Consider the following 112,130-nt stretch of genomic DNA (forward strand, 5'->3'; position numbering starts at 1 on the left):
CAGGTCGACCCAGCCGCCGCGGGGACGGACCTCGAATGCCCACACGGCGCCGGGCGCGGGGTCCGTCGTGTCCTTGAGTGGCCTGCCCGCGGCAACCCACTTCCCTATGGACTCGCGGGCGTCCTGCTCCAGGCGGGCGTGCTCCTCGCTGCTCAGCGGGGCGGGCCGAAAGCTGACGGGGGCAGCGAAGAACAGGACAGGCCCGCGGGTTGCGCGGCGGGTGTCCGCCAGCGTCGACTCCTCGACGCGTGCGGCCTCGCGCTTGATGAGCTCGAGGACGGCGGCGACGGCTGAGCAGCCGGGGCAGGGGCATTCCTCCCCGCTGCTGTTGCTGATGGTGGTGTCCTCGTCGGGGGCATCGGCTGCGGGTGCCGGCGCCCGCAGGCTGGCGAGCAGGCCCTGCTCCTCCTCAGACGCCCGGATCGCCTGCCGGAAGAGGCCGACCTCAGTCTCGGCGGCGGTACGTTCGTCAGCGGTGAGCCGGAACCAGGGGGTGAGGGTGGTCCCGGCGTGCTGCATGAAGGCACGGCGAACCTCCCAGAAGTGACGGGTCAGGTTCGGCGGGAGCATCGTTCGCATCGTCATGGTGGCGGGAACGGCAGACGGCCGAAATTTGTGACACCCCTCGGCTGCGCTGATGCTCGTTCGAGGGCTCTGAAGGCCGATGCCCGCCGATGCCTGAGCGCAGCGAAGGCATCGGAACCTACTTCATGGTGGTGCTTGATCTTGTTACTAAAGGCGCCTGATCTACCGGTGCCCGGCATCCCGGCGTCCGCTTCACCGGAAGCCGGTTTTTCAGGCCCCGGCCACCGGGGCCTGAAAACCGGCACCGGTGGCGCTGGAGCCGGTCAGGTGGGGCAACGCCCCTCGTCAACGCGCTTGGCGCTGCTTGGCCGCAGCCAGGTGCTTGTAGATCAGGCGTCGCTGGACGCCAGCGTGGTCGGCGATGCGGGCGGGGTCCCACCCGTAGGGCTCTTCCGTCAGGGCGAGCGCAGCGTCCTGCATGAAGCGCACCGCGCGGCCGCGGCGGGCTTTCGCCTTCTCGATGATGCGTCCAAGCGAAGGCAGTCGTTCGGCAGCCGACTCGACGCGCTGCACCCCAAGCTGCTCACCCAGCTCCGTCAGTTCTTCGTCGGTCATCCTGGGCGGCAGCGGCTTCTTGGCATCGCCGTACGCGACGCTGCTCAGGATCTCCCGAACAGCGTTCCTGTTGACGCCGATCGCGTGCCCGAGGCTGACAGCCTGGATGTGGTCGTAGAACCACAGGCTGGCCAGGGCGGCGTTTCGTTCGTCACTGTGCAGCCCAATCTCGGCGTCAGCCTGGCGGATGATGTCGGCTGCAAGGCCAATCCGGACGTCGGGGCGGGCGATGATGCCCAACTCGTTGCTGACGGCCTGTTGTGCCTCACGGCGAAGACGCACGTAGTTCGGAATGGGTCCTTCAAGTGTGGGGGCAACTCGGGGCATGATCGCCGTACTCCGTCTCGGCATAGGCGCGGTGCTGCGCCTGGTAGCGGCTGGGGCATCCTCATGCCGCCACGTCGCCGAGAATAGTACAGCGAGAGAAACACCTTGTCAGGTGTGCCTTCAGCGCAGGGGCACTGACCTGTATCGGAGCGCAGCGAACCACACGCCCCCCATGATCAATACCCTTCCCTGAGCATCCTGCGCCCATCGCTGTCCGGGGGCTGAGTCGCGGGGCGTGTCGGTCGTCGCGATCCGGCCGAACCCGAAGTTCGGGCCCTGCCGGATCCGGACAGCCCACAGCCGGAACGGGCCCAGGCACAGGCCTCGAGGCGCGCGCACGCGGAGCTGCACCGCGATGCGACGTCGGCGCTTCATCGGGCGGCCTCCACTCGCGTGCTGCGCACCCCGTCCGGAGTGAGGACGTACCGGCGGCCGTCGGGGTAGCGCACCTCGACCCTGCCGGGGAGCTGCGGCCGGCGCACCTTCCACCCGGCCTCGTACGACTCCCGCGGGTGGTCCTCGAACCAGGAGTTACACACAGTGCAGACGAGTAGCAGGTTGTGGGCCTGGTTGATCCACGGCTCCCGGGCGCCGCCCATGCCGCGGTTCACGCGGTGGTGGATGGTCAAGTCCTGGCTCGAGCTGCAGCGCACGCAGGCGCCGCTGTCCCGGTCGTGGACGATGGCGCGCACTACATCGGTGGGGCCGGTACGTCGTCGGGCCACAGCACTGATCTCCTCGCCTGCCCCGGGCGCCGGGCCGCACGGAGCGCGGCCCAGGTGGTCACGCCCGGGGCGAGGCGGGGAGAGTGGACAGCGGCACCCACTTACGTCGCGTCGATGCACCACGGCGTCACGCCAACTGGACGGCTCGATCTCACGTGCCTCGGCCGCTGATTGCTCGTTGCCCAGGCATGACGCACGAAGACCTCGCCCCAGCCACTGGCTGCCAAGTCGCCACCGCTGAGCTGATCACGCTCGATGCCACCGTCAGCCAGATTGACGAGGCGATCGCCGCGAACGAGCGTGAGCAGGCGGCACTTGACCGGATGGAGGCGGCATCACCGGAGCTTGAGCGGTTGGAGCGCTTGTATCCGGGGCGCCCCACAACTCAGAACATGCTGGACGACGCAGGAGTCTCCAGGGCCGATCTGGGGCTGGAGGAGAGCGACCTGGCACTCATCGACGAAATGCTGGCGCCGATCACCGGCGACGTTGAACCGCAGGAATGGACCATGCGGTAGTGCCTGACGCTCCGGTGAGGTGACGCGGAATGGGCCCGGGTACCGCGTCACCTCACCTCGTCCGGTCAGATCGCGCGGTGCTCGGCGAGCGCCTGCTCCAGGAGGTCGAGGATCGTCACGATGTCGTCGACCTTCACGTAGGCGATGCCGATCGAGGCGGTGCCGTCGTCGTGGACATCGATGGCGTACTCCGCGTACGTCGACTCGTCTTCGTAGTGGTACTCGCCGGGCGCGGCCGCGGCGAACCCGCCGGGCCCCTCGTCGAACCAGTCGGCGCCGAACACCTCGTTCATCGCGGCGCCGACAGCTTCCTTGGGGACGTGCTCGAACTCGATGGTGGCGCGCCCGTGGTCGTCGAGGCACACCTTCCCCTCGCCCTCGCCGGGCGTCTGCCACCGCAGGGTGGGCCCGTAGCAGCGGCAGCGGGGATCGGACAGGTTCAGTGCGGGGAACGCCGCGGTGAACGCGGCTTGTGCGGCTCGTTCGTGGACGGACCACGCCCCGTACCAGTCTTGGAGTGCCTGGGTGACGTGCGGCTGCATGCAGCTCCTTCCCGCCCGCGGCGCGGGGCCGCCGGGTGGCGGCCGCGGAGCACGGCGCGGGCGAACGGCGCACCCTGCCGGTGGCGGAGCCCTTGCGTCCGTTCCTGGACGGTGGCGGCGAGACGCTGGTAGATCCCGGGGCATGAAGAACGCCCTGCTCCGGCGCGTTGCGCGGCGATGCGAGATCCACGACGGAGCGTCAGCCGCTCGCATCCGGGCTCTGGAAACTGGCCTCGGGATGCCGCTGTCGCCATCAGACGGGGGCTTCGTCGATCAGTACGCCAATCCGGATCCATCGGCTGTGGTCACCGCTGGTGTCCGCGGGCGCGGTGACCTGATCGCACGCCTCGAACCCGGTGAACCACTCCTCCGGCTCGTCGGTGGTGCCGCCGAGGGCGACGATCCGGGACCCGCCGTGCACGTTCTCGGCGAGGAAGTTCATCGTGGCCCGCATGTCGGGGGAGGCGATCTTGTCCGCGTCGGCGACCACGGCCACGAAGTTGTGCAGCCCGCCCATCGCGTAGGGGTCGGTGTTCCACACGGCGAACGCCATGACGTGCTGCGGGCCTTCGAGGTCGTCGGCCCACCACGACCAACGGGACATGTCCAGCTTCCCGGGCAGCGACGCGTTGTCGATGAACCGGGCCAGGCAGCGCCACACGCTCGTCGCGGTCTGCCGGTACTGGGCGAACGAGACGGCCACCCGCGGACAGTCGTCGTACGGGCGGGGGCCGGACACGAGCGCGGTCCAGGCCATGAGGGCGGCGGCGGTCTGGTGGTTGTCGGGGTGCGGGACCCGGGCGGCGACCCGGCGGACGTCGGGGCCGGCTGCGGCGTCGAGGACCGCACGCTGCGCGTCGGTGAGGGGGAGGCCGAGGATGTCCTCGGCGAACCCGGACGGGGTGTCGCGCCACAGCTCGTACGCGCTGCCCGTGCGCATGTCCATCACGACCAGCACGTCCAGGAGCGTCAGGTCGTCCAGCGCGGCGAGGTGGGCGCGCCGTTCGGCGACCGGCTTGTTCAGGAGCCAGTGCGCGAGCTCCACGGTCTGGGTGTCCGGCGAGGCGGTCCGGTGCGGGCGGGTGTAGGTCCGGGCCAGGGCGGCGAACACGGCGAAGCGGGTGCGCGGGATGAACGTCATGCGCGCACGGTAGGGAGCCGCCGCCCTTGCATCGCGCTCGCCCATGGGGCCATTGGGGTGCTCCGGCAACGGGCCGCGCCCCGGGCGGCGTTGGTGCCGTCGCGGGGCGCGGGTGAGGTGCTGAGCGGGTCAGCGGGGCGGATCTAGACGTCCGGCTCCGTGGGGGTCGGGTCCGGGGTCGTGGGCGACGGGTCCAGGGTCGGGTCTGAAGGGGTGGGGGTCGGGTCCGGGGTCGTGCCGGAGGGTGTGGGCGTCGGGTCCGGGGTGGGCGTCTGGGATGTCGACGGCTGGGACGGGGTCGGGGTGGGGTCGGCGCTGCCACCGCTGCCGCCGAAGACGGCGAGAGCGGCGATCAGGACACCGATGACGACCAGGACGGCGCCGACGACCAGGGCGACGGTGCGCCTGGAGGGTCTTGCAGACATGTGCGGGGTTCCTTCCCTGCGGTTGTGGGACCGCGGGAGGCTGCACGTTCCGGGGTGCTTGTGGCGCGCGCTCATTTCTTGCGCGCTGGAGCGGCGGCCTTCGGCGCCGGGGCGGGCGCCTTCACCGCCGGGGCCTTGGCCGCAGGCGTCTTGGCCTTCGGCGTCGCGGGCGCCTTCGTGGAGCTGCCCGTACTCGAAGAACCGTCGGCAGCCGGAAGCACCGCCCCGCTTGATGGCCCGTTGCCGTACAGGACGCACGGCCGCGGGCCGGCCGGGACGACGTCGCCTGCCGTAGTGCGGGTCACCGGACACCTGCGGGTGTCGTCGTCGACTCCTGCGGCGAGAACCGCGAAGAGCACGACCAGCCCGAATACGGCGACTCCCGCCCCCAGGGCGACGAGCGGCTTGATGAATCGGTCGGCATCTCGGTTGATCTTCACGGCGTGGCCTTCCACACGGAGGGATGAGGCCGCGGATCGTGAAGGGCGGACGCGCTTTGCGTCGCGCCCTCCGTCGCCGGTACGCGAACAGGGTGCCGCCGAGACTCCGGGGCGGGCGTACGGTCGAGACGTGAGCAGCGAGGACATTCCGGAGCCGGTGGAGGCGCGGCCGTGGCGCCGGGAGAACGGGCCGCCGGAACCGGTGGTGTGGTTGTGGCCGGAGGGCGACCGGCCGACGCTGCTGGTGTGGTCGGCGGGGGAGTGGCGGAACGCTCCGGTCATGGCGGAGCAGGACTGGCCGGACGGCTCGGTCTACTTTCAGGTGAGCGTCGACCTGCGCGGGGACTCGCAAGCCACGGTCCGCCTGTACCGGTGGCCGCAGTCCGGCCTGCGGGCGGGTCAGAAGAGCGGCTCACAGCCATCGAGGAGCGTCGACGTGCGACGGCAGGGGAGCATGCCCCATCGGGGGCCCCGACGGGCGTAGGCGGGGCCGTCAGGGCGTTCGGTTAGATCTGTCCGCGGAACAGGATGTCCAGCTCGTCGTCGAGTTCGACGAGGTCCTCGTGCCACGTGAACAGGACGTTGGCCCGGAACCGTTCGAGGTCCGCAATCGCTGCGGCGACGCCGGAGACATGCACACGAACCCGCCAGTGCGGAGGATGCTCGGGGCCCTGGGCGCTGTCCATGCTCCGAGCATCCCGGATGGCGGACGGCTACAGGTAGGTGACCTGCAGCTCGGCGCCGCGGAGACCGCCGTTCAGCGGGATGCCGGTCAGCAGGATGCGGACGGGGCGGCCGTCGATCTCGACTTCGCGGACGGAGCCGATCGGGGCGGAGCTTTCGAACTCGATGACGCGCTTGGGGTCGAACAGCGTGCTGGGGTTGGTCACCAGGTAGGTGTGGACGGGGTTCGCGGTCATGGCCTCGGCCTCTCGTGCCAGGGGCGCCCCGGTGGGCTGCCCTCACCCCTTGTCGAGGCCTCAGCCCGCAGCGGACAGGAACGGGTGCCCGGATCGATCACACAACATTGATGTGATCCTCGTCACGCACCCCGAGCTCGTGGGCTCGCCAGGCACGCATCTCGTCATCTCCGCAGAGACGAGCGGGGGTTGCCACATATTCGCAGGTCAACAGGCCTGCGAAGCCGCGACGACGAAGTGATGCGCCCATCGCCCAAACAACGACGCCCAGCGTCGGCGTTCCCGCAGATCAACCCTCGCGCGGACAGGCGTCGGAGGGCTCCTATCGATGCGTCTCCGTCGGTTCGCCAGTCGACGCTTCAGCACGGAACTCGGCCGGAACTCGGGGGTCCTGACCTGCTGTTCACTGTGTTCACGGGGTCGAAAGACCGTCAGGACGGAATGAGGCCGCTCCCTGCCAGGAGCGGCCCCACGTGACTCCGTGCATCGCAGAGACATTCGAACGACACCAATCGGAGGTACCCCCATCGTGCCAGCACCATTCAAGATCGCCGAGCCGGAGGATCGCGACTGGATCCGGATCCGGAAGACGTCGAAGGCCGCGGCCGGGGTCTTCGGCCTCGCCATGGTCGAGGCGGCGCACCTGGCCGATCTCGTCCCCGGCGGGCCGGCCGCGGGCGTCGCGCTCGCCCTGGCCGCGGGTGGCCTCCTCGTGAAGGAGTGCGTCTACCGGAGCCGTTGACCCATCGGCGGGGGCACCCCGGGATCCTGGGGCGCCCCCGCCTTGCGGCGGACGCGGAGCCGAGACCGTACGGCTCAGGCGACCGTCGCGACGTCGTCCCGGCGGAGGGGCACGGCGCCGTCGGCGTGCTTGAGGGCCTGCCGAGCGGTGACGAGATCGGCACCCCCGACACCCTTCAACGTGCACAGCCCCCAGTGCCGGTGCCCCTGTACGGCCCAGGCCGCCTTGCGCAGCTCCTGGAGCAGCCGGTCGAACTCGGCGGCGTCGTCGGCCTGCCAGCCGCTCGTCGCTGGGCGTCCGGGGCGCTCCCGTCCCCGCTCGTCCTCGTCCGGCCAGCCGGGGTCCGACTCGCGGGACCACGGGAGCGCGGCTTGATGGGCCTGGAGCGCCGCGTACAGCTCGGCAAGCTTGAGCTGTGCGGCGAGGAGGTCACTGGGGAAGTCGAGGGGATCGAACGGGGCGTCGGCGGGCGGAGCCTGCTCGGTGCTGTCGTCCTTCGGTGCGGGGGCCGGGGTGGGGGTGCTCATCCTTCGGAGCCTAGTTCGACCCTCCGACAGTGCTCCGCTTCCGGCTCGGCCTCGTCCCTCATCGTGGCGTCCGCGCGCTTGAGTGCGGCGGACACTGCTTCGCCGGGTGGGACCGGCACGTGCACGGTGACGGACGGGTTGAGGCGTTCCACGACGGCCGCGGCGAGCCCCTGGCGCAGGCTCCGTTCGTAGTCGGCGCGGAGCCGCGGATCACTGGAGATGCGCTGCCACACCGCGCGGTCTACGTCTTGCTGGACCGTGACGGTCTCGCCGTTCACGGTGACCGTGGCGGCCAGGATGACGGACGGTCCGAACGCGTTGAAGGCCGCGCCGCGCACGGGGCGGAAGGGGCTGGGGTCGCTCATGCCCGGGGGAACGGCGGGCGGCCGTGGGCTGTTACAGGGGCCCGGGAACGGCCGCCGCCCGGCTCCGCGGGTGCGGGCCGGGCGTCGTGGTGGTCAGCTCGCCAGGTCGTAATCGTCTGGTGAGCTGAGCATGTCGTCGATGTCGTAGAGCTGGACGAGGTAGTCGCGCACCAGGGCCTCCCCGAGCATGCCCAGGACGCCGGACAGGACGATTGCGGCCATGACGGGGGCGACGACGTCAGCGGCCTGCTGGAAGGCGCTCGTACGGCTTCCCTGCCACGGGTACGAGCGGCGGAACCCGACGAGTAGTCCGGCCTCCGACTCGGTGAGGCGCAGGCCGTCGCTCTCGCGCTTCCAGGTGCGGGACTTGCCGGTGAGGCACCAGGACGGGCCGTCAGCGGAGAAGGTGTTCCCGCCCTTGGCGCGGCCGGTCTTAGGGTCGATGGGCCGGTTGCCGCGAGTGTTGATCCGCTCTCCGGGCTGCCAGCCGAGGGCGCGCGCCATGGTCGTGGTGGGCAGCGGGCGGACGCGGCGGGTCACGGTCGGCGTGTAGTCCCGGGTGGCGATCATGTACACGCGCTTGCGGCGGGAGGGGAGCCCGTAGTCGGCGGCCTCCAGGATGTCGTGGCTGGTGTGGTACCACTCGGCGCACTGGAACTCGATCGCGAGGTCGCCGATGATCTCCTCCGGGAGGTTGGAGGACTGTTCCATGGCCATCCAGCGGATCGGCGCACCGGCGGCCTGCAGGGCGATGGGCCAGATCACGACTTCGAGCATCAGCGCGATGCGGGGGTCGCTCACATCGGCGGCCATCTCGCGGACCTCGTCCCAGGTGGCGCCGGACCGCGGGGCGAAGTGGGCCTGACAGCCTTCGCCGATCGCGCACGGGCAGTTCCCATCCTCGTCGTAGTCGTCCTCGTCGTGGAAGTCGAAGATCTCTTCGACGGGGAGGAACCCGGCGGCTTCCCCGACGTAGGAGATGGCGTCGGACAGGATCTCAAGGTTGCGGGCGTCCAGGCCGGACAGCTTCCCGGCGGGGGAGAAGGCGGGGCACGGGGGACTGATGATGACCGCCACGGTGTGGCGCAGCGCGATGTGCTCGGGGTCGAGGGTGGTGATGTCGGCGCAGATGCGGCGGTGACCGGCCTTGCGGGCGGTGGCGCAGGCGTCGGGGGAGATGTCGACGCCGCACGAGTCGACGGCCACGCCGAGGACGGTGGCGATTCCCTCGGACCAGCCGCCGGGACCGGCGAACAGCTCCACGACGCGGATGGGGTCGCCCGGCAGCGGGGCGAGCAGCCACTCGGCGGGCCACGGGTTCGCGGCCGCTTCGAGGACGGCGTAGACCTTGGGCGGTATCGGCAGACCGGCCTTGCGGGCGAGGGTGGCGACGTGAACGGCGGTGGCGACCGCGGGGGGCAGGATCCTCATCTGGTGTTCCTTCGTTCGGGGCTGGTCGGCGGTTGCTCTCCACCAACACTCCAAACAGTACAGCGGAGGAAATCACATGTCTTCCGAACAGCGAAAACACTCAACTGGTTTCCTCGGCTGTCTCATTCGCAGGCAGCGCTGCGCCCGGCCCCACGTGTAGGCGGGGCCGGGCGCAGCGTCGGAACCTACGCAGTGAACGTGTCGCACTCGACGAACTGGTGCTCGGCGTGCGGGAACCGGCACAGCGCGCAGTACGCCCCCGGGGCCGCCGTACGGCTCTTGCATCCCTCGTCCTTGCACACCGGGCACTCATCAGCCTGCGAGCCCACGCCGGCCTCGGCCGTCAGCCCCTCCCACGCCTGTTCGGCGTGCCACCGGATCGCCTTCTCCGCGCAGCACTCGGAGCGCCAGCACACGCACCGGTAGCAGTCCTGGCAGTTCTGGCGGCGGTCGCAGCCACACCGGCAGTCCCGCTCACGACATTCCGGCTTGTGGTCGACCGGGTTGAGCACCGCGGCGAGTAGCGGCAGGACGGCGTCCAGCATCGCGACCGCGCGGCGGCCCGCGTCCTCGCCGTCCAGCAGGCTCCGGTTGTCCGCGTGCATCCGGTACAGGGCGCGCCCGATCGCCGTGGGCGAGTGCCGCGGGCACCCCTCCGTGCCGGGCTTCACCTCGGCGCGGCACGTCCGGCAGAAGAGCCCGAGGAACGAGTGGGGGGCCACTCCCTCCAGCCGGGCCCAGTTGTCGAGGAGCACGCCGTTCGCGTCCAGGGTGGTCCTCAGCAGCGGGCGGATGCGGTCCAGTTCACCGAGGACGTCCCGCAGCGCCTGGTGCTCGCCCTCAGGCGCGGCGGCAAGCGTCGCGCGGATGCTGTCGAGCCGTGCATCGGGAAGCGGGTCACGGCCGGGGATGCGGGACATGGGCATGGGAGTTCTCCAGATAGGTGGTGCTGCGCCCGCGCGGCGGGCGCAGCACCGGGAATGTGAACGGTGGAGGGTTCTTCTGCGGTCAGGGCCGGGTGTGGCCGGGGGGAACGGCGCCGGTCTGTGCGGCCACGCGCTGCTCGTACTGGGCGCGCAGTGCCCTCACTTCGGCGACGGGGTCGACGTCCGGCTCCGGCGCGTCCAGGCCACCAGCGGACTCCAGCCGCGCGGGCGCCTCGACCTGGATGTCCTCGACGGTGACGCCGTCGACACCGAACCCGATGGCCAGATCTCTGCCGTACAGGGCGTCCACCTGCCGGTCGGCGTCCTCCAGGGACGAGGCGGTGACGGTGAGCAGCCCGGTGAGCGCCACCCGGTAGACGTACTCGATGCCCGGCGCCCCCTGGGGTGCCGTCTCCTCGGCGTCCTCGGGCTCAAGCGGGATGCCCACGGGCATGCGCTCCGCTTCAGCCTCGCCGTCCCGCATCACCTCGTCGGGGAGGAACTTGAGAACGCCGTGCGCGTCGATGTGCCGGAGCAGCTCCAGGACGGCGCCCGGGTCGCTGGGGTCCTCGTCGCCCCATAGGGCGGCGATGTCGGCCGGGACCGGCTGCGGGAAGCGGCCGATCTCCCACCAGTGGCTCGGGAACTGGAACACGGTCTCGCCCTGGGCATCGCGCACGGAGTCATAGCGCAGCTCGTCGTCGCTGCCTCGGTACAGGACCAGGTGGGCGCCGGTGGGGTACTGGACGCGCAGCGTCGCGGCGACCAGCGACAGCATCGCGCGGGCAGCGTCGCGCGCCTGCGCCTCAGCGTTGTCGAGGGCGGCAAGCGGGACCAGGAGATCAGTAGTCACGGCTCTGGTGTCCTTCCAGGGGTACGAGCGGGTATCAGCGGGCGAGGTGCGGGGCGAGGGAGACCAGGAAGTCGACGCCGACGCCGTGGAGGTCGACGGAGGCCGGGGCGCTGTCATGTGCCCGTGCGGCGGAGTCGAAGGCGGGGGCGAAGCACCCGTACGGGCCGGGCCGGTTGCCGAACGCGAGCCCGTCCGTGTCGGTCTGCTCGACATCCCCGTACCGGGCCAGGAACGCGGCCATGCGGCGCTGGAGGCGTCCACGGACGAGGGGGACTTCCGGCCTCGCGGGGGCGGCCTCCGGCATGAAGTGGGTGATGGCCCGCTCCAGGGCGCGCACGGGGCCCTCGATCTGCACGTCGCATGCGGGGTTGGTGCCGTGCAGGGTCACCGAGTAGCGCAGCCCGGACGGGGCACCCCACGCGAGGGTCGACGTGTTCACGAGCAGGCCGACCCGGTTGTACGTGGCCAGTCCCTGGAGGCGTACGGCGTGCCCGATCTCGTTGAGCAGCTCCAGCCGCCCCATGACGCGAGGCCCACCGTGGGCGCGCCGGGCGGCCTCGTCGTCGACGACGGGCAGCACCAGGCGCAGCACGTCGCGGGCGATCGGCTCGGGCGCCATGCGCTCGATGCGAAGGTCCGGCTCGTACGGCTCACGGTCGGGGAGCTGCCACCCGATCTCGGTGCGCCACGTGTGCGCGACGACGATCAGGGCGCGGCCGTCCTGCACCAGGCGGGCGGCGGGCTTCGCCGACCACCACGCGCCGTACGGTTCGACGGTCCAGGGCGAGCCGGCCCGCTCGGGCAGCAGGTCAGCGACGCGCGCGGCGAGCGTGACCGCGCGACTCGCGGCGGGGGCGGTGACGGTGGCGTTCATGGTCGGGCCTTCCAGGGGAGGGCGCCGCGCCCCGGGCGTGGCGGGGCGCGGCGCTGCGGGGCGGGGGTCAGATCAGGTGGGCGGTGGCGGCGAGCGCCAGATCGATGCCGATCGGGCCGACCTCGGCGCACACCCGGGTCGTGTCGTCGGCGCGGTCGCCGAACTCGGCGCGGGAGGGAAGCGCAATCCAGCCGTGCGGCTCTCGGTAGCCGCCGAACTCGACCTCGTCGGCGTCGACCGGGCGGAGCTGCGGGAAACGGTCCGTCAGATGCCGTGAGAAGGGGCTTCCGGCGTCCGTGGAGGTGTGGCCATCCAGCGGGGGCAGCAGGACCGGCAGAACCCCGTACAGGCCGTACGCGGGGCCCTCGTAGGTGAGGTGGAAGTTCCCGACCAACCCGTACGACCACAGGCCCCATACGGCGCCGCTGGCGGCCGTCCACGTCAGGCCGGGGCCGTCCGCCCGTTCAACCTTCTCGGGGTGCGTGCCGTGGTCGATCAGGTGGAACCCGACCTCTGTCAGGGCGGCGCCCTTGTCGTGGAAGACCTGCTGCCACCCCTTGGCGCCGATGGTCGCTTTGGTGGCTTCGGCGTCGAGCATCGGCAGGACGGAACGCAGGATGCGGGTGGCGAGCACAGCGACGGAGACCGGGTCGGTTGCGTCGGCCACGGCGTTCGGGGTGACGGGGAACAGGTTGGGGCGGTCGGCGTAGACCTCGATCCGGCCAGCCTGCTCCACGACGATCAGGGCGCGGCGGCCGTCGGTGAGGCGGGACGTGGGGGCGTTCCGGATGCCGTACGGGGCGGGGCCGACGGTCCACGGCTTGCCCCGGCGGGCGGGCAGGAGTTCGGCGAGCGGGGCGGCGGTGGTCGCGTGGGCGACTGCGGGCAGGGTCACGGCGGGGCTCCTTACTTCGGGTTCCGGCGCGGTGCTCTCCGGCCGGGGTATGGGGTCATGCAGGCGGTGCTTGCGTCACGCCATGGGGTGCCGCGCCCCGGGGCGGCTCGTACGTCCAGGCCCCGGGGCGCGACGGCTCTACAGGTCGCCGGGGTCGGCGATCGTCCGGCGGGCAAGGCGGACGCTGGAGCGGCGGAGCGCAGCGAGGGACTGGTCACGGAGCGCGCGGCGGTGCGCGGCTTCGGCGTCCCGCTCGGCCTGGAGGCGGGCGCCCTCGGCGCGCATGGCGTCGATGCGGTCCTGCCACGCGCGGACGGCGTCGTCGAGGGTGTCGCCCTCGGACACGTCCCACAGGGCGGAGCTGGCGCGCAGCTCCTGGAGGCGGGTGCGGGTGAACGGCATCGCGTGGTCGAGGAGCGGGCCGTCGTCGGTCCAGATCGACACGACCAGCCACAGGCGGGAGAGGTCGATGTCGGCGGGGAGTTGCGGGCAGTCGAACGCGCGGTGGTGCCGGATGGTGATGGTGCCGTGGGCGGCGGTGCAGCCGGACGCGGGAATGCCGGGGCCGGACTCGGAGCCGCCGCACGCCGAGGTGGGGCACATGCAGCCGACGGGCTGTCCGCCGAGGGCGGCGAGGTGGGTGTGTATCGCAAGGAGGTTGACGCTCATGCCTGCTCCCCCTCCGTGTCGCGGCCGGTGACGGCGCGGATGGCGGCGGCGGATCGAGCGGCCAGGGCGTCCAGGCCCTCAGCGGCCGATGCGTCCTCCAGAAAGACGCCGTCGTCGTACTCGTCGACGCCATCCGGCAGCTCCGGAGTCTCGGGGAACTCGTCGACGACCAGCTCGTCGTAGGCGATGCACAGGTCGCCCTCGTCGTCCACGAGGAAGGTGAAGGAGGCCCTGAAGGGGCCGGAGACGCTGCCGGTCGTGCCCCAGTGGCCGGACTCAGCGGTCCAGCCGGCGCCGAGGAGCCGGGCGGTGGCGCGGGCGATGTCGGAGATGCTGAACGGGTACTCCTCGCCGGGGGCGGGGACGTAGTGGCCCTTCTCGTCGTACTGCGGGGGCTCGGGAGCGATGGCATTCATCAGGCGTGTTCCTTCGATTTGGGGTCCGGCGTTGCTCTCGCCGGGTAGTGGGCCGGGCGGGCGCGGCTTGCGTCGCGTCCCGCCCGGCGGGGCGGTGCTGTCAGGCGGTGAAGGTCTCGCGGACCACGGCGTCGCGGATGACGGCGGCGATGGCCTCGCCCCACACGGCCATCTCGTCCGGGTTGCTCGGCGCGCCCTCGGGGAGCTTCTCGGGGCGGATCCAGTGCCGGTCCGTGAACACCACAGCGCCGTCGCGGTCCTCAAAGCAGAGGTCGCCTTCGTGGTCGACGAACAGGCGCAGGGACACACGGGCATCGAGGGTGAAGACCAGGCCCCACGCTCCGAGGAACCCGGACTCGGCGCCCCAGCCGGGCCCGAGGGCGCGGGCCGCCGCGCGGGCGTAGTCGGACAGGACGTAGCTGTATTCGCTGCCTGGGGCGGGGTCGTACGGGGCGGGGACGTTCTCGGCGCTCATGGCGCGCTCCTTCGGTTCGGGGGTATCCGGCGTTGCTCTCGCCGGGTAGTGGGCCGGGCGGGACGGGCTTGCGTCCCGCCCGGCAGGCGGGGTGTCAGCGCTGGTTGCAGGGGCGGGCGTTGTCGACGCGGACGTCATCGGCGAGGCGCATGCGCTTGCGCCAGATGGTGAAGACCTCGCGCAGCCAGTCGTCGGTGCGCTCCCGCTGGTGCTCGCCGTCGTCGTGCAGCAGGTGCAGCGCGTGCACGAGGTCGGCTTCCTGCTTTTCGTACCGGGCGGAGACTGGGCCCAGCGGGTTGGGGAACGGCAGCGGCCGGTCGACGAGCGGCACGAGGACGTACTCGCCGAGTTCGGCGGGGATCCGGGCGGCGGGGTGCTCCACGGCGATCTGCTCGGCGCGGAACAGTGCCTCGGTGGCCTCGGTGGGTAGTTCCTCGTAGGCGCCGGGCGGCTGGGCGTCGAGGAGCCGGGCGGCGGTCTCCAGGTACGCGGCCATGAAGTTGAGGTAGGGCAGGGTCTCCGGCGGGGCGAAGCGGTCGCGGGCGATCTCGGCGACGACGCGGGCGCGCTGGGCGGCCTGGCGGTACGGGTCAACGAACGGCGTGGCGGTCATGGTGTCTCCGGTCTCCGGTGCGCGATGGGCCGGGGCGCGGCGAGGGGATGCCGCGCCCCGGCGGTCTAGGGGTGGCTCAGGCGGCGGCGAGGAGCACGGCGCGGACGGCCTTGTATTCCGGCTTGCGCGGCTTGTACTGCCGGGCGATCTCGGCGACCTGGGCGCGGGTGTACCGGTAGGCGGTGATCGTGTGGCGCTTGGTGCCGCTGAAGGTGCGGCGGATGCGGGCGCGGCGGCCCTTGACGCCCTTCTTCTTCGCCACGGTGCGCAGGGCGTCGGCGGCGCCTTCGACGGTGGCGCGGTCGGCGCCGGTGGCGAGTACGTGGGTGACCAGGGAGCGGGGGCCGGTGCGGACACGGCGGGCGGCCTGGGCGATGGAGCGGCGCTCGGCGGAGGCGGCGCGGTTGGCGCGGGCCAGGTTGCGGAGCTTGGCGGCGGCGCGGCGGGCGGAGACAGAAGCCATCGGGTTTTCCTTCGTTCGGGCGGTGTTGGCGGTTGCTCTCCACCAACAAGAGAAACAGTACAGCACAGGGAACATCGATGGGGGAGAAGTGCACAGAAAAATCAAGCAAGTCCTGGCGCCTACAAGGCGAAAGCCCGCCCCACCCACAACGGGCCGAGCGGGCGGAATTCCCCTTGCTGTTCCGTTGTTTGCGCCTAGAACAGGGTGTCGCCCTGGGTGGTGGGCGTGGCGGCCGGCCCACGGGTGCGGGTGGCGCGGCGGGAGATTGGCGCGCCTCCGAACAGGGCGTCCGTTCCGTTCGCGTGGGTGACGGCGAGCACGGGCCGGGTGACGACGTCGGCGTCCACCAGGGCGAGCGGCTCGCCCGTGCCGAACTCGGTGTCGAAGTCAGCGGGGCGCATGCCCGCCCAGTCGCGGCCCGCCATCTCGCTCATTCGCCCTCCCTCGTCTCTCCAGTCGCGAGCCGCTCCCGGAGCTGCTCCCTGCATTCCCCGCATCCGCACGCGGCGATCAGGGCCGTCATCTTGTCGTCGCGGAGCGCGCCGAGCGCGTCCCCGATCAGCACCAGGGCGGCATGCCGGTACGCGGTGCGCATCGGGTTGTGGTCCGCGATCAGCTCCGCGAGGCTCTCCGAGGCGTCGATCAGCTCCGAGTAGAAGTCCTGCGCGGGCTGTGGCATCCGGAACAGGGCCTCGAAGGTGAACGGTTCGCCGTTGGTGGGGGCGGTGGCGAGCAGATCATTTACGTGGTCCCTCAGGGCTTCCAGTCTCCGCAGGAACACCCTGTCGGCGTTCCTCTTCTGGTAGGCGTGGCGCCATGCCTGAAGTGCAGCCGTGCAGTCCGGCGGAGCGCTGGGGTCGGTGGCAGTGGTCACGGGGTCTCTCCTGTCTCGGGGGCGGGGCGGCGGGGTCGGGGCGCGGGCCGCGCCCCGTCGGGGAGCTGTCGGCTACGGGGCGGCAGTCTGGGAGCTCCCCGACGGCGTGGCGGGGTCGGGGAGCCCGTGGGCGGGAACGACGACAAGGAGTTCGTCCGCGTTGTTGAGCTGGCACACCGGGTCCAGCCCCAGGTCCCCGCGCGGCCAGACCGTGAGCGCGACCGGGGCGGTGAGGTAGGTGTGCGGGGTCGTGCGGTGCTGGCGGCACAGCTCGCACGGGCACGCGGGGTCGACGGGGCGCGGCCGGGCGGCGTACGGGATGCAGCCGTACGGCAGGTAGCTGACTCCGGCGTCGTGGCCCGGGTCGTGTCCGTAGACCTCGCCAAGCACCACGTCCCCGCGCTGGACGCGGTCGGCGCGGACGATGCGCACGGCGGCCGGGTCGAAGTCGTACGGGTGGGCGCTGGCGGGGCGGGTGCTCAGGCGTACCGGGCGCGCGGTCGGGTCGAGGTCGAAGAACACGGGCACTGGAAGTCCTTTCGAGGCGCGAGCGAGGGGCGCGGCGGCGGGAAGCCGTCAGTTGCGGGAGCGGTTGGCGGGGAGTTTGCCGACGGCCGTAGCGATGCCGAGGCGCCACCACTGGGCGCGCTCGCCGCCCCACTCGGCGCGCACGAACTCCGGCACGTCGAAGCCGAGGTGCGTAGCCGGTGCGCCCGGGTGCGGGTCGACCTGCTCCGGCGCCGGCTGCGGCACGGGCGCGGTGATGGCGGCCACGGCCTCCGAGGTGAAGACCCCCGGTCCCCACTCGTAGTCGGGCCCGGGGCCGGTCAGCTTCCAGAGGGCGTCTCCGCCGTGCTGGAGGGTGTAGCGCAGCTCCCACGTGACGCCCTGATGGGTGATTTCGTACGTGAGGCGGGTCCCGGTCTTGATGGTGCCGTCGAATGGGACGTTGACGGCGGCCAGGGCGGCGCGGAGCTGCTCGGTGTACTTGGCGGGGATGGCGCGGGGCAGGACGGACACGGGGGGCCTCTCTCGGCAGTGCAGGGGCCGGGGCGCGGGCGAGGCGCCCCGGCGGGAAGCGGACGGGGCGGTCAGCCGTGCGGGTGGATCTCGCGGTACTCGGCGTCCAGGGCTTCCAGCGCGGCCGTGAACTCCGGGGTACCGGGCGCCTCTTCGAGGTCGCGCAGCTGGGCGCGGCCGTCGGGGTTGGTCGCCTTCGAGCCGTCGGGGTTCGTCCAGGCATACGCCGGGCGGCTCGCTACCGTCACGCAGAGCGCGGTGTCGTCTCCCGCGTTGGCGCACTCGTCGGGGAGCCCGTCGACGGTGCACACGCCGGACGGGGTGCAGTCGACGGGGAGCGCGACCGGCTTGTCCGTGCCGCATACGCGGTTGCCCATCGTGCGGCAGTCCCAGCCGGATTCGTCCTCGTCGACGATGCCGTCGCGGTTGTCGTCGCCGGGCGCGGTGACCGTGACGCCGGCCGTGGGGCGGGGCGTGGCGGAGGTGGGGGAGGCGGAGGGGCCGAGAGCCGCAGCGGCGCCGAGGAAGGCGGTGGCGAGTCCGGCGGCGAGGATCGCGGCCGGACGGGGGCGACGGGTCAGAGAGCGCGGCAGGCGCATGGGGGTGTTCCTTCGTTCGGGGTGTGCCCGGGGTTGCTCTCCCCGGACCGCCGTTTGGCGTGGGGCAGAACGTACCCGCCCCGAACGAAAAAGTACAGCAAGGAAAATGCCCTATTGGCTCGATGCGGCACCGACCAGCCATTTTCAGGGGTATTTCGAGATCACCTCTTGCCATTGATTCCCCTTGCTGTACTATTCTTGTTGGCGGTTCACCCCGCCGCCCCGGAGAGCAACCGGGGCCCCGCCCGAAGCGAAGGAACCCTCTAGTGGCCGTCACCCTCGACAAAGCCCCGAAGCTCCTGTTCTTCCTGGCCATCGTCACCAACCCCGGCACCGGCACCACGCAGGTTCACCGCCTCACTCTCACCCCCGGTGACCTGACGTACGACGACCTGGTCATCGAGATGCACGCGGAGAAGGACGCCATCGAGGGCGCCGAACTGATCTGCGTCATCGCCGGTGACCGCTCCGAGGGCTACGCCGAAGCACGCAAGGGCGAGACCAGCAACGAACTGTTCGGCCAGTGGCTCGACCAAGAACGCCTCGCCTCCGGCCTGTAAGCCCTCTCGACCGCACCGCCCGCCACCCCCGGCGGGGGGTGCGCCCCGCCCCTGAGCCGGCCCACGACCGGAACGGGCGCAGGGCGCACCGCCCCACCCCGTCCCGGAGAGCAACCGGGACCCCCGAAGCGAAGGAACACCGCCATGGCCACTGCCACCACCGCGCCGACCCTCACCACGGCCGACGTCACCGTCACCACCGACCACGCGGGCCGCGTGTACGCCGTCATCCCCGACGATGTCGCCCGCCCCCTGGCCGTCGCCGCGAAGGAGGGCATCGACCCCGAGGCGCGCGGCACCTTCTTCGAGTCCCGGCGCCACCCGGCGGACTCCTGGGCGGCCGCCACGGTCCGAACTGTCTTCACCGCTCTACTCGACGCTCTGTCCGAAACGCCGGACGTCATTGCGGGCCTCGGCCTCTACCGCAGGTCCGACGGCGGCACCTTCTACGGCTTCATCGTCGGCACGAGCGCATGGGGCGCGGAAGCCCGCTGGTGGCTCGACTACGGCCAGCACGACGACCTGATCGTCCGGGGTGCCGCATCCATCGAGCACGCGACCCGGGGCACCATCGCGGGCACCTGCACCTTCTGACAGCCGCCCCCGCCCCATGTCGCGCATGACACGCCCGCGCGCGATGGGACCGTCCAGGAAGTCCAGAAAGCGCGTCTGTCTGCCTCTGGCAGGGCGACGCAAGCCCTACCCGCCCGGCCCACTTCCGGCGAGAGCAACGCCGGATACCCGAACTGAAGGAGCACCCCCGTGGCTACTGCCTCCCAGGCCCCCAGCACTGGCATCCCGAACGCCGACGAGATCCTCACCCTCGCACGCGCCTTTGGGCTGACCGTCACCGTGGACTCGGCCTCGAATGGCACGCAGGCCAGTCACGTAGTCCGCATCACCATCCCGGTTCCCGTCGCCTACGCCGGTACCGAGCTGGGCCGCGCCATCGCTGCCGACTTCGTGGCCATGCTGTGGACCAAGGGCACTCACAAAGGCGCTCGTGGCCGCATGGGCGACGCCACCGCCTGGAGCGCGGTCGGCGACCGCAAGCTGCGCACCCTGCGCGCGGTCGTCGCCCGTGTCGAGACCATCGGCCATGACTCCAACCGCTACGCCCGGGATGCCGCCCCCCTCCCGGAGGACGTCGTCGACGCCCCGCACGCCCTCTACATCGACGGAGAGCTGAGGCGCGAGGGCGTCTCCGCCGCGCGCGTCCGCCGCATCGTCAAGATCCGGCGCTTCCGGGGCTGGATCGTCCACCAGGACGACCAGGGCGCCATCTGCAGCGACAACCGCCGGTACGCCCCCATGGCACAGCCGGCCGTTACCGAGCCCCAGGCGATCGACTTGAAGGGGCCCGCCATTGCCGCCTGGTCTTCGAAGCGCGTCAAGGTCAGTGATCTGGAGGTCGGCGACGAGTTCGTGACGCGCTGCAAGTGGACCGTCCTCGCGATCGACGGAGGTACGTTCACCGCCGTGAGCAACGAGGGCCAGGAGGTCACGCAGACCGTGCCCGAGGACACGATGGTTCTGCGGACCCGTCGCGCGCTGGACAAGCTCCAGGATCAGCCGCCGGTCGACGAGCGCAAGCACGTCCGCATCGTCAACGGCGGCACCCCCGAGATCATCGACACCCGCGACGCGCTCGCCGAGATGAACATTGCCCAGATGGAGGGCAAGCGCGACGTCCGCACGATGTCCTCCAGCCGCTCGACCGCCCACATCGTCTACAAGGACCCCGCGCGCGGCACGGTGGAGCTGCGCCCCGCCACGACCGAGGACCTCGCCCCTGCCGCCCGCCCGGCCGCTAAGGTCCTCGCCGCCGACCCGATCCCCGCCGGGTCCTCCGTCGTCGATGGCATGCCCGGCCGCGAGATCACCCGCGAGGAGCTGCGCATACCCCGGAGCGTCCTCGCCCACGACGCGTACGTCGTGCAGCTCCGGGACTCCGGCGGGTGGATCCTGCCCAACCACGACGACACGGCCGACATCACGCGTGGCGGCGTCGCAATGGTGCTGCGCCGCATGCTCGACAACGCCCCCGGCCGCGCCCGCACCACGCTGGACACCGACGGCACCGTCTACGTGTCCAACGGTCGCCAGGCAGCCCGGTACATCCCCGTGGAGCGGTTCGCCCGCTACAGGCCCGGGACGTGCCCGGGGTGCCACACCTCGTACGCGGAGAACGGAGACGGCCCGTGCGCCGGTGGCCGTTCCGTCCCCATCCGCGACTACGGCCAGGAGGCGGCCGAGCTGCTCGGCGAGGGTGAGCGCTGGGTGAAGCACTTCCGCGTGTTCGGCGAGGAGCCCAAGACCACGCCCGTGGACCGCGCGGCGGCGCTGGACCTGATCGTGATGGTGCTGCGCGGCGAGTGGACGGTGTACCGCGCCGACGAGGGCGGCGTGAACCTGGAGTCGACGACGGGTGAGTCGGGGTACTGGCTGGAGCCGCTCGACGAGGAGCAGCGCGCGGCCGAGGCCGCCCGCATCCGCACCGAGGCCGCCCGCGAGGCGTACGCGCACGGTGTCCGCCTTGAGGCGCAGCAGCTCGCTACCAACCAGGTGATCGAGGAGCGGGCCCGCAAGTCGCTCGCCGCCATCCTCGCCCCGGAAGCCGCAGAGGGGAAGGCCGGGTTCGTCTTCCATACCAACCACCTGGCCGTACGCCTCCGTAGCGTCACCTCCGACGGCAACGACTTTCCGCCCCTCACCGAATCACTCCGGCTCCGCCTCGAGTTCTGCGGATGGTTCGCCGAGCCCGCCCAGGGCCACGGCCTGCGGCTCGCCCCTCCCGCCGAGCAGGCCATGGAGATCGTCCAGGAGGGCCAGCGCCGCAGCGTGGCCGCCGCGCACGCCCAGGCGCTCGCCGAGCACGCCCAGCGCTGACCCGTCCGGCGCCGCCCACCAGGACCGGTGGGCGGCGATCGGTAGGTGGTGGCCGCGATGGTCCGCGCGTACGAGCGGGCGCCGTCGTCGGTGCCTGCTGCTCCGCCGGCCGCCGCCTCCCCTGGCAGCTCCCCGCCCCCGCCCCCGCCCTACCGTGTCGAAGGATCTCCCGTGTCTGCTGCTGCCCTGTTCGACCTACCCAAGTCCGAGGCCCTCGCCGTCGTCTCGCGCCCGTCCGGGGTCACGGTCCTGTCGTACGGGCTGGGCGCGGACAGTACGGCGATTCTGTTGATGTTCCTCGCCGACCCGGAGCGGTACGGGCTCCGGCCGGACCTGTCGGATTTGGTGATCGTGCACGCGGTCACGGGGGACGAGTGGCCGGACTCTCTGGACTACGTCGACCGCCTGGTGCTCGCGCTGCTCCGTGCCGCCCGGGTACGCCTGGTGCAGATCGCCCGGGGCGGGCCGGAGGACGCCGACGGGGTGGTGGTCCTCGACGACTCCCGGGCGCCGCGCCGGATCCACGCTCAGGGCCCGTGGCGTCTGTCGGACGAGCTGCGCGCGGCCGGGACCGTTCCGCAGATGGCGCGGGGCAAGCGCACGTGGTGTGTTAACTGCACCAGTGCCTCTGTTCATGAGGCGAGTTGATGCACACAGTGGGAGAAGTTCCTGTTGTTAGACCTGCGCCACCAGCTGATCGAGGGCCGGACCGATGTGCCCCGCGTCGGATCAGTGATCAAGCTGGAAACCATCCCCTGGTACGCCGTTGCCGACGCTGACGGAGCGGTTGTCGCTCCCGTCGTCTCGTACCTGCGAGACCTGGTCCTGGACGACAATCGACCGCCGACCGGTGAACGCCATCACCTCTCAGGCATGGCGAGCGGCGCGGCCAGCGGAATGCCGGAGTGTCGTGGTCTACTGATAGGGATGCGCACTTCCGCATCAATAGGCAGATACCGGAGGTTAGTTCATGGCTTCCATAGTGGAGACCCTGACTATCGCTGCCACGTCGGGCGCGTTCCTTGCCGGAGCTGCATCCCGGTATGTCGCGTTCCGAATCACGCGTCGCGAGGCTGCCCGGGGTCGGCAGCGAAGGGTCGTCGTCCAGCTGGCTCGCAGTTTGCGATCTGGGGAGGCCCCGCGAGACATGGGCGAACTCGGGGGGTCGGGCCGATGAAGCCGAGCCAGCGAGATCAAGACCTTCGGGACATCTATCAGCTCGTGCTGCAGCGGACAGACCTGGACGGCCCTGGCAAGGCCGCGCTGCTTGAGGCATGGAACGCTCGCGAGCAGCGTGAGCACGAACGGAAACAGCGGGAAGATGAGCGGAAGCAACAGCGCTTCGAGACTGTGATGGGCTTCCTCGCGCTGATCGCGTTGCTCCTGGCCACCGTTTGGCTGGCCCAAGGTGGACATGCCTGGGTCGCAGTCGCACTCATCCCCCCGATGGTCGTGGTGGTTGCTAAGTTCCTCGGTCGGCCTGTCACCGCGTCGGAGGCGAGCCTGATCGGCTCGGGGGTCAGTGGCGCTTTCCGCGGCCTGCGGCAGGCCTTGAACGTTGCGGCACCGCCGCCTGCATCACCAGCTGGTCCGCTGCCGACCGGCGGCCCGGCTGGTCCGCCAGTGCCATAAGGACAGCGCGAAGGCCGGGACGGAGCTCGCTCCGTCCCGGCCTTCGTCATGTCATCGGCGATCTCTGCTACTTCAGGCGCACAAAACCTCGAAGATCTCCTTGACTTGGTGCAGAGAAGCTCGATCAAGTTCAAAGGCTGGTGCCTGGACCAGTGGGCGGCCGCGGAGTTCGGTACGTCGTCGTTCCGCCGGGTGATCGGCTACCACGCCGGCGAGATGGGCCGGGCGAACGAGGACTCCCGTATTCAGCGGGAGTTGAACGCTGCGGCGGGCCGGACGATCTGCGAGCCGTACTACCCGCTCATCCACGCGCGTATGGAGCGCGCCGCGGTGGAGGCGTACGTTCTCGGGCGGCTCGGCGAACGGATCCGTAAGTCGTACTGCGCACGGTGTGTTTTCAGCGGTGTGTGCGCCTCCCGGGATGCCCACGCGGAGCGGCTGAGAGCGCACCCGTACGTTGCGGCGGACGTGCTGCGCATGGAGTACGTGTCGCAGGCCCTGAACGAGCGTCAGGCGCTCTACGGGGAAGCGTCCCTCCGGAGCCGCCTCACCCTGGACGGCAGGAACACGGCCGTACTCGAAGCGTTCACCGCGTCGCTTGAGCAGGCACCTCACGCGGTGTACGAGGTGCGGCGGATCTACTTCGCGGCCCGGACGGAGGAGTGCCGCCAGTGGCACGGCAGCAACTGCCGGGCGGCGCGCTGGTGGTGCCGTCAGCCCCGTACGGACCACTGCGTCGAGGCGCACCCTGCGAGCCGGTTCGGGCCCTGGTGCTCCGGCTACGACGAGTGCCGTGGGGTAACGGCGAAGGGGCAGGCGTGGCGGTCGGTGCGCACCGTGTACGAGGGGTCGCGGGCGGAGGCCGAGGCGTACGTGTGGGCCATGGCCGCCGAGCACGGCATGCGGCTTGAGGAGGGCGAGCACTCTGGAATCGAGCGGGCCCACTACCTGACCGAGGGCGACGGGTACCCGACGGCGTCCGTGTACCTGGTGGCCGCGCCGGCGGGGGTGCACGACAAGCAGCGCAAGCACTTTGAGCAGCGGTTCACGCAGCTCACGGGCCGGGACGGGACAGCCGGTACGCCCATGCGGGAGCTGCCGGAGCCGAAGCCGAGGCGCCTTACCGGGGCGCGCCGCTCATCCTGCGGGCGAAGACCATCGGGGGAATCACCCTGATCGCGTGACGCACAGACCAGCGAGGGAACAACTGGTAGGCGCATGTGCCTACTTTCCAGGGGAACCCCTATCCACAATTCCACTCGCTGTACTATTCTTTGTGTTGGCGGGAGAGCAACCCGCCGAAGCCCGAAGGAAGGAACACCCCGATGAACGCTGCCCCCGCCGTGAAGTCCATGGATGAACTCGCCGCGCAATACGGGCCCATGCGCACCGTGCTGCACCACAAGGACGCAACCGAGGTCCCCCGCGAGCAGCACGTGACGTACACGTTCGCCATCCTCGGCGGAAACAGGCTGCGGGAGTCGGCCATCCTGAGCGCCGGTCACCACGCTCTGAGCATCGACCTCATCGAGTACATCGACCCCGTCACGGGCACCACGCGGTACGCCGTCCACCACTGGGCGTTTCCCGTCGAGTGGGCCACCGACCACGACATGCGCGCAGTAGCGGAGTTGGCCTACGAGGACGCCGTACGCGGCGAGTTCGCCCGCCCGACCCTCCGCCTTTCCCTGGAGCGGTCCACGCGTGGCCTGGCCAGCTTCTACGACCGCACCGACGTCATCTGACCGTCCGGTCCCTCACCGCCGGGGCGCGTCGAATCTGCCCGCGCCCCGGCTTGCTCCCCAACTCACCGCGCACTCCCCGAGGAGATACCGCCGTGGCCGTCGCCCCCGTCGCCGAGCGCCCCACCTACCCGGAGTGCCGCCGCTCCTGGATGCAGGACTACGAGGCCCCCACCTGCTTCGCGTGGATCACCGCCCGCGACATCTACCGCGCCGAGCAGGCCGAGCTGCAAGCGCACAACACGCTGCGTTCGATGACCAGCAGCCGCGCTGCAGCTCGCTACTGGGCCGCCAACCCGGAGGGCCGCAACGCACGGCAGGCGACCCTCACGAGCGAGCGCGACACCGCGTGGGCGGAGATACGGACGCTGCTCGCCCGACGCGCGGCGTGCACATGCACCGGGCCGGACATGCCGCGGTGAGCGGTCACGCACGGCCGGGGCGCGACCGTACGCGCCGCGCCCCGGCACCCTCCCCCAGCTCGCCACCACTCCACCGAGGAGAACTCCGCCATGTCCAAGAGCACTGACGTAGCCACCGGCACCATCCACCTTCAGGACGTTGGGCGTGTTCCCGCCGTCGAAGCGCAGGAACTGACCGTCGGCGACCAACTCATGTACAACTACGGCAGCGTCTACCAGATCACCAAGATCGAGGACGCCTCCCCGAAGTTCCTCCGGATCAACGAGGTGAGCGCCGAGACCGGCGAGGAGTACCAGCGCCGCGTGAAGAAGACGAGCCTCATGGCCCGCGTGCCGGAGAACCGCCTCAGCCGCCTGGGCTTGGACGCCCCGACCACCTCCTATCGCGCCCAGGTCCGACCGCCCCAGGGCCTCGACTGGATCACCGTGAGCCACGGCGCCACCGTCGAGGACGCCACCACCGGCCACCCCGCCTACTTCGCCTCGTCGATTCTGGGCAGTCATGGACTCGGCGGTCACTACGACACCACCAAGGCCAGCGTCAAGGCCATGACCGAGGGCAAGACCCTCACCGCCGAGGACGGCCACAGCTTCCGCATCCTGCCGCCGGAGCAGCCGGAGTCCACGCCGTCTAAGACCGCCGCCACGGCCACGCTCGCCGAGCAGTACCCCGTTGCCACTCCGGCCGTCTACGTGCCCGAGGAGGGCGAGTCGTACCGGGACGTCGTCATCGTGAAGTCCGAGCCCGATGCGAACGGCAACGTCGACGTCATCAGCAGCCGACGCAACGGCGAGACCATCCGGGTTGCCCTGGACAGGCTCCAGCCGCTCCCCGAGCTCCCTCCGGACCCCGAAGGTGAGCTGACCGACTGGTGGACGATCACGGACGCTCAGGGCAACGAGATCGCCCGCGCGCAGGGCGAAGACGACCCCGGGGCCCGCACCGCGGCCATGCGACAGAAGAGCGTCCGCGCGGCGGCGCGCCGGGACAAGGGGTTCGCCGTCCGGCGGCTGCGCACCTCCGAACTGTCCGTGCCCGTCGGGGAGCTGCGCGGTCTGCCCCGTACCGCCCCGGCCGCGCCCGTCGACCGGTGGAGCGTCAAGGACCGCCAGGGCGACGAGATCGCCCAGGTTGAGGCGGCCAGCTACGACCGGGCCGTCCGGGTGGCCAACGAGGACCCGAAGGTGCGCGCCGCAGCTCCCGGCGCGGGCGGACTCGTCTACATGCGCCTGGCCTCCACCGAGAGGCCCGCTCCGACCTCGGCGCACGTCACCTACGGGGCCTTCCCGGACAGCCTGACCGTCCCGCAAGTCGACGGCGCCATCCGCGTACTGATGCTGAGCCGCCAGCCTCTCGCAGCGTTCGACATCGACACTGAGAAGTGCGTGACCCCCGGCGCGTACCTCGATCCGCGCCGCGAGACTGGTGAGGTCTGCCTCCGGTACTGCGGTTCGGAATGGGACGGCTTCGGGCGCACCACGATGTTCGACGCCGCGGCCGAGCGTGTCCGTCGCGAGCAGATCGTCACCCGGTACGCGGAGCTGTTCCGCGCGGCGGGGTGGACGATCGAGGAGTACCGGGAGCGGGCCTACCAGGGCGACCGCGAGCGCCTGGTGGGACTGGTCCTCACGCCCCCGGCCAACGGGAACTGATGCCCCTATCAGGCCGGGGCGCGGCACCCGCTGCGCCCCGGCCCCCGCTGCCCCTCGCCGCCCGCTCCACGCCATCGAGGACGCCCGGCGCGCCGCCGAGCTGGAGAAGGAGCACGGGCCCGCCGCGCGGCCGCCGACGGGTACCGCGATGGCCGGGTACGTCGGCAAGTCGTCGGCCGCCCTGTACCGGGGCCGCCTGGCCCTGCTGCGCGAGCGCTACGGCCTCACTGCCTGATCTGCACGACCCCGTGCCGACCCCGGTCCGGTGCGGGCAGACTGACCAACCCCCTTTCACGCAATGGAGAGATGAGCATGACCGAGCGCATGACGCCGCTGGATCTGGACGAGGAACTGCCGTGGCTGCGGACTGATGCGGCCGCGCTGCTAGCGGACATCGAGCCCGCCGGCACGGTGTCGGAGCAGGTGAAAGCCCTTGAGGGGCACGTGGCCATAGCCCAGGAGTTCGCGCGACGGTTCACGTCGTTCGACGTCGCGGCGACGGCCAGCCGGGACGCGCCGCATTCGTGGCGGCGCGGGTATGAGCTGTCCGGCGAGCAGGTCCCGGCGCTGTTGGAGCAGTATCCGGGCGTAGCGGAGGCGCTCGGCACGAGGTGGGTGCGGGCTCTGGCCGCGGTGGGCCTGACGCCGTCCCAGATGGCCGCTCTGGTCTGCGTGCAGCCTCTCCGGGCAGCGTCACGTCCACCCTCTCCACCGCGGGCAGTTCGGTCCATGCCCCGAGCACCCGGACGCTCCTGGCGACCTGTAGAGCGCGCTGCCGCAGTCGCGTAATTGGCCGCGCGATGTCAGCGCCGCCTGGCAGACCTCTCCGAACCAGCCGTTCCCGCATGGGGGGTTCGGTATGGTGGTCGCACTGCTCCCCGCGTAAGCGGGGGTGACCCTATGGTGGAACTCGCCCGACTGGGAGAGTGCCCTATTCCCCGCCGACGCGGGGGTGATCCCGCCAACCGCTCAGCGGCAAAGGCGTGGCTTTTCCGCTCCCCGTCTCCGCGGGGATTACCCCACGCCTCTCATGAGGCTCGTCGGACATACCTCCCCACACCTGCGGGGGTGAGTCGGAAGGGAACCGAGGGTGTCTCACACCGCTGCGCAGCCGCATCCGTTGGCCGAGTACGCCGACAGGATCGAACCGGCCAAGGTGTATACGGTGCGGCAACTCGCCGAGCTACTGGAACTTGCCCCCACCAGCGTTTCGGGGATGGCCGGGTACGGCTGGCTCCCGGGGAGCCGCATGCGACCCCACCGGCGCGGGGGGCGTGTCTATACCTGGACCGGCAAGCAGTTGCTGCGGATCGCTGGCCGGCGCATCAGGGTCCAGTTTGACCACGACCGGTACGCGCCGGCGACCCTGTACCGGGTCGGCTGCCGGTGCCCGATGTGCACGCAGGCCCACAACGCCGACAGCCAGCAGCGCCGCCGCGCCATGGCCGAGGAGGTGTTCCCTGCAGAGAAGCGGGCGCGTGTGGTCGGACTGGTCACCGGTCAGATGCCCGTGGGCGATGCCGCTGCCGAGGTCGGGGTGTCGCTGGGCGCGGTGTACGGGCGCGCCGTCTGGGATGCCGGGTTCGCCGAGGCTCTGGACGAGGCGGCATGGTCCCTGTGCGTGGTCGGCGAAGACGATCCGGCATGCGGCACAGCCTCAGGGTACAAAGGCAATGCCAGCGGGCGGTCGCCGCGGCCGGCCTGCAGGGGAACCGGATGCCGAGAGTGGCGGCGTGGTCAGTCTCGGCAGGAGCGCGCCGCCACGGTGCTGAATTGAGCGCACCTACCTACCGTTTCGGTACGCCGGAGCCGCACGTGGTAGGGGCCCCGCACGTCACTCGTACGGGGCCCGGGGCTACCCAATTGGGCAAGATTGATCTTGGTTAGGAGGTCGCGGTTTTCCGCTCCGCTTCTCCGAGGGGCGGGGCCGACAGGTGCGGCTTCCTCGGGCCGAAGAACATGGGAATGAGCATGTCCGGGGAGAACAGCCGCGTGGGCGCCTTTTCGAGGCTCATCACGTCCAACAGGGCACCGAGGGCACGGGGGTTACGTGCGCCGGTCTCGACAGCCCGGTCTACGAAACGAGCGAGGAACCGCTCGGCCAACTTGGGCGGGGTGCCGGTCGCGCCGGGGTAGAACGCGTCCTGTCCGACGGCGAGATCCCAGGCGGCAGCGACGGGGCGAGCGGCGGCGCGCTGGAGGCGTCTCGCGGTGCCGGGCGCGGTGAGGCTGGTGGAGCGCAGGACGTCGCGGACTGCGATCGCGCATTGAGCGGCGACGGTGAGGCCGTGCCCATACACCGGGTTGTAGCTGGCGATGGCGTCGCCGATCACGGTGAAGCCGTCGGGCCAGCGGGCGGCATCTTCGTAGTAGCGGCGGCGGTTGGCGGTGCTGTGGGAGGTGGCGACGTCGCCGATCGGCTGGGCTTCCTTCAGCAGCTCCCCGATTATCGGGTCGCCGAGGGCGAGCGCGAAGTCGAGGAAGGCGTCGGGGTGGTCGGTGGGCTCGCCTCCGCGGCTGCCGGAGAGGGTGACGATCCAGCGGTTGCCTTCAATGGGCAGGATGATGCCGCCTTGGCCCGGCGCCTTGGCGGGGTTGGCCTGCACGTTGATGAGCGGGAAGTTGGACTGTGCTGTCGTTCCCGGCGCGCGGTAGAGGCGGGTGGCGTAGGCGAATCCAGCGTCGACTTCCCGTATAGCGACGGGCGCCAGGCCGAGGGATTCGAGCCACTTGGGTGTGCGGGATCCGCGGCCGGATGCGTCGATGACGAGGTCCGCGGTGAGGATCTGCTCGCCGTCGGTGCCGCTGATGCGGACGCCGGTGATGCGGTTTGCGTCCCCCACCAGGTCCAGAGCATTGGTGTCCTGAAGGAGTGTGATGCGCTCGTCGGCAAGGACGCGATCCCTCAGCCCCTTGTCGAGCAGCTCCCGGGAGCACACCAAGTTTCGGTGGTGGGTGCTTGAGAAGCGGCGGAACCACACCTCGTTGGGGGCCCGGGAGACCATGTCGCCCATGATGTGGGCCAGTCGGGCGCCGCTGGCCACCATGTCTTCGACGACGCCGGGCAGTAGCTCGTTGAAGGCGCTTACGCCGCCGCTCCATACGAGGTGAGCATGGCGGGCCTGGGGGACCCCGCGGCGTGCTTCGGGGCCTTCGGGGAGCGTGTCCCGTTCGACGAGGGTGACGTCGGCGAATTCCGTGAGCGCGGCCGCGGCGAAGAGGCCGGCGGCGCTGGAGCCTATGACGACCGCGGTGGGGCGGGTGGTGGAGCGGTCAGACATTCGCGGTCACGCTTTCTGTGGTAGCCAGCCGCTGACGGATCCTGTCGACGCGGCGGGGGTGGCGCAGGTTGCATGAGATGGCCACGATGTGGTCGGTCACCTCTGCGCCGATACGGGAGGGCTGATCTTCAGCCGCGCGAGGGGTGTCTTCTGCGCAGGCCTTGAGCGCATCCCGGACGGCGAAAGCTCCCGCGAGGCCCCGGGCCTTCGCCTCGTGGCGCTGGGCGGATGTTGCTTGGTACGCCTGGTGATAGAGGCTGTGGTCGAAGTAGGGGGCGATCCGCAGCAGTCCGTCGAGGATGTGCTGCCTGCGCTGCAGGAGCCGCAGGTCGAGGGGAGCCCACCGGCCGACGCGGGCCTTCGTCAGGGAGGGTGTGGCCTTCCGGATGCTTCGCTCCAGGGGCCGCAGCATCCAGTACGTGACTTGCTCGCGGGGCCATGTCTGCAGGAAGGGGCCGCATACGGGCAGGAGGAAGCCGACGCCGACGAGGCTGGCCCCGAGGAGTGCGAACGGGGGAGCGACCTTGATGCTCAGGAAGTCCCAGTCCGTGCCCGCCCATCGCGCGCTGATCGCGATCAGCTTGGCGACGGCGAAGACGATGCCGAAGGCGTAGCCGACCTGCAGGAAGACGAGTCCGGCTTTCAGCCACCGGGATTGGACTTCCGAGATCCACGTCCAGATCAGCCCGGCGCAGACGAGCGTCGAGACCGCGTAGGCGAGTAGGTACAGCACGATGTGCTCGCGCATCCACGGGGTGTTGGCGTAATAGGTGTCGAGGTCGTAGATCCGCTCGGTGTGCAGGTCAGCCAGCAGGAACGTGCCCCAGAGAGTGACGATGATGGCGGCGTGGACTGCCCAGACCCAGTGGATCCGGCGGCGGCGCTTCGGAGACGGCGCTTCCCGCCACGTGATGATCATGGTCATGCAGGAGCAGCAGAATGACATGAGTAGGGAGTACGTCCAGGGCGCCGCCAGGTTCGGCACCCCCGTCACCGTGTTGATCTTGTGTAAGCTCGCGGGTGCGACGCTGACGAAGACCGCGGATGCCGAGAGCATGACAAACCAGGTCACTCGCGAATCAGGGTTGCGCCAGGAGCGGATGGCTGCAGGGGACTTGAAGACGAGTGCAGCCAGCAGTAGCACTGTGGGCACGGCGTAGGGCAGGCGCAGGTCGGCTATGTCGATCACAGGATGCGACCGCCCCGGTTGCCGAGAAGGGCCGCGTTGATGCGTGCTTCCGCCGTGGCTGCATCGACCGGGCCCTGTGCGTAGGGGCCGATCATCAAGGTGCGGGCCGCCCGGCCGAAGAGTAAGCCGAACGTTTCAGCGTCCTCCTCGCGGCCGTCGGGGGAGTCGTGTCGTGCAGCTACGGACCGGACGGCCTCCCGGCGGACGGCTGCACTGGACAGGATCTGTTCCACTGCCTGCTGCAGCGCGCCCGGCGGCTGGTCATCAGTGAGGCCGCGGGCAGCCACCTGCATCCCGAGGGAGTGACCGCAGTGCCCGTGTCCCGCCCATTCATGCCACAACTCGTGCCCGAAGATCACGAGTTGAGCCTCGGGCACCGCTCGCTTCTCGACGGCGATGATGACTGAGTCGTCCTTGAGTTCCAGGCGCATGCCGGAGATTGGGACGCCGTTCGGGAATTCCTCGATCATCAGCCGGATCGGCCGGCCTCGGGAAGAGGTCATAGCGCGGCAGTACGCTTCCATGACGGCCTGCGGTACGGCTGGACGTTGAATCTGCCTCTCGGCTTCCCCGCTCAGGTCGGCGAGCAGGGCTGTCATCTCTCCCATGGTGGTCATCGCTCATCGCCCCCTCTGGGAGGCATGAAATTGCGCATGATCCCGTCGACGACCATCCTGAATTGCTCCGGTGTCAGCGAGGCGTGACTCCGCAGGTCCGTGGACTTCACCCCGTAGTGCTCCATGATCGCGGCGAAGTGGTCCGTCGGCGGGTCCTCAAGTTCCTCGAGTCGCGTCGAGAGAACTCGGTTGAGGGCATCCTCGGCTGAGGCCGTGAAGAACCTTTCCTCCCCGTCGACTCCGAAGAAGTTGGAAAGGCCGTGCAGGGCGTCGACGTTGGGCATCTTTTCGCCATCGACGACCTTCCGGGCCCACGCCTGGGAGATCCCGAGGCGTGCGGCGATCTCCGCTACCAGGTCCGACTTCTCGCGGGGGGTACTGGCATGTTTGTCGGCGAGAGTCTTGATTCTGGCGCACACGCGGTCATTGACCGTGTCGGCCGGCGGGGTGCCGCCGCTCAGGAGGGTTTCGACCGTAGCCAGAGGCAGTGCCGTCTTGTCGGCCAGTTCCTTCGGGCCGAGATATTCAGATGGTTCCAAGTCCTTCTCGGCGATGAGCGCACGTAGGCGCTGAACGGTCTCGGGGAGGGGTCGCTTCACCGATGTACTCCCGGGGGGTGGTGATCGTTGGAGGGTCCAGTGCACCCTATGCGGGAGATCCCCAGCGGACAACGATCGTTACGTGAGGAGAAACGATCGTTGACATGACGTGATGTTGCATAGCAAGATCCGGGCAGCGGAAGCGTTACGTCCGGCCACTCCGCGTAATGGTCGGCGGATCGCGTGAGGGCGACGCAAACCCTCATCGAGAGCTACGCCATGCCTGAATGCTCATCAAAAGTGCGACACAGGACCGCAGTCCGAGAGACTCGAACTGACATTCACATGACATTGCTGACGAGGCGGAAGAGACCGTGACGATCTCGGACAACTGGACACCCCGCGGCTCCACGACGGCAGCGCCCAACCACGCCCGCGTGTGGGCGGCCTGAGAGGTGCGACATGGCCCACCATGCCTATCCGGCAATCGCCTACGCGTACCCGTCGGCGCCCCTGGCTTGCTGACACTCGCTCGCCCCTTTCGCCTCTATCGAACTAACTTCGACTTCGTGCCATTCAACGAGACGGAAAGCTAGTGACGATCTCCGACGCCACGTGGCCGCTTTGGGCCTCCAGCCTGCGGACCGCCGCAGCCAGGCAAGGCGCTGCGGCACCGCAAGCGCTGCCGGACGTTGAGAGCTCGATCGAGTTCCGTCTTGGTCCGGAGCACACCCCCGCCCAGAGCATGCGCCGCGCCCGCGGATTCGTAGCGAGGGTGCTGCCGGCGCTGTTGGCTGGCGCACCCAATGCCAACGTTGTCGGGGAAGCGACGCTCGCTGTGCTGACCGAACTCGTCGACGTCACCGCCCGGAACCGGGCCGGCATCGATCTGAGTGGCAGGGTTTCGTACGACGGGGATCATGTCCTGATCACCGTCGGGGAGATGGATCAAACGTTGCCCTCCTCGGGGGAGGAGCCGGGCTTGTACATCGTGCACCGCCTCACCGACGAGACCGGGCAGTACCGCGGCGACGAAGGCGGGTATGTGACCTGGGTGTCCGTGCCGGTTCGGTCGAAGGCCCACTAGCCCTATGTAGCCTCGTATTTTCTGCCCACTTGCCGATTTGAAAGGGGTGGGCCTCCTGTCTCCGAGGTCATTCGCAAGCTCCGAGGTTGGGGCCGGAGCCCGCCGTCGGACGTGCCCCCAGAAAAGACCGCTGGCGTCCATCAGGGATCGGATTGGAATCAATCCGTCTGCGTTTGGCCAGCGCGAATCGATGTCAGGCAGCAGCTCCTTCGAGGCGAATTGTGGCCTGGCGTAGCTTGGATCTCCGAGTTCAGGAAGCGCCTCGCTCGGGAAAGCCCACCATTAGCACCCGAACGAGATGGCTTGTGATGCACGTCACGGATGGCGTCCACATGCTGGACGCCTTCAAGTCGGGTGAGACGTCCGAATGACGGCGTACTCGCCCCAGCTCCCTGCGAGCCTGACGAACTCAACCCCTCGGAGGCCCTGCGCCGGAGGCGCAGGGTGAGCGCACCGATCACTTCAAGTGCCCGCGGCCTCCGCTCGACTGCCGTGTGTGGGTGATGGTCAGCGCCTCACGCGGCTGCGAACGGCAAGGATTGCGAGGCCGAGGAGAACGGGTTCGGCCAGCCGTGAAGTCATCTCGGTGTAGATGCCGATGGTGGTGAGATCTTGGCCGGAGGACCGGAAGATCACCGAATTGGTCACCACGCGCAGGGCCTTCTCGCTCCGGTCACTCGTCACCCGTTCGAGCAGTGGGCCGGTGGGGTTGACCGGGTCGGGAGTGTCGGTCGTGAGGACGGCCTCCTGCCCAACAGCGACCTGGCGGCCGGTGGTGGTCGGCTTCGGGTCATCGGCAGGCAAGCCCCACAGCACCGTCGCCGCGATCGTGGCGGCCATGGCCACCCCCAGCCAGGCCAGCGCGCGGAGGGCGCGCAGCCCGTACCCGGACATGGCCCAGTAAGCGCTCAGCAGCGCCCGCTCCCCCCACGGCCGCGTGGCGTCATAGCGACGCATCTCGCACTCGCCATAGTAGAAGTCGGCTGCGTCCGGCTCGTTCTTGCCATCCTCCAGTGACTTGCGCAGCTGCCGGTACAGCGCCGCCACCGCCGCCGCCTTCAGCTCGGGAGCATCCTGCGGCGCGGTGGCCCAGCCCATGGCCAGGTGAGCGTGGCGGGCGGTCCGCACCCGCCAGTGGTGCTCCTCAGCCAGCGTGTTGCGCCGGCTCCACTGCCAAGGAAAGCGCAGATCCCAGCCGGCGGGGGTGGTGGCGAAAGTGCACCAGCCGTCCACCTTCAGCTGATCGAGATGGACGGCGCCAGCGAACCGGCAGGTGCTCAAGTTGATATCCTGCAGCGCCAATTGCGCGGCATCCATCCCGGCCACCGACGTCAGGCGTACGCCCGGTTCCTGGCCGGACAGCTCGATCTCCGGCAGCGGGCCTTCGTAATGGCGGAGAAAGACGTTCGGGTGGGCGGCAACCGTCACCGGGTGCTCGCAGACCGCGTCCCTCAGGTCCAGCTCGGCGTAGCGCAGGCGCAGCGTGGCGGTCGACGCCCACATGGTGCGCACGCAGCTCACCTGACGGGCGGCGATCTCCACCGTCACCGGCTGCTGGAACCGCGCACCGTCCAACACCACCCGCTTACCGCACACGAGCGGCCCAAGGGTCAACGCCATCTCGAACCGCGCAGCGGTGAACCAGGCGAAGTTGGAGACGGTCACCCCCTCGAACCGGGCGTCGCTAGAGAATGACACCCTGGCGAATTGGGCGTGATTGGAGAAGGACGCCCCGCTGAAATCGGCGACGCTTGAGAAGGACGCCCCGCTGAAATCGGCGACGTTGGAGAGGGACGCCCTGCGGAACGTGGCGTTGCTGGAGAAGGACGCCCTGCGGAACGTGGCGTTGCTGGAGAAGGACGCCTCGGTGAATTCGGCGACGTTTGAGAAGGACGCCCCGCTGAACTCGGTGACGCTGGAGAAGGACGCCCTGCGGAACATGGCGTGGCCGGAGAAGGACGCCCCGCCGAACTCGGCGTAGCCGGAGAAGGACGCCCCGCCGAACCAGGCGTAGCCGGAGAAGGACGCCCCGCCGAACTCGGCGTGGCCGGAGAAGGACGCCTCGCCGAACATGGCATCGCCGGTGCGGGGCTTACCAGTGGTGGGGTCGCGTAGAGCGGCGAGTAGCTGGTTCAACAGTTCAGAGGTGAAGGGGGTGCCGCTGTGGTCGATGTCGGCGCCGGGTGACAGAGCCGCGAGGTAGCCTGCGCGGTCATCCTCCTCCAGGTGGGCCAGGCAGGCGGTGTGGCCACCGACGTGGATGCCACGGCAGCCGACCGGATTGGCAGGGGTGTCGTCGCGGCCGCAGTGCGGCCACGACGGCGGGGTGGTGGATGGCGGTTCGGGTGCAGCGGACGTCATGCCTCAAGGACGTACCGGTGCCGTCGGGTAGTTGCAGGACCTGGTCGCAGCCGGACGGATGCCTAATAAGGAGTCATGCGCTACTGAAATCTTCGATGAGGCCGACACGTAAGTAGCCATCAAAGTAGCCATGGAGAGGGCGATCCTGCGTGTTTGCACAGGTCGTAGCGTTGTATTGATTCTCCTCAACGTAGAGTTGGAGCCTCGGCGGCAGAAGGGGGTCGGCCCGGTGAAGCGCTACGAGCGACTCGAACGGATCCGGCGAATGGACCCGGTGGCGGACGCTTCGAAGATCTACCGGCTCACCGCCACGTACGAGTTCCCCTGGGACTTCACCCGAGCTCTGGAACTGGCTCTCTACCGCACCTACGCCGTTCCCAGTATCGGCCGGCTGCTCGCCGAGACGGAGGAGCTCACCGACCGCGCACAGAAGCGCTACGACGACACCGTGCTGCTCCTCGACACCGTGGTCGAGCACGGCTTCGACGGGGACGAGGGCCGAACCGCGATCCGCCGGATCAACGAGATGCACCGCAGCTACGACATCAGCAATGAAGACATGCGGTACGTGCTCTGCACGTTCGTGGTGATGCCCAAACGCTGGACCGACCTCTACGGGTGGCGCAGGATGTCGCGGCACGAGATCGTCGCGTCCAGCGTGTACTACCGCACGCTGGGGCGGCACATGGGCATCAAGGACACTCCGGAGACCTATGAGGACTTCGAGACCTGTCTCGACGCCTACGAAGAGGCCCATTTCGGATGGGACGAGAGCGCGCGCCGAGTCTCCGACGCGACCCTGTCGCTGATGACCTCCTGGTACCCGCGCCCACTCGCGCCGCTGTTGCGGGTGTCGACGCTCGCCCTGCTCGACGAGCCGCTGCTGCAAGCCTTCCGGTACAAGCCTCCAGGTGCCGCCACGCGCGCGCTGGTCCGCCGCGTGGTGCGGATGCGCGGGCGCCTGGTGCGCCTGATGCCGCCGCGCCGCGCCCCGCACTTCGCGCGGCAGAACTGGGAGATCAAGGGCTATCCCGACGGCTACCGCGTCACTGAGCTGGGCACCCGTCCGGTGCCCGGCGTGCGGGGCTGCCCCGCCTCACCGGCCTCACCCGCCGCTCCTGTCGAGTGAGTCGATCGTGGTCCGCAGCCAGGCCAGTTCTGCCCGGCTGGTGGCCCGCGCGATCGTGAGGATGCCACGCCGGAAGGGGTCGTCCAACTCCTCGGCACGCAGCGGCCTGTCACCGTCGTAGAAGAAGCTCGCGGGCTCCTCCAGGAAGGTGAGCCTGCGCCGCAGCACGACGGCCTGCGCCACCGGGTCTTCCAGATGCCTGAGGAAGGCGAGCACCGTGAACCAGCGGTTCTCGTCGGTGATGTCGCGCCGCACCGGCTCCGCGAGCATGCGACGCAACTCGCCTCTGCCCTCCTCCGTGAGCGTCAGGACATGACGTGGGGCCGCCACGGAGCCGGGCTGGGTGGCCCGCGCCAGCAGGCCGGCCTTCTCCAGGCGCTTGATCGCGGGATACAGCGTGCTCTCGGCCACGGGCTTCACATGGCCTGTCAGTGCGGTGATGCGCTTGCGCAGCTCATAGCCGTGCAGCGGGGCGTCGTACAGGAAACCAAGGATGGCCAGCTCGAGCATGCTCACATTCTGCCGCACACTCGCTGTACATCGCTTCTTCTATACATCGGTTCCGATGTATTCTCCTGAAGCCGCGAGGAACGATGACGTGACACATGAGGAGAGTGCGATGAAGCAGGCCGAGTTCGACGGCAAGGGAAGCCACATCCGTTGGACGGAGACGACGGGCGCCGAACCGGCACGCGTGTACGTCCATGGGCTGGGAGCCGCATCGACCGTCTACAACGCGCACATCGCGGCCCGGCCCGAACTGGCGGGCCGCCGGACCCTGTTCGTCGACCTGCCAGGCCACGGCATCAGCGACAGGCCCGCGGACTTCGGCTACACACTGGAGGATCACGCCGACGCGCTGGCGGCGGTTCTGGACGCCGCCCACCTCATCGGGGCGGAACTCGTCGCGCACAGCATGGGCGGCGCCGTCGCCATCGTGCTCGCCCACCGGCGACCCGACCTCGTCTCACGGCTGGTCCTCACGGAGGCCAACCTCGACCCGCACCCCCCGGTCAAGGCCGGCAGCAGCGGCATCGCCTCGTACGAGGAGGACGACTACGTCGAAAACGGCGGCCACGCGCGCGTGCTCGACAAGGTCGGCCCCTCCTGGGCGGCCACCATGCGCCTCGCCGACCCCCGTGCCCTGCACCGCACGGCGACCGGACTCATACGCGGCACGAACCCCACGATGCGCCACATGCTCCGGGAGCTGACGGCGGACCGCGTCTACCTCCAGGGCGAGCTGAGCGGCGAACTCCCGGGCAAGGAAGGTCTGGAGGCGGCCGGTGTACGGGTGGTGACCGTGCCCGGCGCCGGGCACAACGTCATGTTCGACAACCCCGACGCCTTCGTGGCGGAGGTCGCCGGAAGGGCCTGAGGCGTCAGCCGCGGCGTACGGCCAGCGCGAGGAAGCGGGCGTCCTCGTCGACGTACGAGGTCATGTCCCAGCCGGAGCCGGCCAGCAGGGGGCGGAGGTTGGCCTCGTCGCGCAGGTCCTCCGGAGTGATCCGCCGACCCTGGCGGGCCGCGAGCGCCGCCCGGCCGATCGGGTGGAAGAGCGCCAGAGTCCCGCCGGGCCGTACGACTCGTGCCAACTCGCGCAGGTTTTCGGCGGGGTTCGGCAGATGGGCGATGAGTCCGGCCCCGAACACGGCGTCCAGTGACTGGGCGCGCAACGGCAGCGCGGCGACGTCGGCGAGCAGCAACTGTCCCTCGCGGTCCCGTCCTGCCCGTACGGCGGCCTCCAGCATGGCCGGGGTCAGGTCGGCCCCGAGCACCACTCCGGAGGGCCCTACAGCCGCTCGCAGCGGCGGCAGGGCGCGCCCGGTGCCGCAGCCCGCGTCGAGGACCCGGTCGTCCTCGCGCAGCCTGATTTCGGCGACCGCTGCGGCGTACGCGGGGCCGTCGTCGGGGAACCGGGTGTCCCAGTCCGCCGCGCGCGCCCCGAAGAACTCCTGGACATGTGTGTGGTGGTCGCTCATGTTCCGCATGATCCCTCACCGACACGAAGTACGACGCGGCGCACATGTTCGAGCGGGCCGCGATCGTTCAGTTGCACCTCTCCGTCATATTTCAACACCTTTCGAAATGCGCCCCCGTTGTGCGCCCCTGCCCGGACTAGCGTCCCTGAGCCATGGGACACCTGGACCACGCAGCCTTCGGCTGGCTGACCCCCGTGCTGTCGTACGCGATGGCCTGCATCGGCGCTGCCCTCGGGCTGCGCTGCACCGTCCGCGCACTCGGCGCCACCGGCCGGTCGCGCCGCAACTGGCTCCTCACCGCGGCCTCCGCGATCGGCACCGGCATCTGGACGATGCACTTCGTGGCCATGCTGGGCTTCAGCGTCACCGGTACGGAAATGCGCTACAACGTGCCGTTGACCATCCTCAGCCTGCTCGTCGCCATGGTCGTCGTCGGCGCGGGCGTGTTCGCCGTCGGCTACGGCCGCGATCGGGGCCGAGCCCTTGTCCTCGGCGGGCTCACCACGGGGCTGGGCGTCGCGAGCATGCACTACCTGGGCATGGTCGCGTTGCGGCTGCACGGCGACGTGCACTACGACCCGGCGCTCGTCGGGCTCTCCATCGTGATCGCCGTGGTCGCGGCGACCGCGGCCCTGTGGGCGGCACTCAACATCAAGTCGCCGGTAGCCGTCGCTGTCGCCTCCCTCGTCATGGGAGGGGCGGTGAGCAGCATGCACTACACCGGAATGATGGCAGTGAGCGTGCGCGTCAGCCCCTCCGGCGAGGTCCTGCCCGGGGCCACGGCGATGCAGTTCATCTTCCCCCTCGCCGTCGGCCTCGGGTCCTATCTCTTCCTGACATCGGCGTTCGTCGCGCTGTCGCCGACGACCGGTGAGCGCGAGGCGTCCGCATCGGCCCAGCGGCCGGTCGAGAGCGTCGCCCGTTAACGGCGGCCCCGGAGCCATGACGGACCGGAAGGCACGTCCCGAACCACCGAGCGAGGAGGCCATGCGTACACCCCGTAGGACCCCCAAACCCGGCGCCGAGCCGCCCCAGGCCCCGGCGCGCGGTCGGCGTGCGCACGCGGGTCCGCCGGCGGACGAGCGCGCGGACACCGAGGAGACCGACACCGGGACGCCGCCGGAGGCACGCCCGCACGCCGGAACGTGGCGCCTCCGCCCCCGCACCGTTCGGGCCAAGATCGTCTGCCTGCTGATGGTGCCGGTTGTCTCCCTGCTCGCGCTGTGGGCGTACGCCACAGTGACCACCGCCCAGGACGTCGCACGGCTACGGCAGTTGCAGAGCGTGGACTCGACGGTCCGGGCACCGGTCGACGCCGCCGTCGCCGCTCTCCAGACCGAACGCGCGGCCGCCGTCCGGTACGCGACCGCCCATGGCACCGTGCAGGAGAGCGACCTCAAGGAGCTGGCCGGGCGCACCGACCGGGCGGTGGCGAAGCTGCGACTCGGTGAGCACACCGTCGCCGACGGCGCGGACCTGCCCGCCGGAGTGGCCACGCGCCTCGACGCCTTCGTCACCGGAGCCGAGCAACTGCGGACCCTGCGCACCGCCGTGCTGAACCGCCGTACGGGATGGGACGAGACCTACAGGACGTACACCAGGACCATTTCGACGGCCTTCGCCGTGGGCGGCGCGCTCACCGGCATCCAGGACGCCGATCTGGGCTCCGACGCGCGCGTGCTGCTCGAATTCTCCCGTGCCGGGGAGGCGCTCGCCCAGGAGGACACGGTCCTGGCCAGCGCCCGGCTCGCCAGGACTCTCGACGGCGAGCGACTGCGGCTGTTCGCAGGGGCTGTCGACACCCGCCGCACGCTGACCGACGCGGCTGTGGCGGATCTCGGCGGGCCGGAACGAGCCGCCTGGCACGACCTCGTGGAGGGGAGCGCGTACGCCGACGTAGGCGCCGTCGAGGACAAGGTGCTCGCGTCCCCATCCGGCGGCAAGGCGATCTCCGCCGCTCCGGAGGCCGACTGGAACACCGCCCACGCGCGCGTGCAGGACGGAATGCGGACGATCGAGGCGAACGCGGGCCGCGGTGTCGCTGACCGGGCGGACCCGTTCACGCGCGGGCTGCTCACACCGGCCGGCGCCGCGGTTCTGTTCGGACTCGCCGCCGTCGTCGCGTCGCTCGTCATCTCCGTACGCATCGGACGCGGGCTCGTCATCGAGCTGGTGAGCCTGCGCAACAGCGCCCTGGAGATCGCGCGCCGCAAACTCCCGCAAGCCATGCGCAGACTGCGCGCGGGAGAGGAGATCGACGTCCGAGCCGAGGCCCCGCCCGGACCGCCCGCGGAGGACGAGGCCGGGCAGGTCGCGGAAGCCCTGGGCACCGTGCACCGAGCCGCCCTGCGCGCCGCCGTCGAACGTGCCGAACTCGCCAGCGGAATCTCCGGGGTCTTCGTCAATCTCGCTCGCCGCAGCCAGGTTCTCGTGCACCGTCAACTGAGCCTGCTGGACAGCATGGAGCGCAGGTCCGACGACCCGAACGAGCTGAGTGACCTGTTCCGGCTCGACCACCTCACCACAAGGATGCGGCGCCATGCGGAGAGCCTGATCATCCTCTCCGGGGCTGCGCCCGGACGGGCCTGGCGGATGCCGGTCTCGCTGACGAACGTGGTCCGCGCGGCCGTCTCCGAAGTCGAGGACTACGCGCGCGTGGAGGTGCGACAACTCCCCGAGGCGCTGGTGGTGGGCGGCGCGGTGGCCGACCTCACCCACCTCCTGGCGGAAATCGTCGAGAACGCCGCCCAGTTCTCGCCGCCCCACACCCGAGTCCGGGTCACCGGGGAGCCGGTCGGCAACGGCTACGCCGTGGAGGTCGAGGACCGGGGACTCGGCATGGGCAAGGAGACGCTCGCCGAGGCCAACCGCCGGATCGAGCAGTCCGAGACCCTCGACCTCTTCGACAGCGACCGGCTGGGCCTCTTCGTGGTCAGCAGGCTCGCGGCCCGCCATGGCATCAAGGTGCACCTGCGGACCTCGCCCTACGGTGGCACCACCGCGGTCGTTCTGCTGCCCACGTCCCTGCTGCACGGCGGCGCGGCGGAACGTTCCCCCAGCAGAGGCGACACCGAAAGCCCCGCGGAACGCCAGTACGCCCGGGTGACGGCCGCCCCGGAGCAGGAATCCGTCCAGGCCGTCACCGAGCGGCCGGCACTGGTGCCCCCCATCCAGACCGCCGTCGAAGCCCCGGCGAACGGTTCGCCCGAGAATCCCCCTCCCGGAGTCACCACTTTGCGGCTGCACCGGCCCCCGGACGACGCCGAAGAGTCCGACGACCTCCCTCGGCGTGTGCGGCAGGCGAACCTCGCACCGCAACTGCGCGAACAGCGTGCCGAGGAGCCGGTGCAAGCGGCGGATGATCATGCCGACGACAAGCGCACCCCCGAAGTCGTACGGGACCGCATGTCGGTCTACCGCGACGGCTGGGTGCGCGGGGGCGGCAGGTCACCCGGCCTCCGTGCCACACCCGACCCCGAAGCGGGCAGCGACAGCAGCGAAGGAGACCCCGCATGATCCAGGATCCGAGCATGAGGGCCGCCCAGCAGTCCGGCGAACTCGACTGGCTGCTGGACGACTTGGTGCTGCGTGTGGCTGAGGTGCGGCACGCAGTGGTGCTGTCCAACGACGGACTCGCGGTGGGAGCGTCCACCGCCCTGCGGCGCGAGGACGCCGAACACCTCGCGGCCGTCGCCTCCGGCTTCCACAGCCTGGCCAAGGGCGCCGGCCGCCACTTCGGAGCCGGAGGCGTGCGTCAGACGATGGTGGAGATGGACGACGGCTTCCTGTTCGTGGCGGCCGCCGGCGACGGCTCATGCCTCGCTGTCCTGACCGCGGTGACTGCCGACATCGGCCTGGTGGCGTACGAGATGGCGCTGCTGGTCAAGCGCGTCGGCGAACACCTCTACACACCGCCGCGCGTTGGCGCACAACCGCCTGCCGCCGGATGACCGAGGACGGTCGGTGCAGATGACCGAGAACATGCCGGGCGCCTCTCCGCAGGAGGGCAGCCAGTGGTACGACAACGAGGCCGGACCTCTCGTCCGCCCCTACGCGATGACGGGTGGCCGTACCAAATCCGGCCCCACGGGCGTGCGCTTCGATCTGATCGCCCTCGTCACGCTCGACACGGGTGCACCCGGTATCGACGACGACACCTCACTGGGGCCGGAGCACCGGGCCCTGATCGAGCTGTGCCGTATCGAGACGCAATCGGTGGCCGAACTCTCCGCCGACGCCGACCTGCCGGTGGGCGTGGTCAGGGTGCTTCTGGGCGATCTCCTGGAACTGGGCTGCGTCACCGTGAGCCGCCCGGTACCCCCCGCCCAACTGCCCGACGAGCGGATCCTCCGCGAGGTGATCGAGGGACTGAGGGCGCTCTAGATGAACCAAGTCGGATTGTCCTGTGCGCTTTTGCCGACACATCCGGGTACCAAATGGGGTGTCTGTCGGCCGCAACGGTCAATAGCGGTCCAATCCCTCGAAAGGGGCCCGCAGTTGCCATGATGCTGACTCCGCGCACCCGCACAGATGTACCGACCTGTAATCCGTATGGACGTACCCACGTCGACCGTTGCCGGCACACCCGAGAGAAGTGATCAATGGTCTCCGAGAACTCCGATGCCTCGGATGGCGACATGACCGCCCTGGCGTTGAAGATACTGGTCGCCGGCGGATTCGGCGTGGGCAAGACCACCCTGGTGGGCGCGGTCAGTGAGATCCGGCCGCTGCGCACCGAGGAGTTGCTGAGCGAGGCGGGACAGTCGGTGGACGACACCGATGGCGTGGACCAGAAGGTCACGACGACCGTCGCCATGGACTTCGGTCGCATCACCATCAGGTCCGGTCTCTCGCTCTACCTCTTCGGGACCCCGGGCCAGGACCGGTTCTGGTTCCTGTGGGACGAGTTGTCACAGGGCGCCCTCGGAGCCGTCGTCCTCGCGGACACCCGGCGGCTCGAGGACTGCTTCCCCGCCGTGGACTACTTCGAGCACCGGCACATCCCGTTCGTGGTGGCCGTCAACTGCTTCACGGGCGCCCGTACTTACGGTGCTCAGGACGTGTCCCGCGCCCTCGACCTCGACCGGGGTACGCCTGTGGTGCTCTGCGACGCCCGTGACCGGGACTCCGGGAAGGAGGTGCTGATTCGTCTGGTCGAGTACGCCGGGCGGGTACACACCGCCCGGCTGCTCGACTCCGTCGGCTGAGACACGTCGCGCCCGCTCCGTTTGGCCCGGTCGGGCGAGGATCGGGACTCTCAGTCGGCCAGCGCGGCGAAGGCCAGAACCTTCTTGATCCTTACTCGTACGAGGAGTTCACCGGGAACTCCGTTGCGCTCCCCGAACTCCGCGGCGCGCTCCTCGCCCATGTAGCGGGCGCCGATCCGAGCGGCCCAGTGCCGCAGATCGTCGAGATCCTCCGAAAGCTCGGCCCGCCCCTCCAGTACAACGAAGTCGAAGGGCGGCCGGTCGTCGTCCACACACAACGCGACCCGCCCGTCCCGGGCCAGATTCCGTCCTTTGACGGTTTCCTTCCCGGTGTTGAAGACCACGTCGTCACCGTCCAGTAGGAACCAGATCGGCGCCACGTGCGGACTTCCGTCGGCCCGGACGGTCGACAGCTTTGCGGTGCGGGTTCCGTGCGAGACGAACGTCCGCCATTGCTCCTCGGTCATCTTCTGTGCCATGCCCCCATCCTCCTTGCCCGGGCTCCGGCTGTGGTGAAGGCTGGCTGGTCAGATCCTCCGGTCAGGGGGATCGACACCACGGGGAGACCGGATCATGGCGCAGAACACGCAACTCGGCTGGTTGCTGGACGACCTCACAGAGCGGGTCGAACACGTACGGCACGCGTTGGTGCTGTCCAACGACGGGCTGGTGACCGGTGCGAGTACGGGACTTCGGCGCGAGGACGCCGAACATCTCGCAGCCGTGTCATCAGGTCTGCACAGCCTCGCCAAGGGATCCGGACGCCATTTCGGCGCGGGCCAGGTGCGCCAGACGATGATCGAGTTCGACGACGCGGTGCTCTTCGTCACCGCGGCGGGCGCCGGCAGTTGTCTGTGTGTCCTCAGCGCCGCGGAGGCCGACATCGGCCACATCGCGTATGAGATGACCTTGCTCGTGAACCGTGTCGGCGAGCACCTCGGCGTCGATGCGCGACATCCGGGGAGCACACCCGTCGAAGACCTTTGACCTGCGCATACGTCGCCGCGGTCGAAGTTATCCACAGGCTCGGCGCGAGATCCGTCGAACCGGCTACGGTTTTTCCCGAAGCAAGCGCACGCCAGCGCGAGCAACTTCTGCGACGGGGGAGAACCATGTCCGGCAACACCATCACGACCACTGACCAATCCGCCACGTCCGCGGCCGGCATCTCCGTGTCCGCCACTCCTGCCACAGCCTCGGCAGGGGCGGGGGCGCGCCGACCGTCCCTCGCGCTCAGCCGTGCCGCACGAGAACTCGATCTCAAGCGAGGTGAGTTCGACCTCGCCGTACAACTCGGGTGCGTACGGACCATCCCGGATGAAGGGGGAGGAGGACGCCGGGTCTCCCGGACGGAGATCGACCGGGTGCGCTCCGAGCCCGGCTATCCCGAGGCTTTGCGGGACCGCGTCGAGGCCGTGGGTACCAGGGAGGGTGCCGCCCTCATGGAGGTGACGACCGCCAGGTTCACGCGCCTCGCGCGCCTGGGCCTGGTGGTGCCGGTGAAGTTTTATCTCAACAGGTACCGAGCGGTCGTGTGGCTGTATCTGGCGGAGGAATTGCGGCAGTTCGCGGCCGACACGGACAACGCCCGGCTGTTGAGCGGCCGCACACCAGAAGGGCTCCGCGACCAGCTGGACGAAGGGCTGGACCTCCGTCCCCGCAACTGGCGGGGGCGCCACATGGGGTTCCTGCTGCGACAGACCGAGGACCCGTGGGAGCGGGCCGCGGTCGTGGCGTCCCTGCTCGACCCGGTCCAGGTCGCCGAGATCGTCAGGGATCCGTACGAGCGCGCCCATCTGAACCTCTGCCGGCCCGAACGCGCCTCCCACGGCGCACCCGACTCGCCCGCCGCGCACACCGGCTCGCGGATCATGACAGCCCAGGACGCCGACGAGATCAGCTGGCTCCGGGCCGACTTGGGGCAGCTTCTCGCCGAAGCCCGCGATCTCCGTCCCGCTCCACGTCCCGCGCCGAGGGCTTCACAGTCGAAGGTCCCACGCCCGGGACCGGCCGTCGGACCGCCGAATCGGCCCGCGACCGAGGGGCCCGAGCGGCCACGGAGGCTGTTCGGCTGGCTGCGCCGCAAGAACTCCTGATCGCCTGGTACTTCCCGCAGACCCGGGACTGGCTACAGGGCCCTGAAAAGCCCCTCCTGGACGACCGAGACGAGCAGGCGTCCCTCCAGGTCGTAGATGCGTCCGCGGGCAAGCCCGCGCCCGCCCGTCGCGATGGGGGACTCCTGGTCGTACAGGAACCACTCGTCCGCGCGGAACGGCCGGTGGAACCACATGGCGTGGTCCAGCGAGGCCATGTCGAAACCTCGCGGACCCCACAGCGGTTCCACCGGAATGCGGACGGCGTCCAGAAGGGTCATGTCGCTCGCGTACGTCAGCGCGCAGGTGTGCACGAGCGGATCGTCGCCCAGCGGCCCGACGGCGCGCATCCACACAGCGCTGCGCGGCTCGGCGTCCTTGATCTCCTCGGGGGTCCAGCGGAGCCGGTCCACATAGCGGATGTCGAAGGGCTGACGCCGGGCCATGCGCTCCAACGCCTCGGGGAGCGCGCCCAGATGCTCCTTGATCTCCTGCGCCAGCGTCGGCAGCGATTCCGGATCCGGGACCTCGCGGGCCGGCGGCAACTGGTGCTCGAAGCTCCCCTGCTCAGGCTTGTGAAAGGAGGCGGTCAGATTGAAGATCGTGCGGCCCTGCTGCACGGCGGTGACGCGACGCGTGGTGAACGACCGCCCGTCCCGGACCCGTTCGACCTGGTACACGATCGGCACGCCCGGGATGCCAGGGCGCAGGAAGTACGCGTGCAGTGAGTGCACCGGCCGGTCGCCTTCCGTGGTGCGCCCGGCGGCGACCAGGGCCTGGCCCGCCACCTGGCCGCCGAACACCCGCTGCAGTGACTCCTGCGGGCTGCGGCCACGGAAGATGTTGACCTCGATCTGCTCCAGGTCGAGCAGGTCGACAAGCCTCTCGGCTGGGTTCGTCATGTGTGGGATTCTCCTGTGCTCACAGCTGGCCGACGTCGGTGACCCGGACGACCGCACGGCCCTCGGCGTCGGAAGCCGTGAGGTCGACTTCCGCGCTGATGCCCCAGTCATGATCGCCGTTCGGGTCGGCGAAGGTCTGACGGACGCGCCACAGGGCGTTCTGCGGCTCCTCCACGATCGACAGCAGCTTGGGGCCGCGGGCGTCGGGACCGGTGCCGAGGTCCTCGTACTCGTCCCAGTACTTGTCCATCGCCTCGCCCCAGGCGTCAGCGTCCCAGCCCGAGTCGGCATCCAGCTCGCCGAGCTCGTTCACGTGGTCGAGGGCGGCGAGTTCGACGCGGCGGAACATGGAGTTGCGGACCAGGACGCGGAAGGCACGGGCGTTCGAGGTGACCGGCTTGACCTCGTCGGCCTTCTCCTGCGCCTCCTCGGCCGTCATCACCTCGGGGTTGGCGAGCTGCTCCCACTCGTCCAGAAGACTGGAGTCGACCTGGCGAACCATCTCGCCGAGCCAGGCGATCAGGTCCTCCAGGTCCTCGGACTTGAGGTCGTCCGGGACGGTGTGTTCAAGGGCCTTGTAGGCACTGGCGAGGTACCGCAGGACGATGCCCTCGGTGCGGGCGAGCTCGTAGAAGGAGACGAACTCGGTGAAGGTCATCGCCCGTTCGTACATGTCACGGATGATGGACTTCGGCGACAGCGGATGGTCACCGACCCACGGATGGCTCTTGCGGTAGACGTTGTAGGCGTGGAAGAGCAGCTCCTCCAGCGGCTTGGGGTACGACACGTCCTGGAGCCGCTCCATGCGCTCCTCGTACTCGACGCCGTCCGCCTTCATCACCGCCACGGCCTCACCGCGCGCCTTGTTCTGCTGGGCCGCGAGAATCTGCCGCGGATCGTCCAGCGTGGACTCCACGACCGACACCATGTCCAGGGCGTACGACGGGGATTCGGGCTCCAGGAGGTCGAACGCGGCGAGCGCGAAGGTCGACAGCGGCTGGTTGAGCGCGAAGTCCTGCTGCAGATCGACGGTGAGACGCACGATGCGGCCCTCGGCGTCCGGCTTGTCGAGCTTCTCGACGACGCCGCCGTCGAGCAGCGAGCGGTAGATGGCGATCGCCCGCCGGATGTGCCGCAGTTGCTGCTTGCGTGGCTCGTGGTTGTCCTCCAGCAGGTGCCGCATCGCCTCGAAGGCGTTCCCCGGCCGGGCGATCACCGAAAGGAGCATCGTGTGAGTGACCCGGAAACGGGAGGTCAGCGGCTCGGGCTCGGAGGCGATGAGCTTCTCGAAGGTGTTGTCCGTCCAGCCGACGAAACCCTCGGGAGCCTTCTTGCGCACCACCTTGCGGCGCTTCTTCGGGTCGTCGCCGGCCTTGGCGAGCGACTTCTCGTTCTCGATGACGTGCTCGGGCGCCTGAGCGACGACGAAACCCGCGGTGTCGAAGCCCGCCCGCCCGGCGCGGCCAGCGATCTGGTGGAACTCGCGGGCACGAAGGGTCCGGACCCGCGTGCCGTCGTACTTCGTCAGAGCCGTGAACAGCACAGTGCGAATGGGGACGTTGACGCCGACACCGAGGGTGTCCGTACCGCAGATGACCTTCAGGAGACCGGCCTGGGCCAGCTTCTCCACGAGCCGTCGGTACTTGGGCAGCATGCCCGCGTGGTGCACGCCGATGCCGTGACGCACGTAACGGGAGAGGTTCTGGCCGAACTTGGTGGTGAAGCGGAAATTGCCGATCAGGTCGGCGATCTTGTCCTTCTCCTCACGCGTGCACATGTTGATGCTCATCAGCGCCTGCGCCCGCTCCACGGCCTGCGCCTGGGTGAAGTGCACGATGTAGACGGGGGCCTGCTTGGTCGCCAGCAGCTCGGTGAGGGTCTCCGTCAGCGGAGTCAGCACGTACTCGTAGGACAGCGGCACGGGCCGGGTCGCCGAGCGGACCACCGATGTGGGCCGGCCGGTGCGGCGGGTGAGGTCCTTCTCGAACATCGAGACGTCGCCGAGCGTCGCCGACATCAGGATGAACTGCGCCTGTGGCAGTTCCAGGATCGGGATCTGCCACGCCCAGCCGCGGTCGGCCTCCGCGTAGAAGTGGAACTCGTCCATCACGACCTGGCCGACATCCGCGTGCTTGCCGTCGCGCAGCGCGATGGAGGCCAGCACCTCGGCGGTGCAGCAGATGATGGGGGCGTCGGCGTTCACGGAGGCGTCGCCGGTCAGCATGCCGACGTTCTCGGTGCCGAACATCTTGCACAGCTCGAAGAACTTCTCCGAGACCAGAGCCTTGATCGGCGCCGTGTAGAAGGTGACCTCGTCGCGGGCGAGAGCCGCGAAGTGCGCGCCCGCGGCGATCATGCTCTTGCCCGAGCCGGTGGGCGTCGAGACGATCACGTTCGCACCCGAGACCACCTCGATCAGCGCCTCCTCCTGGTGGGGATAGAGGGTGAGACCGCGTTCCCCGACCCACGACTCGAAGGCTTCGTAGAGGGCGTCGGGGTCTGCGGTCTGCGGCAGCTGATCGATAAGGGTCACGCCCCCATCTTGCCTGTGAACCCACTCGATGGGGGAATCGGATGCTCGTCCGAAGATCACGAACGCTACGCTGTGGCGCCGACGAAGCGTCAGCGCATGCGGGCAACTGGACAGCGGCACAAGAGGAATGGGGCGGGGAACGGCCATGATGGGACCAGCACACTCACTGTCGGGAGCTGCGGCCTGGCTCGGCGTCGGAGCGGCGGCGGCCGCGGCCGGTCACACGATGCCCTGGCCGGTTCTCCTCGTCGGGGCCCTGATCTGCGCGGGAGCCGCGCTCGCCCCCGACCTGGACCACAAGGCGGCCACGATCTCGCGGGCTTTCGGACCGGTCTCACGGGCCCTGTGCGAGATCGTCGACAAACTCTCGTACGCCGTCTACAAGGGGACCCGCAAGCCGGGCGACCCGCGCCGCTCCGGTGGACACCGGACGTTGACGCACACCTGGCTGTGGGCTGTGCTGCTCGGCGCGGGCACCTCGGTCGCCGCGATCACGGGAGGCCGCTGGGCAGTCCTGGCCATCCTCTTCGTGCACCTGGTGCTCGCCATCGAAGGGCTGCTCTGGCGGGCGACCCGTGGTTCCAGCGCCGACGTCCTGGTCTGGCTGCTGGCCGCGACCAGCGCCTGGATCCTCGCCGGAACCCTGGACAAGCCGGGCAACGGCGCGGACTGGCTCTTCACAGCTCCGGGCCAGGAGTACCTGTGGCTCGGTCTGCCGATCGTCCTGGGCGCGCTGGTACACGACATCGGGGACGCCCTGACGGTCTCCGGCTGCCCGATCCTGTGGCCCATCCCGGTCGGCCGCAAGCGCTGGTACCCGATCGGCCCGCCCAAGGCGCTGCGCTTCAGGGCCGGCAGCTGGGTGGAGCTCAAGGTGCTGATGCCGGTGTTCATACTGCTGGGCGGGGTGGGGTGTGCGGCGGCGCTCAATGTCTTCTGAGTGAGCGTGCCGCGTGGTCACTCCGTGCCGGCCTCGCCACTTCCCTGCCCCGCACCCCCGTACCGCCGCTCGAACTGAGCGATCCGCCCCTCCGAGTCCACCGTCCGTGCCTTCCCGGTGTAGAACGGATGGCTCTCCGAGGAGATCTCGACGTCGACGACGGGGTAGGTCTCGCCGTCGTCCCAGTCGATGGTGTTGTCGCTCGTCGCGGTGGAGCGGGTGAGGAAGGCGTAGCCGGCGGTGCGGTCGCGGAAGACCACGGCGTGGTAGTCGGGCTGCTTGTCCTTCTGCATGGTCGATGCTCCTTGCGGGGGAGTGACGGGGGCCGGTCAGCCGGACAGGGTGTCCTCGTCGACGATGTGCATAGCGGCTTCCTCGGCGGAGGCCGCTGCGCCGTCGATGCCTACGTCCGTGGCGATGAGCCCGCTCTCCTCGTCTTCGTGCGCCCCTTCGTCGGGGGCCACGAGACGGCCGGATCGGAGGGCGCCCACCTCGTTGTCCCGAGGTTCGCCGTCGGTGCCCTCGCAGTCGCCGATGCCGTCCCCGTCGGGTTCGGCGACGTCGGGGAGCTCCTCCGAGAGACGCTGGTCCAGGCTCTCGCCCCGCTGGCGTTCCTCGGCCGTCACTCCGGAGTGCTCCACCGCCCACGGCCGCTCCGGCGGGGACCAGCCACGGTCGAGGGGATCACCGACGCCGTCGGTGTCCAGGGTGTCCTCGGCGTCGAGCAGCCCCGCGTCGTCCTGTACCTCGGATCCGTCGGGCTGGTAGACGTCGTCTCCCCATCCGTCGGCGCTGTCCACGGGTACCTCCAGGTGGTGCGGGCCGGGCCCGGTACCGCCGCGCTCGACGGCGGGCGCGCGGGCCGCTGGACACAGGTGTCGCCCGATGCGAACCGGGTGGTTCCCGGGGGTTCCCCGGGCCGGTGTCCACGTCCAGCCTTCCACCCCCCTTCGGCACCGCGCAACGCCACACGGTCCGACCATGGGCGCCCACGGGTGTCCAGGGGCGCCCATGGAGGACCGGCGCGGCCCGCTCGCTCACCCGTGCCAGGACCGCCACAGTGCCGCGTACGCGCCGTCGGCGGCGACCAGCTGGTCGTGGCTGCCGAGTTCGCTGATGCGGCCGTTCTCGACGACGGCGATGACGTCCGCGTCATGGGCGGTGTGCAGCCGGTGGGCGATGGCGACGACGGTGCGGCCGTCGAGGACGCGCGCCAGGGAGCGCTCCAGGTGACGGGCCGCGCGCGGGTCGAGGAGCGAGGTCGCCTCGTCCAGGACCAGCGTGTGCGGATCCGCGAGCACCAGCCGGGCCAGCGCGATCTGCTGGGCCTGGGCAGGGGTGAGTCCGAGCCCGCCCGATCCGACCTCCGTGTCCAGGCCGTCGTCGAGGGCCTGGGCCCAGCCGTCCGCGTCGACCGCGCCGAGCGCCGCCCACAGCTCCGCGTCGACGGCACCCGTCCGGGCGAGCAGCAGGTTGTCGCGCAGGGAGCCCACGAAGACGTGGTGCTCCTGGTTGACCAGGGCCACGTGGGAGCGCACCTCCTCGGCGGGCATCCGGGACAGTTCCGCTCCGCCGAGCGTGATCCGGCCGTCCCGGGGCGCGTAGATGCCGGCGAGCAGCCGGCCCAGCGTGGACTTGCCCGCGCCGGACGGGCCGACCAGCGCGAGCCGGGTGCCGGGCGCGACCGCCAGCGAGACGTCGCGCAGGACGTCCACACCGGCGCGGTAGCCGAAGTGCACCCGGTCCGCGTGCACGTCGCGCCCGTCCGGGGCCACCCCCGGGTCGCCCGCGTCGGGCTCGATGTCCCGGACACCGACCAGCCGGGCCAGCGAGACCTGGGCGACCTGCAACTCGTCGTACCAGCGCAGGATCAGCCCCACCGGGTCGACGAGCATCTGCGCGATGAGCGCGCCCGTCGTCAGCTGGCCCACACCGATCCAGCCCTGCAGGACGAAGACCCCGCCGATCATCAGGACCGAGCAGAGGACGGTGACGTGGGTGACGTTGATGACGGGGAAGAGCACCGAGCGCAGGAAGAGCGTGTAGCGCTCCCAGGAGGTCCACTCCTTGACCCGGCGATCCGACAGGTCGATCCGGCGCACGCCCAGGCGGTGGGCCTCGACGGTGCGCCCGGCGTCCACCGTCTCGGCGAGGACGGCGGCCACGGCGGCGTATCCGGCGGCCTCCGAGCGGTAGGCGGACGGCGCGCGCTTGAAGTACCAGCGGCAGCCGACCACCAGCAGCGGTACGGCGACCAGCACGGCGGGCGCGAGAGGCGGCGCCGTCACGGCGAGTCCGCCGAGCAGCAAGGCCACCCACACGACGCCGATGGCCAGCTGAGGCACCGCCTCGCGCATCGCGTTGGCGAGCCGGTCGATGTCCGTGGTGATACGGGACAGCAGGTCGCCCGTTCCGGCGCGCTCCAGCACGCCGGGCGGCAGTCCCACCGACCGTACGAGGAAGTCCTCACGCAGGTCGGCGAGCATCCGCTCACCGAGCATGGCCCCGCGCAGCCGTACCTGACGTACGAACACGGCCTGTACGACGATCGCGAGGACGAACAGCGCGGCCGTGCGTTCCAGATGGAGTTCGCGTGCCTGGTCCGAGACCCGCTCGACGACCGAGCCCAGCAGATAGGGCCCGGCCATCGAGGCCAGGACGGCCACCGTGTTGACGCTGACGAGCAGCAGGAAGGCCCGGCGGTGCCGTTGGAACAGTTCGGCCACGTAGGCGCGTACGGTCGCCGGGGCGCCGACGGGCAGCGTGTTCGCCGTCGTCGGGGCCGCCGGGTCGTACGCCGGTGGCGCCAGGCCGATCATGCGGTCTCCTCGATTTCTTCCAGTACGTCTTCGAGTGCGTCGTCCAGTACGGCCTCTTCGTCCAGTACCTCTGCCAGTGCGCCGGCGGCCGAGGCCTCCTCGTCGGTCTCCCGGGTCACCACGGCCCGGTACCGCGGCTCGCTGTGCAGCAGCTCGCGGTGTACGCCGACCGCCGCCACCTCGCCCTCGTGCACCAGCACGACCCGGTCCGCGTGGTCCAGGAGCAGCGGTGAGGAGGTGAAGACCACCGTCGTGCGGCCGGTGCGCAGTGAGCGGACGCCGTCGGCGATGCGTGCCTCGGTGTGCGAGTCGACGGCGGACGTCGGCTCGTCGAGGACGAGTACCTCGGGGTCGGTGATCAGCGACCGGGCCAGTGCGAGACGCTGCCGTTGGCCGCCCGACAGGGAGCGGCCGCGTTCGGTGATACGGGCGTCCATCGGGTCCTCCGCCTCCAGCGACCCCTGGGCGAGCGCGTCCAGTACGTCGCCGCACTGCGCTGCCGCCAAGGCCTCGGCGGGGCTCACCGCACCCGACGAGGGCACGTCGAGGAGTTCGTGCAGCGAGCCGGACAGCAGCACCGGGTCCTTGTCCTGGACGAGGACGGCGGTACGGGCCGAGTCGAGGGGCAGTTCGTCCAGCGGTACGCCGCCGAGGAGCGCCGAAGTGCCCTCGACGCCGGGATGTCCGCCCAGCCGCTCGGCGAGCAGTCCCGCCAGGTCCGGGTCACCGCACACCACGGCGGTGAGCCGTCCGGAGGGCGCGAGCAGCCCGGTCGCCGGGTCGTACAGATCCCCGGCCGGCACCTCCGCCGATCGCGACCCGTCGCTGTCCATGGCGCGTTCGAGCGAGAGCACCCGGGCGGCGCGCTTGGCGGACGGGCGCGAGAAGGAGTACGCCATGGCGATCTCCTCGAAGTGCCGCAGCGGGTAGGTGAGCAGCATGACCGCGCTGTACACGGTGACCAGTTCGCCGACCGTGATCCGGCCGTCGCGGGCCAGACCCACGCCGTGCCAGACGACGGCGATCAGCAGCAGACCGGGCAGCAGCACCTGGATCGCCGAGATGAGGGACCACATCCGGGCACTGCGTACGGCGGCGTGGCGTACTTCCTGGGAGGCGCGGCGATAGCGGTCGAGGAACAGTTCCTCGCCGCCGATGCCGCGCAGCACCCGCAGGCCCGCGACGGTGTCCGAGGCCAGTTCGGTGGCGCGACCGGCCTTCTCGCGCTGGAAGTCGGCACGCCGGGTGGCCCGGGGCAGCAGCGGCAGCACGGCGAGTGCCAGGACGGGCACGCCCACGGCGACGATCACACCCAGCGCCGGCTGGTAGACGACCAGGCCGATACAGACCAGCACGATGGTGAGCGCCGCCGCCGTGAACCGGGACACAGCCTCCACGAACCAGCCGATCTTCTCGACGTCGCCGGTGGAGACCGCGACGACCTCGCCGGCCGCGACCCGGCGGGTCAGCGCGGAGCCGAGCTGGGCGGTCTTGCGGGCCAGCAGCTGCTGGACGCGCGCGGCGGCCAGGATCCAGTTGGTGACCGCGGCGCGGTGCAGCATGGTGTCGCCCAGCGCGATGCCCGCGCCGCAGAGCACCATCAGCCCGCCGGTCAGCGCCAGCCGTGTGCCGGAGCGGTCGACGACGGCCTGGACGGCGAGGCCTACGCAGAACGGCAGCCCGGAGACCGACACGAAGTGCAGCAGCCCCCAGGCGAGGGCTTTGAGCTGCCCACCGAGCTGATTCCGGAAGAGCCACCACAGGAATCGGGGACCCGAGCGTGCGTCAGGCACTCCCGGGTCGGGATACGGAAGGTCTTGAATCTGCATGACGTCCCAGCGGCTCGTGTCAGGGGGGTGGAGGTAACCGTGAAATCCGCAGCCGATCGACCGCGGAGCTCGACAGCAGTCGGCAACAAACCGTGAAAGGTTCGCGTCGCAGCGTGGTCGAAAGCAAACGATTTTTCGCCTCAGGGCAAAGAATCGGCCCCACCCCGGCAGTGGTGATGGGCGACAAGGTGGACCTGAAGGCTTGAGGGATGGGTGTGAGGGAAGTGCCTCATTGCGGCCGGGGCCAACACCCCGTAGAACACCGCCCATGAGAAGTCGGATCATCATGTCCATGCTCGCCGGAGTGACTCTCGTGGCGAGCGCCCTCCTCGGAGCGGGCCCGGCGTCCGCCGCCCAGTTCGCCGACCCGCCCGCGGAGTTCGGCACCGACTGGCACGACCCGCTGACCGCGGCGCCGCCCGTCGCCAAGCCCGACACGAGATCATGCGAAGTCACCGTCGCCCAGGCGCAGTTCAGGGACTTCACGCCGTACCAGGGCAGCTACGCGCCGCCCGGCGACTGCGGCGACCGCTGGAGCAAGGTCGTGCTGCGGCTCGACGGCAACGTCAAGGGACGGCAGTACGACCGTCTCGGCTACCTCCACATCGGTGGCGTCGAGGTGTTCCGTACGTCCACTCCGCAGCCTTCGCCGGACGGCATCGAGTGGTCCGTCGAGAAGGACGTCACGCGGTACAGCGACACCCTGCGCACCGAACAGCCCGTCGAGATGCTCATCGGCAACGTCGTCAACGACACCTACACCGGCATCATCGACGTCAAGGTCACGCTGACCTTCTACGCCGCAGAGGGCACCGCCAAGAAGGCCGAGGCCGCGACCCCCGACCGTGTCCTCACCCTTCAGGACGGCGCCCTCACCGCACCCCGCAACAGCGAGCGCATCGTCGCCGAGGTGTACGCGACCGGGTCCGGCGGCGGCTGCGAGGAGTACTGGTATCTGACGGTGCCCGACCCGGCGCCGTACTCCTGCAAGGCCGACAACGGCCCCTACCGGGAGGTGCAGATCAAGGTCGACGGCCAACTCGCCGGTATCGCCGAGCCGTTCCCGACCGTGTGGACGGGCGGCTGGTCCAATCCCTTCCTTTGGTACGTGATTCCGGGCCCGCGTGCCTTTGACATCAAGCCCATCGAGTACGACCTGACGCCGTTCGCGGGACTCCTCAACGACGGTCGCCCGCACCGGATCGACGTCTCCGTCGTGGGCGTCCCCGAGGGGCAGACCGGCTGGAGCACCCCGGTCAACGTCCTCGTCTGGCAGGACGCGAAGAGCGAGCACGTGAGCGGTGCGCTCACCGAGGTCAAGACGGGCACTCTCGCCGACTCCTCGACGTACACGCCCGGTTCGGAACACCGCCTCGACACCGCAGGCAGTCACCGGCTGACGGTCGCCGGGTACGTCGACACCTCGCACGGCCGGGTGAAGACCACGGTGAACCGCAAGCTGGCGAACACCTCCGTGCACCGCTGGACCGACGGCGAGAACACGGACGGGCTCAAGGCCACCTGGACCGACGACGAGACGGTCACCGTCGACGGGCGGGGGCCGGCCACCGCGACGCGCACGCAGCGCACTTACACGATGGACGGGACGACCACGCTCGGCGCGGACGACCGCCTGCGCACCGTCCTGACACTCGGCGACCTGGCGGCGGTCGACGAGACGCGCGGCGGGCGGCGCACAGTGTGGTCACGGCTCGACGACACTTACGCGGGCGACACGACGTATACGGCGAACGTGCCGCGTGACCAGCGCCACGCGGTCGGTACGACGAGTGAGCGCTACCGGCTGTACGGCTCGGCCGGGTGCTACGACCGCACCCTGGCCACCGTGCAGGGCGTACTGACGGAGGACCGCCGCAACTGCTGAGGCAACGGTGGCCGCAGAGGTCCCGGGAAGGAACTCCGTGTCACGTGCATGATTTACATGGACGTGACACGGAGGTCTCCAGCGGAATCAATCACTCCTCAATAGTGATCAACGCGGAAGCGCTTTTCCGCATCCCAGAATTCGTTCGGAGGAGTGCCCCGTGCCGCCGTCTGTACCGTCCCCGCGACGCGTCGCACACATATTGCGTACCTCACTGTTCGCGCAGGTCGCCTGCGCGCTCGTGCTCGGAATCATCGTCGGAAAGCTGTGGCCCGACGTGGCCACGGACCTTCAACCGCTCGGCGACGGTTTCACCCGGCTCATCAAGACGATCATCTCGCCGCTCGTGTTCTGCGTGGTCGTCGTCGGTATCGCCAAGGCCGGAGACCTGAAGGCGTTCGGCCGGATCGGGCTGAAGGCCCTGATCTGGTTCGAGGTCGCGTCCACGGCCGCTCTGCTCATCGGTCTGATCGCTGCCAACGTTGTCCAGCCGGGCTCGGGCATGAACGTCGACCCGTCCACGCTCGACACCTCGGCGGTCGACGCGAAGACGGGTGGCGGCTCGCTGCCCTCGACGACCGAGTTCATCGTCAACGCGATCCCCACCAGTTTCATCGGCGCCTTCGCCGAGAACTCCCTGCTCCAGGTGCTGATTCTGGCCTGCCTGGTCGGTGCCGCGCTGCTCCACCTCGGCCACACCAAGGTGCCGAAGGTCCTGCCCGCCATCGAGCAGGCCCAGGAGATCATCTTCGCGGTCGTCGGCTTCATCATGCGGCTGGCCCCGATCGCGGTGTTCGGCGCGATGGCCGTCCTGATTGGCCAGTACGGACTTGGCGTGATCGAGACGTACGCCAAGCTGATCATCCTGTGCTACGCGGCCGCCGCGCTCTTCATCGCGCTCCTCGCGGTCGCCCTCAAGGTGGTCACCGGGCTCAGCCTCTGGAAGTTCCTGCGCTACATCCGCGAGGAGATGCTCCTCGCGCTCGGCACCGCCTCCACCGAGTCCGTCATGCCGCGCGTGATGCAGAAGCTGCGCCGGGCCGGCGCCCGCGACGACGCCGTGGGTCTGGTGCTGCCGACGGGCTACTCCTTCAACCTCGACGGAGCCTCGCTCTACCTGTCCATCGGCACGCTGTTCATCGCGCAGGCCGTGGGTGTGGACCTGAGTCTCGGCCAGCAGATCACCGTGATCCTCGTGCTCATGCTGACCAGCAAGGGCATGGCGGGCATTCCCGGTTCGGCCTTCCTCGCGCTGTCCGCGACCGCGTCCTCCCTGGGGGCCATCCCGGCCGGCGCCGTCGCCCTGCTCCTGGGGGTCGACCGCATCATGGACTCGATGCGTGTCGTGACGAACCTGCTCGGCAACTGCGTCGCGGTCTTCGCGGTGTCCCGCTGGGAGGGCGCGCTGGACGTGGACCGGGCGAAGAAGGTGCTGGACGGGGAGATCGTGTTCGTGGAGGAAGACGAAGCGGACGAACCGGGGGCGCCGGTGGAGGAGCCCCGCTCGGCCAAGGCCGACATCCCTGCGCAGGCCGCTGAGGCCGACGTACCCGAGCAGGCTGCCGGGACCGACGTACCCGCTCGGATGACCAAGGAGCCCGCGTCCGAGGTCAGTTGACCGCAGCTGACCGAAGTGGTCCCGCAACGGGCCGCGGCGCCGACTCCAGCAGTACGGAGTCGGCGCCGCGGCCCGTTGCGCGGTCTCTCTTGGTCCGGGCCCACGTCGTGTCGAGTGCGTGACCTCAGCAGTCGTGGTCCCGCCTCGGCACCCCGTCCACCAGCGTGTTCAGGAGCCCGCCGAGTACCTCGCGCTGCCCGTCCGTCAGTGGGGCGAGGATCTCCTCCGCGGCCGAGCGGCGCGCGGCGCGCAGTTCTCCCAGGGCTTTGCGCCCCTCCTCCGTGACCTCGATGCGGATCACCCGCCGGTTGGTGGGATCGGGCGCCCGGCGCACCATGCCGCTCGCCTCCAGGCCGTCTACCAGGGTGGTCACGGCGCGGGGCACCACCTCCAGGCGCGCGGCCAGATCGGCCATGCGGGGCGGTGAGCTGTAATGCGCGAGCGTGCGCAGCAACCGGGACTGGGCCGGTGTGATGCCCAGCTCACGATGCTCCAGATGGCGCTTCTGGATGCGGTGCACTCGGCGGGTCAGCCGCAGCAGTTGCTCGGCGAGCAAGCCGTCGGCATCGGGGGTGGTCATGTGGGAACAATATCAGGACCTTGTTCATTGTGAGTATAGGTAACAATGAGCTATGCTCCGCCAGGCGTCACAAATTTCCGCAAGTCGTGATCACTGATCACCGCAAGTCATCGTCGTCTCATCTCCCGTAGGAGCCCATGCGTCCCGAACGACCCACCTGGACCCCGTCACCTGCCGACAAGGAACAGCCGCGGCAGGTGCGTCGCATCCTGAAACTCTTCCGGCCCTATCGTGGCCGCCTCGGGGTCGTCGGCCTGCTGGTCGGCGCCGCCTCCCTCGTCTCCGTCGCCACGCCCTTCCTGCTGAAGGAAATCCTGGATGTGGCGATCCCGCAGGGCCGCACCGGTCTGCTGAGCCTGCTCGCGCTCGGCATGATCCTCAGCGCGGTCGTCACCAGCGTCTTCGGCGTGTTGCAGACCCTGATCTCCACGACCGTCGGCCAGCGCGTCATGCACGACCTGCGCACCGCCGTGTACGGCCGCCTGCAGCACATGTCGCTCGCCTTCTTCACCCGGACCCGCACGGGTGAGGTCCAGTCCCGCATCGCCAACGACATCGGCGGCATGCAGGCGACCGTCACCTCCACCGCCACCTCGCTGGTCTCCAACCTCACCAGCGTCGTCGCCACGATCGTGGCGATGCTCGCGCTGGACTGGCGGCTCACCGCCGTGTCGCTGCTCCTGCTGCCGATCTTCGTCTGGATCAGCCGCCGGGTCGGCCGCGAGCGCAAGAAGATCGCGACGCAGCGCCAGAAGCAGATGGCCACGATGGCCGCCACCGTCACCGAGTCGCTCTCCGTCAGCGGCATCCTGCTCGGCCGCACCATGGGCCGCGCCGACTCGCTCACGAAGTCCTTCGGGGACGAATCCGAGAGTCTTGTCGACCTCGAAGTGAGGTCGAACATGGCGGGCCGCTGGCGCATGGCCGTCATCACCATCGTCATGGCCGCCATGCCCGCCGTCATCTACTGGACCGCCGGCATCGCCTTCCAGCTCAGCGGCTCGACCGTGTCGATCGGCACGCTCGTCGCCTTCGTCTCGCTCCAGCAGGGCCTGTTCCGGCCGACGGTCAGCCTGCTGTCCACCGGCGTGCAGATCCAGACCTCGCTCGCCCTGTTCCAGCGCATCTTCGAGTACCTCGACCTCCCCATAGACATCACCGAGCCGGACAACCCCGTCCACCTCGACCGGGTCAAGGGTGAGATCCGCTTCGAGGACGTCGAGTTCCGCTACGACGACAGAAGCGGTCCGATACTCGACGGCATCGACATCACCGTCCCCGCGGGCGGCAGCCTTGCCGTCGTCGGCCCGACCGGCGCCGGCAAGTCCACGCTCAGCTATCTGGTGCCGCGGCTGTACGACGTCACGGGCGGGCGAGTCACGCTCGACGGGGTCGATGTCCGCGACCTGGACTTCGACACGCTCGCGCGCGCGGTCGGCGTCGTCTCGCAGGAGACGTACCTCTTCCACGCCTCGGTCGCCGAGAACCTGCGCTTCGCCAAGCCGGACGCCACCGACGAGGAGCTGGAGGCGGCGGCGCGGGCGGCCCAGATCCACGACCACATCGCGTCCCTGCCCGACGGGTACGACACGGTCGTCGGTGAGCGCGGCCACCGGTTCTCGGGCGGTGAGAAGCAGCGGCTCGCCATCGCCCGGACCATCCTGCGCGACCCGCCGGTGCTCATCCTCGACGAGGCGACCAGCGCTCTGGACACCCGTACGGAGCACGCCGTCCAGGAAGCCATCGACGCGCTGTCGGCCAACCGGACGACGCTCACCATCGCGCACCGCCTGTCCACCATTCGTGGCGCCGATCAGATCGTGGTCCTCGACTCCGGCCATGCGGTCGAACGGGGCACGCACGAGGAGCTGTTGGGGCAGGACGGGCGCTATGCCGCCCTCGTCCACCGGGACGCCCAATTGGAGCCGACAAGATAAAGATATGTCGGGTTTATGTGCATTAGCGGGTTACCGTGCCCGCATGCAGATGAACACTCCGCCACGGAGCACGATTCGACTGACGCGCCGGGGCCGGGGCGCCCTCATCGCGGCCGGAGCCGTCGTGGCGGCCACCGCCGTGGCGGTGCCGCTGCTGAGAACGGGGGGCGAGGCCACGCCGCCGACGGCCCTCGTGATCCCGGAGGGCTGGCGTGCGGGCCAGATCTACGACGCCGTCGACAAGGTCCTCCAGGTGCCGCCGGGCACCGCCAAGAAGTCGCTCGGGAAGGCCAACCTGAAGCTGCCGAACGACGCGGAGGGCAACCCGGAGGGCTATCTCTTCCCGGCGACATATCCGATCGACAAGAAAGCGACTCCGGAGTCACTGCTGTCCTTCATGGTCAGCACCGCGAACCAGAAGTTCAACAAAGCCCCGGTCGCCGCCGGGGCGCAGCGCAACGCGATGAACGTCTACCAGGCGGTCACCATCGCGAGCATCGTCCAGGCCGAAGCGGCGACCAAGGAGGACATGGGGAAGGTGGCCCGGGTCATCTTCAACCGCCTGGAGAGGGGCATGCCGCTCCAGATGGACTCCACCATCAACTACGCGCTGAACCGTTCCACGCTGAACACGAGCCAGGACGACACGAAGATCAACAGCCCCTACAACTCGTACCAGCGCATGGGTCTGCCGCCCACGCCGATCGCCAACCCCGGCGAGGAGGCGATGCGTGCCGCGATCGCCCCGACCCCGGGCGACTGGCTGTACTTCGTCACGGTCAAGCCGGGCGACACGCGCTTCACCGCCAGCTACGAGGAGCGTCTGAAGAACGTCGCGGAGTTCAACCAGAACCGGAAGAGCACCTCCCCGAGCCCCACCCGCTGATCCGTCGTGCGGGGCATCACGCGGCGACCGGCGCCCCCGCCAGCAGCCGCCTGATGTCCCGCACTGCGGCGCGCCCCGCCCGGTTGGCGCCGATGGTGCTGGCCGAGGGGCCGTACCCGACGAGATGGACCCGAGGATCGGCGACGGCGCGAGTCCCCTCGACGCGGATGCCGCCGCCCGGCTCGCGCAGCCGCAGGGGCGCCAGATGGTCGATGGCGGCCCGGAACCCGGTCGCCCACAGGATGACGTCGGCGTCCACGTGACGCCCGTCGTCCCACGCGACACCGTCTGGTGTGATCCGGTCGAACATCGGCTGCCGGTCGAGGACGCCGTCGTGCAGGGCCTGCCGGATCGCGTCGTTCAGCGGCAGTCCGGTCACCGAGACGACACTCTTCGGTGGCAGCCCCTGACGAACCCGTTCCTCCACGAGCGCGACGGCCGCCCGGCCGAACTCCTCGTCGAAGGGCCCCTCACGGAAAACGGGCGGCCGACGTGTCACCCAGGTGGTCGCGGCGGCGTACGGGGCGATCTCCATCAGATGCTGGGTGCCGGAGGCGCCGCCGCCCACGACGACCACCCGCAGACCGGCGAACTCTTCGGGGCCCGGGTACTGCGCGGTGTGCAACTGCCGCCCGCGGAAGGTCTCCTGCCCTCGATAGCGCGGCCAGAAGGGCCGGTCCCATGTCCCGGTGGCATTGATCAGCGCACGCGCCGACCAGGTCCCGGCCGAGGTCTCCACGAGCAGCCGGCCCGCGGAGCCCTCGCGCACCGCACGCACGTCGACCGGCCGGCGCACCCGCAGCTCGAAGGCGCGCTCATAGGCGTCGAAGTACTCCGCGATGACCTCGGCGGACGGGCGCGCCGGGTCCGAGTCCGTCAGTTCCATGCCAGGCAGCGAGTGCATCCCGTGCACCTTGCCGTACGTCAGTGACGGCCAGCGGAACTGCCAGGCGCCGCCCGGACGCGGCGCGTGGTCCAGGACCACGAAGTCACGCCCGGGCTCGAAACCGGCGCGCCGCAGGTGATAGGCGCTGGACAGTCCGGCCTGTCCAGCGCCTATCACCACGACAACGACCTCGGTGGCGACCTCGGCGTCGACTTCGCGTGCTTGCACCCCGGTGTTGTTCACGCTTCTACCAACCGGACCGGGGTCCGGGATCTTCCCGGAGGGCCCAGCCGTGGCTACGACTCCTTGTAGACGCGAGGCGCGGTCGTGGACGGCGGCAGGTCGCCGTTGAAGCGGGTGTCCACGAAGTCGGCGAAGTCGACCTTGTTCGGGATGAGCTTCAGGCTGGTGAAGGTGTCCGCGATCTGCTGCTCGGAGTCGATGAGCGGCTGGTCGACGGCCACCGGGACGCGGGAGGCGTGGGTGCGCTTCACCGAGGCCAGCGCCACCTCGTACGGCAGTCCGGTGTCCTTCGCCCAGACCTCGGCCCACTCCTGAGGGTGGTCGTAGACCCAGTCCTGGGCGCGCCGCAGCCGGTCCAGGTAGTCCTTGATGGCCGCGGCCTTCTCCTTGTCCGCGAGTGCGGTGGGCGCCGCCACCTGGAAGTTGAGTCCGTTGACCGCACCGTCGCCGTCCGTCAGGATCCGGCCCTGCCCGCCCTGCAGTACCTGTGAGGTGTACGGGTCCCACACCGCCCACGCGTCGATCTTGCCGCTGGTGAACGCGGCCAGCGCGTCGGCGGGCTGGAGGTACTTCACCTGCACGTCGCTCAGCCCCAGCCCGGCTTCCTTGAGCGAGGCGATCAGCTGGTAGTGCGCGGACGAACCCTGAGCCACGGCGATCGACTTGCCCTTGAGCTCCTCCGGCTTCTTCAGCGACGAGTCCTTCGGTACGAGGATGGCCTCGCCCTTGGATGTGCCGTGCCAGGCCGCCACAACGGAGATCTTCGAGTTCGCGCCCGCCGCGAAGACCGGCGGGGTGTTGCCGACCCCACCGACGTCGACGGCCTTGGCGTTGACGGCCTCCAGGAGTGGCGGGCCGGACGTGAACGTCGACCACTTGATCTTGTAGGTGAGGTTGTCGAGCTCTCCGGCGGCACGCAGCACCGCCTCCGAACCACCCTTCTGGTCACCGACGTTGAGCGTGACGGAGCCCTTGCCGTCGGTCCTGGAACCAGTGTCGGCCGCCGAGTTGCCGCCGCAGGCGGAGAGGAGCAGGGCCAGGGGGAGGAGCAGGGCGGCGGGGGCGAGGCGTCGTCGCATGGCGAATCCGTTCAGGTGAGGGTTTGGTGCAACTGAGAGGTGAGCGGGGCGGTTCAGGCGGCGGTGCCGACGCCAAGACGTTCGAGGAGGCCGGCGCGCAGCTCGGCGAAGCGGGGGTCGGCGATGTCGCGCGGGCGGTCCAGGTCGACCTGTGTCTCGTACGCGATGACGCCGTCGTCCATCACGAGGACACGGTCGGCGAGCAGGACCGCCTCCTCGACGTCGTGCGTGACCAGCAGCACGGCGCAGCCGCGGCGCTGCCACAGTTCACCGACCAGGCGCTGCGCCTTGATCCGGGTGAGGGCGTCGAGCGCGCCGAACGGCTCGTCGAGCAGCAGCAGATCGGGTTCGCGGACCAACGCGCGGGCCAATGAGGCACGTTGGGCCTCGCCGCCGGAAAGGGTCTTCGGCCAGGCGTCCGAGCGGTCGGTGAGGCCGACCTCGGTCAACGCCCGTTCGGCGACGGCTCGTTCGGGCTTCCCGGGCAGGCCGAGCAGGACGTTGCGCCACACCTTCTTCCATGGCATGAGCCGCGGTGCCTGGAACGCGACGGCCTTGCGGCGCGGGACGAGGACGGTTCCCTCGATGTCGCGGTCGAGCCCCGCGAGGATCCGCAGCAGGGTGGACTTGCCGCAGCCGCTGCGCCCGAGCAGGGCCACGAACTCGCCCGGCCTGACGTCCAGTTGGAGGTTTTCGATGACGGCGCGGCCGTCGAAGGAGCGGGTGAGGCCCTGCACTCGTACGGCTGAGGCCCTGGCCTTCTGGGCGCTCATCGGCCCGTGAACGTCGGTCGCCATTGCAGCAGCAGCCTTTCGAGGGTGCGGACGATGAAGTCGGCGAGCAGGCCGAGGAAGGCGTAGACGATCAGGCAGACCACGATCACGTCGGTCCGCAGGAAGTCGCGCGCCTGGACCATCAGGAAGCCGATCCCGGCGTCCGCGTTGATCTGCTCGGCGAAGACGAGGGCCAGCCAGGCGATACCCAGTGAGTAGCGCAGCCCCGTCATCGCGCCGGGCAGTGCGCCCGGCAGCACGACATGGCGGACCAGCCCCCAGCGGGACAGCCCGAGGGACTCCCCGGCCTCGACCAGCTGGGAGTCGACGCCGCGGATACCGGCGTACACGTTCAGATAGAGCGGGAAGGACACGCCGAGCGTGATGATCGCGACCTTCGGGGCCTCGCCGATGCCGAACCAGATGATGAACAGCGGGATCAGCCCGACGAACGGCACGGTCCGCAGCATCTGGACGCTCGCGTCCACCAGATCCTCGCCGATGCGGAACAGCCCGGACACCAGGGCGAGCCCCGTACCGACGACGGTTCCGAGCAGGAGCCCGACCGCGACGCGTTGCAGTGATACACCCATCGCGTTGGGCAGCGAACCGTCGGCGATCAGATCGCTCCCGACCCGCGCGATGGTGCCCGGCGAGGCGAGGATGTCGGGGGTCAACGCACCGGTGGCGCTCAGGAGTTGCCACAGGGCGAGCAGTAGGACGGGGCCGGAGGTGCGGCGCAGCCAGCGTGGCACGCGGGAGCGGCGGGTGGAGGTGGGGACCAGGGGAACGAGCTCGGGCGGGTCAGGCGCATCCTTGGATATAGACGAAATATCCGGCTCGGAGGAGCTGGGCGGGGCATGGCTGATGCTCATGAGTGCTCCACGGGGAGAGACGGGGAGAGACGGGGAGAGAGCGACCGGAGAGGGATGCGCCTCGGTGCCGCTACGTCAGTTCAGACGTGCGGGCAGGGCGGAGCCCAGGCGGGAGAGGGAGGCTGGTGAAGGGGCGTCAGCAGCCGCGGCGACACGCGGCGGAGGCCACCCGCAGCAGGTCGATGTGACCGCGCGTGGTGAGCATGACTGAACGCAACGTGCGCCTGAAAGTAGCCAGCTCGTTCGCGTACGGTCAATGGTGTCTCGCGGGATGGACCCCTCGTATCACATGACGGTCGGCCGACCGGATGCGGAACCTGGCGTGTGGGCGAGGATTGAGGCATGCCCGATGCCTTCACCACCCGAGTCCTGAACGTCGCCACCGGTTCCTCGGAGACCGTCGTCGACCTCACCCGCGACTGCGAGGCCTTCCTCAGGGAGGCGGCAGCCGGCCGCGACGGCCTTCTGAACGTCTTCGTGCCCCACGCGACCGCCGGCATCGCGATCATCGAAACCGGCGCCGGCAGCGACGACGACCTCCTCGCCGCCCTGCACTCCCTGCTCCCTGGGGACGACCGCTGGCAGCACCGCCACGGCAGCCCCGGCCACGGCCGCGACCACGTACTCCCCGCCATCGTCCCGCCCCACGCGACGCTGCCGGTGCTGGGCGGGAGGCTGGAGCTGGGGACGTGGCAGTCGGTGTGTCTGGTGGACACCAACATTGACAATGCCAACCGGCACGTGCGGTTGAGCTTCCTGGGGTAGGCAAGATCATCCTGGGTGGCCGTCCATTCTCCGTACCCTGCGTGCGGAACTGGAGAAGGGGATGCCGCCACCAGATGGGACAAGATCGAGCGTTCCTACGACGGATGCGGAAAGTGTCTGCTGGGAGTACGACGGCTCTCGCGCATGAAGGCGGCAACCTCGTCGCCTGAGCGACAGCGAGAGGACGTCCTCACGGCCGCGGAAGCGGTCGGCGGCCACATCATCGGCTGGGCCGACGACTGGGAAGTCTCAGGCGCCACCGATCCCATGACGCGACCCAAGCTCGGGCCCTGGCTCCGCGACGAGCGTGGTCCGTATGACGGACTCGTCGCGGCTGCAGTGAAGGTGGTGCCGCCTTCGTCGACGAATTTTGCGGAGACCGGCGTCGCCGGCTTCCGTATCAACTCCGTCGCCGCCCGTGCCAAGGTGGCCAAGCGCACCCTCGACAGCCTCCGCCGACTGCTTGCGGCCCGCTGTACTCTCCAACTCCGCGACGACGCATGGCGACGCGGCGAACTGCGCCCCGGCATCAGCGCGCACGGAGTCTGCGAACAATTCCTCGACCTGGTCCTCCGCGGGCTGCGCGCCGCCCACTTCGGCGACGCGGGACATGCCTGACGCGCGGCGGTGGCGGCAGAGCCACCTCAGGCCGCGGGGGTCGTGTTCCAACGCTGTGCGGAGACCGTCCCGCCGTCCACCAAGAGGTCGTTCCCCGTGATGAAGGCGGAGTCCGGTCCCGTCAGAAACGCGGCGGCGCTCGCGATGTCGTCGGGGGTACCTGCCCTGCGCGCGCCGGAAAGGTCGAGCATGGCCTGGATGTGGACGCCGGCCGGGCCCTGAAGTTCCTGGGCGCCCATCGGCGTGGAAATCACTCCGGGGCTGATGGTGTTCAGTCGTGCCCCCTTGGCCCCCCAGGCGTGGGCGGAGGCCTGTACGCGCAGCTGATTGGCGCGTTTGGCCACCACGTAGGCCAGAGCGGGCTCGGATTCGAGGTCGAACTCCTTGTGCTCCAGGAGTTCATCGGTCGGGGCGGTCGCGAGGTGCCGTTCGAGGTCCGCGGACAGCGATGCGAAGTGCCCGGCCATGCTCGCCACACAGACCAGTGACGTACCCGCGGAGGCGACGGGAAGGAACGCGTCGATGACATGGGCGGTGCCGAGCAGGTCCACCTCGTAGATCTGCCGGGCGGTCGCCATGACGGGGGAGACCCCGGCGGTGTGGACGACGGCGTCCACCCGCCCGGCGGCCCCGGCGGCTACGGCCAGGTTCTCGACCGAGTCCCGCTGCGAGACGTCCACCGTGTGGCCTTCGACCTCGTGGCCCTCGCCGCGCAGCGTACCGACAGTCGCTTCCAGGCCCGGGGCGGACCAGTCGGCCAGCAGAATCCGCCGCCCGGCGGCCAGGCGGCGCGCGACGGCCAGCCCCATACCGCCGGTACCGATGACTACGAGGACGTTGCGTGCTGGGACTTGGGGGCTCATCTCGACTCCTTGGCTGACTGTGTCTGGCTGTGCTGGTCACGACTTGCTGTGTATGGCGAGTTGACGTCACCCCGTCGGCTCGGCTTTGGAAGTCGAAGCCGGCCGCTGGGTGGCGGATGCCCTTCGGACGGAGCCTGCGAAGAGCGGCGGGGAGGGGGCCCGGAGCCTGGTACGCCGAGGCGTCTACGCCCCGTCAGCCCCGTGACGGGCCGTGGCGTCCTGCGCCGGGCTCCGCTCCTCCGCGGTCGGCTTCTCCGACGCCGACTCATCGTCCGGCGCCGTCGCGAGGCCGTTGGCACGTCGGCCCGGCAGGAAGGCGGTGAGGAGCAGGGCGCCGATCGCTGCCCCACCGCCGATGCCCATCGCGGTGCGGAAGCCGGCCTCGGACGGGAAGGCGTAGCCGCCGAAGTCCGTGGTCATGTGGGCCAGTACGACGCCGAGCACCGCGCTGGCGACCGAGGTGCCGATGGCACGCATGAGGGCGTTGAGGCCGTTGGCGGAGGCCGTCTCGGACCGGGGTACGGCCGCCACGATGAGCGCGGGCATGGAGCCGAAGGCGAAGCCGATTCCGGCGCCGATCACGGCCGCGACGAGGATGAGTTGCCATACGGCGCCCATCAGGGCGATGCCCAGGCCGTAGCCGGTCGCGATCACAGCAGCGCCGATCATCAGCGAGACCTTGGGACCGAAGGCCGCCGTAACCTTCGCGGAGAGCGCCGCGACGACCATCATCACCAGTCCTGCCGGGGCCAGGCACAGGCCCGCGACCAGCATCGTCTGCCCGAGGCCGTATCCGGTGGCCTTCGGCATCTGCAGCAGTTGCGGCAGGACGAGGGACATCCCGAACATCGCGAACCCGACCATGATCGAAGCGAGGTTGGTGAGCAGCACCTGGCGGTCGACGGTGGTCCGCAGGTCCACCAGGGGCTGGGCGGAACGAAGTTCCCACCATCCCCACACCAGCACGATGACCACTCCCGCGGCGAACAGCCCGCCCGTGGAGCCACTGGCCCAGCCCCAGTCGGCGCCTTTGGAGACGGCCAGCAGCAGGCAGAGCAGCCCGGCCGTCAGCCCGACACCTCCCACCAGGTCGAACCGTCCGCCACTGCGGACCCGGGACTCCGGCACGAACACCAGCACCAGCGCGAGCACGGCGGCGCCGAGGCCCGCGGACACCCAGAACAGCGCATGCCAGTTGGCATGCTGGGCGAGCAGCGCTGCCCCGGGCAGACCCAGGGCACCGCCCACCCCCAACGACGAGCTCATCAGAGCCATGGCCGCGCCGAGCTTCTCGGGCGGGAGTTCGTCCCGCATGATGCTGATGCCCAGTGGGATGACGCCCATGGCGCAGCCCTGAAGTGCCCGTCCTACAACCATCGGGGCCAGCGAGTCGCTGAACGCGCTCACCACGGAGCCGATCACCAGCATGCCCAGGCTGGCCAGCAGCATCCGCCGCTTGCCGAACATGTCTCCGAGCCGCCCCACGACAGGCGTGGTCACAGCGCCGGAGAGCAGCGTGGCGGTGATCACCCAGGTCGCGTCGGCCGTCGAGGCATGGAGCAGCGCCGGGAGCTCGGAGATGAGCGGCACCACGAGGGTCTGCATCAGCGCGACGACAATCCCGCCGAAGGCCAGTACGGCCGTAACAGCGCCGGCGCTCGGCCCGTTGTCGCTCGCCGGTTTCTCCGGCGACGGTGAAGTCGTCACTGCGGACACGGGGGTACCTCCGCTCCTGAGGGTGCGTCAGATGGCGCCTTGGTGCGCTCATGTCGAACCCGCTGAGTCTGTGGCCGCGAGTCTCCCATATTTTTCGTACGGCATACGCTAAATACCGCCAACCCCGCCATCGGGCCGACAGCCCCGACGCCGGTCGGCCGCGTAACCTGACGACGGCGCGCCCACGACGGCGGGCGCAAGGAAGGACGCATCCGATGGCGCAGTCAGCGACCGGGACCGCAACCCGGGGAAGGGGACGCCCGCCGCGCCTCTCGCGGGAGCAGATCGTCGAGGCCGCCGTCGGCCTTCTGGAGCGCGATCCGGACTCCGACCTGACCATCAAGCGCGTCGCCGAGGCCGCCGGCGCCGCCCCGATGGCCCTGTACCGCTACTTCCCGGACCGCGACACGCTGCTCCAGGCCGTGGCGGACTGCGTCCTGTCCCGCATCCAGCCGGTGACCCTGACCGGGGAAACCTGGCAGGAGCAGGTCCGCCAGTGGATGCGCAACAGCCGGGAGCGGCTGCGTCCGCACGCGCAGCTCCTGCCGTACATGGCCTCGACACAACAGCCCGTCGGAGTGAGGTCGTTGGCCAAGCTGGCCGAGGTTCTTCGCCCGCTCGGTCTCCACGACGAGGACCTCGCCGTGGCCGTCCTTCTCATCAGTTCGACGACCATTGGCTACGCGTCGTACGAGACACGCCGCAGCCCCACGGAACAGATTGTTACCCAGCTCCAGGCGGGGCTCTCGGTCCGCCCCGAGAGCGAGCGCGAGGCTCTCGCGCCGCTCCTGCCCCGCATGCCCGCCGCCTTCGCCCGCCTCTACGACGTGGTCCTCGACCAGACCGTCGCCGCGATCGAGGCCCTCGCACCGGTCGGCTCCGCCGCCGAACGGTAGTGCCCTGGGCGTACGAGACCGACAACCGATGTGCGGCAAGGGGCCCGCAGCCGTGTGGGCCGGCGGCTGGGTTCAGGCTCGTGGCAGCCAGAAGGGGGCGCCGCTGCCTCCGAGGAGCGAGGTGGGCGGAGGTCGGCAGCCGCTTGTGTGACGAACACCAGCCCTCGACGGTCACACCTCCAATAGATCCCGGGCCTTCACCGGGAGCCGCGTCTCGAAGGACTGGTTCGCGGCCAGCGCGGTGACCAGGGACCGGGCCCCGTCGGACGCGCCCGCCGCCCTCGGTCACCTCCCAGCATCATCTCAAGTCGGCCTGATGGGGCGGTCGGTCACACGGTGAGTTCCTTGGTGATGCGGTCGAGCATGAACGCCGAGGAGTCGCGGGCGCGTTCCTCCCAGGCGAAGACGCAGGCCGTGGCCACGCCGTCGAAGTTCAGCTCGCGCAGGGTGCCGAAGAAGGCGTTCCAGTCGACCTCGCCCTGGTCGATGTCGAGGTGCTGGTGGATGCGGGCGGTGGTGCCCGGCGGGTTGAGGATGTAGCGCAGGCCGCTGGAGCCCTTGTGGTTGAAGGAGTCGGCGATGTGCACGTGTTGGAGCTTGTCGCCGGCGTAGCGCATCATCGCCGCGATGTCCGCCGTCGGGTCGGAGCCCGAGAGGTGGAAGGAGTGCGGGGCGCAGTAGAGGTAGTTCACCCAGGGCTTGTTGATGGCGCGGACGAGGTCGACGGCGGGGGTGTTCTCCTCGCAGAAGTCGTCCGGGTGGGCTTCCAGGTTGAGGGCGATGCCCTCGCGCTCGAAGAGCGGCAGCAGTTCCTCCAGCGAGCGCCAGAAGGCGGCCTCGCTCTCGGCGGCGCGCTCGGGGCGGCCGTTGAACTCCGAGTTCATCAGGGGACATTCGAGTTCGGCGGTGATCTCGATCATCCGCTTCCAGTACCGTACGGCGGTCTGTCGCTCGGTCTCGTCGGGCGAGGACCACTTGTACAGCGGGAGTACGGAGGACAGCTTCACTCCGTGCGTACGCAGGGAGTTCTTCAGCTCCGCCACACGGTCGTCGTCCGCACGCGGGTGCAGGAAGAACGGCATGAAGTCGTCGCGGGGCGACAACTCGATGTAGTCGTAGCCGAGTTCGGCGACCGTGCGCACCATGTCGTCGATGGGCAGGGCGCGGAACATGTAGGGGTCGAGGGCGATCTTCACGCGGCACCTCCGTAGAAGGCGGGACGGGGCTTGAGGTCGGTGGCGATGACGTGGCCCGATTCCAGGGCCTCGACGGTCGCGCTGGTGATGACGGTGGCCGCGTAGCCGTCCCAGGCCGAGGGGCCGGTGGGCTCGTTGCCGGCGGCGATCCCCGCGATCCACTCGCGGAACTCGGTGTCGAAGGCGTCCGCGAAGCGGCCCACCCAGTCGGTGAGCACCTCAGTGCTGTGCTGCCCCGCGCTGCGCACGCCGACGGCGGCCGGGTCGGGCAAGCGGACGAGCCCTTCCTCGCCCACCGCCTCGCACTGGATGTCGTAGCCGTACTGGCAGTTGACGAAGACCTCCAGGTCGATGCGGACGCCCTTGGCCGTCTCGAACAACATGATCTGCGGGTCCTTGAGGTGGGCGAACCGCTTGCTCGTGGCGCGCGGGGTGACCACCTGGGTGGAGACGATCTCGTCGTCGAGGAGCCAGCGCAGTACGTCCACCTCGTGCACCGCCGTGTCCAGGGCAGCCATGTCGGACGTGTACGACTCGGGCACGGTCGGGTTGCGGTGGGCGCAGTGCACGATCAGCGGCTGGCCGATGCGGCCGGAGTCGATGACCTGCTTCAACTGCCGGTAGCCGGCGTCGTAGCGGCGCATGAAGCCGACCTGGACCAGGCGGCGGCCATGTGCCGTCTCGGCCTCGATGATCCGCAGGCAGTCCTCGGCGGTGGTGGCCAGCGGCTTCTCGCAGAACACCGGCTTCCCGGCGGCTATCGCGGTCAGCACGTGCTCGGCGTGGGTCGGGCCCCAAGAGGTTACGAGGACCGCGTCGACATCGTCCGCCGCGATCACGGCGGCGCCGTCGGGCAGCACCCGGGCACCGACCGGCGCCGCCGCCTCCTCGGCACGGGCGGCGTCGATGTCGGTGACTGCGGTGACGCGGGCGCCTGTGACGGTGTGGGTGAGGCGTTGGATGTGTTCCTTGCCGATCCAGCCGGCGCCGATGACTCCTACACGTACGGTCATGGTCATTCCTTATGCAGACGAGGTCAGGAGAAGCGCGCCCGGAGTTCGGCTTCGAGGGTTTCGAGGGTGCGGCCCTTGGTCTCGGGGACGTAGAGCTTGACGAAGGTGAACGAGAAGACGCCCGCCACCACGAAGAGGAAGAAGGTGTTGGAGACCCCGATGGCGGAGACCAGGGACGGGAAGACCAGCCCGATCGCGAAGTTGGTCAGCCACAGCACCACGGCCGCGACACCCATCCCGAAGCCGCGCATCCGCATCGGGAAGATCTCCGAGAGCATCAGCCAGGTCACCGGCGAGATCGCGCCCTGCTGGAAGGCGAGGAAGGTGACCGTCATGGCGAGCACGGCGAACGCCCGGCCGTCACCGGAAGGCAGCAGCAGCGAGAAGACACCGATCAGCAACAGGGCTGCTGTTGTACCGATCTGACCGGTCATCAGCATCGGGCGGCGGTTGACGCGGCCCAGCAGCCAGATGCCGACGAAGGTGGCGAGCACCGAGATGACGCCGTTGGCGATGTTCGCGGTGAGGGCGCTGTCGGCGGTGAAGCCGGCGTCGGTGAGGATCTGGGTGCCGTAGTACATGATCGTGTTGACGCCGGTGATCTGCTGCACGATCGCGATGCCGAAGCCGACGAACATCAGCCGGCGCAGCCACGGCGTGGACTTCATGTCCTGCCAGCCGCCGAGCTTCGCCTGGTCCTCCTTGACGGCGAGCGCGGAGACCTCAGCGAGTTCGGCCTCGGCCCGCTGTTGGGACCGGACCTGCTTGAGTACTTCGAGGGCTTCGCTGAAGTGGGTCTTGGAGGCCAGCCAGCGTGGGCTCTCCGGCATGACCAGCATGCCGAACCAGAGCACGACGGCCGGGATCGTGGCGAGCACGAGCATGTAGCGCCACACCCCGCCGGACTCACCGCCCACCCGCGCGATGACCGCGTTGGAGGTGAAGGCCAGCAACTGGCCGCTGACGATCATGAGTTCGTTGCGGGTGACCAGTGCCCCGCGCCGCTCTGCGGGCGAGATCTCGGCGAGGTAGACGGGCACGGTCACCGAGGCGCCGCCGACCGCGAGGCCGAGCACGAAGCGGGCCACCACCATGACGGCGGTGTTCGGTGCGAGCGTGCAGCCGAGTGCGCCGACGAAGAACACCACGGCGAGGACGAGGATCGTACGGCGCCGTCCGCGCGCGTCCGAGAACCGGCCACCGGTGATCGCGCCCACCGCCGCGCCGAGCAGCAGCGAGCTGGTGACCATGCCCTCGGTGAAGGGGGTCAGGCCCAGGTCGTCGGTCATGTAGGGCAGGGCGCCGTTGATGACGCCGGTGTCGTAGCCGAAGAGCAGTCCGCCGAAGGTGGCGATGACGGTGATGAGCCGCAGCCGCCGTGACACCGCCAAAGGGGCGTCGTCCGCGAACGCGGTGGCCGGGGCTGTGGTCGTGTCGTCCCTGACGTCCATAGCCACCGCCTCCTATCGGTCGAGGTGCGGGCGGCGGGTACCCGTCAGTCCGCAACCGGCCAGGTGCTCACGCGTGCTGACCGCGATGGGCAAGGGCACCTCGGGAGCGCACGGGTACAGGTCCTGCTCGACGATGACGAACAACTCGGCGTCCAGGCGGGCGAGTTCAGCCACCACGTCGGCCGGGTTCGGTACACCGGCCGGGGGTGACACGCACACCCCGCGCTTGACCGCCTCCCCGAACGACAGGTCCTCGACGGCGACTTGGGCCAGCACTTCGGGATCCATCTGCTTGATGTGGACGTAGCCCACGCGCTCGCCGAAGCGGCGGATCAGGTCGAGGTTGTCGCCGCCGCCGTAGGCCACGTGCCCGGTGTCCAGGCAGAGGTTGGTGTAGCGGGAGTCCGACTCGTTGAGCAGCCGCTCGATCTCCGGCTGGGTCTGGATGTGGCTGTCGGCGTGCGGGTGGATGACGAGCCGTACGTCGTATTCGTCGAGCAGCAACTTGCCCAGCCGGTCGGCGGATCGGCCGAAGCCCGCCCACTGGTCGGCGGTCAGCTCGGGCGACTCGGTGAACGCGCCGGTCTTCTCGTCGCGGTACATCGGCGGGATGAGGACGAGGTGGTGCGCGCCGGCAGCTGCGGTCAGCGCGGCGACCTGCCGGACATGGGCGAGCATCTCGTCCCACGCCTCCGGGCGGTGCAGGGCGCCGAAGGCGGTGCCGCCGGAGACCTGGAGCCCACGGGCGTCCAGCTCCTCCTTCAGGCGCTGCGGGTCGGTGGGGAGATAGCCGTACGGTCCGAGCTCCAGCCACTCGTAGCCGGCTGTGGCCAGCTCGTCGAGGAAGCGGGTGTACGGCACCTGGTGCTCGTCCTCGGGGAACCAGATGCCCCAGGAGTCGGGGGCGGAGCCCAGGCAGAGGTTGCCCGCGACGGTACGGAGGGGAGTTGGCGCCGTTGCCATGGTCGGTCCTTTGCGAAGGGGGGAGGGGGAACTCTGTGGATCAGTTGGACGTGGGGAAGTTGAAGCCGGCGGCGACCTGCTGGGCGGGCTGCGGCCAGCGGGTGGTGACGACCTTGGGGCGGGTGTAGAAGCGAATGCCCTCGGGGCCGTGGATGGGGGAGTCGCCGATGAGGGAGTCCTTCCAGCCGCCGAAGGAGTAGTACGACATCGGGACGGGCACCGGCACGTTGACGCCGATCATGCCGACCTTGACGTTGCGCTGGAATCGGCGGGCGGCTTCACCGGAGGCGGTGAACAGGGCGGTGCCGTTGCCGTACGGGTTGGCGTTGATGACGGCGATGGCCTCGTCGAGCGTGTCGACGCGGACGATCGCGAGGACCGGGCCGAACAACTCCTCCTTGTAGGCGTCCATCTCGACCGTGACGTGGTCGAGCAGGGACGGGCCGGTGAAGAAGCCCTCCTCGTGACCGTCGATCTTCAGCCCGCGGCCGTCCACGACGACGGTGGCGCCCTGCGTTGCGGCGGTGCCGACGGCGTTCTCGACGCGTTCCTGAGCGGCCTTGGTGACCAGCGGTCCCATCTCCACGCCCGGGGCGTCACCGGGACCGACCTTCACCTCGCGCGCCTTGCGCTCCAGCACCTCCACCAGCCCGTCCGCCGCGTCACCCACGGCCACGGCGACGGAGACGGCCATGCAGCGCTCGCCGGCCGAGCCGTACGCACCGGCGGTGATGTGGTTGGCGGTGAACTCCAGGTCGGCGTCGGGGAGGACGACAGCGTGGTTCTTGGCCCCGCCGAGGGCCTGGACGCGCTTGCCGGCCGAAGTGCCCTGCTCGTGCACGTACTTGGCGATGGGGGTCGACCCGACGAAGGAGACGGCCTCGATGCCGGGGTGGGTGAGGATCGCGTCGACCGCGTCCTTGCCGCCGTGCACGACGTTGAAGACCCCGTCGGGCAGGCCCGCCTTCTGGTACAGCTCGGCGACGAAGTTCGCCGCGGACGGGTCGCGTTCGCTGGGCTTGAGGATGAAGGTGTTGCCGGTCGCGATGGCGATCGGGTGCATCCAAAGGGGCACCATGGCGGGGAAGTTGAAGGGGGTGATGCCGGCGACGACGCCGAGCGGCTGACGGAAGTTGTGCACGTCGATGCCGCGGGAGACCTGGTCGGAGAAGGACCCCTTCAGGACATCGCCGAGACCGCAGGCGAATTCGACGACCTCCCGGCCGCGGGTGATCTCGCCGCGTGCGTCGTCGACGGTCTTGCCGTGTTCGGCGGAGATGATCCGGCCCAACTCCTCCTCGTGCTCGACGAGCAACTGCCGGAAGGCGAACATCACTTGGGTGCGCTGGGTGAGAGACGACTCGGACCAGGTCTCGAAGGCCCGCGCGGCGGCCGTGACGGCGGTGTCGACGTCGGCGGACCCGCCCAGGACCACCTGGGCCTGCTGTCGTCCGGTGGCCGGGTCGAACACCGGAGCGGTGTCCGTGCCGGGGACGGCCGTGCCGTCGATCCAGTGCTGAATGGTCTTCACGGGTTGGGTGTCCTTACAGGTAGTGGCGCTGGGCCTGCTTATGGGCGGCGTACGTCTCGTACGCGGCGCGGGTGGTGTCCAGGTCGGAGGTCTGGCTGACGGGGACGTCCCACCAGCCGTGGCCCGGCGGGTTCGGCCCGTACAGGTCGGTCTCGACGTGGACGACGGTGGTGCGGGTCGCTGCCTTCGCCTTCTCCATCGCCGTACGGAACTCGTCGACGGAGGTGGCGTGCAGGACGTCCGCGCCGAGCGAGGAGGCGTTGGCGGCGAGGTCGACGGGGAGGACGTCTCCGTCGAGCAGGCCCGAACCACCGTTCCGGAAGCGGTAGTTGGTGCCGAAGCGCTGAGAACCGAGCGACTCGGACAGCGCGCCGATCGAGGCGAAGCCATGGTTCTGGACGAGGACCACGATGACCTTCAGGCCCTCGGAGACCATGGTCACGATCTCCTGAGCCATCATCAGATACGAGCCGTCGCCGACCAGGACGACGACCTCACGCGACGGGTCGGCCATCTTGGCACCGAGGCCGGCGGCGACCTCGTAGCCCATGCAGGAATACGCGTACTCGACGTGGTACGCCTTCGGATCCCTTGCCCGCCACAGCTGTTGCAGGTCGCCGGGCATGGAGCCGGCGGCGTTGATGACGACGTCACGGTCGCCGAGTACGTCGTTGAGGGCGCCGAGGATCTCGGTCTGCGCGGGGAGCGGGCCGTGGCCCACGGTGAAGCAGCGGTCCTCGATCTCCCTTGTGAGGGCGATGAGTTGACGGGTCCGCTCGCGGTACTCCGCTGAGACCTCCCAGTCGGTCAGCGCTTCGGCGAGGGCCTCGATGCCGAGCCGGGCGTCGGCCACCAGCGGCTCCGCGGAGTGCTTGACGGCGTCCAGGCGGGCGACGTTGAGGTTGACGAAGGCGACGTCCGGGTTGCCGAAGACGGTGTGGCTCGCGGTGGTGAAGTCGCTGTAGCGGGTGCCGATGCCGAGGACGACGTCGGCCTCCTTCGCCAGCTCGTCGGCCGCGTACGAGCCGGTCGAGCCGATGCCGCCGACCGCGCAGGGGTGGTCCCAGGGGACCGCGCCCTTGCCGGCATGGGTGTCGGCGACCGGAATGCCGGTGGCCTGGGCGAAGGCCCGCAGCTGGGTCTCGGCACCGGAGTAGACGGCCCCGCCGCCCGCCACGATCAGCGGCTTGCGTGCGTTGCGCAGCAGACGCGCGGCCCGCTCCACGGCGGCCGGTTCCGGCACCGGACGGCCCACGTGCCAGACCCGGCGCCGGAAGAAGGCGACCGGCCAGTCGTACGCCTCCGCCTGTACGTCCTGTGGCAGGGCCAGCGTCACAGCGCCGGTCTCCACCGGGTCGGTCAACACCCGCATCGCGGCCAGCGCGGCCGGGATCAGCTGTTCGGGCCGGGAGATCCGGTCGAAGTACTTCGATACGGCACGGAAGGCGTCGTTGACGGTGACGTCCCCGCCGCGGGTGTCCTCCAGCTGCTGGAGCACCGGGTCGGCGGCGCGGGTCGCGAACATGTCGCTGGGCAGCAGCAGGACCGGTATGCGGTTGGTCGTCGCGAGCGCCGCACCCGTGATCATGTTCGTCGAGCCGGGCCCCGTCGAAGCCGTACAGGCGAACGTCGCCAGCCGGTCGCGCATCTTGGCGTACGCCACCGACGCGTGGACCATGCCCTGTTCGTTGCGGGCCAAGTAGTAGGGCAGGTCGGCCTCTTGGGTGACAGCGGCCTGCAGCAATGCCTGGCCGATCCCGGCCACGTTGCCGTGCCCGAAGATGCCCCAGACGCCGGGGATCAGCCGCTGTTCCTGGCCGTCGCGCTCGCTGTACTGGTTGGCCAGGAAGCGGACCAGGGCCTGCGCGGTGGTGAGTCGGAGGGTGTTCATTACTGCGTGAGCCCTTCGAAGGGAAGCCGGTCGTCGACGTCCTGGGACTCCCAGGTCCCCCGCACCCACCCGTGGGCGGGGTCGTCGCAGATCAGCCAGGCACGGTCCTGTCCAGGGCCCGCCATGACGTTGAGGTAGTAGAGGTCGTAGCCGGGCGCCGCGATCGACGGGCCGTGCCAGCCGTGCGGGATCAGCACGGTGTCGCCGGAGCGGACCTCGGCGAGCACGTTGATCGGCCGCTCTTGTGTGCCGTAGACCCGCTGGTAGGCGAAGCCGTCCTCGCCCGAGACCTCGAAGTAGTAGATCTCCTCCAGCTCCGACTCCTGGCCCGGTCGGGCCTCGTCGTGCTTGTGGGGCGGGTAGGAGGACCAGTTGCCGCCGGGGGTGAGGACCTCGCACACCAGCAGTTGCTCGGCCTCGAACGTGCCCGGCAGGCAGTAGTTGTTGACCTGCCGCGAACACGGCCCGGCGCCGCGCAGTTCGACCGGCACGTTCTTCTGGGGCCCGTACCGAGCGGAGAGTGAGCTCCGCTCGGTACGGGCGGAGGGCAGCGCGAACGTCCCGCCGTGCGCGCTGCTGATCAGGGCCACCGATTCGCGGGGGAGGTAGGCGAAGTCGGTGGCGGAGGCGAACACGCCTGTCCGGCCGGTGAGTTCGAAGGCCGTGCCGTCCGTGGTGACGGTGCAGGAACCCGTCAGCGGCAGGACCAGGAACTCGGAATCGCCGGTGGACAGGGTGTGCGCCTGGCCCGGCCCCAGGGTCAGGATCCTGAGGCCGGAGTACCCCCAGCCCGCCGACTCGGGCGTGACCAGGAGATCGTAGGGGCCGTCGGCCGAAGTTCCTTTGGGCAGGTGGTACTTGCTGGTGTCGCTCACAGGAGGTTCACCGCCCGGTCCACGGCGCCGGCGACGTCGCCGTCCGAGGGGTAGAGCAGGGAACGGCCGACCATCAGGCCTTGTGCGGTGGGGAGTTTGAGGGCCTTGCCCCACGAGGCGAAGGCCGCTTCGGGATCCTTGACCTCGCCGCCCAGCAGCAGCGCGGGCAGCGTCGAGGAGGCCAGCACCCGCTCCATGTCCGCCACGACCGGGAGCTTCAGCCAGGTGTAGGCGGTGCGGCGGCCCAGGCCCGAGGCGATGGTGATCGACTTGATGACGGCGTCGGTGGAGAGGTCGTTGCGGATCCTGCCGTCCTGCCACTCGGACAGGAACGGCTCGACCATGGCGATGAGTTGTCGGTCGTTGAGCTCGTTGACGGCGCGAGCGGTGTTCTCGAGGACGGACGGGGTCGCCGGGTCGTCGAGGGCGATACGGGTGAGCATCTTGCCGCCGTCGAAGCCCATCGCGGCGATCGTCTCGGCGTCATAGCCGGTGAAGCGGTCGTCGATCTCGAAGACGGAGCCCGCGAGCCCGGCCCGGTTCATGGAACCGAAAACGCTCTTTCCGTCCAGAACGCCGAGCAGCAGCAGGTCTTCCAGAATGTCGGCGGTGCCCAGGACACCCGTGACGCCGGGCCGCTCCAGCGCTGTGCACAGGCGGTCGAGAAGCTCGAAGCGGTCGGCCATCGCGGTGGGTTCGGCGCCGACACCGTTGGCACCGCGGGCCGGGTGGTCGGCCGCGACGATCATCGCCTTGCCGTGGGCGCCGAGGAGCGAGGAGGCTTTCACGCGGCGCGCTGCCGCCGTCGCGATGGCGCCGGGGTCGTTGACCCGGGCCTCCACGATCCGGCTCACGTTGTCGGACGGCACGTCGTCACGCCTTTCGTTCGATGGAAGCGGTGGTGGCCTCGCGGAGCTTGGCCTCGACCTCGGCCTCGGTGGGCATCGCGTCGGAGCAGGAGAGCCGGCCCGCGACCAGGGCTCCGGCGGCGTTGGCGAAGGAGACCGTGCGGTGGGTGTCCCAGCCGGCGAGCAGACCGTGGCAGAGCGCGCCGCCGAAGGCGTCACCGGCACCGAGACCGTTGACGACGTCCACCGGTACCGGCGGTATCTCGACGGCCGAACCGTCGCGGCCGACGGCCAGGACACCCTTGGGGCCCTGCTTCACCACCGCCAGCTCCACCCCGGCCGTGAGCAGTGCTTTCGCGGCGGCGTACGGCTCGCGCTCACCCGTCGCCACCTCGCACTCGTCGAGGTTGCCGACGGCCACCGTGGTGTGGCGCAAGGCCTCGACGTAGTACGCCCGCGCCTGATCCGCGTCGGTCCAGGCTGTGCCTTTCCAAAACGCCGGCCGCCAGTCCAGGTCGAAGACGGTCGGGCCGGACTTCGCCCGGTGTGCCAGCGCGGCGAGCGTGGCCGAGCGGCTCGGCTCCTCGCTCAGGCCCGTCCCGGTGACCCAGAAGATCCGGGCGTCACGCACGGCGTCCAGGTCCAGTTCGTCCGGCTGGATGTCCAGGTCGGGGGCCTTGGGCAGGCGGTAGAAGTACAGCGGGAAATCGTCCGGCGGGAAGATCTCGCAGAACGTCACCGGGGTCGGCGCGATGTCCGACGTACCGACGAACCGGCTGTCGACGCCGTACCCCTCCAAGGCCGTGCGGACGAAGTCCCCGAACGGGTCCCGGCCCGTCTTCGTGATCACGGCCGCGGAGTGCCCGTAACGGGCCGCGGCGACGGCGACGTTGGTCGGACTCCCGCCCAGGTACTTGCCGAACGACGTGACCTCGGCCAGGCCCACACCGGTCTGGAGCGGATATACGTCCACCCCTACGCGGCCCATGGTCAGCACTTCGAACGGCATCACGCTGGTTTCCCTTTCGTGCCGGAGACGGAGGCGTTCAGGAGATTCACTGCCGCGCTCTACTAGCGCGCTCTAGTCTGTGTACGATGACTCCTGTCCAAATGTCATGTCAATACCTTGTTGCCAGGAGATTTCGAGAGGCCCGTAGGGTTGGCCGCGGCGGAAGGTGGATTCACAGGTGGATGCGTCAGGAAAGCAGCGGCCCACGATGGCGGACGTCGCCGCGAAAGCAGGCGTGTCGCGGGCGCTCGTCTCGATCATCTTCCGCGGTCAGCCGGGCGCGAGCGATGAGACGCGGCAGCGGGTGCTGCGGGTGGCCGACGAGATCGGCTACCACCCCGACAGCGCGGCCAGGCTGCTGGCCCGCGGCCGCAGCCGCACGCTCGGCGTGATGTTCACCGTGCACCAGACCTTCCACGCGGACCTCATCGCGGGGATCTACCCCGAGGCCGAACGCCTCGGCTACGACGTCCTGCTCTCCGCAGCCACCCACGGCCGCAGCGAGGCGAAGGCGGCCGAGGCGCTGCTCAGCCACCGTTGCGAGGCGCTGATCCTGCTCGGCCCCGAGGCGGAGGCCACTTATCTCGACGAACTCGGACACAGAGCGGTGACAGTCTCGGTCAGCCGCCGAGTGCCCCGCGCCCGCGTGGACTTCGTCCACAGCGCCGAGGGCAAGGGGGTGCACCAGGCCATGGAGCATCTCGTCGAACTGGGGCACCGCCGAATCGTGCACATCGACGGCGGCCGAGGTCCCGGATCGGTCGAGCGGCGGCGTGCCTACCGGGCCGCGATGCGCCGGCACGGGCTGGAGGCCGAAGTGCGGGTCATCCCCGGGGAGCACACGGAGGAATCGGGCATCGAGTCGGGCCGCCTGTTCCTGGCGGAGCGCGATCGGGGGCAGGCTCTCCCGACGGCGGTCCTCGCGGGCAACGACCGGTGTGCGTGGGGCCTGTTGATGGCCCTGACGCGGGCAGGCGTCGATGTCCCGCGTGATGTCTCGGTTGTCGGGTACGACGACAGCCACCTCTCCCATCTCATGCCGATCGGCCTGACCACCGTCCGCCAGGACGCCGCTCTGATGGCGGAGCATGCCGTGCGGTTCGCCGTCGAACGGCTGGAGAATCCGGATCTGGAAGTCCGGGAGGTCGTCCTGGATCCGAAGCTCGTGGTGCGCGGTACCAGTGACAAGGCACCGGAGACGTCGGCCTGAGGCACCGGCGACCGGGCATGTCCCCCCAGCAGTTGGGGCTTTGGGCCTTGCGTGCCGGGGGGACGCCGCTACAGCGCTGTCAGGTCTTTCGCGTCGGGGAGTTCTTCGACGTCGACGCCGCGGACCTGGGACAACTCGTGCTTGAGGGCGGCGAGTTCGGTGCCGCCGGCCATGTGGTTGGTCAGCTCCTCCAGCGTGATCTCGCTGCGCTCGGCGGAGAGTTCCATGGTGCCCAGGCGCAGGACGCTGAAGTGGTCGCCGACCATGTAGGCGTGGTGCGGGTTGTGCGTGATGAAGATGACCCCGAGACCGCGTTCGCGGGCGGCGGCCACGTACTTGAGGACCACACCGGACTGCTTGACACCGAGGGCCGCGGTCGGCTCGTCCAGGATCAGGACACGCGCCCCGAAGTAGACGGCGCGGGCGATCGCCACGCACTGGCGCTGGCCGCCGGAGAGCGTGCCGATGGGCTGTTCGAGGTTGTCCAGGATGATGCCCATGTTGCGGAGTTCCTGGTCCGCGGTCTTCTTCATCTTCTCGATGTCGAGACGGCGGATGGGCCAGGGGCCCTTGGTCATCTCGGAGCCGAGGAAGAAGTTCCGCCACACCGGCATCAACGGCACCACGGCCAGGTCCTGGTAGACCGTCGCGATGCCCTTGTCCAACGCCTGGCGGGGGGTGGTGAAGTGCACCGGTTGGCCGTCGACGAGGAACTCGCCCTCCGTGTGCTGGTGCAGCCCGGAGATGATTTTGATCAGCGTGGACTTGCCCGCGCCGTTGTCGCCCAGCACGCAGGTCACCTGACCCGGGCGCACGGCGAGGTCCACCCCGTGCAGGGCACGGATGTTGCCGTAGGACTTGCCCGCGTTGCGGAGCTGGACGGTCGGGCGGTCCTCGTCCTCCGGCTCCGTGTCCTGGAGGATCGCGCCATGGGTGCCGGCTTCTTTGCTTGTCATTGTGTTCACCTCCGGGTCGCGGTGCGCTGCACCCACAAGTTGATGAGGACGGCGCCGAGCAGCATCACGCCGAGGAAGGCCTTGAACCAGTCGGGGTTCCAGCCTGCGTAGACGATGCCCTGCTGCACCATGCCGAACATGAACGCCCCGAACACCGGGCCGATCGCCGAACCGGCACCGCCGGTCAGCAGACAGCCGCCGATGACGGCCGCCGAGATGAAGATCAGCTCCTGCCCGACGCCTTCACCGGACTGCACGGTGTTGAAAGAGAACAACTGGTGCATGCCGATGAACCAGGCACCGAAACCCACCAGCATGAACAGCGAGATCTTCGTGAACGCCACCGGCACACCCACGGCCCGCGCACTGTCCTTGTTCCCGCCGACCGCGAAGATCCAGTTCCCGTACTTCGTCCGCAGCAGCACCCACGTCGCAATCGCCGCGAACACCAGCCACCACACGATGGTGATCTTCACCTGCACGCCGCCGACGTCGAAGGACGACGCGAAGACCTTCTTGGCCTGGCTGAAGCCGTCCATGGAGCTGATGTCGTCGGTCGCCACATTGCCGGTGACCAGCTTGGTCACCGCGAGGTTGACGCCCTGCAGGATCAGGAAACTGCCCAGAGTGATCAGGAAGCTCGGCAGCCCGGTCTTGACCACCAGCCAGCCGTTGAGGAAGCCGATTGCCAGCGACACGACCAGGGCCGCGATCACACCGACCCATACGTTCATGGTCAGTTGGTAGCTGAGCATGCTCGCCGTCAGCGCCGAGGTGATCACCGCGACACCGGCGGAGAGGTCGAACTCCCCGCCGATCATCAACAGGGCGACCGGCAACGCCATGATGCCGATCGTCGACGAGCCGTAGAGGATGTTCGCCATCGAGGCGCCTTCGCGCACCGGCGGGGCGGCGATCAGGAAGAACACGTACACCGCGGCGGCACCGAGGAAGACGCCCACCTCGGGGCGGGCCAACAGTCGTAGCGCTTGCGGACGTTCGGCCGTGCGGCCGTCAACCTCCTTGGGGCCGGGGGCCGGCGGTGTGGTCACCGCCGGCTCGGCGTGCTGGGTCATACTCATCACCGGGTTCCGTTGGCGGCGAACTTGGCGACGCTGTCCACGTTCGTCTTGTCGATGAAAGCCGGTCCGGTGAGGACGGGCGCGGTGCCGCCGCCGCTGTAGTTGCCGTTGGTCTTGTAGAGCCACAGTGAGTCGACCGCCAAGTAGCCCTGGAGATACGGCTGCTGGTCCACGGCGAATTCGATCTTGCCGTCCTGGACGGCCTTCACCAGGTCCTTGCTGAGGTCGAAGGTGGCGAGCTTGGCCTTGCTGCCGGAGTCGGTCAACGACTGGATCGCGGTCAGCGCGATCGGGGCGCCGAGGGTGACCACCTGGTCGATGGAGGAGTCCTGTGTGAGCTTTGCGGTGATGGTCGACTTCACGGACGGCATGTCGGTGCCGTTGACGTAGAGGATGTCGGTCTTGCCGCTGAAGCCCTTCTTCAGACCGGCGCAGCGGGCCTCGAGGGCGACCTGGCCCTGTTCCTGGATGACACAGAGGGCGTGCTTGGCGCCGAGTTGGTTGAGGCGCTCGCCGAATGCCTGGCCGGCGATGTTCTCGTCCTGGCCGAAGTACTCCAGCATGCCGAGCTTCTTCCAGTCGCTCACACCGGAGTTGAAGCCGACCACGGGGATGCCGGCCGACTTGGCCTTGGCCACCACGTCCTTCATGGCGTCCGGCTTGGCCGCGGTGAGCGCGATGCCGTCGACCTTCTGGTCGATCGCGTTCTGCACGAGGTTGGCCTGGTTACCGGCGCTGGGATCGCTGGAGTAGACGAGCTTGACGTTGTCCTTGGCGGCAGCGGCTTGGGCGCCCTTGCGGACCAGGTCCCAGAAGGTGTCGCCGGGGGCGGCATGGGTGACCATGGCCACCGTCATGCGCGGGGTGGTGGCCTTGCCCGCCGAGGCGTCCGCACCTCCTTCCTCGGACTTCTTGCCGCCCGAGCTGCTGGAACAGCCGGCGGCGAACAGAGTGCCGACCAGAACGGTGGCGGTGAAAACTGCGGCTCGGTGGTTTCTGCGCATGTCCCTTGCACCTCGCTGTGCTTGTCAGGGTGGAGTCTGTGGTGGTCGGAAGCGCGTCCCGCGTCGGCGGCCGATGCATGTTCAACGAGTGGCGACGTGGTGCGCGAGTGGTGTGTATGTGCCGTGCGTGGCGGCTCGTCTTCTGCGGCGGTCGTTGGTGTAGACCGCCTGTTCAGCGACTGGAGCGCTTTAGTAGCGCGCTCTAGTTGGAGAGACTATGAGGCCGTCTCTGCGGGGATGTCAACAGGTATGTCAGGACGTACCAACAAAGTGTTCGGAATGAAATTGAGTCCCGGATCCGGTCATGGGGTTGGCTGTACTGGCCACCTGACCGCCCTGGGCCAAGGGCTGATCGGCGCCGGACGGACGGCCGGGGCTCATGGCCTCCGGATCAGAGGTGCGCCGGTTCGGGCGACGGTGTCCTCTGGGCTTCGCGCTCGCGCTGGATCGGCTGGGTGAGGCGAGGGGGCGCGTGGCGCTTGGTTTGCCCAGGGAAAGGTGCAGGGTGAAGCCTTCTAGCAGGCGCAGGGTCAGCCTGCGGGCCACCACGGTGTCGCCGCTGGCGAGGGCCTGGTCCCGGCGATGCCACCCGCGCCGGTGGCGGCGAGGTCCTCGCCCCGGCCGCCCTGCGGCTGGGTCCCGTCGCTGGCATCGGCGGCAGGGGGTGCGGCGCCGGCGTCGGAGGAGGACGTCGTGTCGGACGTACTCGCGGACGGCGTCGGTGTGGTGGCCGCGACGATCGCCTTGTCACGAGTGAAGGTAAGGGTGCCGAAGCCGAGATGGTCCAGGCCGGCACCGGTTCGTAGTCACCGCCGCCGCCCTCGGGCTTGACCTTGGCCGCCATCTCGCTCACGTACGGCGCGTCGAGGCCGGCAATCCAGGCGTCCTCGGTCCCGTCGCTGCCACCAGTTCCGGGCTTGCGAAGCAGGAGGCCACCTTCCGATTCGTCACCGGACTGGCCGATTCCCACGGCTACTCGCTCAAGGACGCCTCGGGCAGGTGCCTGCGTCACGACGCCTTCCGTATCCGGCTGGACGCCAACGACGGATCGGCCGGAGCAGGGCCGCGAACGGAATCCGTCCGGCCAGGTCATCGACGCTCTCGCGCGGGCGCTTCGGCTGGACTCCGACGCCTGCTGGCATGCCTACCGTCTGGCTGGGCTGGTACCGAGACCGGAGGCCCCTGACCTTGATGAGGAGCGGGTGGAGCCGGGGCTGCGGCGGCTGATGGACGGCTTCGCGGCGGCCGTCGCCTACGTGGTCAATCGGCGGTTGGATGTTCTCGCCTCGAATGCGTCGGCCGCCGCCCTGCTCTCCGCACTGACCGGCCCGCGCCACATGGTCCGCTCCCTCTTCTGTGACCCGGCCGCACGCACGCTGTTCGCGGACTGGGGCACAGTGGCTCGCGACACCGTCGCCGCCCTACGGCTCGCCTACGGCCACGAGCGCCACGATCCCCGGCTCGCCGCCCTGATCGATGAACTCAGCGCGGAGAGCGACGAGTTCGCGGAGCTATGGGGGCGCCAGGACGTCAATCGGCTAGGCAGCAGGGACAAGACCTTTGACCCCCCGTGGCGGGACGGTTGACCCTCTCGTATCAGACCTTCGAGGTGCAGGACGCGCCGGGCCAGTGCCTGCTCGTGGGCACCGCCGAACCTGGCAGCAAGGACGCCGACCGCCTGGCCCTGCTCTGCGCTCCGCAACCGCTCGATGATCGACAGGCTTCCATCGCCCCTCCTGTAACGGAAACCATCGTTTGCGTTTAGGGTGAGGACATGCCCCGTCTGAGCGAGGCGCGCCGGGAAGAACGGCGGCGCCACATTCTCACCAGTGCCTGGAGTTGCTTCTCCCGCAACGGTTTCCACGCCACGTCGATGGACGATGTCATCGCCGCGACCGGCATGTCCTCCAGCGCCGTCTACCGCTACTTCCGCAGCAAGGACGACCTCATCGACGCCGCCGCGGACGAGGCCCTGACCCTGATCCGCGACCTGTTCCGCCGGCTCCTGGAACGCCGTCCCACCCCTTCGCCGTCCGCGGTACTTGAGGCGATGGCGGCCGAGGCCCGCGACCGGGGCGAGGGACAGTCGTACGATCTGAGCCGCATCGCGATCCAGGCGTGGGGCGAGGCACTGCGCAGTCCGGAACTCGAAGGACGCACCCGGACCTTCTACCTCAGCATGCGGGACAACCTCGTCGAACTGGCCCGCCGCTGGCGCGACGAGGGACAGGTGCCGCCCACGGCGGACCCGGAGCAGATCGCGACCGTGCTGATGACGCTCATGCCCGGGCTCCTGGTCGGCCGACACCTCGTGGAGCCCGTCGCCACCGAGCAGTTGATCGGTGGCCTCTCGTCCCTCGCCTCGGCCTTCGACGACGCGCCGATGTGAGGGCGGGGTCAGATCCGGGCCGGGCCGGTGCTGAGCCAGGGTGAGGCGTACTCGATCCGGTCGGCGTCCAGTCCGTGGGGCGCGGTGGTGTAGAGGCGCAGGCGCTGGCCGTCGGGGTCGGGGATGACCAGCACCCAGCCCACCAGAGCGACGACCGGCGGCGAGTGGGTGATGCCGCGGCTGTCCAGGTGGGTGATCCAACGGTCCAGGGCCGCGCGGTCGTCGACGGCCAGGGTGAGGAATTCATACCCCGCCAAGGCGGTCGCGGTCGCCGGATCCAGGCGCAGTTCCAGGCGGGTGCCCAGCCCGGGGACGTCGAGGATGACGGCGAAGAGAGTGCCGTCGGGGCGACGGTGGTCCAGCTGTGTCAGACGGCTGGCGCCCAGCACCGCGGCGTACCACCGGACGCTGCGCTCCAGGTCGGTGACGGGCAGCTTGATGTGGTGGATGCCCGAGGGCGTCGGGATCGCGGAGGTGCCGGCGATGTTCATCGTCACTCCTGGGTCTGCGTGGCGAGGTGGGCGGAGCGTTCGACGCGGGCTCCACGACGCCACAGGGCGGTGATATCGCGCAGCGCGGTGATGTCCTGGGTGGGGTCGCCGTCGACGAGCAGCAGGTCGGCCCGGAGTCCGGGGGCGATCCGGCCTCGGTCGGTGAGGGCGAACGCGTCGGCGGGCGCGGCGGTGGCGGCGGTCAGGGCCTCGGCCGGGGTGAGGCCGGCGGCGACGAGCAGGGCGAGTTCGCCGTGGTAGCTGATGCCGTGGGTGGTGGGGTGCCCGTGGCCGCTCGTACCGTCCGTGCCCGCGAGCAGTGGTACACCGAGGCGGAACATCCGTACGGCGGCGTCGGCGGCGTGCCGAGGGTCGACCCCGACGGGCCCGACGCGCTGTTCAGGGGCGATGGCGCGGATCTTCTCCAGGTCCGCCAACCACTGCGGATCGGCGTAGGGGCGCAGCCTGGGGTCTTCGGCGAGTTCGTACTCGGCCGGGGTGGCGGTCATCCCGGTGAGCGTGGTCAAGGTGGGCACGACGAACACGCCGTTCTCCGCCGCCACTTCGATCAGGGCCTGGTCGCTGGTGCCGTCGGCGGGAGCGTGGGCCAGGCCGTCGATGCCGCTGACGATCGCCTGGCGTGCCGCCGTGCGGGTGAGGGTGTGGGCGACGGTCCGCAGCCCGCGATCGTGGGCTGCCCTGATCAGGGCGAGGAGCGTTTCCGGAGACATGAGGGGCAGGGGCTTGCCGATGGCGGTGCCGTCCTCGATGAAGATCTTGAGGTGGTCCGCGCCCTCGGCGACCCGGGCCGCGACGAACGCTTCGGCATCGTCGGGTCCGGCCACGGTGGGGAAGGGCTCGATCATGCCGAGTTCGACCAGCTGGCAGGGGTGTCCGCCCGGCGCGGTGGCGCCGGTGGTGGCTACGCGTACGTCGGCCAGGTCGTCCCGTTCGTCGGCCGCGGCGCGCATCCGTCGGGCGAGGCCGGGAGCACTGCCCATGTCGAGTTCGGTCGTGATGCCGAACATCAGCGCCTGACGCAGCTGTGCCGTGTCGGTGGTGTGGGTGTGGGCGTCGATCAGACCGGGCAGCAGGGTGCGACCGGTGCCGTCGAGGACCGTCGCTCCCGCCGGTGCGACAAGATCCGTGCCGACGGCGGCGATCACGGGTCCGTCGATCAGGACGTCCTGCATCGGCTGCGGTCGACGGCCGTCGAAGACGGCGACCTGGCGGATGAGGGTGGGTGAAGAGGTAGCAGGGGTCATGTCCGTGTCTCCTTGAACTCGCTGTCTTTCAGGGGGATTTACTGGGGCACGCACTGGCGGAGCAGGTTGGTGACGTCGCTCTGGTCCGTCGGGACTCCGGCGGCGGCCAGGTAGCCGTCGGGGCGTACGAGGAGCGTGGTCGGCAGGCCGGGGACGTGCCGGACGGTCAGTGGCCCGCGCCGGCTCAGCTGGTGGTCGGGCTGAGGCGCGCTGGGACCGGGCAGGGCCAGGGTCCAGCGCAGGCCGTCCGGTGGGACGGTCAGGGGCGAGACGCGGGTGCCGATGCGTGGGGCGCCGAGGTCGGGTTCGCGGGTGTAGCTGATGTCGAGCTGGGCGAGGGCGTCGGCCAGCCAGTCGGTGATGCCCGGGGTGGCGGCCGCCGCGGACAGCAGGGCGTTGCGGCGTCGGCCCGCGGCCGGGTCGGCCAGGGTGGCGAGGCGGGCGAACTGGCTTGTGGAAGCGACGAGTTGGGCCGCGATCGGCTGGCGCTCGCGGTGATAGCTGTCCAGCAGTTCGTCCGGTGCGGCGCCGGTGAGGACGGCGTGCAGCTTCCAGGCGAGGTTCCCGGCGTCCTGGATGCCGGTGTTCATGCCCTGACCTCCGGCCGGGCTGTGGGTGTGGGCGGCATCCCCGACCAGGAAGACCGGCCCGGAGCGGAAGCGCTCGGCCAGCCGTTCCTGGGCCCGGTAGGTGGCGGCCGCGACGACCTCGTCCACGGCCGCGCTCTCGCCTGCGGGACCGCGCGCGGCGAGCAACGCTTCGACTTCTCCCGCATCCGGTGCGGCCGAGCCGGGCGGCACCGGTGCGACCAGGCGGTGCAGTCCCTGCATGAGCGGGGACAGGAGCAGCAGCCCGGCGTCGGACAGGAAGAACGTGGCATCCTCGGACGCCGCCGCCTGCGATCCCGGCTTCAGGCGTACGTCGGCGAGCGCGAACAACTGCTCAGGAGCGTCCCCCGGGAAGCCGATGCCGGCAGCGGTGCGCACCGTACTGTGCACGCCGTCGCAGCCGACCAGAAACCGGGCCGACACCGCACGCAGTGCCCCGTCCGGCGTGGTGACCGTGGCGGTGACGCCGGGAAAGTCCGGGGCGAAGCCGAGAAGCCGATGCCCTCGGTGGACAGTGCCGCCCAGGTCCTCCAGCCGCCGCGCCAGGTGTTCCTCGGTGGTCTGCTGGGACGCGAGCAGCATGTAGGGGTGCGGTGTGCTCAGCCGGTCGTAACTGGTCCGCAGGAGCGCCCTTTCACGGTCGTGCAGACAGAAGCCGCGCCCCTTCTTTCCGCCGTCGACCAAGTCCGCGCTGACACCGATTCGGTCCAGGTACTCCAGTGTTCGCGGTTGCACGGCGGCAGCCTTGGAACCGGGCTGGATCTCGGCGTTCCGGTCGATCAGCACATGGTCCACGCCCAGTTGGGCCAGGCTCGCCGCGAGGGTCAGTCCAGTGGGGCCTGCCCCGGAGATCAGGACATCCGTGTGGCACGGGAGAACAGGGGCAGTTGGCGACTTCGGCATGACGCGCTCCTCGCCGTCCGGCGCGGCGGCGCCCGAAGAGGCTTCGAGGCGTCGGCATCACCAAACGAAAACGTTCGTTTGCGTTTCATGCTGAAAGTAGCACTCCGTAACTCACAGTGCAAACGATCGTTTCTCTTTGGGTGTCGGAGGGCGGACGCTTTGCTGATCGCCCGGTCGCCTGACGATGAGGAATCCGGGGCCGGGCCGCCTTAGTACGTCAGATATCGGCGCTGTGCCGTCACGACCTCGCCCAGGGCGGCGGCTGTTTCGCCGAACAGATGGGGGACGTTCGCGAAACCGTGCACCATGCGGGGGTAGTCGAACACGTCCACGGGGACGCCGGCCTGCTGCAGGCGCTCGGCGTACATGGCGCCTTCGTCGTGGAGCGGATCGTGGCCGGCCACGACGATCGTCGTGGGCGGGAGGCCCGTGTGATCGGCTGCGTGCAGAGGGGAGATTCCCGGTTCCAGGGGGTTGGCGTCCTCCGGCAGGTAGTGGTGGTAGGCGTTGCGCACGCCGGCGGCTGTGAGCCAGGGGGCGTTCGCGTTCGTGCGGTGCGAGGGTGCTGTCATCGAGGCGTCGGTCGCCGGGTACAGGAGCCCTTGGTGGCGGATCGTCGGGCCGCCGCGGTCCCGGGCGAGCAGGGAGACGGCCGCGGCCAGGTTGCCGCCGGCGCTCTCGCCGAGCAGCCCGAGGCGTGTCGCGTCGCCGCCTAGTTCCGCGGCGTGCCCGGTCACCCAGACCAGTGCCGCATAACAGTCGTCGAGTCCCGCCGGGTAGCGGTTTCGGGGAGCGAGGCGGTAGTCGACCGACACGACGATCGCGCCCGTTCCCTCGGCGACCGTCGAGCAGATGAAGTCGGCTTCCCGAGGGCTTCCCGACACCCATCCGCCGCCGTGGAAGTGGACGATGACGGCGCGCTTGTCCAGGGCTTCGGCGCTGGGGGTGTGGATGCGCAGGGTGATGTCACCGGCGGGCCCGTCGATGACCCGCTGATGTGTCGACGGCCCCAGCCGGTCGGCTCTCGCCCGCGTCCGTTCCTGCTGCTTCTCCAGCTGCGCGGCGGTGGCCGTGGCCAGTCGCGGCCCGGCGATGAGCGGGATCTTCCAGATGGCGCGCGCGATCAGCGGTGGCTTGGGGCGAGGAGGTGTGGTTCCTGACATGCCGTTTCCTCTTTTCGTGGGTCAGGCGGAGCGCAGGTCGAACGTCACCTGGATCGGGACGGGGGAACCCGTGACCGGCAGGCCGACGGCCACGCCCTCGCCGGTGACCCGCGCGGGGGCCGGCGTTCCGTCGGCGAGGCGGGCGGATCGTGGGTCCACGCGGGCTGCGTCCACGGTGAGTACCGGTGCGGCCTCGGTGGTCCAGATGAACGCGTGGAGCCGGTCGCCGGTCCGGGTCCAGCGAACCCACGGCGTCTCGGCGGGCTTGGCCAGCTCTGCGGCCACCGGGGTCGAGCCGAACACGGACGGGCCGTTGAGGGCATTCCACTCGGCCAGTTCCACGAGCGTCCGCCGCTGCAGGTCGGGAACGGTGCCCTCGGCGGTCAGCCCGATGTTGAGCAGGAGGTTGCCGCCGCGGGAGACGACATCCACGAAATGGCTGATCGCCTCGGGTCCGCTGAGGGAGGTGGACTCGTCGTCCAGCCGGTTGTAGCCGAATGAGTAGCCGATGCCGCGGGTGTTCTCCCACATCTCGCTGCCCTCGACGGCGCCCCCGTGCTGGTATTCGCTCGTCCGGAAGTCCCAGTGCGTCTCGCCCCACCGGTCGTTGACGACACCCTCGGGGTTCGCGGCGTAGAAACTCTCGAAGAGGCTCACCAGGCTCTTGGGGCCCTCGGCCTTTCCGGCGTCCGGCCACTCGATGTCGCCCCAGAGCACGTCCGGCCGGTAGCGGGCGATGAGGTCGGTCATGTGGTCGTGGGCGTAGTCCGCGTACGCCCTGTCGACCGGGCGCACGCCGAAGCTTTCGACGTCGACGATGGGCGGCGTGCTCCCGGCATGCCAGTCGAGGCCGCCCGAGTAGTACACGCCGAAGCGGACTCCTGCTGCGCGGGCCGCGACGCTGAGCTCGTCGACGAGGTCCCGGCGCGGTCCGCGGTGCACCGTGTTGCGGTCGCCGGTGCCGGGGGCGTCCCACAAGGTGACGCCGTCGTGGTGTTTCGTCGTCGGGACGAAGTAGCCGGCGCCGGTGGCGGCGACCAGTTCCATGAGATCGGCGGCGTCGAAGTCCTTGGCCGTCCACTGGTCGAGGAAATCGTCGTACGGTGCGTCGCCATACGCCTCGCGGTGGTGTTCCGCGGCGGGGCTGCCGACGATGCGGATGGTGTTGGCGTACCACTCCGCGTAGGGGTTGTGGATGAAGAACCTGTCCGGGTCGATCGTGCCGGAGGTCCCGGTCGGCTCGGCCCAGGCGGGCACCGAGTACGGTCCCCAATGGACGAAGATTCCGAGCTTGGCGTCACGGAACCAGCCCGGTGTCTCCCGCTCGAACCTGCGGTACTGCTCCGGTCGCTGCGGCGCTTCTTGGAACATGGCCACGGAGTGAGCCTCTCAGTGTGTGGTGGGATGCGCCGAACCGGCCTGGAGCCGCTGCCTGAGCAGGAAGCGCTGGGTCTTGCCGCTCGGCGTTTTGGGCAGTTCGGGCACGAAGTGGATCGCACGGGGATAGGCGTGGGCGGCGAAGCCGGTCTTGACCGCCTGCTGGAGTTCGGCGACGAGCTCGTCGCCGGGCCGGGCCGTGGGACGCAGCACCACGAAGGCCACGAGCACTTCACCGCGCAGCTCGTCGGGGGCGCCGACGACAGCCGCCTCGGCGACGGCCTCGTGGGCGGCCAGCACGCTCTCCACGTCGAACGGCCCGATGCGGTAGCCGCCCATCAGGATGACGTCGTCGTCGCGGGCGGCGAAGAACAGGTATCCGTCCTCGTCCTTCGTCGCGACGTCGCCGGTGTAGTACCAGCGCCGGTCGGGGCTGAACCGCTCCGCCGTGCGGCCCTCAGCGTCCTGATAGCCGGTGAACCACATCAGCGGGCTGTGGGCGCAGTCGACGGCGACCCGACCGGTCACGCCGGTCCCGGCGGGGACGTCGTCGTCCGGCCGGAGGATCTCGACGGTCCAGCCCGGCAGGGCGCGTCCCATGGATCCGGGTCGCACCTCGCCGCGGAGGTCCTGGTGCCAGGCGTTGGCGACCGCCATACCGAGTTCGGTCTGGCCGTAGTGGTCGAGGACCGGGACGCCGAGCGTGCGCTCGGCCCAGGGGATCACATCCTGGGTGAGGGGCTCACCCGCGGACGAGCAGTGCCGTAGCCGCAGGTTCTGGGGGACCGGGGTGTCGGCGTGACGCAGGGCGCGGTACACGGTCGGCCCTGCCGCGAAGTTGGTGACGGCGAACCGCGACAGCACCGACCAGGTCAGCGCGGGGCTGAACCCCGAGTGCAGGAGGACGGCGGTGCGGCCCAGAGCGAGCGGGGCGACGAGCGAGAAGTACAGGCCGTAGGCCCAGCCCGGATCGGCGGCGTTCCAGAACACGTCCGAAGGCCGGTGGTCCAAGCCGTACTCCTGGTACATCGCGAACGCGGCGACGGCCCGCAGCGGCACCGGCACGCCCTTGGGCGATCCGGTCGTGCCGGAGGTGAACAGCTCGATGACGGGCGCGTCGCCGCCCGCGGATACGGCGCGTTCCAGCGGTGGATGTGCCGCGATCAGGTCGGCGAAGGCCAGCGTCCCGTCGTCGGTCGGCCCGGTCGTGATGATCCGGCGTCCGGCGTCCGCGGGGAACGCCGGGGAGGGGGCGAGCTTGGCACGCTGGTCGGCGTCGACGAACACCGCCTTGGTGCCGTTGCCGGTGATCCGGACCCCGATCGCCGGCGGCGCGAAGGCCGTGAACAAGGGGATGTGCACCGCGCCGAGGCGCCAGATGGCGAGCAGGGCGACGACCAGTTCGGCGGACTTCCCCATCAGCGTGGCGACGCGGTCGCCGGGGCCGACGCCCAGGTCGGCCAGCGCGCTCGCCATCCGGGCCGAGGATTCCTTGAGCTCTCCGAACGTGAGGTTCCGGCCGGTCAGGTCGGGTTCGACGAGCGTGAACGCGACGGCGTCAGCCGGGTGCCGGTCGCACAGCAGCTCCGCCGTGCACGCTGTCGGCGAACCGAAGATCGCGAGCAGGTCCGCCATGTGGTGTTCCGGACTGGTCATCTTGCTCCTTGAAGGGGGCGTTGATCGGCGCGTACCGTTAACGCGATGTTTCCTCGGACCGCTCCGAGTCCGGCACCCCCGGATGAGGGGGGCGCCGCGGACAGCGCCGCACCGTTTCGAGGAGGCGTCATGACCACCAGGCCGATCTCTGTCGCCGAGGACAGCAGGCTGATCGGTCGGGCCCTGGCCGAGCTGCGTGACGCCACCGGGCTGGGCCTCGCTTTCGGCGGCGTGGTGACCGCCGAAGGGCAGGTGCGGCTCGACGAGTTCGCCGGAGTCACCAAGGGCGCGCTGCGCGGCGTCGGCCTGGCCTTCGGGCAGGGACTCGGCGGCAAGGTGGTCGCCCTGCGGCGCCCGATGGCGGTCAACGACTACGTCGCGAGCGAGCGGATCAGCCACCACTACGACCGGGTGATCACCGCCGAGGGCCTGCGCGCGATGGTGGCGGTGCCGGTGGTGGTGTGCCGGACGGTGCGCGGGGTGCTGTACGGGGCGGTCCGCCAGGTCGTGCCGCTGGGAGACCGCGCCGTACAGGCGGTGGCCGACGCGGCCCGCGACCTGGAACAGGAACTCGCCGTACGCGATGAAGTGGCCCGGCGCCTGGCCTGGTTGAGCGAACGGGCGGCTGCGGCGGAGCCGGCGCCGGGGCCGATGACGCCCCAGTGGGAGCTGGTCAGAGAGGCGTACGCGGATCTGCGGAGCCTCGCGGGACAGCTCACAGATTCTGAGGCCAGGCAGCAGTTCGATGTCGCGTGCGAAAAGCTCGCCGCCGCAGGGCATTCGGCACCCGGAGATTCCCGCGCACCGGTGCTCTCTCCCCGGGAGCTGGACGTCCTGGCGTGCGTCGCCGTCGGGCGAAGCAACGCCGACGCGGCGATCGAACTCGGCATCGGTGTCGAGACGGTGAAGAGCTACTTGCGCAGCGCGACACGCAAACTCGGATCCCGCTCGCGCTTGGAGGCGGTCGTGGCCGCTCGCCGCCTGGGCCTCCTGCCGTGAGATGCATCGAGTCCTGACCGCTTACGGCGGTGGAACTCAGAGAGGCGACTGGCCTGCGTGTGAGCGGTGGCCGCAGCTGCTGCCGCGAACCGGGCGCGGCACGAGTGCAGTAGCGGCTGACGCGGCAAGAGTGCGATCCACGGCTGGTATTGGCCCGTGCTTCGAAGGCCGTCGCGGACTTGTCGGTGCGCACATGAATCATCGGCGATCTGCTGTAGCCGTTGGACCTCGCTAACCCGGGTCGGTCGTAGCCGACTGTTCCAGCTCCAGCTCGCAGCGACCGTGTGGGTGCGGCCCGCTAATGGTTGTCGGCTGTCCCGGTGAGGGCCCGGTGCCGGCGGATCTCGGCATGGTGGGTGATGGCCCAGTCGATCAGGGAGGCCACGATGTCTTTGAGGCTGGCGCCGAGCGGGGCGAGGGCGTATTCCACCCGTGGCGGCACTTCGGCATAGGCGGTCCGGGTGATCAGGCCGTCATGGTGGAGCTGGGCCAGGGTGCGCGAGAGCATGCGCTGGGAGATGCCGGGGATGGCGTGCAGCAGTTCGGTGTAGCGCATCACGCCGTCCTGCAGGGTCGCGATCACCATCAGCGTCCACTTGTCCCCGACCCGGTCCATGATCTGGCGGACGAAGTCCGCGTCCTCGACCGGGATACGGGCGCAGGGCCCTGGGAGCCCGGTTGTTTCCCTCTGGATCGCGACGTCGTCCATTGCGGACATCCCCCTTCGGTAGCGGACATGGATGTGTGTTTTGTAGGCCCTCCCATACTGGCCTATCGTGGCGCTACATACCAATCGTATGTATCGAGGTCACGCCGTTCTGCCTGGTGCAGACCAGTCCTCGATCGTGCGCCGCGGAGGCGCCCTGACTCACCATGGAGGCACCACATGACCGGATCCGCACCGACTCATGCACAGCAGGACGAGATGTCGCTGCCGAGTAGCTACCGAGTGGTCGAAACCGGGGTGACGGAGACGGGACTCTCGACGATCGCCAAGGACAACGTCGTGCCCGTCAACACCGTCCCGGACGGACGCGGCCTCAGCCGGCTCTGGGAGGCCGACGGGGTGCTGCCGGGCGGTGACGCGGCGACATCGGGGGACGACGCGGTGGAGTCGCCGTTCTTCCCCGAGGCGGGCGGAGTGCGGTTCTGGTCGGTGACCGTGCCCCCCGAGACCCCGGGCACTCCGCCGCCCGCGGAGTTCCACCAGACCTCTTCGCTCGACGTCGGGATCGTCCTCTCCGGACGGATCGTGCTGGAGATGGAGGACGGGACGTCCGCGGAGTTGTCGGCGGGGGAGGCGTTCGCCCAGCTGGGCACCCCGCACAACTGGCGCAATCCGTACTCCGTGGATGCCGTCATCGGGGTCGTCATGATGGGCCGGGACAAATGACGGAACGCCGACGGCCGTTCGTAAGTTGATGTCTGCTGCCAAGTGACACGAGGCGAGGGTGCGGACCGCGATGCCGCGTACCGCACCCCCCTGTCGAGGTTGCGGATGTCGGCTTCGATCAGGATGCCGAGCTACGACAGGGGCCACGCGCCATTGGCCCGTCCGGCATTGCTGCAGTCGTATGAACACTTCGCGCCAGGACTCCCGCAAGGGCTCCGTGCCGTGCACGATCCATGATCAAGCACAGTCAGTCCGAGGAGCCCACCATGTGCGCACAGCAGGACCCTTCGCTGCCGGAACACGCTTTCGCAGCGCAGCAGTTCACCCGGCGTCGGCTCCTGGCACTCGCTCCTGCCGGAGCCGCGGCGCTCGCCCTGGGGGTCCCGGCCCCCGCCGCGTCAGCGGTGTCGGCGGCCGGAACGGATCGGGCGACGTTGGCGCAGGAGGCGTACATATGGGGCTTTCCGCTGGTGATGATGGAGACGTATCTCGCGTCCGCGCGTGAGCAGAAGGTCCCCGTGAACCGCCTGTTCGTCGCCAACTCGCTTGCCACGCCGGCCACGAAGGCCGGCGGCCCGAACAACGACACCCTGTTCGGCTCGGCCTGGCTGGATCTGTCCAGGGAACCGCAGGTGGTGATCGTCCCGGACACTGATGACCGCTACTACTCGATACAGCTGCAGGACGTCTACACCAACACCTTTGCCTATATCGGCCGCCGCACCACAGGGACCCGCGCCGGGGCCTACGCGCTCACCGCACCAGGCTGGAAGGGCAGGCTGCCGCGCGGTGTGACCCGCATCGTCGCGCCCACCGCACAGGTGCTCGCCCTCACCCGCACCCTGGTCGAGGGCGAAGCCGATCTGCCTGCCGCACGGGCCGTACAGGCGAAGTACGCGCTGGCGCCGCTCAGTTGCTATCCGGAGCGCGCCGTCCCGGCGGAGGCGGTCGACGAGCCGCTCAAGTTCCCCATCCTCGACCTCAGCGCGCAGGGCGCCGCCTACTTCGACAAGCTGTGCCAGGGGTTGGTGGCTGCCCCGCCGCCGTCCAGCGACCGGGCGCGGCTCGCCAGGTTCGCGAAGATCGGCATCGGTCCGGGACGCAAGCCGACGCGGAACGCGGCCGCCGTCCCCGTCCTGGCCCAGGCGGCGCTCGACGCCAACAAACGCATCACCCAGTACGTCTTCGCCGTCGGCGTCAACGGCTGGACGGTCGCCACCGGCATCACCGGCTTCATCAAGGACCCGCTGTACCGCGCCGCGATCACCCAGTACGGCCCGGGTACGCATGTGTCCGAGGAGGCGCTGTACTTCACCGCACGGAGCGGCCCGGACGGCCAGACGCTGAACGGGGCGAACCGCTACGCGCTGCGCTTCGCGGCCGGTGAGCTGCCGCCGGTCGACGCGTTCTGGTCCCTCACGCTGTACGGCCAGGACTGGCGCCTCGTGGAAAATCCGATCCAGCGCTACTCGATCGGCGACCGCACGGCAGGCCTGGCCTACGGCGCCGACGGCTCACTCGAATTGCTCATCCAGAACGACGAGCCGTCGGAAGGCCAGGCCAACTGGCTTCCGGCGCCGACTGGTTCCTTCATCCTGGTCCTGCGCACCTATCAGCCCGGCGCGGCGCTGCTCGACGGCAGCTATGAAATGCCGCCGATCACGACGGCCGGTCCCCTCTGACGCCGGTATCAAGAAGTCCAGACGCGCTCCGCGTAGTCCGCGAAGTTCTTGCCGAGGATCTTCTCGATGCGTTCCGAACGGTAACCGCGCTTCTCGCGGTGTGATCCCGCGATCGCGCGCGTACGCGTAGGTCATGGCGTCTCCTCGGTGGGCAGATGCTGGGCTGACTTGAGTGTGGTGCTCCTGGCCGGGCGATCACGTGTGGGTCAGCCTCTGAAGACGCAATCGGCCTGGTCGCGGTGAATGGCGTGCAAGTCCCAGTAGATGGGCGAGAGTTGATCGGCCTGGGATCGCGCCGCAGCGTGGACCCCGGCTCGGGCCCCCCTCCCCGCCTCGCCCGCGCACGACGACCTCTACAGGGCCATGCTCCGCACCGCCCCTACGGGCGACACCGCGCCGAAGCCGAAGCCGAAGTCGGAGCAGAACAGCTGACCTGCTGGGCCCGCGGCGGCCTGTCCGCGCTCCGTACCGTGCGAGGGGGCGCGCCGCAGCGATCACCAGGGCCTGTTGTGAAAGTGACGGCTTGAGTCGCCGTCGAAGACGAGGTACCGGACCCTTGCGCTCGACACTGGCTTCGGTCGCTCTTTCGGTGGGAGTTCAGAGCCCTGATCAACGCGGGTCCCGGCCGACTCCCCGCCAAGCGGATGCGGGCCATGGGTCCGAAGAGCGGGACAACAGGGACCGTCCCTCACGGGTCTAGCCACTGATGACACACCATCAGGCTTCGCCGTGCGGGCAGGCGGTGAACCCAGCGTCCCGAAGGGGGACTTCATGCGCATGTGTCCGGCCGTCGCCGTCGCTTTCCTGACGATCGCCCTTTCCGTATCGGTGCTTCCGGCCACGGCCCAAGCAGCCGACAAGGCCGCTTCCAGCGACACCATGTTCTCGAACATCGTGGTCAACGAAGGCAAGGACATCGTGCTCGGCCTGACCACCCGAAAGACCGTCACGATCACGTGGACGGCCCGGGACGCGGAGGGTATTGCCGCGTCCTGGGCCTACCTGTCGCACGGCCCCAACACCGACGACGCCGATGGCATCCTGCCGCTGTATCCACCGGAGGGAACATGTGTGGTGTCGCCCGCCCGACCCGACCACCTCCACGTGCAGGGTGAGCTTCACCGTGGACGCCCTGCGCGACTTCGACCACAACGGCCTCGCCGGTACCTGGAAGGTGCTCGGCGCGGCCCAGGACACCAACGACGACTGGGCAGTTCCGTCTACACCGCGCGTTGACCACGGCAACGGCGTCCCCTTCCCTTCGTCCGGTTCCCTTCGTCCGGAACGCCATCGAGTGTCGGAGCATCGCTGCCACTCACCCTCGCGTGACCAAGCCCGCTACGACTCTTGACCGGGGCGCTGGCAAGGATGGCGTGGCCCAGGGCGGTGGACCAGCCACGGTTGGGCTTCCTGTTCCTCAATGGCGCTCTGTCCGCTATGGCCGTCCCCAGAGGGTGGCCGGCGCACCGGCCTGGTGTGCGTGCAACCGGATCGTCCGAGGTTGCCCCTGGTCTTCGCTGTCCCTGCCGGTTCCTGACCTTGGCTCCGCATCCACGGCTCTGCCGGACTGGGTGCTCATTGACGGAAATCATGTACGACAGGAGCGAGTTGGCTATACGAATGATGCTGTGCACTCACTGCGCCGGCGCGACAACCGATGGTCACTGACGGTTCGGCTGCTGAGCCACCTGCTACCCGGTGTGGCGATCGCGATCGGGGCCGTGCTCGGACTGGTCTCCTCCGACCGAGTCACACCCGTCATGGTCGTTCTCACCGCTCTGGCGGTGGTGAGCGGTATCGCCGTACCGCCGATCGTCGACCGGCTTCGGGAAAGAGCCGCGCGGCAGACCGAGCATCAACTCCTTCTCGCGCAAAGGCAGGAGGGTGCGGCCGCGGAACGTGCGGAGCAACTGCGCAGTCACTTTCGTCCGAGAGGGCGCGGTGTTCTACCGTCCAGCCTCCGGGAAGGTTCCTACTTCGCGGGCCGGGTGCAGGTCCTGAGCGAGCTGACCGCGTGGATCAACACCGAGGGTACGGACACCACGCGATCCCGAGTAGTGACCGGGGCGCCTGGATCAGGCAAGTCGGCCGTTCTCGGACGGCTGGTGAGCCTGGCCGACGCCCAGCTACGTGGTGAGACACCCATCGCGGTGGACCAGGCGTTACCGCAGATCGGCGCCCTCTGCGCCGCCGTACACGTGCGAGGCCGCACGGTCGACGAGGTCGCCGCTGAGATCTCACGGGCGCTGAACATCGACGAGTCGACGGCCGGTGGCCTGCTCGCCCACCTCCGAGAGACCCGGGAACATCGGGCGACCGTGGTGGTCGTGGACGGGGTCGACGAGGCAGTGGACGCTCAGCGACTCATCGTCGACCTGTTGGAACCCCTTGCGGCGGCTTCGGGCAGGACGGGCATACGCCTCCTCGTCGGCACCCGTCCGGGCGGCGAGGACGACCTGCTGCGCCTGTTCGGAGGCTCGGCACGAGTCATCGACCTGGACGAGGCCTGCTATCTGGACCGGCGTGACATCGCCGAGTACGTCCGCCTCACGATGCTCGCCGAGAGCGATCCGCAGATCCCCACGCCCTACCGGTCCCGCCCTGAACTCGCGGCATCGGTCGGCGCTGCCGTGGCGGTTCGCTCCGGCCGCAGTTTCCTGGTGGCACAGCTCACCGCACTGTCCCTCATGGCAGCGAGCGAACCCGTCGACACGAACAGCGCGGGCTGGCAGGAGACGTTTCCCACCACCGTGGGTGCTGCGATGGAACGCTACCTGCGTGACGTGCAGCCAGGCGGACCGTGGTTGCGCGACCTGCTGATGGCACTGGCCTGGTCCCAGGGGGACGGCTTCGACGACCCGCGAACCTGGGCGGCCGCGGCCACAGCACTGGGCACCGACACATACTCGGAACGCGACGTCACCCGGTTGCTCCTGGACACCACGGCGATCGACCTGCTGCACCGCACCGAACGCGGATCGGGAGTCCGGTTCCGGCTCTTCCACGAGGCACTTGGCGAACACCTGCGCCAGCTCAGCGCCCGGCAGCGTCCACCAGCCGAGATCCACCGCCGTCTCACAGAAGTACTTCTCGAGCGCCTGGGGGCGACGTCTGCCGAGGGGCTGCTCTGGGCGGACGCCGACGCCTACACGCGCACGTACCTGCCCTTCCACGCAGCCGAGGGCCAAGTACTCGACAGGCTGCTGCGGGACGCGAGGTTCCTGGCCGCGATGGATCCTGCCCGCCTGCTGGCAGCTCTACCGGCGGCGTCCACCCCGTCGGGCCGCAGGGCGGCCCGCACCGTTCAGAGAGTCGGACAGCAACTGCTCATGGCGCCCGAGGACGAGCGGGTCTGCTACCTCGAGATGGCGGCGCGAATGGCCGGCGACGAGGAGTTGGCCGCCTCATTGGCCGCGGCGTTTCCCGACCGTCCCTGGGCGGTGCGCTGGGCGCACTGGGACGACCTCGTCGCGACTCGTATGCTCGGCCACCACGACGACTACGTCCTCGCCCTCGCCACCGTTGAACACCCGAGGGGAGCCGTGGTGCTCTCGGCGAGCGCGTGGGCTGTCCAGGCATGGTTCCTCAGGGACGGCGCGCCGTTGGCGTCCGGAGTGCACGAACCCGAATCGGCCATCGTCGACATGACTGCGTTCATGCAGAGTGACGGCATCGCCGTCATCACGCTGCACAAGGACGGTCGTCTGCTGCGTACGGTGCCGGACGCGACCGACGGCCAGGCCGTTCTCGCGGATCAGCGTGCCCTGCATGGCGTTTGGCCCGTCGTCATCGGGGGCGACGCCGCAGTCGCGACCGTCAGCGAGGAGGGCGTCATCCAGATTCTGTCCGCCGAGCACGGCGGGTTGTTGGATCTTCCCCGCATTGTTCTCGGGGAACAGGAACGAGTACTCGCGGTGGGCAATGCGGGCGATCGATGTCTCGCCGTGGTTACCACGGAGGAGTCCGAACTCAGCACGTGGGACGTGCAGTCCGCCCGGCGGATCGGCGAGCCGTTCAGAGCCAGTGTGGAGATATCCGGTTGGCGCGCCGACCTGCATATCTGGACGGTTTCGATCGCGGAAGGGGAGGGCGGACCAGTTCTGCTTCTTGGGACACAGGCCGGCCAGGTGATCGCATGGGATCCGGTGCGAGGGACGACAATCGGCGATCCGTATCACGGTGGAGCCGGTGTGTTCTCCACTCTCATCGCCGGTCATCACAGCGATCTGTGGTGCTGGGGCGATTGGAACGGGGACGTTTTCATTCGCCCATCAGGACAGGGGGAAACAAGGCGACTTGCCATTCACGACGGCGGCGTGGAGTCCATCGTTCAGTGTGAACTGGACGGAACCCGCTGGGTCGTCACGGGCGGACGCGATGGTGCTGTACGTGTCTGGGACAGCCGAGCGGATTGGCCGGAAACGCAGGCCAACGAGTACCACCTGGTTGTCGCGGGTGTCGCGGGTGTCGCGGGTGTGGCGGGTGTCGGGGGTGTCGGGGAAATGGAGGACAACTGCGTCGCAGCGCTCAGCGCAGACGGAGGGTTCGCGATCTTCGACACGGAAATGGGCAACGTCCTTGCGAGACTCGAATCTCCGGCCGAGAGTCGCTACCGCAGTGCGGCGGCAGTGCCTGGTGATCCGACGTCCTTCGTCACCTTGGACGCAGAAGGGCGCTTTGCGCTGCGACGATTCCCGAACGGGCAAGTGTCGTACGACCACCGACTTCCAGCGGAAGAAGAATGGGCCCGTGTCGCGGTCATCGAGCGTGAACGGCCGCTGCTGCTCGCCACCGCCTTCAGCGGTCGGCTCGGCTTCTTCGACCTGACCTCGGGCGAGCCGGTTCGGTCACCGCTTCAATGCCACGCCGGCAGATTCGTGGTGGCCCCGCTTCCCGAGCAGCCGGACGACGCCTTGCGATTCGTCACGTGGGACTGGGAGGAATACCAAACACGCCTCTGGACCGTGACCGGCGATGACGCGCGATTCGAGGATCTGGCTCTCTCCGCCCGTACGGGCATCGAAGACCCATTCCGGATCACGGCTGTTTCCTTCGGCCGCTCGGGCCATGAACCAATCGTCGTCGGAGTCGGGTCCTACTCTCGATTGGCTGTCTGGAGCGCCGAAGACGGTTCATTGATGACCCAGGCCCAACTGGAGCGCGGACACCACATGGAATTGACGGATGTCGACCTGGCTCACTACGGCGAGCGATCGATTGCCGTCACGGGTGGTCATACGTGTTCCGTAGGGCTGTGGTCCTTGGCAGGCGGACAGGAGTACCACGTGCGAGTCGGGTCACCCCTGTGGCGAACCAGGGTCCTTCCCCCACATCGAGTGGTCATGGTCGGATCTCGCGGCATCATGGCCATTGAGCTTGGTTCCCAGTCCTTCGACCGCTTCATCGGACCGTAGCTTTGGCGTCCGATCGCGCGCACTGGCCGTCGCCAGGGGCCCCTAGGAGTCGGGTTATATCCTTCTGCGCGAACTGTGCCGTGAATTGAGCGGCGGTGATTTGCCTGGCCCCGGGCTGCGTCAGGGTGCCGACTGGATGTCCCCGCTGGTGGAGGCGGCGACGGGGTCGCGGTGTGTGAAATCGCCCGGGGGGATTCCCGGGTGGTGTCCGAGCCGGGCCGGGGACGCCGCGACCGACGAACCCAGGGTGAGCCGGGAGACGATGCGGTAGCGGTCGCCGCGGTAGATGGAGTGCACGTACTCGACGGGCAGGCCCGCGGTGTCCGTGGTGAGCCGTTCGAAGAGCAGCGCGGGGGACAGCTCGGGCACGTCGAGGAGTTCGGCCTCGGCCTGTGTGACCACGGTCGGCTCGATCGCCTGCACCGCCTCGTGGACGTGCACCCCGTGCTGCTCCCGCAGATGCTCGTACAGATCGCCCTCTTCCAGTTCCTGGGCCGAGAGATCGGGGACCAGGTCGGCCCTGATGTGCAGATGCTCGATGGCCATCGGGGCGCCGTCGACCAGACGCAGCCGTGCCACGTACACGATGTCGGCGCCCGGGGACATGCGCAGCTTGCGGCCCACGCGTGCTCCCGCCTGGATGGTCGTGAACTCCAGCAGTCGGCTCGACCAGGCTCCCGAGGCCTGAGGGACCGTCAGCCTCTGCTGGCCCGAGACGAGCTCCTGGGTGATCTTCTCGGGTGCCACGAACATGCCGCGGCCGTGTTCCCGTACCAGAAGGCCCGCTGCGACGAGCTCGTCGACGGCCGCGCGCAGCGTCGGGCGGGACACTCCCAGGCGGGCGCACAGCGCGCGTTCGGAGGGAATCGCGTCCCCCGGTCGATGTGACTCGATGAGCTCGAGGATGAAGTCGCGGACCCGCTCCCGCTTGAGCACCGCCCCTGGTGCGTCGGCGTTCATGGTGTGCCCTCTCTTGTGCGGATTCCCTTGACCAGTTGACCTGTTGCCTGACCCTTTCGGGTGGCCTGCTGGTCAACAGGAGTGTAGTCGCTCTCGTGTGTGAGGTCAGCGCATCTCGACAGGTATGCAGGTCAACAGCCTTTGATGCGGGAAGGGTTGACGGCCTCATTGGTCTATGCCACCTTCAACGACCAGCAAGAGGTAAGCTGTCCAGTGGGCTTCACTGGTCAGGTGGTTTGGTCATGTCTCCTCCGAGGTGAACCGTGAAGCTCCGCTTGCTTGCCGGCCTGTCCGTGCTCCTGATGACCGCCGGGCTGAGCGCCTGTAGCAGCTCCTCCGACACGTCCGACGGCGCCTCCGCCGGCGGGAAGACGACGATCGACGTCTGGCTGATGCGCGACAGCGTCTCGGCCCAGTTCCAGAAGGACTTCGTCAAGGGCTTCGAGACCGCTCACCCGGACATCAAGGTCAAGGTGCAGATCCAGGAGTGGGACGGCATCGGCGAGAAGGTCACGGCGGCCCTCGCCAGCAGCGACGCACCGGACGTCATCGAGACCGGCAACACCCAGGTCGCCCAGTTCGCGCAGAGCGGGGGGCTGCTCGACCTCAGCGACAAGGTCGACGAACTCGGCGGCAAGGACTGGCTCAAGGGCCTCGCCGAGCCGGGCGCCTACGAGGGCAAGCAGTACGGCATCCCGTACTACGCCGCCAACCGCGTGGTCATCTACCGCACCGACCTCTTCAAGGAGGCGGGCATAGACGCGGCCGCCATCAAGACGCGCGACCAGTGGATCGCCGCCACCGAGAAGCTCAACTCCGGCGGCACGCAAGGCATCTATCTGCCCGGTCAGATGTGGTACGCCCTCGCGGGCTTCGTCTGGGACGAGGGCGGCGACCTCGCCACCGAGTCCGGCGGCAAGTGGAAGGGCAGCCTGGACACGCCTGAGGCAATCCGCGGGATGGAGTTCTACAAGCAGCTCCAGGCACACGGCAAGGGCCCCAAGGACTCCGACGAGGACAGCCCTCCGCAAGCAGACGTCATGGCCAAGGGGAAGGTCGCCCAGGTCATCTCAACTCCCGGCGGCGCCAACGTCGTCATCGAAAACAACCCCGAACTGAAGGGCAAGCTCGGCTTCTTCCCGATCCCGGGGAAGACCGCCGACACCCCCGGCGCCGTCTTCACCGGCGGCTCCGACCTCGTCATCCCCACCGCCTCCGGCAAGCAGGACGCGGCCTACACCTTCATCAAGGAACTCGCCGGCGACACCTGGCAGAAGAAGCTCGCCGTCGCCATGAGCTACGTCCCGAACAAGACCACCCTGGCCTCCGCGGTCGCCTCCGACCCGGGCGCCGCGGCCATGGCGGTCGGCGCCGCGGAAGGCCACGCCACGCCCAACACACCCGGCTGGGCCGCCGTCGAGGCCAAGAACCCGATCAAGGACTACATGACCGCCGTTCTCACCGGCGGCGACGCGAAGAAGCAGGCCGCCACGGCGTCCGAGGCCATCACCACCGCGTTGAACTCCGGCTCCTGAACCGTCCACGCTTCGGAAGGAGGAGCGCCGTGTCGGCCGCCGTCCGAGAACAGACCGCCTCCCGCCCCCCACTCGGCACCACCAGGCCGCCCCGGCGCTCCACCGGCTCAGGACAGCGCCGCCCGTCGAAGGACGGCAGCCGCGGGATCTGGCCGTACGTCCTGATCGCGCCCGCCGTCCTCGGCACGCTCTACCTGCTCGTCTATCCCCTGGTCCGCGCCGTGGTGATCTCACTGCAGGACTTCCGGCTGCGCCAGCTCATCCTGGGCGACGCACGTTTCGTCGGACTCGACAACTACCGGACGCTGCTGAGCGAGAGCCGCTTCTGGGAGGTCGTGGGCCGCACCTTCGTCTTCATGGCGATCAACGTCGTACTGATCATGACGCTGTCCACGCTGGTGGCGCTGATGATCGAGCGGCTCGGCCGGTTCGGCCGGACCGCGGTCCTCAGCGCGCTGGTGCTGACCTGGGCGATGCCCGTCATCGCGGCGACCACCGTCTTCCAGTGGCTGTTCCACTCGGAGTTCGGCATCGTCAACGAGGTCCTGACCGACCTGGGGTTCTCGGCCTTCGACCGCTACCCCTGGTTCGCGCACGGGCCGGCCGCCTTCGCCATCATCGTCACCCTCATCGTGTGGCAGTCGGTGCCGTTCGCGGCGATCACCCTCTACTCGGCCCTCACCACCGTGCCCACCGAGCTGTACGAGTCGGCACGGCTCGACGGAGCGTCGGGCCCGCGGATCTTCCGCTCCATCACCTTCCCGATCGTCCGGCCGATCTTCATGCTCGTGTTCTCGCTCGAAGTGATCTGGACGTTCAAGGCGTTCGTCCAGATCTGGGTGATGACCAACGGCGGGCCCGGCGACGCGACCACGATCCTGCCCGTGTACGCGGTGCAGACCGCTCTGTCGAGCCAGCGCTACGACCTCGGCTCGGCGGCCTCCATGGTCACCGTCGTGCTGATGTCGGGCGTGCTCGTCTTCTACTTCCGCCAGATGTTCCGCCAGGAGGACGAGCTCGCATGAGCACGACTCGCATCAGCACGGCTCGCATCAGCACGGCTCGCATCAGCACGGCTCGTCCGCGCGGCACCCGGCCCCGCATTCGCCGCCTGCCCCTGAACGTCGCCGCCGTCGTCACGGTCGTGGTCTGTCTGTTCCCGGTCTACTGGATGGTCGCGACCGCGTTCACCCCGACCCGCGACATCCAGTCCGACAACCCGCGGTTCCTCCCGGAGTCCTGGACGCTCGACCACTTCGGCACCGCCGTCGGTGCCGACGGCTTCGGCCTGTTCTGGCGCAACAGCATCCTCGTCACGCTGAGCGCCGTGCTCCTCGCCCTCCTCATCGCGCTCGGCGCCGCCTACGCGGTGGCCCGGATGAGGTGGAAGGGGCGCCGGCAGTTCATGCTCATGGTCTTCATCGCCCAGATGGCGCCCTGGGAGTCACTGATCATCCCGGTCTACATCATCTCCCGGGACACCGACATGCTCGACCGGCTGCCGACCCTGACCCTCGTCTACTTCATGATGACGCTGCCGTTCACCATCGTCGTGCTGCGCGGCTTCATCGCCACCATCCCGCCGGAACTCGAGGAGTCCGCCCAGGTCGACGGATGCACCCGGCTCGGCGCCTTCCGGCACATCGCCTTCCCACTGCTCGCCCCCGGGCTCATGGCCACCTCGCTGTTCGGCTACATCACCGCCTGGAACGAGTTCACGTACGCCAACTTCCTGATCATCAAGCAGCAGGACAACCGCACCCTGCCCGTGTGGCTGTCCTCGTTCCAGAACATCTTCGGCACCGACTGGGGCGCCACCATGGCCGCCTCCACACTCTTCGCCCTCCCCGCGCTCGTGGTGTTCCTGCTGCTCCAGCGCCACGTCACCTCCGGCTTCGCCGCCGGTGCTGTCAAGGGCTGACCCCGAGCGTCCCCCACGCGACCCACTCCGGAGGCCGACCAGTGCCCGCACACCACCCCGAACCCGACCTCGTACCCCGCCCCGCCAAGGCCGCACTCCGGCCCGGCCACTTCACCCTCGACGCCGGCACCACCCTCCGTATCAGCGCCGGAGCCGAACCGGCCGCGGACCTGCTGCGCACCCTGCTCGCCCCCGCCACCGGACTGCCCCTGCGGCCCTCCCACGACGGACAGTTCGTCCTCACGCTCGACCCACAGCTCGGCGGCCTCGGCGAGGAGGGGTACGGGCTCACCGTCGGCCCGAACGCCGTGCTGCTGCGCGCCGCGCACCTCACCGGGCTGCTGCGCGGCATCCAGACAGTCCGTCAACTCCTGCCCGCTCAGGCCCTGTCGGAGACTTCGCAACGCCGCACGCGATGGCTCCTGCCCTGCGCCGAGATCACGGACGTCCCACGGCACGTGTGGCGGGGCGCGATGCTGGACGTCGCACGCCACTTCCAGCCCGTGTCGTATCTGCGCCGGTACGTCGATCTGCTGGCCCTGCACAAGATGAACGTGTTCCATCTGCACCTCACCGACGACCAGGGCTGGCGCATGCCGGTCGCCGCCTACCCCAAGCTGACCGAGATCGGCGGCCACCGCGCCCAGTCCATGAAGGGGCCGGCGGGAAGCGACACCTACGACGGGATCCCGCACGAAGGGGCCTACACGCGGGCCGAACTCTCCGCCCTGGTCGCGTACGCGGCCGACCGCGGTATCACCGTCGTACCCGAGATCGAGATGCCCGGCCATGTCCGGGCAGCCCTCGCCGCATACCCCGAACTGGGCAACAGCCCCGGACGCAGCCTCGATGTGTGGACCCGGTGGGGCGTGTGCGACACCGTCTTCGGCGTCCACGACCAGGTCCTCGACTTCTGCCGCGGAGTCCTCGAAGAGGTCATGGACGTCTTCCCCTCGCCGCACATCCACATCGGCGGCGAGGAATGCCCCACCACCGAGTGGACCCGCAGCACGGCCGCACGTGAACGGGCTGCCGCGGAAGGGCTGTCCGGCCCCGAAGCACTGCACGGCTGGTTCCTCGGCCGGATCGGTGACTTCCTCGTCCGGCACGGCCGCCACCCCCTCGCCTGGGCCGAGACCGGCACCGAACTGCCCCTCGACTTCACCGCGATGACCTGGCGCGACCCCGGCCACACACTCGCCGCGGCGCGCCGCGGTCACCCCGTGATCAGCGCCTACCACCGGGCCACCTATCTGGACTACGCCCAGTCCGCCGACCCCCGCGAGCCGCAGGCCCAGCCCGGAGGCGTCGTCGACCTGCGCGCCGTACACGGCCACGACCCGCTACCCGAGCAGGCCGACGCCCAGGAGGCAGCGCGGGTGCTCGGCACGCAGACCCAGCTGTGGACCGAGTTCGTCACGACGCCCGCGCACATCGAATACCTCACGTTTCCGCGGCTGTGCGCCCTCGCCGACCGCGGCTGGAGCGGCGCGACCGACTGGGCCGACTTCGAGGCGCGCCTCGACACGCACATGGAACGCCTCGACGCCCTCGACGTCCGCCACCACCCCTGACCCCGCGGTACCCAGCACAGCACCGACAGCGCGATCCGCAGGTAATCCCCCCACCGTTCTGGAGGAAAACGATGAGATTCGCGAAGAACCGGCTGCGCACCGCCGCGGCCACCGCCACGGCCGTGGCCCTGGGCGCGGCGGGACTTGCCGCACTCCCGGCCACCGCGAGCGCGGCCACCGCCGGGCTGAACGTCCAGTACCGCACCAGCGCGACAGGAGCGAGCGCCGACCAGGCGGAGCCCTGGATCAAGGTGAAGAACACCGGCGACAGCAGCGTGCAGCTGAGCGGCGTCAAGGTCCGCTACTACTTCAAGGCGGACTCGGCGAGCGCGACCTACCGCTTCGCCTGTTCCTGGGCGGTCAAAGGCTGTGCCAACGTCACGGGCACCTTCGGCACCCTCACCAGCCCGACCGCCACCGCCGACCGCTACCTCGAGATCGGCTTCACCTCCGGTGCCGGCTCACTCGCCGCGGGCACCGACACCGGCGACATGCAGTTGCGCTTCTACCAGTCGTCGTGGCAGCCGCTGAACCAGAGCGACGACTACTCCTTCGGCGCCTCGCAGACGTCGTACGGTTCCTGGTCGAAGATCACGGCACAGCTGGCGGGGGCCACGCTGTGGGGCACGGCACCGGCGGGCAACGAACCGACGGATCCGCCCACCGACCCGCCGACCGATCCTCCGGCGGGCGGCGCCACGCTGTTCGACGACTTCAACTACAGCGGATACAGCGATCCGAGGATCTCCGCCAACGGCTGGAACGTGCGCTCCAACTCCGGCGGACCCGGCGTGCCCGGAGCCACCTGGGCCCCGGAGAACGTCA

General features: G+C 69.6%; 112 protein-coding genes and 2 pseudogenes (2 of these 114 running past the window's edge). 46 read left to right on the top strand and 68 right to left on the bottom strand.

Annotation, left to right across the window (positions count from 1 at the left end; genetic code table 11):
- From OG246_RS26785 to OG246_RS26795, 3 genes are all read right to left on the bottom strand, one after another.
- A protein-coding gene (locus OG246_RS26785) for a hypothetical protein (protein ID WP_266468852.1) crosses the window boundary here: on the bottom strand, positions 1 to 570 show its 5' portion. It extends 96 nt beyond the left edge of the window; 570 of the gene's 666 nt are visible here — the first part of the coding sequence; it begins with the start codon at positions 568 to 570; its stop codon lies beyond the left edge, outside the window.
- A 300-nt stretch (positions 571 to 870) separates the two neighbouring features.
- Positions 871 to 1,467, bottom strand: a complete 597-nt coding sequence (locus OG246_RS26790; protein WP_266468855.1) for a hypothetical protein — start codon at positions 1,465 to 1,467, stop codon at positions 871 to 873.
- A 371-nt stretch (positions 1,468 to 1,838) separates the two neighbouring features.
- On the bottom strand, positions 1,839 to 2,192 hold the full coding sequence (locus tag OG246_RS26795) for a hypothetical protein (protein WP_266468858.1): 354 nt from the start codon (positions 2,190 to 2,192) through the stop codon (positions 1,839 to 1,841).
- 188 nt (positions 2,193 to 2,380) lie between these two features.
- Between OG246_RS26795 and OG246_RS26800 the strand changes: the two genes are divergently transcribed.
- Positions 2,381 to 2,710: a hypothetical protein gene (locus OG246_RS26800; protein ID WP_266468861.1), complete on the top strand. Its 330-nt coding sequence runs from the start codon at positions 2,381 to 2,383 to the stop codon at positions 2,708 to 2,710.
- A gap of 65 nt (positions 2,711 to 2,775) precedes the next feature.
- On the opposite strand, the gene OG246_RS26805 is transcribed toward OG246_RS26800, so the two are convergent.
- The 4 genes from OG246_RS26805 to OG246_RS26820 form a co-directional block, all read right to left on the bottom strand.
- Positions 2,776 to 3,252, bottom strand: a complete 477-nt coding sequence (locus tag OG246_RS26805; protein WP_266468864.1) for a hypothetical protein — start codon at positions 3,250 to 3,252, stop codon at positions 2,776 to 2,778.
- 253 nt (positions 3,253 to 3,505) lie between these two features.
- Complete coding sequence (locus tag OG246_RS26810) at positions 3,506 to 4,393, bottom strand: hypothetical protein (RefSeq protein WP_266468868.1); 888 nt, start codon at positions 4,391 to 4,393, stop codon at positions 3,506 to 3,508.
- A 143-nt stretch (positions 4,394 to 4,536) separates the two neighbouring features.
- Positions 4,537 to 4,818 carry a hypothetical protein gene (locus OG246_RS26815; protein ID WP_266468872.1) on the bottom strand — a complete coding sequence of 94 codons (282 nt, stop codon included), beginning with the start codon at positions 4,816 to 4,818 and terminating at the stop codon, positions 4,537 to 4,539.
- A gap of 71 nt (positions 4,819 to 4,889) precedes the next feature.
- Complete coding sequence (locus tag OG246_RS26820) at positions 4,890 to 5,258, bottom strand: hypothetical protein (RefSeq protein ID WP_266468875.1); 369 nt, start codon at positions 5,256 to 5,258, stop codon at positions 4,890 to 4,892.
- A 130-nt stretch (positions 5,259 to 5,388) separates the two neighbouring features.
- Between OG246_RS26820 and OG246_RS26825 the strand changes: the two genes are divergently transcribed.
- Positions 5,389 to 5,742, top strand: a complete 354-nt coding sequence (locus OG246_RS26825; protein WP_266468878.1) for a hypothetical protein — start codon at positions 5,389 to 5,391, stop codon at positions 5,740 to 5,742.
- Positions 5,743 to 5,764: 22 nt separating this feature from the next.
- On the opposite strand, the gene OG246_RS26830 is transcribed toward OG246_RS26825, so the two are convergent.
- Together OG246_RS26830 and OG246_RS26835 are read right to left on the bottom strand one after the other, a co-directional pair.
- Positions 5,765 to 5,944 (bottom strand): hypothetical protein, encoded by a 180-nt coding sequence (locus OG246_RS26830; RefSeq protein ID WP_266468881.1) that lies wholly within the window; start codon positions 5,942 to 5,944, stop codon positions 5,765 to 5,767.
- Between the two features lie 27 nt (positions 5,945 to 5,971).
- The gene (locus OG246_RS26835) at positions 5,972 to 6,178 is read right to left on the bottom strand and encodes a hypothetical protein (RefSeq protein ID WP_266468884.1); all 207 of its coding nucleotides are present in this window, start codon (positions 6,176 to 6,178) and stop codon (positions 5,972 to 5,974) included.
- A 529-nt stretch (positions 6,179 to 6,707) separates the two neighbouring features.
- Between OG246_RS26835 and OG246_RS26840 the strand changes: the two genes are divergently transcribed.
- Positions 6,708 to 6,920 carry a hypothetical protein gene (locus OG246_RS26840; RefSeq protein ID WP_266468887.1) on the top strand — a complete coding sequence of 71 codons (213 nt, stop codon included), beginning with the start codon at positions 6,708 to 6,710 and terminating at the stop codon, positions 6,918 to 6,920.
- A gap of 74 nt (positions 6,921 to 6,994) precedes the next feature.
- Here the strand turns inward: OG246_RS26840 and OG246_RS26845 are convergent, their stop codons facing one another.
- The 17 genes from OG246_RS26845 to OG246_RS26925 all read right to left on the bottom strand — a co-directional run bounded on the left by OG246_RS26845 (position 6,995) and on the right by OG246_RS26925 (position 17,920).
- Positions 6,995 to 7,447 (bottom strand): hypothetical protein, encoded by a 453-nt coding sequence (locus OG246_RS26845; RefSeq protein ID WP_266468890.1) that lies wholly within the window; start codon positions 7,445 to 7,447, stop codon positions 6,995 to 6,997.
- Positions 7,444 to 7,812 carry a hypothetical protein gene (locus tag OG246_RS26850; RefSeq protein WP_266468893.1) on the bottom strand — a complete coding sequence of 123 codons (369 nt, stop codon included), beginning with the start codon at positions 7,810 to 7,812 and terminating at the stop codon, positions 7,444 to 7,446. The genes OG246_RS26845 and OG246_RS26850 overlap by 4 nt, the downstream gene beginning before the upstream one ends.
- Positions 7,813 to 7,905: 93 nt before the next feature.
- Positions 7,906 to 9,243, bottom strand: a complete 1,338-nt coding sequence (locus tag OG246_RS26855) for a DNA cytosine methyltransferase (RefSeq protein WP_266468896.1) — start codon at positions 9,241 to 9,243, stop codon at positions 7,906 to 7,908.
- A 185-nt stretch (positions 9,244 to 9,428) separates the two neighbouring features.
- Entirely contained in the window at positions 9,429 to 10,169 is a 741-nt protein-coding gene (locus OG246_RS26860) for a hypothetical protein (RefSeq protein WP_266468899.1), read from the bottom strand.
- 82 nt (positions 10,170 to 10,251) lie between these two features.
- Entirely contained in the window at positions 10,252 to 11,022 is a 771-nt protein-coding gene (locus OG246_RS26865) for a hypothetical protein (RefSeq protein WP_266468902.1), read from the bottom strand.
- A 34-nt stretch (positions 11,023 to 11,056) separates the two neighbouring features.
- Positions 11,057 to 11,896: a hypothetical protein gene (locus tag OG246_RS26870; RefSeq protein WP_266468905.1), complete on the bottom strand. Its 840-nt coding sequence runs from the start codon at positions 11,894 to 11,896 to the stop codon at positions 11,057 to 11,059.
- Positions 11,897 to 11,963: 67 nt separating this feature from the next.
- The gene (locus tag OG246_RS26875; protein ID WP_266468908.1) at positions 11,964 to 12,791 is read right to left on the bottom strand and encodes a hypothetical protein; all 828 of its coding nucleotides are present in this window, start codon (positions 12,789 to 12,791) and stop codon (positions 11,964 to 11,966) included.
- Between the two features lie 138 nt (positions 12,792 to 12,929).
- Positions 12,930 to 13,460 carry a hypothetical protein gene (locus OG246_RS26880; protein ID WP_266468911.1) on the bottom strand — a complete coding sequence of 177 codons (531 nt, stop codon included), beginning with the start codon at positions 13,458 to 13,460 and terminating at the stop codon, positions 12,930 to 12,932.
- Positions 13,457 to 13,876, bottom strand: a complete 420-nt coding sequence (locus OG246_RS26885; RefSeq protein WP_266468914.1) for a hypothetical protein — start codon at positions 13,874 to 13,876, stop codon at positions 13,457 to 13,459. Before OG246_RS26885 ends, OG246_RS26880 begins: the two co-directional genes overlap by 4 nt.
- A 100-nt stretch (positions 13,877 to 13,976) precedes the next feature.
- Positions 13,977 to 14,351, bottom strand: coding sequence for a hypothetical protein (locus OG246_RS26890; RefSeq protein WP_266468917.1), 375 nt, complete (start codon positions 14,349 to 14,351; stop codon positions 13,977 to 13,979).
- Positions 14,352 to 14,445: 94 nt separating this feature from the next.
- Entirely contained in the window at positions 14,446 to 14,964 is a 519-nt protein-coding gene (locus OG246_RS26895) for a hypothetical protein (RefSeq protein ID WP_266468922.1), read from the bottom strand.
- Positions 14,965 to 15,040: 76 nt separating this feature from the next.
- Positions 15,041 to 15,427 carry a hypothetical protein gene (locus OG246_RS26900; RefSeq protein WP_266468925.1) on the bottom strand — a complete coding sequence of 129 codons (387 nt, stop codon included), beginning with the start codon at positions 15,425 to 15,427 and terminating at the stop codon, positions 15,041 to 15,043.
- Positions 15,428 to 15,621: 194 nt separating this feature from the next.
- A complete protein-coding gene (locus OG246_RS26905; protein ID WP_266468928.1) occupies positions 15,622 to 15,861 on the bottom strand; it encodes a hypothetical protein in 240 nt (79 codons plus the stop codon).
- Positions 15,858 to 16,301, bottom strand: a complete 444-nt coding sequence (locus tag OG246_RS26910; protein WP_266468931.1) for a hypothetical protein — start codon at positions 16,299 to 16,301, stop codon at positions 15,858 to 15,860. The genes OG246_RS26905 and OG246_RS26910 overlap by 4 nt, the downstream gene beginning before the upstream one ends.
- Before the next feature lie 72 nt (positions 16,302 to 16,373).
- Positions 16,374 to 16,829 carry a hypothetical protein gene (locus tag OG246_RS26915; protein ID WP_266468933.1) on the bottom strand — a complete coding sequence of 152 codons (456 nt, stop codon included), beginning with the start codon at positions 16,827 to 16,829 and terminating at the stop codon, positions 16,374 to 16,376.
- 48 nt (positions 16,830 to 16,877) lie between these two features.
- Positions 16,878 to 17,321, bottom strand: a complete 444-nt coding sequence (locus OG246_RS26920) for a hypothetical protein (protein ID WP_266468936.1) — start codon at positions 17,319 to 17,321, stop codon at positions 16,878 to 16,880.
- A 71-nt stretch (positions 17,322 to 17,392) separates the two neighbouring features.
- Positions 17,393 to 17,920, bottom strand: a complete 528-nt coding sequence (locus OG246_RS26925; protein ID WP_266468939.1) for a hypothetical protein — start codon at positions 17,918 to 17,920, stop codon at positions 17,393 to 17,395.
- A gap of 266 nt (positions 17,921 to 18,186) precedes the next feature.
- Here OG246_RS26925 and OG246_RS26930 point away from each other — a divergent pair, with 266 nt between their 5' ends.
- The 11 genes from OG246_RS26930 to OG246_RS26980 all read left to right on the top strand — a co-directional run bounded on the left by OG246_RS26930 (position 18,187) and on the right by OG246_RS26980 (position 28,595).
- Positions 18,187 to 18,480 (top strand): hypothetical protein, encoded by a 294-nt coding sequence (locus tag OG246_RS26930; protein ID WP_266468942.1) that lies wholly within the window; start codon positions 18,187 to 18,189, stop codon positions 18,478 to 18,480.
- Positions 18,481 to 18,624: 144 nt separating this feature from the next.
- The gene (locus OG246_RS26935) at positions 18,625 to 19,074 is read left to right on the top strand and encodes a hypothetical protein (RefSeq protein ID WP_266468947.1); all 450 of its coding nucleotides are present in this window, start codon (positions 18,625 to 18,627) and stop codon (positions 19,072 to 19,074) included.
- A 168-nt stretch (positions 19,075 to 19,242) separates the two neighbouring features.
- Entirely contained in the window at positions 19,243 to 21,369 is a 2,127-nt protein-coding gene (locus OG246_RS26940; RefSeq protein WP_266468950.1) for a hypothetical protein, read from the top strand.
- Between the two features lie 171 nt (positions 21,370 to 21,540).
- Positions 21,541 to 22,017: a hypothetical protein gene (locus OG246_RS26945; RefSeq protein WP_266468953.1), complete on the top strand. Its 477-nt coding sequence runs from the start codon at positions 21,541 to 21,543 to the stop codon at positions 22,015 to 22,017.
- Positions 22,018 to 22,542: 525 nt separating this feature from the next.
- Positions 22,543 to 23,001 (top strand): hypothetical protein, encoded by a 459-nt coding sequence (locus tag OG246_RS26950; RefSeq protein WP_266468956.1) that lies wholly within the window; start codon positions 22,543 to 22,545, stop codon positions 22,999 to 23,001.
- Between the two features lie 108 nt (positions 23,002 to 23,109).
- Positions 23,110 to 24,177 carry a hypothetical protein gene (locus OG246_RS26955; RefSeq protein ID WP_266468958.1) on the top strand — a complete coding sequence of 356 codons (1,068 nt, stop codon included), beginning with the start codon at positions 23,110 to 23,112 and terminating at the stop codon, positions 24,175 to 24,177.
- Positions 24,178 to 24,326: 149 nt separating this feature from the next.
- Entirely contained in the window at positions 24,327 to 24,746 is a 420-nt protein-coding gene (locus tag OG246_RS26960; RefSeq protein ID WP_266468961.1) for a hypothetical protein, read from the top strand.
- Positions 24,747 to 24,838: 92 nt separating this feature from the next.
- Positions 24,839 to 25,165, top strand: coding sequence for a hypothetical protein (locus OG246_RS26965; protein WP_266468964.1), 327 nt, complete (start codon positions 24,839 to 24,841; stop codon positions 25,163 to 25,165).
- Positions 25,166 to 25,255: 90 nt separating this feature from the next.
- On the top strand, positions 25,256 to 26,818 hold the full coding sequence (locus tag OG246_RS26970) for a hypothetical protein (RefSeq protein WP_266468967.1): 1,563 nt from the start codon (positions 25,256 to 25,258) through the stop codon (positions 26,816 to 26,818).
- Between the two features lie 312 nt (positions 26,819 to 27,130).
- Complete coding sequence (locus OG246_RS26975) at positions 27,131 to 27,607, top strand: hypothetical protein (protein WP_266468971.1); 477 nt, start codon at positions 27,131 to 27,133, stop codon at positions 27,605 to 27,607.
- Between the two features lie 301 nt (positions 27,608 to 27,908).
- The gene (locus OG246_RS26980) at positions 27,909 to 28,595 is read left to right on the top strand and encodes a hypothetical protein (protein WP_266468974.1); all 687 of its coding nucleotides are present in this window, start codon (positions 27,909 to 27,911) and stop codon (positions 28,593 to 28,595) included.
- 106 nt (positions 28,596 to 28,701) lie between these two features.
- On the opposite strand, the gene OG246_RS26985 is transcribed toward OG246_RS26980, so the two are convergent.
- The 4 genes from OG246_RS26985 to OG246_RS27000 are packed head-to-tail and all read right to left on the bottom strand — an operon-like array spanning position 28,702 to position 32,504.
- Complete coding sequence (locus OG246_RS26985) at positions 28,702 to 30,099, bottom strand: NAD(P)/FAD-dependent oxidoreductase (RefSeq protein WP_266468977.1); 1,398 nt, start codon at positions 30,097 to 30,099, stop codon at positions 28,702 to 28,704.
- Positions 30,092 to 31,288, bottom strand: coding sequence for an MAB_1171c family putative transporter (locus OG246_RS26990; RefSeq protein WP_266468980.1), 1,197 nt, complete (start codon positions 31,286 to 31,288; stop codon positions 30,092 to 30,094). The genes OG246_RS26985 and OG246_RS26990 overlap by 8 nt, the downstream gene beginning before the upstream one ends.
- Entirely contained in the window at positions 31,285 to 31,905 is a 621-nt protein-coding gene (locus tag OG246_RS26995; protein WP_266468983.1) for a toxin, read from the bottom strand. The genes OG246_RS26990 and OG246_RS26995 overlap by 4 nt, the downstream gene beginning before the upstream one ends.
- Positions 31,902 to 32,504: a helix-turn-helix transcriptional regulator gene (locus OG246_RS27000; RefSeq protein ID WP_266468986.1), complete on the bottom strand. Its 603-nt coding sequence runs from the start codon at positions 32,502 to 32,504 to the stop codon at positions 31,902 to 31,904. Before OG246_RS27000 ends, OG246_RS26995 begins: the two co-directional genes overlap by 4 nt.
- 535 nt (positions 32,505 to 33,039) lie before the next feature.
- On the opposite strand from OG246_RS27000, the gene OG246_RS27005 reads away from it, so the two are divergent.
- Positions 33,040 to 33,531, top strand: coding sequence for a hypothetical protein (locus OG246_RS27005; RefSeq protein ID WP_266468989.1), 492 nt, complete (start codon positions 33,040 to 33,042; stop codon positions 33,529 to 33,531).
- Positions 33,532 to 34,038: 507 nt separating this feature from the next.
- On the opposite strand, the gene OG246_RS27010 is transcribed toward OG246_RS27005, so the two are convergent.
- Positions 34,039 to 35,892 (bottom strand): pentapeptide repeat-containing protein, encoded by a 1,854-nt coding sequence (locus tag OG246_RS27010; protein ID WP_266468992.1) that lies wholly within the window; start codon positions 35,890 to 35,892, stop codon positions 34,039 to 34,041.
- Between the two features lie 229 nt (positions 35,893 to 36,121).
- On the opposite strand from OG246_RS27010, the gene OG246_RS27015 reads away from it, so the two are divergent.
- Complete coding sequence (locus tag OG246_RS27015) at positions 36,122 to 37,021, top strand: oxygenase MpaB family protein (RefSeq protein ID WP_266468995.1); 900 nt, start codon at positions 36,122 to 36,124, stop codon at positions 37,019 to 37,021.
- Here the strand turns inward: OG246_RS27015 and OG246_RS27020 are convergent.
- Positions 36,998 to 37,531, bottom strand: a complete 534-nt coding sequence (locus OG246_RS27020) for a PadR family transcriptional regulator (RefSeq protein ID WP_266468999.1) — start codon at positions 37,529 to 37,531, stop codon at positions 36,998 to 37,000. The genes OG246_RS27015 and OG246_RS27020 overlap by 24 nt on opposite strands.
- A gap of 109 nt (positions 37,532 to 37,640) precedes the next feature.
- Between OG246_RS27020 and OG246_RS27025 the strand changes: the two genes are divergently transcribed.
- The gene (locus OG246_RS27025; protein WP_266469043.1) at positions 37,641 to 38,399 is read left to right on the top strand and encodes an alpha/beta fold hydrolase; all 759 of its coding nucleotides are present in this window, start codon (positions 37,641 to 37,643) and stop codon (positions 38,397 to 38,399) included.
- Positions 38,400 to 38,403: 4 nt separating this feature from the next.
- Here the strand turns inward: OG246_RS27025 and OG246_RS27030 are convergent, their stop codons facing one another.
- The gene (locus OG246_RS27030) at positions 38,404 to 39,003 is read right to left on the bottom strand and encodes a class I SAM-dependent methyltransferase (protein ID WP_266469049.1); all 600 of its coding nucleotides are present in this window, start codon (positions 39,001 to 39,003) and stop codon (positions 38,404 to 38,406) included.
- Positions 39,004 to 39,155: 152 nt separating this feature from the next.
- On the opposite strand from OG246_RS27030, the gene OG246_RS27035 reads away from it, so the two are divergent.
- The 5 genes from OG246_RS27035 to OG246_RS27055 all read left to right on the top strand — a co-directional run bounded on the left by OG246_RS27035 (position 39,156) and on the right by OG246_RS27055 (position 44,210).
- On the top strand, positions 39,156 to 39,929 hold the full coding sequence (locus OG246_RS27035) for an MHYT domain-containing protein (RefSeq protein ID WP_266469052.1): 774 nt from the start codon (positions 39,156 to 39,158) through the stop codon (positions 39,927 to 39,929).
- A 61-nt stretch (positions 39,930 to 39,990) separates the two neighbouring features.
- Positions 39,991 to 42,519, top strand: a complete 2,529-nt coding sequence (locus tag OG246_RS27040) for a sensor histidine kinase (protein ID WP_266469054.1) — start codon at positions 39,991 to 39,993, stop codon at positions 42,517 to 42,519.
- Positions 42,516 to 42,953, top strand: a complete 438-nt coding sequence (locus tag OG246_RS27045; protein ID WP_266469056.1) for a roadblock/LC7 domain-containing protein — start codon at positions 42,516 to 42,518, stop codon at positions 42,951 to 42,953. Before OG246_RS27040 ends, OG246_RS27045 begins: the two co-directional genes overlap by 4 nt.
- A gap of 19 nt (positions 42,954 to 42,972) precedes the next feature.
- A complete protein-coding gene (locus OG246_RS27050) occupies positions 42,973 to 43,386 on the top strand; it encodes a DUF742 domain-containing protein (RefSeq protein ID WP_266469059.1) in 414 nt (137 codons plus the stop codon).
- A gap of 218 nt (positions 43,387 to 43,604) precedes the next feature.
- Positions 43,605 to 44,210: an ATP/GTP-binding protein gene (locus OG246_RS27055; protein WP_266469061.1), complete on the top strand. Its 606-nt coding sequence runs from the start codon at positions 43,605 to 43,607 to the stop codon at positions 44,208 to 44,210.
- Positions 44,211 to 44,260: 50 nt separating this feature from the next.
- Here OG246_RS27055 and OG246_RS27060 read toward each other — a convergent pair whose 3' ends face one another.
- Positions 44,261 to 44,689, bottom strand: a complete 429-nt coding sequence (locus OG246_RS27060; protein WP_266469063.1) for a PPOX class F420-dependent oxidoreductase — start codon at positions 44,687 to 44,689, stop codon at positions 44,261 to 44,263.
- 94 nt (positions 44,690 to 44,783) lie between these two features.
- Here OG246_RS27060 and OG246_RS27065 point away from each other — a divergent pair, with 94 nt between their 5' ends.
- Complete coding sequence (locus OG246_RS27065; RefSeq protein WP_266469066.1) at positions 44,784 to 45,197, top strand: roadblock/LC7 domain-containing protein; 414 nt, start codon at positions 44,784 to 44,786, stop codon at positions 45,195 to 45,197.
- Between the two features lie 125 nt (positions 45,198 to 45,322).
- Positions 45,323 to 46,306, top strand: a complete 984-nt coding sequence (locus OG246_RS27070; protein ID WP_266469068.1) for a DUF6397 family protein — start codon at positions 45,323 to 45,325, stop codon at positions 46,304 to 46,306.
- Positions 46,307 to 46,338: 32 nt separating this feature from the next.
- Here OG246_RS27070 and OG246_RS27075 read toward each other — a convergent pair whose 3' ends face one another.
- Together OG246_RS27075 and OG246_RS27080 are read right to left on the bottom strand one after the other, a co-directional pair.
- A complete protein-coding gene (locus tag OG246_RS27075) occupies positions 46,339 to 47,205 on the bottom strand; it encodes an acyl-CoA thioesterase II (RefSeq protein ID WP_266469070.1) in 867 nt (288 codons plus the stop codon).
- A gap of 19 nt (positions 47,206 to 47,224) precedes the next feature.
- Complete coding sequence (locus OG246_RS27080; RefSeq protein WP_266469072.1) at positions 47,225 to 49,738, bottom strand: RNA helicase; 2,514 nt, start codon at positions 49,736 to 49,738, stop codon at positions 47,225 to 47,227.
- A 145-nt stretch (positions 49,739 to 49,883) separates the two neighbouring features.
- Between OG246_RS27080 and OG246_RS27085 the strand changes: the two genes are divergently transcribed.
- A complete protein-coding gene (locus tag OG246_RS27085; protein WP_266469075.1) occupies positions 49,884 to 50,678 on the top strand; it encodes a metal-dependent hydrolase in 795 nt (264 codons plus the stop codon).
- Positions 50,679 to 50,695: 17 nt separating this feature from the next.
- Here the strand turns inward: OG246_RS27085 and OG246_RS27090 are convergent, their stop codons facing one another.
- The 4 genes from OG246_RS27090 to OG246_RS27105 form a co-directional block, all read right to left on the bottom strand.
- Positions 50,696 to 50,971 carry a type B 50S ribosomal protein L31 gene (locus tag OG246_RS27090; protein WP_266469077.1) on the bottom strand — a complete coding sequence of 92 codons (276 nt, stop codon included), beginning with the start codon at positions 50,969 to 50,971 and terminating at the stop codon, positions 50,696 to 50,698.
- Between the two features lie 36 nt (positions 50,972 to 51,007).
- Positions 51,008 to 51,478: a DUF5709 domain-containing protein gene (locus OG246_RS27095; RefSeq protein ID WP_266469078.1), complete on the bottom strand. Its 471-nt coding sequence runs from the start codon at positions 51,476 to 51,478 to the stop codon at positions 51,008 to 51,010.
- 237 nt (positions 51,479 to 51,715) lie between these two features.
- Positions 51,716 to 53,497 (bottom strand): ABC transporter ATP-binding protein, encoded by a 1,782-nt coding sequence (locus OG246_RS27100; RefSeq protein ID WP_266469079.1) that lies wholly within the window; start codon positions 53,495 to 53,497, stop codon positions 51,716 to 51,718.
- On the bottom strand, positions 53,494 to 55,326 hold the full coding sequence (locus OG246_RS27105; protein WP_266469081.1) for an ABC transporter ATP-binding protein: 1,833 nt from the start codon (positions 55,324 to 55,326) through the stop codon (positions 53,494 to 53,496). Before OG246_RS27105 ends, OG246_RS27100 begins: the two co-directional genes overlap by 4 nt.
- A 268-nt stretch (positions 55,327 to 55,594) precedes the next feature.
- On the opposite strand from OG246_RS27105, the gene OG246_RS27110 reads away from it, so the two are divergent.
- Together OG246_RS27110 and OG246_RS27115 are read left to right on the top strand one after the other, a co-directional pair.
- Positions 55,595 to 57,211, top strand: coding sequence for a peptide-N4-asparagine amidase (locus OG246_RS27110; RefSeq protein WP_266469084.1), 1,617 nt, complete (start codon positions 55,595 to 55,597; stop codon positions 57,209 to 57,211).
- Positions 57,212 to 57,371: 160 nt separating this feature from the next.
- Complete coding sequence (locus tag OG246_RS27115) at positions 57,372 to 58,829, top strand: cation:dicarboxylase symporter family transporter (protein ID WP_266469086.1); 1,458 nt, start codon at positions 57,372 to 57,374, stop codon at positions 58,827 to 58,829.
- A gap of 124 nt (positions 58,830 to 58,953) precedes the next feature.
- On the opposite strand, the gene OG246_RS27120 is transcribed toward OG246_RS27115, so the two are convergent.
- The gene (locus OG246_RS27120; RefSeq protein ID WP_266469088.1) at positions 58,954 to 59,409 is read right to left on the bottom strand and encodes a MarR family winged helix-turn-helix transcriptional regulator; all 456 of its coding nucleotides are present in this window, start codon (positions 59,407 to 59,409) and stop codon (positions 58,954 to 58,956) included.
- Positions 59,410 to 59,546: 137 nt separating this feature from the next.
- Here OG246_RS27120 and OG246_RS27125 point away from each other — a divergent pair, with 137 nt between their 5' ends.
- The gene (locus OG246_RS27125) at positions 59,547 to 61,346 is read left to right on the top strand and encodes an ABC transporter ATP-binding protein (RefSeq protein WP_266469089.1); all 1,800 of its coding nucleotides are present in this window, start codon (positions 59,547 to 59,549) and stop codon (positions 61,344 to 61,346) included.
- Positions 61,347 to 61,389: 43 nt separating this feature from the next.
- Positions 61,390 to 62,232 (top strand): endolytic transglycosylase MltG, encoded by an 843-nt coding sequence (gene mltG, locus OG246_RS27130; protein WP_266469090.1) that lies wholly within the window; start codon positions 61,390 to 61,392, stop codon positions 62,230 to 62,232.
- Between the two features lie 16 nt (positions 62,233 to 62,248).
- Here mltG and OG246_RS27135 read toward each other — a convergent pair whose 3' ends face one another.
- From OG246_RS27135 to OG246_RS42910, 5 genes are all read right to left on the bottom strand, one after another.
- Positions 62,249 to 63,346 carry an NAD(P)-binding domain-containing protein gene (locus tag OG246_RS27135; protein WP_266469091.1) on the bottom strand — a complete coding sequence of 366 codons (1,098 nt, stop codon included), beginning with the start codon at positions 63,344 to 63,346 and terminating at the stop codon, positions 62,249 to 62,251.
- Positions 63,347 to 63,414: 68 nt separating this feature from the next.
- Positions 63,415 to 64,440 carry an ABC transporter substrate-binding protein gene (locus OG246_RS27140; protein WP_266469092.1) on the bottom strand — a complete coding sequence of 342 codons (1,026 nt, stop codon included), beginning with the start codon at positions 64,438 to 64,440 and terminating at the stop codon, positions 63,415 to 63,417.
- A gap of 53 nt (positions 64,441 to 64,493) precedes the next feature.
- A complete protein-coding gene (locus OG246_RS27145) occupies positions 64,494 to 65,237 on the bottom strand; it encodes an ABC transporter ATP-binding protein (RefSeq protein WP_266469093.1) in 744 nt (247 codons plus the stop codon).
- Positions 65,210 to 66,088: an ABC transporter permease gene (locus tag OG246_RS27150; protein WP_266469094.1), complete on the bottom strand. Its 879-nt coding sequence runs from the start codon at positions 66,086 to 66,088 to the stop codon at positions 65,210 to 65,212. The genes OG246_RS27145 and OG246_RS27150 overlap by 28 nt, the downstream gene beginning before the upstream one ends.
- Positions 66,089 to 66,224: 136 nt before the next feature.
- Entirely contained in the window at positions 66,225 to 66,305 is an 81-nt protein-coding gene (locus OG246_RS42910; protein ID WP_353962477.1) for a putative leader peptide, read from the bottom strand.
- Between the two features lie 125 nt (positions 66,306 to 66,430).
- Between OG246_RS42910 and OG246_RS27155 the strand changes: the two genes are divergently transcribed.
- Entirely contained in the window at positions 66,431 to 66,853 is a 423-nt protein-coding gene (locus OG246_RS27155) for a secondary thiamine-phosphate synthase enzyme YjbQ (RefSeq protein WP_266469096.1), read from the top strand.
- 144 nt (positions 66,854 to 66,997) lie between these two features.
- On the top strand, positions 66,998 to 67,471 hold the full coding sequence (locus tag OG246_RS27160; protein ID WP_266469098.1) for a hypothetical protein: 474 nt from the start codon (positions 66,998 to 67,000) through the stop codon (positions 67,469 to 67,471).
- 26 nt (positions 67,472 to 67,497) lie between these two features.
- Here the strand turns inward: OG246_RS27160 and OG246_RS27165 are convergent, their stop codons facing one another.
- Positions 67,498 to 68,334: an SDR family oxidoreductase gene (locus OG246_RS27165; protein ID WP_266469099.1), complete on the bottom strand. Its 837-nt coding sequence runs from the start codon at positions 68,332 to 68,334 to the stop codon at positions 67,498 to 67,500.
- 183 nt (positions 68,335 to 68,517) lie between these two features.
- Positions 68,518 to 70,041 (bottom strand): MFS transporter, encoded by a 1,524-nt coding sequence (locus OG246_RS27170; protein WP_266470930.1) that lies wholly within the window; start codon positions 70,039 to 70,041, stop codon positions 68,518 to 68,520.
- A 224-nt stretch (positions 70,042 to 70,265) separates the two neighbouring features.
- Between OG246_RS27170 and OG246_RS27175 the strand changes: the two genes are divergently transcribed.
- Positions 70,266 to 70,946, top strand: a complete 681-nt coding sequence (locus OG246_RS27175; protein ID WP_266469100.1) for a TetR/AcrR family transcriptional regulator — start codon at positions 70,266 to 70,268, stop codon at positions 70,944 to 70,946.
- Between the two features lie 329 nt (positions 70,947 to 71,275).
- Here the strand turns inward: OG246_RS27175 and OG246_RS27180 are convergent, their stop codons facing one another.
- The 9 genes from OG246_RS27180 to iolC are packed head-to-tail and all read right to left on the bottom strand — an operon-like array spanning position 71,276 to position 81,723.
- Positions 71,276 to 72,142: a sugar phosphate isomerase/epimerase gene (locus OG246_RS27180; protein WP_266469102.1), complete on the bottom strand. Its 867-nt coding sequence runs from the start codon at positions 72,140 to 72,142 to the stop codon at positions 71,276 to 71,278.
- Positions 72,139 to 73,155 carry a Gfo/Idh/MocA family oxidoreductase gene (locus OG246_RS27185; RefSeq protein WP_266469104.1) on the bottom strand — a complete coding sequence of 339 codons (1,017 nt, stop codon included), beginning with the start codon at positions 73,153 to 73,155 and terminating at the stop codon, positions 72,139 to 72,141. The genes OG246_RS27180 and OG246_RS27185 overlap by 4 nt, the downstream gene beginning before the upstream one ends.
- Before the next feature lie 23 nt (positions 73,156 to 73,178).
- Entirely contained in the window at positions 73,179 to 74,606 is a 1,428-nt protein-coding gene (locus OG246_RS27190) for a sugar porter family MFS transporter (RefSeq protein ID WP_266469106.1), read from the bottom strand.
- A 12-nt stretch (positions 74,607 to 74,618) separates the two neighbouring features.
- The gene (locus tag OG246_RS27195; protein ID WP_266469108.1) at positions 74,619 to 75,569 is read right to left on the bottom strand and encodes a TIM barrel protein; all 951 of its coding nucleotides are present in this window, start codon (positions 75,567 to 75,569) and stop codon (positions 74,619 to 74,621) included.
- A gap of 40 nt (positions 75,570 to 75,609) precedes the next feature.
- Positions 75,610 to 77,100 carry a CoA-acylating methylmalonate-semialdehyde dehydrogenase gene (locus tag OG246_RS27200; RefSeq protein ID WP_266469109.1) on the bottom strand — a complete coding sequence of 497 codons (1,491 nt, stop codon included), beginning with the start codon at positions 77,098 to 77,100 and terminating at the stop codon, positions 75,610 to 75,612.
- 13 nt (positions 77,101 to 77,113) lie between these two features.
- Positions 77,114 to 78,991 carry a 3D-(3,5/4)-trihydroxycyclohexane-1,2-dione acylhydrolase (decyclizing) gene (iolD, locus tag OG246_RS27205; RefSeq protein WP_266469111.1) on the bottom strand — a complete coding sequence of 626 codons (1,878 nt, stop codon included), beginning with the start codon at positions 78,989 to 78,991 and terminating at the stop codon, positions 77,114 to 77,116.
- Positions 78,991 to 79,866: a 5-deoxy-glucuronate isomerase gene (iolB, locus tag OG246_RS27210; protein ID WP_266469113.1), complete on the bottom strand. Its 876-nt coding sequence runs from the start codon at positions 79,864 to 79,866 to the stop codon at positions 78,991 to 78,993. Before iolB ends, iolD begins: the two co-directional genes overlap by 1 nt.
- The gene (locus tag OG246_RS27215) at positions 79,863 to 80,735 is read right to left on the bottom strand and encodes an aldolase (RefSeq protein WP_266469115.1); all 873 of its coding nucleotides are present in this window, start codon (positions 80,733 to 80,735) and stop codon (positions 79,863 to 79,865) included. Before OG246_RS27215 ends, iolB begins: the two co-directional genes overlap by 4 nt.
- A 4-nt stretch (positions 80,736 to 80,739) precedes the next feature.
- Entirely contained in the window at positions 80,740 to 81,723 is a 984-nt protein-coding gene (gene iolC, locus OG246_RS27220; protein ID WP_266470933.1) for a 5-dehydro-2-deoxygluconokinase, read from the bottom strand.
- 208 nt (positions 81,724 to 81,931) lie between these two features.
- Here iolC and OG246_RS27225 point away from each other — a divergent pair, with 208 nt between their 5' ends.
- On the top strand, positions 81,932 to 82,933 hold the full coding sequence (locus tag OG246_RS27225; protein ID WP_266470936.1) for a LacI family DNA-binding transcriptional regulator: 1,002 nt from the start codon (positions 81,932 to 81,934) through the stop codon (positions 82,931 to 82,933).
- Between the two features lie 68 nt (positions 82,934 to 83,001).
- On the opposite strand, the gene OG246_RS27230 is transcribed toward OG246_RS27225, so the two are convergent.
- Genes OG246_RS27230 through OG246_RS27240 form a run of 3 tightly spaced genes read right to left on the bottom strand, consistent with a single transcriptional unit; the run spans position 83,002 to position 85,975 of the window.
- A complete protein-coding gene (locus OG246_RS27230; RefSeq protein ID WP_266469117.1) occupies positions 83,002 to 83,889 on the bottom strand; it encodes an ATP-binding cassette domain-containing protein in 888 nt (295 codons plus the stop codon).
- 5 nt (positions 83,890 to 83,894) lie between these two features.
- A complete protein-coding gene (locus OG246_RS27235; protein ID WP_266469119.1) occupies positions 83,895 to 84,971 on the bottom strand; it encodes an ABC transporter permease in 1,077 nt (358 codons plus the stop codon).
- Positions 84,971 to 85,975: a sugar ABC transporter substrate-binding protein gene (locus tag OG246_RS27240; RefSeq protein ID WP_266469121.1), complete on the bottom strand. Its 1,005-nt coding sequence runs from the start codon at positions 85,973 to 85,975 to the stop codon at positions 84,971 to 84,973. The genes OG246_RS27235 and OG246_RS27240 overlap by 1 nt, the downstream gene beginning before the upstream one ends.
- 937 nt (positions 85,976 to 86,912) lie before the next feature.
- On the opposite strand from OG246_RS27240, the pseudogene OG246_RS27245 reads away from it, so the two are divergent.
- The 3 genes and pseudogenes from OG246_RS27245 to OG246_RS27255 all read left to right on the top strand — a co-directional run.
- A pseudogene (locus tag OG246_RS27245) lies at positions 86,913 to 87,161 on the top strand (AbfB domain-containing protein); the annotation flags it as partial.
- A 40-nt stretch (positions 87,162 to 87,201) separates the two neighbouring features.
- Positions 87,202 to 87,740: pseudogene (locus OG246_RS27250) on the top strand (hypothetical protein).
- A gap of 9 nt (positions 87,741 to 87,749) precedes the next feature.
- Positions 87,750 to 88,364 carry a TetR/AcrR family transcriptional regulator gene (locus tag OG246_RS27255; protein WP_266469123.1) on the top strand — a complete coding sequence of 205 codons (615 nt, stop codon included), beginning with the start codon at positions 87,750 to 87,752 and terminating at the stop codon, positions 88,362 to 88,364.
- An 8-nt stretch (positions 88,365 to 88,372) separates the two neighbouring features.
- Here the strand turns inward: OG246_RS27255 and OG246_RS27260 are convergent, their stop codons facing one another.
- The 6 genes from OG246_RS27260 to OG246_RS27285 form a co-directional block, all read right to left on the bottom strand.
- Complete coding sequence (locus OG246_RS27260) at positions 88,373 to 88,855, bottom strand: VOC family protein (RefSeq protein WP_266469125.1); 483 nt, start codon at positions 88,853 to 88,855, stop codon at positions 88,373 to 88,375.
- A 2-nt stretch (positions 88,856 to 88,857) separates the two neighbouring features.
- Complete coding sequence (locus OG246_RS27265; RefSeq protein WP_266469126.1) at positions 88,858 to 90,120, bottom strand: amidohydrolase family protein; 1,263 nt, start codon at positions 90,118 to 90,120, stop codon at positions 88,858 to 88,860.
- 38 nt (positions 90,121 to 90,158) lie between these two features.
- Positions 90,159 to 91,631, bottom strand: a complete 1,473-nt coding sequence (locus tag OG246_RS27270) for an FAD-dependent monooxygenase (RefSeq protein ID WP_266469128.1) — start codon at positions 91,629 to 91,631, stop codon at positions 90,159 to 90,161.
- A gap of 209 nt (positions 91,632 to 91,840) precedes the next feature.
- Positions 91,841 to 92,794, bottom strand: a complete 954-nt coding sequence (locus tag OG246_RS27275) for an alpha/beta hydrolase (protein ID WP_266469130.1) — start codon at positions 92,792 to 92,794, stop codon at positions 91,841 to 91,843.
- Between the two features lie 21 nt (positions 92,795 to 92,815).
- Positions 92,816 to 94,165, bottom strand: coding sequence for an alpha-L-fucosidase (locus OG246_RS27280; RefSeq protein WP_266470939.1), 1,350 nt, complete (start codon positions 94,163 to 94,165; stop codon positions 92,816 to 92,818).
- 18 nt (positions 94,166 to 94,183) lie between these two features.
- Complete coding sequence (locus tag OG246_RS27285; RefSeq protein WP_266469131.1) at positions 94,184 to 95,827, bottom strand: AMP-binding protein; 1,644 nt, start codon at positions 95,825 to 95,827, stop codon at positions 94,184 to 94,186.
- Positions 95,828 to 95,956: 129 nt separating this feature from the next.
- Here OG246_RS27285 and OG246_RS27290 point away from each other — a divergent pair, with 129 nt between their 5' ends.
- The gene (locus OG246_RS27290) at positions 95,957 to 96,826 is read left to right on the top strand and encodes a LuxR C-terminal-related transcriptional regulator (protein WP_266469133.1); all 870 of its coding nucleotides are present in this window, start codon (positions 95,957 to 95,959) and stop codon (positions 96,824 to 96,826) included.
- Positions 96,827 to 97,124: 298 nt separating this feature from the next.
- Here OG246_RS27290 and OG246_RS27295 read toward each other — a convergent pair whose 3' ends face one another.
- Positions 97,125 to 97,544 carry a helix-turn-helix domain-containing protein gene (locus tag OG246_RS27295; protein WP_323178332.1) on the bottom strand — a complete coding sequence of 140 codons (420 nt, stop codon included), beginning with the start codon at positions 97,542 to 97,544 and terminating at the stop codon, positions 97,125 to 97,127.
- 168 nt (positions 97,545 to 97,712) lie between these two features.
- Here OG246_RS27295 and OG246_RS27300 point away from each other — a divergent pair, with 168 nt between their 5' ends.
- From OG246_RS27300 to OG246_RS27315, 4 genes are all read left to right on the top strand, one after another.
- A complete protein-coding gene (locus tag OG246_RS27300; protein ID WP_266469136.1) occupies positions 97,713 to 98,219 on the top strand; it encodes a cupin domain-containing protein in 507 nt (168 codons plus the stop codon).
- A 266-nt stretch (positions 98,220 to 98,485) separates the two neighbouring features.
- Positions 98,486 to 99,901: a DUF1254 domain-containing protein gene (locus OG246_RS27305; protein WP_266469138.1), complete on the top strand. Its 1,416-nt coding sequence runs from the start codon at positions 98,486 to 98,488 to the stop codon at positions 99,899 to 99,901.
- 771 nt (positions 99,902 to 100,672) lie between these two features.
- Positions 100,673 to 101,137, top strand: a complete 465-nt coding sequence (locus tag OG246_RS27310) for a hypothetical protein (protein WP_266469140.1) — start codon at positions 100,673 to 100,675, stop codon at positions 101,135 to 101,137.
- A gap of 392 nt (positions 101,138 to 101,529) precedes the next feature.
- Positions 101,530 to 105,315, top strand: coding sequence for an AAA family ATPase (locus OG246_RS27315; protein WP_266469143.1), 3,786 nt, complete (start codon positions 101,530 to 101,532; stop codon positions 105,313 to 105,315).
- A 120-nt stretch (positions 105,316 to 105,435) separates the two neighbouring features.
- Here the strand turns inward: OG246_RS27315 and OG246_RS27320 are convergent, their stop codons facing one another.
- Positions 105,436 to 106,275 (bottom strand): GntR family transcriptional regulator, encoded by an 840-nt coding sequence (locus OG246_RS27320; RefSeq protein WP_266469145.1) that lies wholly within the window; start codon positions 106,273 to 106,275, stop codon positions 105,436 to 105,438.
- Between the two features lie 263 nt (positions 106,276 to 106,538).
- On the opposite strand from OG246_RS27320, the gene OG246_RS27325 reads away from it, so the two are divergent.
- The 5 genes from OG246_RS27325 to OG246_RS27345 form a co-directional block, all read left to right on the top strand.
- A complete protein-coding gene (locus tag OG246_RS27325; protein ID WP_266469147.1) occupies positions 106,539 to 107,810 on the top strand; it encodes an extracellular solute-binding protein in 1,272 nt (423 codons plus the stop codon).
- Positions 107,811 to 107,839: 29 nt separating this feature from the next.
- The gene (locus OG246_RS27330; RefSeq protein ID WP_266469150.1) at positions 107,840 to 108,835 is read left to right on the top strand and encodes a carbohydrate ABC transporter permease; all 996 of its coding nucleotides are present in this window, start codon (positions 107,840 to 107,842) and stop codon (positions 108,833 to 108,835) included.
- Positions 108,832 to 109,731 carry a carbohydrate ABC transporter permease gene (locus tag OG246_RS27335; protein WP_266469152.1) on the top strand — a complete coding sequence of 300 codons (900 nt, stop codon included), beginning with the start codon at positions 108,832 to 108,834 and terminating at the stop codon, positions 109,729 to 109,731. The genes OG246_RS27330 and OG246_RS27335 overlap by 4 nt, the downstream gene beginning before the upstream one ends.
- Positions 109,732 to 109,772: 41 nt before the next feature.
- Positions 109,773 to 111,305, top strand: a complete 1,533-nt coding sequence (locus OG246_RS27340) for a beta-N-acetylhexosaminidase (RefSeq protein ID WP_266469154.1) — start codon at positions 109,773 to 109,775, stop codon at positions 111,303 to 111,305.
- A 71-nt stretch (positions 111,306 to 111,376) separates the two neighbouring features.
- On the top strand, positions 111,377 to 112,130 hold the 5' portion of the coding sequence (locus OG246_RS27345) for a cellulose binding domain-containing protein (RefSeq protein ID WP_266469157.1). Its footprint extends 674 nt past the window's final position; the window shows 754 of its 1,428 coding nt (coding positions 1-754); its start codon is at positions 111,377 to 111,379; its stop codon lies beyond the right edge, outside the window.

It is taken from the genome of Streptomyces sp. NBC_00620, from assembly GCF_026341825.1.
In the GTDB taxonomy this organism is placed as follows: Bacteria; Actinomycetota; Actinomycetes; order Streptomycetales; family Streptomycetaceae; genus Streptomyces.

Excerpts from the sequence above, each read along its gene's own strand:
- OG246_RS27300 (WP_266469136.1), top strand. The coding sequence starts at position 97,713 with ATGACCGGATCCGCACCGACTCATGCACAGCAGGACGAGATGTCGCTG.
- OG246_RS27280 (WP_266470939.1), bottom strand. The coding sequence starts at position 94,165 with ATGTTCCAAGAAGCGCCGCAGCGACCGGAGCAGTACCGCAGGTTCGAG.
- OG246_RS27285 (WP_266469131.1), bottom strand. The coding sequence starts at position 95,827 with ATGACCAGTCCGGAACACCACATGGCGGACCTGCTCGCGATCTTCGGT.
- OG246_RS27270 (WP_266469128.1), bottom strand. The coding sequence starts at position 91,631 with ATGCCGAAGTCGCCAACTGCCCCTGTTCTCCCGTGCCACACGGATGTC.
- OG246_RS27155 (WP_266469096.1), top strand. The coding sequence starts at position 66,431 with ATGCCCGATGCCTTCACCACCCGAGTCCTGAACGTCGCCACCGGTTCC.
- OG246_RS26790 (WP_266468855.1), bottom strand. The coding sequence starts at position 1,467 with ATGCCCCGAGTTGCCCCCACACTTGAAGGACCCATTCCGAACTACGTG.
- OG246_RS27255 (WP_266469123.1), top strand. The coding sequence starts at position 87,750 with ATGCCCCGTCTGAGCGAGGCGCGCCGGGAAGAACGGCGGCGCCACATT.
- OG246_RS26850 (WP_266468893.1), bottom strand. The coding sequence starts at position 7,812 with ATGAGCGACCCCAGCCCCTTCCGCCCCGTGCGCGGCGCGGCCTTCAAC.
- OG246_RS27120 (WP_266469088.1), bottom strand. The coding sequence starts at position 59,409 with ATGACCACCCCCGATGCCGACGGCTTGCTCGCCGAGCAACTGCTGCGG.
- OG246_RS27185 (WP_266469104.1), bottom strand. The coding sequence starts at position 73,155 with ATGACCGTACGTGTAGGAGTCATCGGCGCCGGCTGGATCGGCAAGGAA.
- OG246_RS26860 (WP_266468899.1), bottom strand. The coding sequence starts at position 10,169 with ATGCCCATGTCCCGCATCCCCGGCCGTGACCCGCTTCCCGATGCACGG.
- OG246_RS27105 (WP_266469081.1), bottom strand. The coding sequence starts at position 55,326 with ATGCAGATTCAAGACCTTCCGTATCCCGACCCGGGAGTGCCTGACGCA.
- OG246_RS27230 (WP_266469117.1), bottom strand. The coding sequence starts at position 83,889 with ATGACAAGCAAAGAAGCCGGCACCCATGGCGCGATCCTCCAGGACACG.
- OG246_RS26895 (WP_266468922.1), bottom strand. The coding sequence starts at position 14,964 with ATGACCGCCACGCCGTTCGTTGACCCGTACCGCCAGGCCGCCCAGCGC.
- OG246_RS27085 (WP_266469075.1), top strand. The coding sequence starts at position 49,884 with ATGATGGGACCAGCACACTCACTGTCGGGAGCTGCGGCCTGGCTCGGC.
- OG246_RS26885 (WP_266468914.1), bottom strand. The coding sequence starts at position 13,876 with ATGAATGCCATCGCTCCCGAGCCCCCGCAGTACGACGAGAAGGGCCAC.
- OG246_RS27265 (WP_266469126.1), bottom strand. The coding sequence starts at position 90,120 with ATGACCCCTGCTACCTCTTCACCCACCCTCATCCGCCAGGTCGCCGTC.
- OG246_RS27090 (WP_266469077.1), bottom strand. The coding sequence starts at position 50,971 with ATGCAGAAGGACAAGCAGCCCGACTACCACGCCGTGGTCTTCCGCGAC.
- OG246_RS27100 (WP_266469079.1), bottom strand. The coding sequence starts at position 53,497 with ATGATCGGCCTGGCGCCACCGGCGTACGACCCGGCGGCCCCGACGACG.
- OG246_RS26890 (WP_266468917.1), bottom strand. The coding sequence starts at position 14,351 with ATGAGCGCCGAGAACGTCCCCGCCCCGTACGACCCCGCCCCAGGCAGC.
- OG246_RS27060 (WP_266469063.1), bottom strand. The coding sequence starts at position 44,689 with ATGGCACAGAAGATGACCGAGGAGCAATGGCGGACGTTCGTCTCGCAC.
- OG246_RS26950 (WP_266468956.1), top strand. The coding sequence starts at position 22,543 with ATGAAGCCGAGCCAGCGAGATCAAGACCTTCGGGACATCTATCAGCTC.
- OG246_RS27240 (WP_266469121.1), bottom strand. The coding sequence starts at position 85,975 with ATGCGCAGAAACCACCGAGCCGCAGTTTTCACCGCCACCGTTCTGGTC.
- OG246_RS26870 (WP_266468905.1), bottom strand. The coding sequence starts at position 11,896 with ATGAACGCCACCGTCACCGCCCCCGCCGCGAGTCGCGCGGTCACGCTC.
- OG246_RS27065 (WP_266469066.1), top strand. The coding sequence starts at position 44,784 with ATGGCGCAGAACACGCAACTCGGCTGGTTGCTGGACGACCTCACAGAG.
- OG246_RS26815 (WP_266468872.1), bottom strand. The coding sequence starts at position 4,818 with ATGTCTGCAAGACCCTCCAGGCGCACCGTCGCCCTGGTCGTCGGCGCC.
- OG246_RS26830 (WP_266468881.1), bottom strand. The coding sequence starts at position 5,944 with ATGGACAGCGCCCAGGGCCCCGAGCATCCTCCGCACTGGCGGGTTCGT.
- OG246_RS27310 (WP_266469140.1), top strand. The coding sequence starts at position 100,673 with ATGCGCATGTGTCCGGCCGTCGCCGTCGCTTTCCTGACGATCGCCCTT.
- OG246_RS27070 (WP_266469068.1), top strand. The coding sequence starts at position 45,323 with ATGTCCGGCAACACCATCACGACCACTGACCAATCCGCCACGTCCGCG.
- OG246_RS26935 (WP_266468947.1), top strand. The coding sequence starts at position 18,625 with ATGGCCACTGCCACCACCGCGCCGACCCTCACCACGGCCGACGTCACC.
- OG246_RS26835 (WP_266468884.1), bottom strand. The coding sequence starts at position 6,178 with ATGACCGCGAACCCCGTCCACACCTACCTGGTGACCAACCCCAGCACG.
- OG246_RS26905 (WP_266468928.1), bottom strand. The coding sequence starts at position 15,861 with ATGAGCGAGATGGCGGGCCGCGACTGGGCGGGCATGCGCCCCGCTGAC.
- OG246_RS27010 (WP_266468992.1), bottom strand. The coding sequence starts at position 35,892 with ATGACGTCCGCTGCACCCGAACCGCCATCCACCACCCCGCCGTCGTGG.
- OG246_RS27320 (WP_266469145.1), bottom strand. The coding sequence starts at position 106,275 with ATGAACGCCGACGCACCAGGGGCGGTGCTCAAGCGGGAGCGGGTCCGC.
- OG246_RS27335 (WP_266469152.1), top strand. The coding sequence starts at position 108,832 with ATGAGCACGACTCGCATCAGCACGGCTCGCATCAGCACGGCTCGCATC.
- OG246_RS26925 (WP_266468939.1), bottom strand. The coding sequence starts at position 17,920 with ATGCGCCTGCCGCGCTCTCTGACCCGTCGCCCCCGTCCGGCCGCGATC.
- OG246_RS26855 (WP_266468896.1), bottom strand. The coding sequence starts at position 9,243 with ATGAGGATCCTGCCCCCCGCGGTCGCCACCGCCGTTCACGTCGCCACC.
- OG246_RS27045 (WP_266469056.1), top strand. The coding sequence starts at position 42,516 with ATGATCCAGGATCCGAGCATGAGGGCCGCCCAGCAGTCCGGCGAACTC.
- OG246_RS27260 (WP_266469125.1), bottom strand. The coding sequence starts at position 88,855 with ATGAACATCGCCGGCACCTCCGCGATCCCGACGCCCTCGGGCATCCAC.
- OG246_RS27150 (WP_266469094.1), bottom strand. The coding sequence starts at position 66,088 with ATGAGCATCAGCCATGCCCCGCCCAGCTCCTCCGAGCCGGATATTTCG.
- OG246_RS27295 (WP_323178332.1), bottom strand. The coding sequence starts at position 97,544 with ATGTCCGCAATGGACGACGTCGCGATCCAGAGGGAAACAACCGGGCTC.
- OG246_RS27025 (WP_266469043.1), top strand. The coding sequence starts at position 37,641 with ATGAAGCAGGCCGAGTTCGACGGCAAGGGAAGCCACATCCGTTGGACG.
- OG246_RS27235 (WP_266469119.1), bottom strand. The coding sequence starts at position 84,971 with ATGAGTATGACCCAGCACGCCGAGCCGGCGGTGACCACACCGCCGGCC.
- OG246_RS26810 (WP_266468868.1), bottom strand. The coding sequence starts at position 4,393 with ATGACGTTCATCCCGCGCACCCGCTTCGCCGTGTTCGCCGCCCTGGCC.
- OG246_RS26975 (WP_266468971.1), top strand. The coding sequence starts at position 27,131 with ATGACCGAGCGCATGACGCCGCTGGATCTGGACGAGGAACTGCCGTGG.
- OG246_RS27050 (WP_266469059.1), top strand. The coding sequence starts at position 42,973 with ATGACCGAGAACATGCCGGGCGCCTCTCCGCAGGAGGGCAGCCAGTGG.
- OG246_RS27190 (WP_266469106.1), bottom strand. The coding sequence starts at position 74,606 with ATGGACGTCAGGGACGACACGACCACAGCCCCGGCCACCGCGTTCGCG.
- OG246_RS27075 (WP_266469070.1), bottom strand. The coding sequence starts at position 47,205 with ATGACGAACCCAGCCGAGAGGCTTGTCGACCTGCTCGACCTGGAGCAG.
- OG246_RS26880 (WP_266468911.1), bottom strand. The coding sequence starts at position 13,460 with ATGAGCGTCAACCTCCTTGCGATACACACCCACCTCGCCGCCCTCGGC.
- OG246_RS27110 (WP_266469084.1), top strand. The coding sequence starts at position 55,595 with ATGAGAAGTCGGATCATCATGTCCATGCTCGCCGGAGTGACTCTCGTG.
- OG246_RS27145 (WP_266469093.1), bottom strand. The coding sequence starts at position 65,237 with ATGGCGACCGACGTTCACGGGCCGATGAGCGCCCAGAAGGCCAGGGCC.
- OG246_RS26900 (WP_266468925.1), bottom strand. The coding sequence starts at position 15,427 with ATGGCTTCTGTCTCCGCCCGCCGCGCCGCCGCCAAGCTCCGCAACCTG.
- OG246_RS27225 (WP_266470936.1), top strand. The coding sequence starts at position 81,932 with ATGGCGGACGTCGCCGCGAAAGCAGGCGTGTCGCGGGCGCTCGTCTCG.
- OG246_RS26800 (WP_266468861.1), top strand. The coding sequence starts at position 2,381 with ATGACGCACGAAGACCTCGCCCCAGCCACTGGCTGCCAAGTCGCCACC.
- OG246_RS27160 (WP_266469098.1), top strand. The coding sequence starts at position 66,998 with ATGAAGGCGGCAACCTCGTCGCCTGAGCGACAGCGAGAGGACGTCCTC.
- OG246_RS27125 (WP_266469089.1), top strand. The coding sequence starts at position 59,547 with ATGCGTCCCGAACGACCCACCTGGACCCCGTCACCTGCCGACAAGGAA.
- OG246_RS27020 (WP_266468999.1), bottom strand. The coding sequence starts at position 37,531 with ATGCTCGAGCTGGCCATCCTTGGTTTCCTGTACGACGCCCCGCTGCAC.
- OG246_RS27290 (WP_266469133.1), top strand. The coding sequence starts at position 95,957 with ATGACCACCAGGCCGATCTCTGTCGCCGAGGACAGCAGGCTGATCGGT.
- OG246_RS27305 (WP_266469138.1), top strand. The coding sequence starts at position 98,486 with ATGTGCGCACAGCAGGACCCTTCGCTGCCGGAACACGCTTTCGCAGCG.
- OG246_RS26805 (WP_266468864.1), bottom strand. The coding sequence starts at position 3,252 with ATGCAGCCGCACGTCACCCAGGCACTCCAAGACTGGTACGGGGCGTGG.
- OG246_RS27175 (WP_266469100.1), top strand. The coding sequence starts at position 70,266 with ATGGCGCAGTCAGCGACCGGGACCGCAACCCGGGGAAGGGGACGCCCG.
- OG246_RS26985 (WP_266468977.1), bottom strand. The coding sequence starts at position 30,099 with ATGTCTGACCGCTCCACCACCCGCCCCACCGCGGTCGTCATAGGCTCC.
- OG246_RS27040 (WP_266469054.1), top strand. The coding sequence starts at position 39,991 with ATGCGTACACCCCGTAGGACCCCCAAACCCGGCGCCGAGCCGCCCCAG.
- mltG (WP_266469090.1), top strand. The coding sequence starts at position 61,390 with ATGCAGATGAACACTCCGCCACGGAGCACGATTCGACTGACGCGCCGG.
- OG246_RS26970 (WP_266468967.1), top strand. The coding sequence starts at position 25,256 with ATGTCCAAGAGCACTGACGTAGCCACCGGCACCATCCACCTTCAGGAC.
- OG246_RS27030 (WP_266469049.1), bottom strand. The coding sequence starts at position 39,003 with ATGAGCGACCACCACACACATGTCCAGGAGTTCTTCGGGGCGCGCGCG.
- OG246_RS27140 (WP_266469092.1), bottom strand. The coding sequence starts at position 64,440 with ATGCGACGACGCCTCGCCCCCGCCGCCCTGCTCCTCCCCCTGGCCCTG.
- OG246_RS26995 (WP_266468983.1), bottom strand. The coding sequence starts at position 31,905 with ATGACCACCATGGGAGAGATGACAGCCCTGCTCGCCGACCTGAGCGGG.
- OG246_RS27055 (WP_266469061.1), top strand. The coding sequence starts at position 43,605 with ATGGTCTCCGAGAACTCCGATGCCTCGGATGGCGACATGACCGCCCTG.
- OG246_RS27275 (WP_266469130.1), bottom strand. The coding sequence starts at position 92,794 with ATGTCAGGAACCACACCTCCTCGCCCCAAGCCACCGCTGATCGCGCGC.
- OG246_RS26960 (WP_266468961.1), top strand. The coding sequence starts at position 24,327 with ATGAACGCTGCCCCCGCCGTGAAGTCCATGGATGAACTCGCCGCGCAA.
- OG246_RS27165 (WP_266469099.1), bottom strand. The coding sequence starts at position 68,334 with ATGAGCCCCCAAGTCCCAGCACGCAACGTCCTCGTAGTCATCGGTACC.
- iolD (WP_266469111.1), bottom strand. The coding sequence starts at position 78,991 with ATGAACACCCTCCGACTCACCACCGCGCAGGCCCTGGTCCGCTTCCTG.
- OG246_RS27195 (WP_266469108.1), bottom strand. The coding sequence starts at position 75,569 with ATGGCAACGGCGCCAACTCCCCTCCGTACCGTCGCGGGCAACCTCTGC.
- iolC (WP_266470933.1), bottom strand. The coding sequence starts at position 81,723 with ATGCCGTTCGAAGTGCTGACCATGGGCCGCGTAGGGGTGGACGTATAT.
- OG246_RS26845 (WP_266468890.1), bottom strand. The coding sequence starts at position 7,447 with ATGAGCACCCCCACCCCGGCCCCCGCACCGAAGGACGACAGCACCGAG.
- OG246_RS27035 (WP_266469052.1), top strand. The coding sequence starts at position 39,156 with ATGGGACACCTGGACCACGCAGCCTTCGGCTGGCTGACCCCCGTGCTG.